Source organism: Inquilinus ginsengisoli (assembly GCF_031453975.1).
Classification (GTDB): domain Bacteria; phylum Pseudomonadota; class Alphaproteobacteria; order DSM-16000; family Inquilinaceae; genus Inquilinus; species Inquilinus ginsengisoli_A.
Map to the genome: position 1 here is coordinate 340479 of NZ_JAVDPW010000006.1, position 112678 is coordinate 453156.

Here is a 112678-nt window from a genome sequence, read left to right on the forward strand (position 1 = left end):
CGGGGCGGAGGCGGCGGCCGCGCCGGGGCTGCTGCGCCGCATCGCCGCCAGCGGCAACCGGGCCGGCCTGACCTTCCATGTCGGCTCGCAATGCCTGGATCCGGGCGCCTATGAGAGCGCGCTGGCGATCTGCGGCGGCATCCTGGCCGAGGCCGCGGTGCCGGTCCCGGTGATCGATGTCGGCGGCGGCTTTCCCACCGCCTATGTCGGCACCGAGCCGCCGCCGCTGGCCGCCTATGTCGCCGCGATCCAGGCCGGGGCCGCCCGGCTGCCGGCTGACCCCGGGCGCGCGCTGTTCTGCGAGCCCGGCCGGGCGCTGGTGGCCGAAGCCTGCTCGCTGGTGGTGAAGGTCGAGTTCCGCCGCGGCCATCGCCTCTATCTCAACGACGGCGCCTATGGCAGCTTGGCCGACATGAAGCTGTTCGGCACGGTCTACCCCGTCCGCCTGCTGCGTCCCGGCGGAGCCGGACGCAGGATGGCGACCTTTTCCCTGTTCGGTCCCACCTGCGACAGCTACGACAGCCTGCCCGGCGGGTCGTCGCTGCCGGAGGATGTGCGCGAGGGCGACTGGATCGAGTTCGGCCAGATCGGCGCCTATTCCAACGTGCTGCAGACCCGCTTCAACGGCTTCGAGGCGCGCCGCTTCGTCGCCGTGGCCGACGACGCCCTGCGCCCCGTCAGCGCCCGGGCCGCCTGATGGAGTCTCCTGAGATGAACCCGGTCGAGCAGCGTTACCTCGGGCTCGGCATCGGCGGCTTCCATCGCCTGGCCTATGTCGAATGGGGCACGGACCGGACGCGGCCGCCGGTGCTGTGCGTCCATGGCCTGACCCGCAACGGCCGGGACTTCGACGCGCTCGCCGCCGAACTGGCGGGGGTTGGGCGGCGGGTGGTGTGCCCCGACGTCGCCGGCCGCGGCCGCAGCGACCGGCTGGCCAACCCGGCGCTCTACGGCTACCCGCAATATCTCGGCGACGCCGCGGCGCTGATCGCCCGGCTCGACGCGCCCGTGGTCGACTGGGTCGGCACCTCGATGGGCGGGCTGATCGGCATGATGCTGGCGGCCCAGCCCAACACGCCGATCCGGCGGCTGGTGCTGAACGATGTCGGGCCCTTCATTCCCAAGGCGGCGCTGGAGCGGATCGGCAGCTATGTCGGGCTCGACCCGGTGTTCGCCGACCTGGCGGCGCTGGAGGCGCATCTGCGCCGGGTCCACGCCCCCTTCGGCCCGCTGAGCGACGGCCAATGGGCCCATCTGGCGCGGCACAGCGCCTGGCCCCGGCCGGATGGGACGCTGGGCCTGGCCTATGATCCCGGCATCGCCGCGGCCTTCACCGGCGCGCTGTCGGATGTCGATCTCTGGGCGCTGTGGGGCCAGATCCGCTGTCCCATCCTGGTGGTCCGCGGCGCCGAGTCCGACCTGCTAACGGCGGAGACCGCCGCGCGCATGGCGGCGCGGCCGGACACCACGCTGCTGACCGTCGAAGGCTGCGGCCACGCCCCGGCGCTGATGGCGCCGGAGCAGATCGCGCCGATCCGGGACTGGCTGGCCGCCTAGCGGCTCAGCCGATCAGCTGGGCGGCGTCGACCGCGCCATAGGTCAAGACGCCGGCGGCGCCGGCGCGCTTGAAGGCGGTCAGCACCTCGAGCAGCGCCTTGGGATAGTCCAGCCAGCCGTTCTGCGCCGCGGCCCGCAGCATCGCGTATTCGCCGCTGACCTGGTAGGCGAAGGTCGGCACGCCGAAGCCGTCGCGCACCCGGCGGATGATGTCGAGATAGGGCAGCCCCGGCTTGACCATCACCATGTCGGCGCCCTCGCGCAGGTCGAGCTCGACCTCGCGCAGCGCCTCGTCGCTGTTGGCCGAATCCATCTGGTAGGTCTTCTTGTCGCCGACCAGAACGCCGGTGGACCCGACCGCGTCGCGGAACGGGCCGTAGAAGGCCGAGGCGTACTTCGCCGAATAGGCCATGATCTTGACGTCCTGGCGCCCGGTGCCGTCCAGCGCCGCGCGGACGGCGCCGATGCGGCCGTCCATCATGTCCGACGGCGCGACGATGTCGGCCCCGGCCGCGGCCTGGACCAGCGCCTGGCGGACCAGGATCTCGACGGTCTCGTCGTTCAGCACGCGGCCGTCGCGCAGCACGCCGTCATGGCCGTGGCTGGTGAAAGGATCGAGTGCGACGTCGACCATGATGCCGAGATCCGGCACCGCGGCCTTGATCGCGGCGGTGGCGCGGCAGACCAGGTTGCCCTCGCGGCAGGCCTCGGCCCCGTCCTCGCTGCGCAGGGCGCGGTCGATCATCGGGAAGATCGCCACGGCGGGGATGCCCAGGTCGCGGGCGCGGCGGCAGGCCTCGACGGCGCTGGCGAGATCCAGGCGGTCGACCCCCGGCAGCGATTCGACCGGCTGCCGCTGGTCGCCTTCGACCACGAAGATCGGCCAGATCAGGTCGCCGGGCCCCAGCCGGGTCTCCGCCACCAGTTCGCGGATCCAGCCGTCGCTGCGCAGGCGGCGGGGCCGCGTCGTCGGGAAGGCACCGGGGAAGGGCAGGCGGGACATCGCGGCACTCAAAGGCTACCATGCAGTGGCGCGCACTCTAGGCCGAGGCCCCGGCCGGAAACAACCTGGTGCGACGGCTTGGCGTGCGCGATCGTTCCGGCACAGGAAACGATCCTTGCAAGGGAAGGGTTGATAACTTGATCTCGGCGGGTCAAAAATGTTCTTTGACACAACCGGATGCACCGATCTGCCGCGAATTCGGCCCGAATGCGTTGCAAATTGCAGTGAAACAGGGTCGAACTCTCTAGGCTTTCGTTCTGGATGATTTTGTCTAAAGTGGCTTTAAGAGTGGTGGAACGGCGATCTAGATAGTACAAGACGCCAGTAGGTCGGAGGTCTGAATGCATCATCCCTATTACCGCATGACTGCGCTGATAGAGCGGCTCCATCGCTGCTTTCTGGATGTGGTAAAGGTGGAGCTGGACCGCTTTGGCGTCCAAGACATCAACAACGTCCAAAGTCTGATTCTGTATAATATCGGCATGGATGAGCTGACCATCGGCGAACTGACGGCCCGCGGCTACTATCTCGGGTCGAATGTCTCGTACAACGTCAAGAAGATGGTCGAGAACGGTTATTTGGCGCAGGAGCGGTCGCAACACGACCGGCGCTCCACCCGGGTGCGGCTGACCAGCAAGGGCCAGGCGCTGCGGACCAAGCTGGAGGCCATGTTCGGCCGCCAGGCGGATGCGCTTGATAATACGGGGCTGCGCGGCGGCGACGTCGAGACTCTGAACGCCACGCTGCGGCGGCTCGAAGGCTTCTGGTCGGGCAACCTCGCCTATGCCTCGGACCAGCCGGTCACCAGCGCCGCCTGAACCACATCCGTCAAGACAAGAAAAAGGCGCGCCGGTCAGGCGCGCCTTTTTCGTTTCCAGCGGGTCTCAAGCCTCAGAAGGCCGCGATTCCGGTCTGGGCCCGGCCCAGGATCAGGGCGTGCACGTCATGCGTGCCCTCATAGGTGTTGACCGCCTCCAGGTTCATCACATGGCGGATGACGTTGAACTCATCGGCGATGCCGTTGCCGCCGAGCATGTCGCGCGCCGTCCGGGCGATGTCGAGCGACTTGCCGCAGTTGTTGCGCTTCATCAGGCTGATCGCCTCCGGCGCCGCCTTGCCCTGGTCCTTCAGCTCGCCCAGCCGGTGCACCGCGATCAGGCCGAGGGTGATCTCGGTCTGCATGTCGGCGAGCTTCTTCTGGATCAGCTGGGTGCCGGCCAGCGGCTTGCCGAACATCTTGCGGTCCAGCGTGTACTGCCGGGCGGTGTGCCAGCAGAACTCGGCCGCGCCGATGGCGCCCCAGGCGATGCCGTAGCGGGCGTTGTTGAGGCAGCCGAACGGGCCCTTCAGCCCCTTGACGTTGGGCAGCAGGTTCTCGGTCGGGACGAAGACCTCGTCCATCACGATCTCGCCGGTGGTCGAGGCGCGCAGCGAGAACTTGCCCTCGATCTTGGGCGAGGACAGGCCCTTCATGCCGCGCTCGAGCACGAAGCCACGGATCTCGCCCGAATCATCCTTGGCCCAGACCACGAAGACGTCGGCGATCGGCGAATTGGTGATCCACATCTTGGCGCCGGACAGGCTGTAGCCGCCGGCCACGGTGCGCGCCCGGGTCTTCATCGACCCCGGATCGGACCCGGCGTCGGGCTCGGTCAGCCCGAAGCAGCCGACGATCTCGCCGGTGGCCAGGCGCGGCAGGTACTTCTGGCGCTGCTCCTCGGTGCCGTAGGCCCAGATCGGGTGCATCACCAGGCTGGACTGCACCGACATGGCCGACCGGTAGCCGCTGTCGACGCGCTCGACCTCGCGCGCGATCAGTCCGTAGCAGATCGAGTTCACGCCGGCGCAGCCATAGCCGTCGATGGTCGAGCCGAGGAAGCCGAGCTCGCCCATCTCGGTCATGATCTCGCGGTGGAAGATCTCGTGCCGGTTGGCCTCGAGCACGCGCGGCTGCAGCTTGTCCTGGCAATAGGCGCGCGCCGCGTCGCGCACCATGCGCTCCTCTTCGGTCAGAAGCTCTTCGAGAAGGAGCGGATCCTCCCATTGGAAGGCGGCGCGGCCGGCGCCATACGCCGGCTTTTCGGGCGCGGCCGCAGCGGAGGAGGCAGTCATGACGTACTCCGAACTATCAGAAAATCGGAGCCGCATATGAGCACAGGGGCCGGGGGGCCGCCAGCTTTGTGCCGCTTCCCCCCGGATCCCGGCCGGAGTCGATCAGCCGCGCTTGGTCTTGGCCGACCCGGTGCGCGCCCGCCCCAGGCCGATCTTCTTGGCGAAGGCGGAGCGCTGTTCCGCATAGTTCGGCGCCACCATCGGGTAGTCCGGCGGCAGGCCCCATTTGGTGCGGTAATCCTCGGGCGACAGGCCGTAAGTCGTCCGCAGGTGCCGCTTCAGCATCTTCAGTTTCTTGCCGTCCTCCAGGCAGACGATGTAGTCCGGCTGGATCGACCGCTTCACCGGCACCGCCGGCTTCGCCAGGGCCGGCACCGCCGCCGCCATCGGCGCAGTGCCCACGCTCCGCAGCGCATCGTGGATCGCATGGATCACGGCGCCGAGCTGGTCGCTGGGAACCGCGTTGCGCGAAATATAGGACGTCACGATTTGGGCAGTCATCTGCACCAGTTCGTGGTTGTTGTGCCCGTCCGTGTTTGCCGCGTCCTCCATTGTTCAATTCCTTTTCTTTGTGTCGTCAACAGCGACAACGAGGTCGCATCTGATATCGCGTATGTCAACGTGAATGCGAAAATAAGATCTATTCTACAACCCTAGGCTGCAATGCGAATTTGCCGGGGGTTGCAAGGTCTAAGATTGAGCCATGTTCCGGCTCACCCTCCAACGCAAAATATGCGAAGGTCGCCTGCATCCCGATCCGACCAGAAAATCCAATGACCGACGCCACGAACACTGTCGCCATCGCCGCCGATCACGCCGGCTATACCCTCAAGGACCAGCTCAAGCCGGTGATCGAGGCCCACGGCCTGACCGTGCTGGACCTCGGCACCAACGGGCCCGATCGGGTCGACTATCCCGATTTCGGCCATGCCGTCGCCGTGGCCATCCGCACCGGCCGGGCCACGCGGGGCCTGGTGGTCTGCGGCACCGGCATCGGCATTTCGATCGCGACCAACCGCCATCGCGGCGTTCGCGCGGCGCTTTGCCACGACGTCACCACCGCCCGGCTGTCCCGCCAGCACAACGATGCGAACGTGCTGGCCCTCGGCGCCCGAATCATCGGCTTCGAGACCGCCCAGGACTGCCTTGCCGTGTTCCTGTCCACCGCTTACGACGGCGGACGGCACGGTGACCGCATCGCCAAGATCGACGTGCCCACAGCCTGACCAGGATGATCCGCCCATGAGCTCCCTCGACACCGCCGCCAAGTCGTCCACGGGCGACTCCCTGTTCACTGCCCGCCTGGCGGACACCGACCCGGCGGTGATGCAGAGCATCCGCGACGAGCTGAAGCGCCAGCAGTCGCAGATCGAGCTGATCGCCAGCGAGAACATCGTGTCCCGCGCGGTGCTCGACGCCCAGGGCTCGGTCCTGACCAACAAGTATGCCGAGGGCTATCCCAACCGCCGCTACTACGGCGGCTGCGAGTTCGTCGACGTCGCCGAGACGCTGGCGATCGAGCGCGCCTGCAAGCTGTTCGACTGCGCCTTCGCCAACGTCCAGCCGCATTCCGGCGCCCAGGCCAACCAGGCGGTGTTCTTCGCCCTGCTGCAGCCGGGCGACACCATCCTGGGCATGTCGCTGGCCGCCGGCGGCCACCTGACCCATGGCGCCGCCCCGAACCAGTCGGGCAAGTGGTTCAACGCGGTGCAGTACGGCGTCCGGCGCGAGGACGCCCGGATCGACTATGACGAGCTGCAGCGCCTGGCCACCGAGCACAAGCCGAAGCTGATCGTCGCCGGCGGCTCGGCCTATCCGCGGGTGCTCGACTTCCCGCGCTTCCGCCAGATCGCGGATTCGGTCGGCGCCTACCTCATGGTCGACATGGCGCATTTCGCCGGCCTGGTCGCCGGCGGCGTGCATCCCAGCCCGCTGCCGCACGCCCACATCGTCACCACCACCACCCACAAGACCCTGCGCGGGCCGCGCGGCGGCATGGTGCTGACCAACGACCTCGACATCGGCAAGAAGATCAACTCGGCCGTGTTCCCCGGCCTGCAGGGCGGCCCGCTGATGCATGTCATCGCCGCCAAGGCGGTGGCCTTCGGCGAGGCGCTGCGGCCGGAGTTCAAGCTCTACGCCAAGGCGGTGGTCGAGAACGCCAAGCTGCTGGCCGAGACCGTGCGCGCCGGCGGCCTCGACATCGTCTCGGGCGGCACCGACACGCATCTGATGCTGGTCGACCTGCGGCCGAAGAAGCTGACCGGCAAGGCCGCCGAGGCCAGCCTCGAGCATGCCGGCATGACCTGCAACAAGAACGGCGTGCCGTTCGACCCGGAGAAGCCGACCATCACCTCCGGCGTGCGCCTGGGCAGCCCGGCGGCGACCTCGCGCGGCTTCGGCCTGGCCGAGTTCCGCCAGATCGGCGAGATGGCGGTCGAGGTGCTGGACGGGCTGGCGGCGAACCCGGACGACAATTCGAAGGTCGAAAAGGCGGTCCGCGCCCGGGTCGAGGCGCTGTGCGCCCGGTTCCCGATCTACCAGGGTCTCTGAGGCCCCGCACTCTTACTGTCATCCCGAGGATCCAGGGGCACCAAGAGCCGCTCTGGCCGCCCCTGGATGCCACGGTCGAGCCGTGGCATGACGAATGAAGGAGGAGCGGGGCGATCTTGCCCGCCTTCCTCAACCGATAGATTGTGGTTCGCCCACAACGGATGGTATCCATTCGCTGTGGGCGAAACCATTTCCGGGGGGAGCGATGCGCTGTCCATTCTGTGGCCACGACGACACCCAGGTGAAGGATTCGCGCCCCACCGAGGACAATTCCGCGATCCGCCGCCGCCGCTTCTGCCCGGCCTGCGGCGCCCGCTTCACCACCTTCGAACGGATCCAGCTGCGCGAGCTGACGGTGATCAAGTCGGGCGGCCAGCGCGAGCCCTTCGACCGCGAGAAGCTGCTGCGCTCGATGCGCATCGCCCTGCGCAAGCGCGACATCGACATCGAGCGGCTGGAGCGCATCGTCAACTCCCTGGTCCGCCAGCTCGAAAGCTCGGGCGAGAGCGAGATTCCGTCCAAGTCGATCGGCGAGATGGTGATGAAGGCGCTCAGCGGCGTCGATAAGGTCGCCTATATCCGCTACGCCTCGGTCTACCGCGACTTCCAGGAACCTGGCGCCTTCAGCGATTTTGTCGATCAACTGCGCGGCGAGCGACCCTGACCGGCGCCGGACTTGGTGTGGTTTCGCTGGAAACCACAGCGTTGTCGTCATAGGGTGCCGGCCATGTTCAGCGGCATCATCACCGATGTGGGGCGCGTCGCGGCGATCGAGCGGCGAGGCGACACCCGCTACATCATCGAAACCGGCTTCGACACCGCCACGATCGAGATCGGCGCGTCGGTCGCGCACAACGGCGTCTGCCTGACCGTGATCGAGACCGGGCCTGGCCGCTTCGCGGTCGAGGCTTCGGGCGAGACCCTGTCGCGCACCACCCTGGGCGACTGGTCGGTCGGCACCGAGATCAACCTCGAACGCTCGCTCAAGCTCGGCGACGAGATCGGCGGCCATCTGGTGTACGGTCATGTCGACGGCGTCGGCACCATCGTCGACCGCCGGCCGGAGGGCGACAGCGTGCGCTTCACCATCGAGGCCCCGGCCGCGCTGGCGGACTACATCGCCTCGAAGGGCTCGGTCGCGATCGAAGGCGTCTCGCTGACGGTCAACGAGGTCGAGGACACGCCTTCGGGCACCTGCCGTTTCGGCGTCAACATCATACCTCACACGCAGTCATGCACGACATTTCGAAGCTTAAGCACGGCTCACCGCGTGAACTTGGAGATCGACATGCTGGCGCGGTACACGGCGCGCCTGCTGCGCGGTCGCAAGACAGCCGGCTGACCACAGAGGACCAGGCGCTTCTCTCGCCGATCGACGAGATCATCGAGGAGGCGCGCCAGGGCCGCATGTTCATCCTCGTCGACGACGAGGACCGCGAGAACGAGGGCGACCTCGTGATCCCGGCGCAGATGGCGGATGCCGAGGCGGTCAACTTCATGGCGCGCTACGGCCGCGGCCTGATCTGCCTGGCCATGGAGCACCAGCGCATCGCCGAGCTCGGCCTGCCGCTGATGACCCGCAGCAACGCCTCGCGGCACCAGACCGCCTTCACCGTCTCGATCGAGGCGCGCGAGGGCGTGACCACCGGCATCTCGGCCGCCGACCGGGCCCGCACCATCGCGGTCGCGATCGACCCCGCCTGCGGCCCGGCCGACGTCGCCACGCCGGGCCACGTCTTCCCGCTGGTGGCGCGCGACGGCGGCGTGCTGGAGCGCACCGGCCACACCGAGGCGGCGGTCGACATCTCGCGCCTGGCCGGGCTGTATCCGGCCGGGGTGATCTGCGAGATCATGAACGACGACGGCAGCATGGCCCGGCTGCCGGACCTGGTGAAGTTCGCCCAGTTCCACAACCTCAAGATCGGGACCATCGCCGACCTGATCGCCTATCGCCGCTGCCAGGAATCGCTGGTCCAGCGCAAGCTGGAGACCACGATCCAGAGCCGCTTCGGCGGCGACTGGAAGATGCTGGTCTACGTCAACACCGCGCGCTACGCCGAGCATGTCGCGCTGGTGAAGGGCGATGTCGCCGGCGACGACCCGGTGCTGGTCCGCATGCATGCGCTGAACGTGCTGGACGATGTGCTCGGCGACGTCCATGGCGACAGCGCCGGCATGCTGCACGGCGCGATGGAGGCGATCGGCCAGGCAGGCAGGGGCATCGTGGTGCTGATCCGCGAGCCGCAGCCCGACAGCCTGAGCGAGCGCCTCAAGCGCCGGCTCGAAGGCACGCCGTCGAAGGAGAGCGGGCACGAGCTGCGCGACTACGGCGTCGGCGCCCAGATCCTGATCGACCTCGGTGTCAGCAACCTGATCCTGCTGTCCAACCACCCGCGCACCATCATCGGCATCGACGGCTATGGCCTGACTGTGGTTGAACAGCGCGCTATTGCCGGCACCGCGGGGGCCGGCCCCCAGGAGAACTGACATGGTCGCCAAGACCGAGACGCGACCGGTGTCCTTCAGCGGCCCGGCGCCGCATATCATGATCGTCGAGGCCCGCTTCTACGAGGACATCACCGACGAGCTGGCGCGCGGCGTCGTCGCGGTGCTGGAGCAGGTCGGCGCGACCTGGGAGCGCGTCGCCGTGCCCGGCGCGCTGGAGATCCCGGCCGCGGTGCAGATCGCCGCGGCCTCGGGCCACCGCTTCGACGGCTATGTCGCGCTCGGCTGCGTCATCCGTGGCGAGACCTCGCATTACGACACGGTGTGCAACGAGAGCGCCCGCGGCCTGCAGGATCTGGCGCTGCGCCACGGCCTGGCCATCGGCAACGGCATCCTGACCGTGGAGACCGAGGCCCAGGCCTGGGCCCGCGCCAAGGTCGACGAGATGGACAAGGGCGGCGGGGCCGCCCGGGCCGCCCTGGCGATGATCGAGCTCAAGCGCCGCTTCCAGCAGGGACAGCGCTGACGCCATGTCCACGCAGAAACCTTCCGCCAAGGCCCGCCGCAGCGCCGCCCGCCTGGCCGCCGTCCAGGCCCTCTACCAGATCGAGCAGTCCGGCACGCCGCTGGACAAGGTGATCACCGAGTTCGCCCGCCACCGCTTCGGCGAGCCGATCGAGGGCGAGGCGATGGTCGAGCCCGATGCGCCTCTGTTCGGCGAGATCGTGCGCGGCACGCGCATCCGCAGCGCGGAGGTCGACGCCCTGGTCTCCGGCGCCCTCGACGCCCAGTTCTCGCTGGCCCGGCTCGACGTGCTGCTGCGCTGCGTGATGCAGGCCGGGGCGTGGGAGCTGCTGGCCAGCGTGCACGTTCCGGCGCCGATCGTGATCTCGGAATACGTCAACGTCACCCGGGCCTTCTTCGGCGGCAAGGAACCGGCGATGGTGAATGCGGTGCTCGACCGCATCGCCCGCGAGCGCCGTCCGGGCGAAACCAGCGCCGGCTGAGGCCGCGGCCATGGGCCTCGGCGAATTCGACCGCATCGCCCGCTTCTTCAGACCGCTGGCCCAGGGCCTGGCCGGGGCGCTCGATCTTGCCGACGACGCCGCGCTGCTCGATCCCGGGCCCGGCCGTGACCTGGTCGTCACCACCGACGCGATGGTCGAATCGGTCCATTACCTCCCAGGCGAGGACCCGGCCCGGCTGGCGCGCAAGCTGCTGCGGGTCAACCTGTCCGATCTGGCCGCCAAGGGCGCCACGCCCCTGGCCTACACCCTGACCACGGCGCTGCCGTCGCAGCCGGACGACAGCTGGATCGCGCGTTTCGTCGAAGGCCTGGCCGCGGACCAGGCGGAATACGGCATCGGCCTGCTCGGCGGCGATTCGGTGAAGACGCCGGGGCCGGCGATGCTGTCGGTCACCGCCTTCGGCACGGTGCCGAAGGGGGCGATGTTGCGCCGCGCCGCAGCCAAGGCCGGCGACGACCTCTATGCCAGCGGCACGCTCGGCGACGGCGCCCTCGGCCTGCGCGCCGCCCGGGGCGACCTCCAGGCGCTGGCCGCCGACGCGGTCGAGGCGCTGGCGCTGCGCTATCACCTGCCGCAGCCGCGGCTGGCCCTGGGCGCGGCCCTGGTCGGCATCGCCCATGCCGCGATGGACCTGTCGGACGGGCTGCCGGGCGACCTGCCGCACATCTGCGCCGCCTCCGGGGTCGCCGCCGAGGTCGAACTGGCGCGGCTGCCGTTGTCCGACGCCGCCCGCGCGGCGGTGGCCGCCGATCCCGCGCTGCAGGCGGTGGCTTGGGCCGGTGGCGACGACTACGAGTTGCTGTTCACCGCCCCGGTTGAAGCCCGTTCGGCGGTCGAAGCGGCGGCTTCGGCCACGGGCACGCCGGTCGGGCGGATCGGCCGGATCGCGGCGGGGCAGGGGGTCCGCCTGCTGGATCCCCAGGGCCGGCCGGTCGAGTCGCTTGCGGGCTGGCAACACTTCTGATCGGTGCCCCGCTGACGACCGGAATCGGCCTGATTCCTGCCACAAAGCAAAAAAATTTCGCGCTCATTGCCCTGCTCTTCCTGCTCTGGCATCGTTTGCGCGCAAAAGAAGCGGAGCCGGCCTGAACCGGGCTGGCGCGTCATCAACAGGGGCGAGGGACTCAGGAATGGTGTCAGCGGTCCTTGTCTTCGTGCTGCTCTGCGGCCTAGGCGCATTGGCCTATGGTGTGTGGGCGGCCCGAAGCGTGTTGTCGGCCAGCCCGGGCGATGCCCGGATGCAGGCCATTGCCGCCGCGATTCAGGAAGGCGCCGGCGCCTATCTGAACCGGCAGTATCTCACCATCGGTGTGGTCGGCGTGGTGATCGCCGTCATCGTTTCGCTTCTCCTCTCCGTTTCGGTCGGCATCGGCTTCGTCATCGGCGCGGTTCTGTCGGGCGCGGCCGGCTATGTCGGCATGAACATCTCCGTCCGGGCCAATGTCCGGACCGCCGAGGCCTCCCGTCAGGGCCTGGCTGCCGGCCTCGCCATCGCCTTCCGCTCCGGCGCCGTCACCGGCATGCTGGTGGCCGGCCTGGCGCTGATCGCGGTCGCCGGCTACTACAGCATCCTGCTGCTCTCCGGCGCCACCGGCCGCGGCCTGATCGATCCGCTGGTCGCGCTCGGCTTCGGCGCGTCGCTGATCTCGATCTTCGCCCGTCTCGGCGGCGGTATCTTCACCAAGGGCGCCGATGTCGGCGCCGACCTGGTCGGCAAGGTCGAAGCCGGCATTCCCGAGGATGACCCGCGCAACCCGGCCGTCATCGCCGACAATGTCGGCGACAATGTCGGCGACTGCGCCGGCATGGCCGCGGACCTGTTCGAGACCTATGCCGTCACCACCGTCGCCACCATGGTGCTGGCCTCGATCTTCTTCGCGGGCTCCGCGGCGATGTCGTGGATGATGCTGTATCCGCTGGCGATCGGCGGCATCTGCATCCCGGCCTCGATCGCCGGCACCTTCTTCGTCAAGCTCGGCGCCTCGAACAACATCATGAGCGCGCTGTACCGCGGCTTCGTGGTCTCGGCCGGGCTGTCGCTGGTCGGCATCCTGCTGGTGACCTGGATCGTGATCGGGCTTGGCACCCAGTACACCGTCAGCATCGGTGGCGTCAGCACCACCTTCAGCGGGCTGTCGCTGTTCCTGTGCGGCGTCAGCGGCCTGGTCGTCACCGGCCTACTGATCTGGACCACGGAATACTACACCGGCACCAACTTCCGTCCGGTCCAGTCGGTGGCCCAGGCCTCGACCACCGGCCACGGCACCAACGTGATCCAGGGTCTGGCGATCTCGATGGAATCGACGGCGATCCCGGCGCTGATCATCTGCGCCGCCATCATCGTCACCTATCTGCTCGCCGGGCTGTTCGGCATCGCCATCGCCGTCACCAGCATGCTGGCCCTGGCCGGCATGGTCGTGGCGCTCGACGCCTACGGCCCGGTCACCGACAACGCCGGCGGCATCGCCGAGATGGCGGATTTGCCGGCCGATGTCCGGGTCACCACCGACGCGCTGGACGCGGTCGGCAACACCACCAAGGCGGTGACCAAGGGCTACGCCATCGGCTCGGCCGGCCTCGGTGCCCTGGTGCTGTTCTCGGCCTACACCTCGGACCTCAACTTCTTCATCTCCAGCCCGGCCGAGCATCCCTATTTCAAGGGGCTGGTGCTCGACTTCTCCCTGGCCAACCCCTACGTGGTCGTCGGCCTGCTGATCGGCGGCCTGCTGCCCTACCTGTTCGGGGCGATGGGCATGACCGCGGTCGGCCGCGCCGCCGGATCGGTGGTGGAGGAGGTCCGCCGCCAGTTCCGCGAGAATCCGGGGATCATGGAAGGCACCAGCCGGCCGGACTACAAACGCGCGGTCGACATGCTGACCAAGGCTGCGATTCGCGAGATGATCGTGCCATCGCTGCTGCCGGTGCTGGCGCCGATCGTGCTGTACTTCGTGATCGAGGCGATCGCCGGCCGCTCGGCCGCCTTCTCCGCGCTCGGCGCGATGCTGCTCGGCGTCATCGTCACCGGCCTGTTCGTCGCCATCTCGATGACCTCGGGCGGCGGCGCCTGGGACAACGCCAAGAAGTACATCGAGGAGGGCAACCACGGCGGCAAGGGGTCGGACGCGCACAAGGCGGCCGTCACCGGCGACACCGTCGGCGATCCCTACAAGGACACCGCCGGGCCGGCGGTGAACCCGATGATCAAGATCACCAACATCGTCGCCCTGCTGCTGCTGGCGATCCTCGCCCACGGCTGATCATACCGACGACGAAAGCCCCGGCACCGCGAGGTGCCGGGGCTTTTTCGTTGGCGACAGGCCCGATGGAGCCTAGTAGCCGCCGCCGGCGCCCGGGCCGGCGACCCCGCCGGTGCCCGCGCGACGGTTCGGGGCGGTGCTGCCGGCAGCGTCGTTGAAGCGCCCGATATTGCCCAGGAACTGCTCCAGGATGCCGATGCGGCGGCCCAGCGTCGGCGTCTCGCGCGACACCATCGCCACCTGCTGGGCATCGGCCAGGTTCACTTCCTTGACATCGGTCAGCGTGCTGCTGGTCGGGTCGAACTGCATGCGCAGCACCCGCCGCTGCGTCACCTCCGGGGCGAAGAAGGCGACCGTCTCGACACGCTGGCCGATGTAATACCAGATGTTGTCGTCGAAGGTCGAAACCGTCGTGGGGGTTCCCAGAATCGTCGACACATCGGCCTTCGTGCTGGTGCCGGTGTGGACCTGCTCGAGCCGGTAGTCCTCGACGAGGTTGCCGCGCGTGGCCACCCGTGGCGTGCAGGCTGACACCGCAGCCGCCACGAGCAGGCCGGCCGCCATGGTCCGGACGACCCTTGCTCTTTCCGTCATCGCCTCATATCTCCGCGATTGAAGGCTTCCCTCTAGCACACCACTTCAAGCTCGACCAATATCGCCGCGTCCTTTCCGCAAAACCGATCGGTCTTCGTGCTGTCCAAGCTGTTCCCCCGCCGCCGCCAGGAGCGGATCGCCGCCGAACTCTACGTCAAGCTGGTCGAGCAGGCGCGGAGCCCCGCCTTCTTCAGCGCCTGCGGCGTGCCCGACACGCTGGACGGGCGGTTCGAGGCGCTGGCGCTGCATGCCTTCCTGGTCTTCCACCGGCTGAAGCGCGAGGCGCCGCCGGCTCCGGACTTCGCCCAGGTGCTGTTCGACCACATGTTCGCCGACATGGATCTCAGCCTGCGCGAGATCGGCGTCACCGATTTCAGCATCGCCAAGAAGGTGAAGGCGATGGGGCGCGGCTTCTACGGCCGCATCGTCGCCTATGATCGCGGCCTCGGCGCCGAGGATCCCGAGGCGCTGGAATCGGCCCTGCGCCGCAACCTCTACGGCACGGCGGAGCCCGCGGCGGGGCAGGTGAGGGCGGTGGCGGCCTATCTCCGCCGCGAGGTGGCGGGGCTGGCCGAGCAGCCGGCGGCAGGTTTCCTGGCGGGCGATGTCCGGTTCGGCCCGGCGCCGGAGATGGTGGAGGCGGCGTGATGGCGGAGATCCCTGAATTCAGCCGGATCGTCGGCGTCGGCAGCCTGCCGCGCGGCGGCCGGACGATTGCGATCGAGGCCGATGCCGCCGAGCGCGAGGCCCTGGCCAAACGCTTCGACCTGGTCGCGATCGACGCGCTCCAGGCGCGATTCGCGCTGCGGGCCGGTCGCGGCGACACCGTCCTGGTCGACGGCACGTTGAGCGCCGCGGTGGTGCAGCGCTGCGTCGTCACCCTCGACCCGCTGCCGGCGACGATCGACGAGGAGATCGAGGCCGTCTTCGCCGATGCGGCCGCCGATCACGACTCCGTCGAGATCGAGGTCGATCCGCTGGCGGCGGAGGTCGAGCCGCTGGTCGACGGCCGCATCGATCTCGGTGAGCTGGCGGCGCAGCACCTGCTGCTCGCCCTCGATCCCTATCCGCGCTCGCCCGACGCACCGTCGCCGGTCGTGGAGGCGCCGCCGGTCGAGATCGAGACGCGCCAGCCCTTCGCCGGGCTCAAGCGGGGCGGGGACGGCGACGCCGAGGGCTGATCGCTTTTCCTTGCTCCGCTGGGCCTTTTCGATTAAGTAACGCCGGTCTGAGGCGGCCCCCCTGGTGCCGCCTTTTCGTATCGAGAGTTCAAGCAAATGGCTGTTCCGAAGAAGAAGACGTCGAAGTCGCGTCGTGACATGCGTCGTTCGCACCACGCCCTGGCCGGTTCGACCTATGTCGAATGCGCCAATTGCGGCGAGCTGGCCCGTCCGCACCATGTCTGCGATTCCTGCGGTCACTATCACGGCCGTGAGATCGTCAGCGAGACGACGGCGACCGCCTGATCGATCTGCACCTGCGTAGGGAATGACCGACCCGGCGGCCTCTGGCCCAGTGACGATCGCGCTCGACGCCATGGGTGGCGACCGGGCGCCCGAGATGGTGCTCGACGGGGCCGAGATTGCCCGCACGCACCATCCTGACGTGCATTTTCTGATCGTCGGCGACGAGGCGGTGATCGCACCGCTTCTGAAGAAGCGGCCCGCCCTCGCGGCGGTGTCGTCGATTCGGCATGCCGCCGACCGCATCACCAATGAGGACAAGCCGTCCACCGCGATCCGCGGCGGACGCAACTCAAGCATGCGGATCGCGATCGACGCGGTCGCGGCCGGTGAAGCGCAGTGCATCGTCTCCGCCGGCAACACCGGCGCGCTGATGGCGATGGCCAAGATCGTGTTCAAGACGCTGCCGGGCATCGACCGGCCGGCGATCGCGTCGTTCTTTCCGACGCTGCGCGGCGAGAGCGTCATGCTCGATCTCGGCGCCAACATCGAATGCGACGCCGAGAACCTGGTCCAGTTCGCCATCATGGGCGCCGTCTTCGCCAAGGCGGTGCTGGGCCTGGTCGACCCGACCGTCGGGCTGCTCAATGTCGGCTCCGAGGCGCTGAAGGGCCCCGATGCGGTCCGCGACGCCGCGGCCCGGCTGCGCGAGCTCGAATTCCCTGGCCGGTTCGAAGGCTTCGTCGAAGGCGACGACATCCCGGCCGGCAAGGTCGATGTCGTGGTGACCGACGGCTTCTCCGGCAATGTCGCGCTCAAGACCGCCGAAGGCACCGCCAAGCTGTACGCCACCTGGCTGCGCCACAGCTTCCAGTCCTCCTGGCTGGCCTCGCTCGGCTACCTCCTGGCGCGCGGCGCCTTCCGCCGGCTGCGGCACCGGACCGACCCGCGCCAGTACAACGGCGCCCTGTTCCTCGGCCTGAACGGCATCTGCGTCAAAAGCCATGGCGGCACCGATGGCGAGGGCTTCGCCCATGCCATCGATGTCGGCGTCGATCTGGTCATCCATGGCTTCAATGATAAGGTGAAGCAGGAGTTCAGCCGTTTCGAAGGCAGTCGGAATGGCGGCGACTCCGCTGCGGCCCTGCCACCGACTGCCCCGATCGGGATCGAACAACCCCAATGACCGGCACCCTATGACCGTCCGTCGCGCGCGCATCATCGGATGCGGTTCCGCCCTGCCTGTGCGTGAAGTCACCAATGCCGAGCTCGCCCGCACGGTCGACACCTCGGATGAGTGGATCGTCCAGCGCACCGGCATCAGCGTCCGCCACATCGCCGCGCCGGACGAGAAGACCTCGGACCTCGCGCTGGCCGCCGCCCGCAAGGCCCTGGCCATGGCCAAGGTCGAGGGCAGCGATCTCGACCTGATCGTGCTGGCGACGACGACTCCGGACCAGACCTTCCCGGCGACCGCGGTGCGGGTGCAGGCTGCGCTCGGCATGACCCGCGGCGCCGCTTTCGACGTCCAGGCGGTCTGCTCGGGCTTCGTCTACGCCCTGGCGATGGCCGACAACATGATCCGGCTGGGCCAGGCGCGGACCGCGCTGGTGATCGGTGCCGAGACCTTCTCCCGCCTGCTCGACTGGACCGACCGCGGCACCTGCGTGCTGTTCGGCGACGGCGCCGGGGCGGTGGTGCTGCGCGCGGTCGAAGGCGGCGGGACCACCGACGACCCGGGCATCCTGTCGACCCATCTGCATTCCGACGGCCGCCACGAGGACAAGCTCTATGTCGATGGCGGGCCGTCCTCGACCGGCACTGTCGGCCATGTCCGCATGGAAGGGCGTGAGGTGTTCAAGCACGCCGTCACCAACCTGGCCGAAGTGGTCGAGGAAGCCCTGTCGGCCAACGGCCTGACGCCCGAGGACATCGACTGGCTGGTGCCGCACCAGGCCAACAAGCGCATCATCGACGCCACCGCCCGCAAGCTCGACCTGCCGATGGAGAAGGTGGTGCTGACCGTGCACAAGCACGCCAACACCTCCGCCGCCTCGATCCCGCTGGCCCTGGCCGAGGCCGTGTCCGACGGCCGCATCAAGCCGGGTGATCTGGTGCTGCTCGAAGCCATGGGCGGCGGGCTGACCTGGGGCGCCGCGCTGGTGCGCTGGTAGGCGCCAACAGCCGCAGTTAGCCGCTCTGCCTCCGACGGGCGTTAGGAAATTCTCCCAACGCTTTGGAATTGACGGATTATTTCGAGGAGGCTACCGTGACAAACGGACTTCTTCGCAATTGCCCGTCAGGGGGAGGCGGCATGGCGGAAACAGTAACACGAGCCCAGCTCAGCGAATCCATCTACCAGGAAATTGGCTTGTCTCGTAATGAGTCAGCCGATCTTGTTGAGACGGTGCTTGAGGAAATCTCGGACGCGCTGGAGCGCGGCGAGACGGTGAAGATCTCATCTTTCGGCACCTTCGGCGTGCGCCAGAAGGGCCAGCGAGTCGGGCGCAACCCGAAGACCGGCCAGGAAGTGCCGATCCTGCCGCGCCGGGTGCTGGTGTTCCGGGCGTCCCATGTGCTCAAGGGGCGTATCAACGGGACCGACATCACCTCGGAAGACGACGAGTAAGTCATGGCGGGAATGGGTGGATCGGAAGCGAAGGCGGCGCCGGTGCGCAAATCGGCGACGGCCTATCGCACGATCAGCGAGGTCTCCGACGACCTCGCCGTGCCGCAGCATGTGCTGCGCTTCTGGGAGACGAAATTCTCCCAGGTCCGGCCGCTGAAGCGAGGTGGCGGGCGCCGCTACTATCGTCCTGAGGACGTCCAGCTGCTGCGGCGGATCCAGCGCCTCCTCTATGAGGAGGGCTACACCATCAAGGGCGTGCAGCGCCTGCTGAAGGAAGGCAAGTCGGCCGATACGGACGACGCCTCCGCCGCGGAGGCAGCGCCGTCGGGCCCGCCGCGTCCTGTCGCGGTGTCGAAGGGCAAGGCGGCGGCCAAGCCGTCGGCGGCGGCGCGCGACGCGCTGCAGCTGTCGCTGCTGGCCGGCGACGGCCGCGCCGCCGGTCTGACGACCGAACTGCGCGACGAGCTCACGGTGCTTCTGGCCGAACTCAAGCGCCTGCAATCGGCGTTGCGCGGGGCCGGCGAGGGCTGAAAGGCTGACCGGTCGTTCGGACAATCCTGAAAGCGCCCCGGACCGGCCGTCGACCGGGCCTCAGTAGTCGGTGATGCCGCTGCGCGGAATGCGCACCTCGCGGTGGATCCAGACGCTCAGCAGCAGGCCGCAGCCCATCAGCAGCGTCAGCATGGCGGTGCCGCCGTAGGACACGAGCGGCAGCGGGATGCCCACCACCGGGATCAGCCCGGTCACCATCGCGACATTGACGAAGACGTAGAGGAAAAAGGTCGTGGTCAGGCCGATGCCGACCAGCCGGCCGAAATGGCTGCGGGCGCTGAGCGCGATCATCAGCCCGTACACGAACAGCATGGTGTAGAGGAACAGCAGGATCAGCGCGCCGACCATGCCGAACTCCTCGGCCAGCACCACGAAGATGAAGTCGGTGTGCTTCTCCGGCAGGAACATCAGCTGGCTCTGGGTGCCGGCGGTGAAGCCCTTGCCGAACAGGGCGCCGGAGCCGAGCGCGATCTTCGACTGCATGATGTTGTAGCCGGCGCCCAGCGGGTCGCGCTCCGGCTGCAGGAAGGTGTAGACGCGGTTCTTCTGGTAGTCGTGCAGGAACTCCCAGCCGATCGGGATCGCCGACAGGCCGAGCGTGATCGCCACCGCGAATTTCCACAGCCGTACGCCGGTCGCGAACAGCACCGCGCCGCCGGTGAAGATCAGCAGCATGGCGGTGCCGAGATTGGGCTGCATCAGCACCATCCCGACCGGCGCCAGGATCAGCAGCAGCGGCACGATCAGCACCAGCGGGCTGCGCACCTCGATCAGCGAGAAGCCGTGGAAGTAGCGGGCGAGGGCCAGGACCAGGGCGATCTTCATCAGCTCGGACGGCTGGATCACCAGGGGCCCGAGGTTGATCCAGCGTTCGGCGCCCATGCCGACATGGCCCATCATCTGGACCACGATCAGCAGGGCGAAGACGATGGCGTAGACCGGGTAGGCGATCTTCATCCAGATCCGGATGTCGATCATCGCGAAGATCAGCATGACGACGAAGCCGCTGCCGAAGCGGCTCAGCTGCCGGCTGGCCCAGGGCTCCCAGGACCCGCCGCCCGCCGAATACAGCAGCATGACGCCGACCGCGGCGATGGCGCAGACCAGGATCACCAGCCCCCAGCTCATCAGCTGGAGCTTGGTCAGGATGGTGTAGCTCGGGGCGTCGTCGCGTATCCGGAAGCTGCTCATGAACCAGGCAAATCCATCGCCGAAAAGGCGGCCGGACTATGCCCCCGTCAGCGTGGCCGGGCAAGGCCGGGGGATGCGGCGGTGTGACCGGATGGGAGGTCGCGGGAGATCCCGCGACGCCCGGCCGACCTGGCCATGGGTCTTTGTCCGTGAGGCCTAGCTCGCGGGACCGGCGCCGTTGAGGTGCAGCGCAAAGCCGGCCGCATCCGGATCGCCCAGCCCAGGGCGGAGCTGCATGCTCGGGATCCGATAGTCCCCGCCATTCTGCTGCCGGTAGGGGATGGGCGGAGTGGTCGCGAGCGTCCGCATCCGCTCGCGCAGGCGTTCGGCCATGGCCTCGAAACCGGCCTCGTCGAGACGGTCGACGCTGTAGGCCACGAAGGGCGGCAGCACGTCGTAGCCGGGGTAGTAGAGGATCCCGTGATTGATCGGGAACAGCAGGTCGTCGATCGGCCCGTTGACCCCGCGAGGACTGTAATGCTCCTCCCAGCCGCCGGCGGTGACGATCAGCATGGCGCGCTTCCCCGCGAGGGTCCCTTCGCCGTAGCGGTCGCCCCATCGCCGATCGCTGTGCTCGCCGACGCCATAGGCGAAGCCGTAGGCGAACACCCGGTCGACCCAGCCCTTGAGGATCGCCGGCATGGCGAACCACCAGAGGGGGAACTGGAGGATCAGGGCGTCGGCCCACAGCAGCTTCTCGATCTCGGCTTTGACGTCGTCGGTCAGCGTGTCGGTGTCGAAGGCCGTCTTGGAGGCTGCGACCGGCAGGAGCCGAGCATCCGGCGTCAGCGTCGGGAAGTCGGCGCGGTCGACCTCGGACTTCCAGCGGTCAGCGTAGAGATCCGAAACCCGCACCGTGTGGCCCTGGGCCTCGAGCTCCCGCACGGCGACGTCGCGCAGCGCGCCGTTGAGCGAGCGCGGTTCGGGATGGGCGTAGACGAGCAGGATGTTCATGGCGTCAGCACTCCGTGAGGGGGAACCGACCCTTCAGGTGGGCGACGCCGGCGCAATCCGGTATATATGGCCAATGCATAAGATTGTGCCGTTCCATGGATAGATCGGACGTCACGCTGGAGCGCATGCGCAGCTTCATCCGTGTGGCCGAGCGCGGCAGCCTGTCGGCGGTGGCACGCGAATTCGGAGTCGGCCAGTCCACGGTCACGCGGCATCTTCGGGAGCTGGAGGAGGCTGTCGGCGTGCCCCTGCTCAGCCGGACCACCCGGCGGGTGACGCTGACCGATGAGGGCAGCCGCTACTATGCCGACTGCGTCCAGATCCTGCGCCTGGTCGACCAGGCCGGCGACGAGGCGCGGGCGACGCGCGGTGCTGCGGCCGGCACGATCCGGATCTCGTGCACCTCGGCGTTCGGGGTGCTGCATGTCGGCCGGCTGATCTTCGCCTTCCAGGACCGGTATCCCGAGATCGGGATCGATCTCAGCCTGACCGACGAGTATGTCGACCTGGTGCGGGAGGGCGTCGACATCGCGCTGCGCCTGGGCCCGTTGACCGACAGCTCGATGAAGCTGCGGGCGCTGGGCCGGTCCCGGCGGCTGATGGTGGCGGCGCCGGCCTATCTGGCGGTGCGGGGCCGCCCGGCCGTGCCGCAGGACCTGGCCGGCCATGAGGGCATCCGGATGACCAACATCGCCGGCAGCGACACGCTGGCCCTCGAGGGGGCCGATGGCGAGCGCCACGCGGTGCCCTTTGGCGGTCGGTTCCGGGTCGACCACGGCCTCGCCGCGCGCGAGGCGCTGGTCGCCGGCCGCGGCATCGGCCCGGCCCATCGCTGGCTGGTCGACGACCTGCTGGCGGATGGGCGGCTGGAGGCGATCCTGCCCGGCTATGAGCCGCCGCCCGTCCCCTTGAGCATGCTGATCGTCCCGGAGCGCGCGGGCATCGCCCGCGTCCGCCTGCTTGTCGATTTTCTCATCGACCGGATCGGCGGCATTCCGGGAATCGAGAAGCCTTAATACGGGCTGTCGACGTCCCCGGTCTCGACATAGACGCTCTTCAGCTGGGTGTAGTGCTCCAGAGCGGCCAGGCCGTTCTCGCGGCCGAGGCCGGATTGCTTGGTGCCGCCGAACGGGATCTCGACGGGGGTGATGTTGTAGTTGTTGATCCAGCAGGTGCCGGCCTGCAGCTTGGCCACGACGCGGTGGCCGCGGGCGAGGTCGCGGGTGAACACCCCGGCGGCGAGGCCGAATTCGGTGGCGTTGGCGCGGCGGATGACCTCGTCCTCATCGGTGAAGGTCAGGACGGTCATGACCGGGCCGAAGATCTCCTCGCGCACGATCGACATCTCGTCGTGGCAGGCGTCGAAGATCGCGGGCTCGACGAAATAGCCGTCGGCCAGGGCCGGGTCGGCCGGGACACGGCCGCCGCACACCAGGCGGGCGCCGGCTTGCAGCCCGGCCTCGACATAGCCCAGCACCTTGGCGCGGTGGTCGGCCGAGATCAGGGCGCCAACCTGGGTCTCGGGGTCCATCGGGTCGCCGATCCGCATCCGCTCGGTGCGGGCCAGCAGCAGGTCCATGAAGCGGTTGTGCAGCGGCGCCTCGATGAACACCCGGGTGCCGTTCGAGCAGATTTCGCCCTGGGTGTAGAAGTTGGCCATCATCGCCGCCTTCACCGCGTTCTCGACATCGGCGTCGGCGAAGACGATCAGCGGCGACTTGCCGCCCAGCTCCATGGTCACATGCTTCATCGCCCCGGCGGCCGCGGCCGCGACCTTGCGGCCGGTCGGCACCGACCCGGTCAGCGACACCTTGGCGACGTCGGGGTGGGTGACCAGGGCGTGGCCGACCTCGCCCTTGCCCTGGACCACGTTGAACACGCCCAGCGGCAGGCCGGCCTCGATGAAGATTTCGGCCAGCGCCACCGCCGTCATCGGCGTCAGCTCGGACGGCTTGAACACCATAGTGTTGCCGCAGGCCAGCGTCGGGCCGGACTTCCAGCAGGCGATCTGCAGCGGATAGTTCCAGGCGCCGATGCCGGCGACCACGCCCAGCGGCTCGCGGCGGGTGTAGGCGAAGGCGCCGCCGAAATCATGGTGGGTGCCGTGCAGCGACGGGGCCAGGCCGGCGAAGTACTCGATCGCGTCGGCCCCGGAATCGATGTCGACCGCCAGCGCCTCGGCGATCGGCTTGCCGGTGTCCATCACCTCCATCCGCGCCAGCCGGTCGCGGTTGGCGCGCAGCAGGCGCACCGCCTCGCGCAGGATCCGGCCGCGCCGGGTGCCGGTCATCCCGGCCCAGCCGTCGAAGGCGGCCTTGGCGGCGTCGACCGCGCGGCCGACATCGGCCGGGGAGGCGGCCAGCACCCGGCCGACCGGCTTGCCGGTGGCGGGGTTGATGGTGTCGAACGGCGTGCCGCTGCCGTCGACCGCCTGGCCGCCGATGTGCAGCCGGATGGTTTCGACCATGGGGTTCTCCTGAATCAGCGCTGGGCCGTCTGCCAGTCCGGCGCCTGGTAGACCGGGGCGCTCGAGGGCGGCAGGGGCGTGCGGCCGAGGATGATGTCCGCCGCCTTCTCGCCGATCATGATGGTCGGCGCGTTGAGGTTGCCGCTGACGATCGACGGCATGATCGAGGCGTCGACCACGCGCAGCGACTCCAGCCCGCGCACCCGCGTCTCCGGGTCGACCACCGCCATCTCGTCCGTGCCCATCTTGCAGGTGCAGGACGGGTGGTAGGCGCTGTCGGCCTTGGCCCGGATGAAGGCGTCGATCTCGTCGTCGCTGCGCACCGACGCGCCGGGCGCCATCTCGCTGCCGCGATAGGGGTCGAAGCCGCTCTGGGCGAAGATCTCGCGGGTCAGCCGGACGCAGGCGCGCATGTCGGCGCGGTCATCCTCGGTGGTCAGGTAGTTCGGCTGCAGGATCGGCTTGGCCCGCGGGTCGGACGAGCGCAGCTCGACCCAGCCGCGCGAGGTGGCGCGCATGGTGCCGGCATGGGCCTGGAAGGCGTGGCGGTCGCCCGGCTTGCGGCCGTGGTCGTTCACCACCGACGGCAGGAAATGATACTGGATGTCCGGGTGGCGGATGCCGGGGCGGGACCGGATGAAGCCGCCGGCCTCGAGATGGGCCGAGGTGGTCAGGCCGCGGCGGAACAGGAACCATTCGAGCCCGACCTTCGCCTTGTAGAGCGGGTTCTCGACGCTGTAGAGGGTGATCGGCTTGGTGCATTCGTACTGGACGTACAGCTCCAGATGGTCCTGCAGGTTGCGGCCGACGCCGGGCAGGTCGTGGGTCACGGCGATGCCGTGCCGGCGCAGCTGGTCGGCCGGGCCGACGCCCGACAGCATTAAGAGCTGCGGCGAGTTGATGGCGCCGCCGGCCAGGATCACCTCGCGCCCGGCGCGGGCGGTGCGGATCTGGCCGCCCTGGGCGTATTCGACCCCGACGGCGCGGGTGCCCTCGAACAGGATGCGGGTGGTCAGCGCGCCGGTCTCGATCGTCAGGTTCGGCCGCGACTGCGCCGGCCGCAGATAGGCCTTGGCGGCCGACCAGCGCTCGCCCTTATGGATCGTCATGTCCATCTTGCCGAAGCCTTCCTGCTGGTAGCCGTTCATGTCGTCGGTGAACGGGTACCCGGCCTGCTGCCCGGCCTGGATGAAGGCGTCGAACAGCGGATTCGGCTGGCTGCCGGTGGAGACGTTCAGCGGGCCGTCCGAGCCGCGATAGTCGTCGCCGCCCTTGGCCCGGGTCTCGGCCCGGCGGAAATAGGGCAGCACCTCGGCATAGGACCAGCCGGCGGCGCCCTCATCGGCCCAGCGGTCGTAGTCATAGGCATGGCCGCGGACATAGACCATGGCGTTGAGCGAAGACGAGCCGCCCAGCACGCGGCCGCGTGGCCAGTACATGCGGCGGTTGTCCATCGCCGCCTGCGGCTCGGTCTCGTAGTACCAGTTGTACTTGTCGTCGCCGAGATTGTAGGTCAGCGCCGCCGGCATGTGGATCTTCCAGGTCCGGTCCTCGGGGCCGGCCTCCAGCACCAGCACGCGGTTGCCCGGCTCGGCCGACAGCCGGTTGGCGAGGACGCAGCCGGCCGAGCCGGCGCCGACGATCACATAGTCGAATTCTGTCGTCATGCCTTCCGCTCCTTCGCCTGCGGCCGCATGCTAACGGCGCTGGGCGAGGCGGTGCGTCCGGTTTGCGTCATGCGATGCCGGAAATCGGCCAGCGGTCGCGGGCCGTGCACCGTTAGACTCACCATGAGGCGCCCCGCCGTATGCTTCGATGCCGGACGGGGCGTTCAACGAATGAAAATGTCGAACAGGCGGGCAACAGGAGAGTCGCATGATGTCGGGACGTATGATCGGTCTGGCGCTGGGCATGTCCCTGGCCCTGGCTGCCGGGGCGGCGCAGGCCGCGGATCCGGCGAGCTGCCAGAAGGTGCGGTTTTCCGATGTCGGCTGGACCGACATCACCTCGACCACGGCGCTGACCTCGGCGGTGCTCAAGGGGCTGGGCTATGAGCCCTCGGCCGACCTGCTGTCGATCCCGGTCACCTACATCTCGATGAAGAACAAGAACATCGACGTCTTCCTCGGCAACTGGATGCCGTCGATGACCGCCGATGCGAAGCCGTATTTCGACGACAAGTCGGTGGAGAGCATCAAGGCCAATCTCGACGGCGCCAAATACACCCTCGCCGTGCCGGACTATGTGTACCAGGCCGGGGTCAAGGACTTCGCCGACCTGACCAAGAACGCCGACAAGTTTGCCGACAAGATCTACGGCATCGAGCCGGGCAACGACGGCAACCGGCTGGTCCAGAGCATGATCGACAAGGATGCCTTCGGCCTGAAGGGCTGGCAGCTGGTCGAATCGAGCGAGCAGGGCATGCTGTCCCAGGTCGACCGCGCCATCCGGCGCAAGGAATGGATCGTGTTCCTGGGCTGGGCGCCGCATCCGATGAACAAGAACTTCGCCCTGCAGTACCTGACCGGCGGCGACGACTATTTCGGCCCGAACTTCGGCGGCGCCACCGTCTACACCAACGTCCGCGCCGGCTATCGCACCGAGTGTCCGAATGTCGGCAAGCTGCTCGACAACCTGGCCTTCACCCTCGACATGGAAGCCACGGTGATGGAGGCGATCACCGGCGGCGGCGAGGAAGGCGGCAAGGCGGCCACCGAATACCTCAAGGCCAACCCGGATGTACTGAAGACCTGGCTGGCCGGCGTGACCACCTTCGACGGCAAGGACGGCCTCGCTGCCGTGCAGGCGTCGCTCGGCATCAAGTGACCCGCCCCGGCAGGGCGCCTCGCCGGGCTGAACCGGTGGGCACCCTGCCGAGGGCCACAAAAAGGGACGCCGCATGGACGATCTGAGCGCGCTCTTGTCCCAGAAGATCCCGCTGGGGCTGTGGATCAAGCACCTCACGGATTTTCTGACCAACAATTTCGCCAGCGTCTTCGATGCCATCTCGATCGGCCTCGCCACCGCCATCCAATGGCTGATCGACATCCTGCTGTGGCCGCCGCCGCTGGTGTTCATCGCGATCGTCGCCGTCCTGGCCTATCTCCTGCACCGCCGCTGGCAGTTGGTCGTCCTGGTCGTGATCGGCTTCCTGCTGATCCTCAATCTCGGCTACTGGACCGAGACGATGCAGACCCTGGCGCTGGTGGTTAGCGCCACCTTCCTGTCGCTGGTGATCGGCATCCCGATCGGCATCCTGTCGGCGCACCGGCCGATGGTCTACGCCGTGATCCGGCCGATCCTCGACCTGATGCAGACGCTGCCGACCTTCGTCTACCTGATCCCGACCCTGATCCTGTTCGGGCTGGGCGTGGCGCCGGGCCTCATTTCGACCATCGTCTTCGCCGTGGCCGCGCCGATCCGTCTGACCTATCTCGGCATCCACGGCGTGCCGTCGCCCCTGCTCGAAGCGGGGGAGGCGTTCGGCGCCACCAGGCGGCAGCTGCTGTTCAAGGTCGAGCTGCCGCACGCCCTGCCCACCATCATGGCCGGCCTGACCCAGTGCATCATGCTGTCGCTGTCGATGGTCGTCATCGCCGCGCTGGTGGGGGCCGACGGCCTCGGCAAGCCGGTCGTCCGCGCCCTCAACTCGGTGAATGTCCCCATGGGCTTCGAAGCCGGCCTCTGCATCGTCATCCTCGCCGTCATCCTCGACCGTATGGTGAAAACCGAACGCTCGGCCGGGGGGCCGCACTGATGGCCGACATCCTTCCCGCCGTCCATTTCAACGCCGTCGACGTCATCTTCGGGCCGACGCCGAAGCGGGCGATCAGCCTGCTCGACCAGGGCCGCACCCGGGCCGAGATCCAGGCCGAGACCGGCGACACCCTGGCGGTGGCGGGTGCCGAGCTGTCGATCCCGCCGGGCGAGCTGTGCGTGCTGATGGGGCTGTCGGGGTCCGGCAAATCCTCGCTGCTGCGCTGCGTCAACGGCCTGAACAAGGTGACGCGGGGGCGCATGATCGTGCGCTGCGACGGCGAGGAGGTCGATGTCGCGACCTGCGACGAGCAGACCCTGCGCAAGCTGCGGGCCGACTGGGTGTCGATGGTGTTCCAGCAATTCGCGCTGATGCCCTGGCGCACCATCCGCGAGAATGTCGGGCTCGGGCTCGAGCTCCGCGGCATGCCGAAGGGCGAGCGCGACCGCATCGTCGACGAGAAGCTGGCGATGGTGCATCTCGACAAATGGGCGGGAAAGTATCCGCGCGAGCTGTCGGGCGGCATGCAGCAGCGCGTCGGACTGGCCCGTGCTTTTGCCACCGACGCCGACATCCTGCTGATGGACGAGCCGTTCTCGGCCCTCGACCCGCTGATCCGCACCCATCTGCAGGACGAGCTGCTCGAGCTGCAGCGCCGGCTGAAGAAGACCATCGTCTTCGTCAGCCATGATCTCGACGAGGCGCTGAAGATCGGCAACCGCATCGTCATCATGGAATCCGGCCGCATCGTCCAGATCGGCACGCCGGAGGAGATCGTCACCAAGCCGGCCGACGATTACGTCGCGAATTTCGTCGCCCATGTGAACCCGCTCAACGTGCTGCGGGCCGAAGCCCTGATGACCCCGCTCGACCTGCTGCCGCGGGAAGGGGATTCGATCCTGGTCGACAAGGCCAAGACCTGCCGCTGCCGGATCGACGATTTCGGCCGGCCGATCGCGGTGACCCAGGCCGACCGGCCGCTCGAGATCGCCGACGGCATCATCAACGGCGTGGTGCCGGGGCAGATCGCGACCATGCCGATCCATGCCTCGATGCGTCGCTTCATCGCCGCCCATGAGGCGACGCGCCAGCCCATTCTGGTCCTTGACGATGATGGCCGGCTGGTGGGTAAAGTGGGGGAGAGCGAGCTCGTGGCCCGCCTGCTTCGCGGCAAAGACCTTTAACGAGAAGGCACTATCTCCGTCTATTGACATATCATTGTAACTTATTCTGCTCTGTCCTTGATCTGGCCGGTATCGCGGATGCGATAAATGGATTGTTTCCTTGTCCGGGTTTCGATATACATAGAAGGCGCATTCATTGATCCCGAGATCAGGCCTAAGATGCCGGTGTCGGACAATAGCGATGTGCCAATACCCTAATCATTAGGGGCGGGGAGTCAGGCAAAACTCGAATAAGAGGGCATTCTGCTGTTTGCGGCGGCGGAAAGGTCTTGCTCCTTTGTCATCGGATTCTGGGGGTATCAATTATGCAGTCCGACACTCTCGTCGATACTGCCGCTGTCGAATTGTCCGCGCAGACTCCAGTCCGGACGGCTCGGCTAGGGCTGGCGGCGAAGCGTTTGATGGATCTGGTTTTATCGATTGTTTTTCTAATCCTGTTTTCGCCGCTTTTCGTGGTGTGCGCCGTCATGATCCGGCGGTCCGGCCGGGGCGTCTTCTACAGTGACCGGCGCGTCGGGCGGGACGGAAAGATTTTCTACTGCCACAAGTTTCGAACGATGGTTCCCAATGCGAACAAGCTGTTGGCGGACCTTCTTCAGAAAGACCCTGAGCTGCGGCGCGAGTGGGAGATCGGCTTCAAGCTGAAGAAGGACCCGCGCGTCACCGCCATCGGCCGCTTCCTGCGCAAGACCAGCCTCGACGAGCTGCCGCAGCTGTTCAACGTGCTGAAGGGCGAGATGAGCCTGGTCGGCCCGCGCCCGATGTTCGAGGAAGAGCAGGAACGCTGGGGCGCCGCGATCCACTACTACTACAGCACCCGGCCCGGCATGACCGGCGTCTGGCAGATCTACGGCCGCAGCGACACCAGCTACGAGACGCGGATCCGGCTGAACGTCGAGTATGTCCGGAACTGGAGCTTCGGGCGCGATGTCGTGATCCTGTTCATGACGCCCCGGGTGTTCTTCCCCGGCTCCGGCGCCTACTGACAGAGCCCGGCGACAGCCGCATCCCCGACATGACCAAGACGGCCCCCGCCCGGCGGGGGCCGTCTTCGTTTCGGCGCACCTTCCGCCCCGTCCCGGCCGGGGCTATAGGAAGGCGCGACCCGATGCGGAGGATATTCGGCCCGTGACCATGACCAGACGACCCTTCCTGTTCCTGCTGCCGGTGCTCGCCGCCGGCCTGTGGGGGCATGCCGCCCTGGCCGATGCCACTGCCGTGGCCGCCCATTATGACCTGCCGGTCAACGATGTCGCCTACATCCTGTTCGACGCCCAGAGCGGCCAGCTGATCGACACGGCGCAGGCGACACGGCCGATGATCCCGGCCTCGACGATGAAGGTCGCGTCGATGTCGGCGGCGATCGAGATCCTCGGCGCCGACCACCGATTCTCGACCGTCGTCACCGCCAGCGGGACGATCGACGGCGGGGTGCTGCATGGCGATCTCATGCTGATCGGCGGCGGCGACCCGTCGCTCGACATCAACGACCTCGCCGATCTCGCCGCCCAGATCCGCAAGGCCGGGATCACCAAGGTGGACGGCCGCTTCATCGTCGACGACACGGCGTTGCAGACCCTGCCGTTCCTCGACCCGCTGCAGCCCTACGCCGCCTCCTACAATCCCGGCCTGTCGGGGCTGGCGGTGAACTTCAACGCGGTGCGGGTGAGCTGGCAGAAGAAGCAGGGCCGCTTCGACGCGCGGACCGAGGCGGTCGCCGACGGCCGCAACATGGTGCTGCCCTGGGTCGGCGTCAGCCAGGGGCCGGCGACGCCCTACCGGCCGGTCGACGGGCGCGAGGGCTGGGTGCTCTCCGCGGCGCTGCCCGACAAGGGCTCCGACATGCTGCCGGTCCGCCACCCCACGGCGACGGCGGCGGAGATCTTTCGCACAGTGGCCCGTGAGGCGGGCGTGGCGCTGCCGGCCGCGGTGATCGGCCAGCGCCCGTCGGAAGGCACGATCGTGGCGCGGCACGACAGCGAGCCGCTGGCCACGATCGTCACCCGGGTCCTGAAGTACAGCAACAACCTGTCGGCCGAGATGATCGGCATGATGGCGGCGCGCCAGCTGCTGGGCCGCACCAGCGTGACCCAGGTTGAGGCGGGGAAGGCCATTGCCGCCTGGTGGGCGCAGAAGGTGCCGAAGCTGGACTGGAGCGGCCTGTCCATTCCGGGCGCCTCGGGGCTCAGCACCCGGGCCCGGATCTCGCCGATCCAGATGGCGGCGGTGCTGATCGAGGGCAACCAGATCGGCATGGCCGCGCTGATGCCGGAGCGGGGGGATGGCGGCGCCGAGGCCGAGGCCGGCGAGCCGGCGCCGCTGGCGGCGGGGCGGCTGCGGGCCAAGACCGGCACCATGGGCTATGTCCGCGGCCTGGCCGGCTATCTCTCGGCCGACAGCGGCCGCCAGCTCGGCTTCGTCATCTATGTGGTCGACGAGAACCAGCGCGCCGCCGCCGATGCGGCGACCGACCCGAACGTGCTGGCGGTGTCGCAGCCGGCGCGGCGCTGGCTCGGCCGGGCGCGGGCGGTCGAGCGGGAACTGCTGCGGCAATGGGCTGCGGCTTACTGAGACCGTCCGGAAAGGCATCGGCCCTTCCGTCCCGGCGTCACATCAGGTCGCGCAGGCGGTACCAGGTCATGGCCATCACCAGGGCCGGCATGCGCAGCAGCCGGCCGCCGGGGAAGGGCTGGTGCGGGATCCGGGCGAAGACGTCGAATCGGTCCGCCTGGCCGCGAATGGCCTCGGCGATCACCCGCCCGGCCATGCCGGTCAGCAGCACGCCATGGCCGGAGAAGCCCTGGGCGAAGTAGACGTTCGGGGCCAACCGGCCGAAATGCGGCGTGCGGTTGATGGTGATGCCGACATAGCCGCCCCAGCAGTACTCGACCTTGGCGTCGGCCAGGCGGGGCAGGGCGCGGACCATGGTGCGGCGCATCTGGTCGGCCAGCCGCCGCGGCTCGTAGCCGGAATAGCTGACCCCGCCGCCGAACAGCATCCGGGTGTCGTGGCCGAGCCGGTAGTAGTTCAGCACGAAGTTGATGTCGGCCACGGCGAAGCCGGAGGGGATGGTCTGCTGTGCCAGTTCTTCGCCCAGCGGCTCGGTGGCGATGATGTAGGTGCCGACCGGCATGACCCGTGAGCGGATGGTGCGGTCGACCTCGGCCGACAGCGACGGCAGGTAGGCGTTGCCGCACAGCGCCACGAAGCCGGCGGTGATCCGGCCCTTCGGCGTCGTCGCCACCGCCGGGTCGCCCTGGTCCAGCCGGGTGACCGGCGTGTCCTCGAAGATGCGCACGCCCAGCGCCCGGGCCGCATCGGCCAGGCCCAGCGCATAGTTCAGCGGATGCAGCTGGCCGCTGCCGCTGTCGAGCAGCCCGCCGACATAGTCCGGGGCGTCGACCAGCGCCCGGATCTCGGCCCGCGACAGCATCCGGCCCTGGTGGTAGCCGAGGCCCTCCCATTCCGCGGCATGATCCTGCAGCTCGGCCATGTGGCGGCGCTTGAGCGCCCCCAGCACATAGCCCCAGCGCAGGTCGCAGTCGATGCCGTGGCGCTCGACCCGGTCGCGCAGGATGGTCTTCGCCTCCTCCGACATGTCCCACAGCTTGCGGGCGTCGTCGCGGCCGACCCAGGCGGCGATGGTGCTGATGTCCTTGTTGAAGCCGGTCACTGCCTGGCCGCCATTGCGGCCCGAGGCGCCCCAGCCCACCCGCTTGGCCTCGACCAGCACGACGTCGAGGCCGCGTTCCCTCAACTCGATCGCGGCGCTGAGCCCGGTGTAGCCGCCGCCGACCACGAGCACGTCGCAGCGCAAATCCTCGTCCAGGGACGGGAAGCGCAGGGTGCGGTTGGCGGTGGCGGCGTACCAGGAGCGCACGTGCTCGGCAGCTTGCATGACACGACGATCGTGGCCTCGGATGCCGCCTTCAATAGCTTGGGCCGGGGAGGGGCGGCCAGCACGGCGAACGCCCGGTCCGCCATGCCGGTGCCGCATGGCGGACCGGGCGCCTCCGCTCAGGCGTCGCGGCCCCAGGCAGGGAAGGGATCGGGCAGGTCGGCCCAGGCGTCCGGGTCGAAGGTCTCGGCGTCGACCAGGCAGGCATCGAGGCTCTGCCGGATCGCCGCCTGGTCCATGTCGATGCCGATGAACACCAGCTCCTGCCGGCGGTCGCCGAAGACCGGGTCCCAGCGGCTGTCGATCAGCTGGCGCATTTCCGGATGGTCGGGCCAGCGGTCGCGCGGGATCGCCGCCCACCAGAAGCCGATCGCCTCATGGCGCAGGAAGGCGCCGGCCTGGCTCATCTCCCCGACCCAGCGCGGGCGGGTGGCCAGCCAGAAATGGCCCTTGGAGCGGATCACGCCCGGCCAGGTCCGGTTGAAGACGGCGTTCAGGCGGGCGGGGTGGAAGGGGCGGCGGGCGCGGTAGACGAAGCTCTCGACGCCGTATTCCAGCGTCTCCGGCTTGTGGTCGGCGAAGTGGTACAGTTCCTTGTACCAGAGCGGGTGTTCGCGGGCCCGGTCGAAGTCGAAGCGCCCGGTGTCGAGGATGGCGTCCAGCGCGACGGCGCCGAAATTCGCCTCGACGATGGCGGCCTCCGGGTTCAGCCCGGCGACGATGCGGCGGACAATCTGGCGCTGCTCCGGCGTGGCGGCGTCGATCTTGTTGATCACCACGACATCGGCGAATTCGATCTGGTCGACCAGCAGGTCGACCAGGGTGCGGCCGTCCTCGTCGCCGGCGGTCTCGCCGCGGTCGCGCAGGAAGTCGGTCGAGCTGAAGTCGCGCAGCAGGTTGGCGGCATCGACCACCGTGACCATGGTGTCGATCCGCGCCACGTCGCCCAGCGACATCTCGGCCTCGTCACGGAAGTCGAAGGTCGCGGCCACCGGCAGCGGCTCCGAGATTCCGGTCGATTCGATCACCAGGTGGTCGAAGCGGCCCTGCTCGGCCAGGCGGCGGACCTCGTGCAGCAGGTCGTCGCGCAGGGTGCAGCAGATGCAGCCATTGGTCATCTCGACCAGAGTCTCGTCGGTGCGGCTGAGGTTGCCACCGCCGTCGCGGACCAAATCCGCGTCGATGTTCACCTCGCTCATGTCGTTGACGATGACCGCGATCCGGCGGCCTTCGCGGTTGTTCAGGATGTGGTTCAGCAGCGTGGTCTTGCCGGCGCCGAGGAAGCCGGACAGCACGGTGACGGGTAGGCGGGTGTCGGGCTGCGGCATGGTCATGACACCAGCTGCGGGCGGGCGGGTTCGGCCGCCGCGGTGTCGAGGCGCAGCTCGATCGACAGCGAGCCCAGCAGGTCGGCGCAGCGGTCCATGCCATGGACGGCGACCAGCCGCGGCATGGCTTCGGTCAGCAGCGCTGTTGCAAGGGCCGCAGGGGACAGACCGATGGCCTCCAGGCCGGTGAGGAGCGTCCGGATCTCTCCGGTGGCGCGGGTGAAGCCGGCCGGCGTCCGGATCCCGGGCGCGATCTGTTCGGTGGTGGTGCTGTGGTCTGGCATCCTGGCTCGTCCTTTGATCTTAATGTTATATCATAACAATAAAGATCAAAGCGCAACCCCCGATGCGCCGGGCGGTCGGATCGCGAGTCGATCACGATGGATTCGGAGGAAGGACCGGGAGCCGAATCTCCGGGTCTCAGCCGGTCGCCTGGCCCCGGCACGGCCCCGGTTTGAACACCCGCACTGTCGCGGCAGGGTGTCGCAGCAGCGCCGCCGGCGGCCGGATCGGCCGGGGCATGAAGCCGCCGCCGCAGTTCGGGCACCGGCCGCCCAGCACCGTCTCGGCACAGGTCGAACAGAAGGTGCATTCGAAGCTGCAGATCATCGCCTCCGGTGACTCCGGCGGCAGGTCGCGATCGCAGCATTCGCAGCCAGGGCGCAGTTCCAGCATGGAGGCCTCCTCGACACCGACCGCTTCAGGATGGCGACGGCCGGCCGCGGCGGCGAGGCCATTCTGCCGTCGCTTTCGGCCATTTCCAGCGCGCCGGATCGCCCATTTCACCCGGGCCCGTCGCCGGAAACCTGATTTCTCGTTTTTGGATTCATACAGTTCAGTAAGTTGCAGACTATTCCGACAAAAAGGGTACGCTTGGGAGTCAGTATCCGTTGCTGATCAACCCGGAGATATCGATGCGCGTCGGCCGAATTGACGATCCCGCCAAACGGATGCTCGGGTGGCTCGTGCGATATTCGGTGGCCGGTCGACATACCCGGAAATTCTTCTCCGACCTGGTGTTCGGGACGTCGGCCGAGGCCAAGGCGGCAGCCGTGGCGTTCGCCCTGGCACATCTCGGGGAGCACACCGAGATCCGCTCGCTGCGCACCCGGCTGATGCCGCGCAAGAACACGCCGCACGGCGTGCCCGGGGTGGCGCGCTATATCCGCCCCGGCGGGACCTCGGCGTTCTGGACCGCCTATTGGACGCGGGACGGGGTGCGGCAGCAGAAGAAATTCTCGGTGGCGCTGCATGGCGAGCACGATGCCCGGGAGCTGGCCTTCTCGATGCGCGCCGAGATGACGGCCGACAGTGCTGAGCGGCTGGCGGAACTGCTGGAGATCTACGCGCCCGATCGCGCTGGCCCCGCCAAGAAGGCCGCGCACCGGCCGAAGCAGAAGGTGGCCGAACCGGCGCGTGCCGCAGCCCCCAGCCGGCGACCCAAGCCGTCGGTCGGCTCGGATCGCCGGGAGAACCGGCGGCAGGCCTGATCCTCAGACTTTATTCAGATACCAGTCGTATTCCAGCTGGGTGATCTGGGAGAAGAACTTGTCGCGCTCGGCCCATTTCAGGGCGAGGTAGACGTCCAGGAAGCGGCGGCCGAAGACCTCGTTGTAGAAGGCCGAACTGTCGAGCTGCTCCAGCGCGACGATCCAGGACGAGGTCAGCGTCGGCTCGATCTTGTCATAGGCATTGCCCTGGATCGGCGGGCCCGGATCGATCTGCCGCTGGATGCCGTGATGCGCCCCGGCCAGCACCGCCGCGACCACCAGATAGGGGTTGCAGTCGGCCCCGGCCACCCGATGCTCGACGCGGCGGTCCTTCGGCTTGCCCGGCGGGATGCGCAGCGAGACGCTGCGGTTGTTCGCCGCCCAGGTCGGGGCGTGCGGCACGTAGGAATTCGGCTGGAACCGGCGGAAGGAATTCTGGTTCTGGGCGAACACCGCCATGCCGTCGGCCATGGTGGCGCCCAGGCCGCCGATCGCATGGCGCAGCATCGGGGTGCCGTGCGGGTCGTCGGCCGCGAACAGGCTGACGCCATTGTCGTCCAGCATGCTCATATGGATGTGGAAGCCGCTGCCCGCCTGGTCGGGGTAGGGTTTGGCCATGAAGGTGGCCTCGACCCCGTGCTTGGCCGCCACCGACCGGACCACGCGCTTGAACAGCACCGCGTCGTCGCAGGCCTCGAGCGGGTCGCTGACATGGCGCAGGTTGATCTCGTACTGGCCCGGGGCGTATTCCGAGACGAGGCTGTCGACCGGGATGCCCTGGGCCACGCAGGTGTCGTAGATCTCGTGCAGCAGCTCGTTGAAATCGTGCAGCTCGTCGATGCCATAGACCTGGGTGGTGTCCTGCCGCTTGCCGCTGACCGGTGAGACCGGCGGGCGGGGCCGGCCGTCCTCGCCGCGCTTGCGGTCGACCAGGTAGAATTCCAGCTCGACCGCCACCACCGGGTTCAGGCCGTCGGCCTTCAGCCGGTTGACGATGTTGGCCAGCACGGTGCGCGGATCGGCGAAGAAGGGGGACCCGTCGAGATCCTGCATCGCCAGCAGCACCTGGCCGGTCGGTCGCGACAGCCAGGGCACCGGGTCGAGCGTGTGGGGGACGGGGAAGCAGTCGCGATCCGCATCGCCGTCGGCGAAGCCGAGGCCGGTTTCCTCGACGGTCTCGCCGGTGATGTCGGTGGCGAACAGCGAGCCGGGGAAGGTCAGTCCATCGCGGAAGATCTTGTCGAGCGCGGTGACCGGGACCTTCTTGCCGCGCAACACGCCGCACATGTCGCAAACCAGGGCGTCGATGTGGGTAATGTCAGGATATTGCGCGCGGAAATTGTTTACGATGTCGTTCGATGTATTGCCATGCATTTGGTCACGCATTTGTTGCCGAGAGGTCGCCATCCTCGCAGGCGGCACGAAACTGTCAAGCCGGGCCGGATTTCTTGCGGTTTTCACATCAGCCCCCTTCCCACCCCCCGGGGGGGCTCAGCTATGGTGGTCGCTCTCCGAAACGAGAAGCGGGGTCCGCCTAAAGGGGCGGCACCATGATTTTATGCAGAAGCTGGAAGACTTCATTCACGAACACGGCGTGACCGAAGTCGAGTGCCTGGTGCCCGATATGAACGGGATTGCCCGGGGTAAGATTCTTCCCGACGAGAAATTCATCAAGGGCCTGAAGACCCGCGGGATGCGCATCCCGGAATCGATCTTCATGCAGACGGTGACGGGCGACTATCCCGACGACGACGTCACCAGCCCCGCCGACATCGACATCTACATGGTGCCGGACCCGGAGACGGCCCGCATCGTGCCCTGGTACCAGGAGCCGACGGCGCAGGTGATCTGCGACGCCGAATATGTCGACGGCAGCCCGTGCGAGATCTCCTGCCGCCACGTGCTGCGCCGGGTGCTGAAGCTGTACGAGGCCAAGGGCTGGAAGCCGCTGGTGGCGCCCGAGCTTGAATTCTACCTGGTGAAGAAGAACATCGACCCGGACTATCCGTTGGAGCCGCCGATCGGCCGGTCCGGCCGGCCGGAGACCGGGCGCCAGTCCTACGGCATCGATGCGGTCAACGAATTCGACCCGATCTTCGAAGAGATCTACGACCATTGCGAGGCGATGGGCCTCGATGTCGACACCCTGGCGCATGAGGCCGGGGCGGCGCAGATCGAGATCAACTTCAACCATGGCGACGCGCTCGACCTCGCCGACCAGGTGCTGATCTTCAAGCGCACGGTGCGCGAGACGGCGATGCGCCACGACGTCTACGCCACCTTCATGGCCAAGCCGCTGCAGAACGAGCCGGGCAGCGCCATGCATCTGCACCAGAGCGTGAACGACGCCAAGACCGGGCGGAACCTGTTCGCCACCGACACCGGCGGCAACAGCGAGCTGTTCCTGTCCTACATCGCCGGCCTGCAGAAGTTCGTGCCGGCGGCGATGCCGCTGTTCGCCCCGAACGTGAACTCGTACCGCCGCCTCGATCCCGAGAGCGACGCACCGATCAACGTGCATTGGGGCATGGACAACCGCACCGTCGGTTTCCGGGTGCCGATCGACGAACCCCAGGCCAAGCGGGTCGAGAACCGCGTCGCCGGCGCCGACTGCAACCCGTATCTGATGTTCGCGGCGTCGCTGGCCTGCGGCTATCTCGGCATCGTCAACGAGATGACGCCGTCGAACCCGGTCGAGGGTTCGGCCAAGCGGCTGGCCTTCACCCTGCCGCGCCACCTCTATGACAGCCTGAACAAGTTCTCGGCCTCGCGCCCGCTGCGCGAGGTGCTGGGCGACAAGCTGGTCGATGCGGTGTGGTGGGTGAAGAACAAGGAGTACGACGCCTACCACCGCGTCATCAGCTCGTGGGAACGCGAGAACCTGCTGCTGAACGTCTGACCCTGGCGCCGGGCCGGTTTCGGCCGGCCCGGCGCCCGGCCGCGCCCCGGGCTTCGGTGCGAGTCCCGCGCCTGTCCACTGGTGGAATCCGCCGGCCGCGGATGACGGCCATGCCCTGCGCGGGCATGTCGGGTGGCACGGCGCCCTTGAACCGGCGCCGCGGCTGCCAAAGTTCAAGCCATGACATTGCCCCTCTCGGTCCTCGACCTCGCGCCGATCGCCTCCGGCTCCCCGCCCGGCCAGGCCGTCCGCAATTCGCTCGACCTCGCCCGGCTGACCGATCGCCTCGGCTACGTCCGATACTGGGTGGCCGAGCATCACTCGATCCCCGGCGTGGCCTCGACCGCGCCGGAGATCCTGATCGGCCACGTGGCCCAGGTGACCGAGCGCATCCGCGTCGGCTCCGGCGGCGTGATGCTGCCGAACCACGCGCCGCTGCGGGTGGTCGAGGCCTTCAAGATGCTGGAATCCCTGCATCCCGGCCGGATCGACCTCGGCCTCGGCCGCGCCCCGGGCTCGGACGGGCTGACCGCGCTGGCGCTGCGCCGGTCGCGCGACGCGGTCCATGCCGACGATTTTCCCGAGCAGTATGCCGAGCTGCGGGCCTTCGCCGACGGCACCTTCCCGGCTGACCACGGCTTCCGGTCGGTCCGTGCCGTGCCTGAGGACGTGCCGCTGCCGCCGGTGTGGATGCTGGGCTCCAGCGATTTCGGCGCCCGCTTCGCCGCCCATATCGGCGTCGGCTTCGCCTTCGCCCATCATTTCAGCCCGCAATACACGATGCCGGCGATGCATCTGTACCGCACCAATTTCCAGCCCTCGGCGACGATGCAGGCGGCGCATTCGATCCTGACCGTCTCGGTCTACTGCGCCGAGGATGCGGAGGAGGCCGAGCGGCTGGCGCTGCCGCACCAGATGTCGATGGCGCGGCTGCGCACCAACCGCCCGATCCAGCTGCCGAGCCCGGAGGAGGTGCTGGCCTATCGGTATTCGCCGGAGGAGCAGCGCCTGGCCGAAAGCTCGCGCCGCAACCAGATCGTCGGCACGCCCGAGACGGTGAAGGCCGAGATCGAACGCCTGGCCGGCGAGACCGCGGCCAGCGAGGTGATGATCACCAGCATGATCCACGACCACGCCGCCCGCCTGCGGTCCTACGAGTTGGTGGCGCAGGTGTTCGGGATGACGCCCGTGGCTTGAAGACAAGGCCGCGCCGCCTCGGCTTCAGCCGGGGCGGGCGCTCTTTCCCATGGGCCAGCTGGCCATGACTGCCTTTGCGCTTCTGTTGCATTCATAGCGCTAATCCGCTTGTCCTGTAACACCTGCCAAACACAACAAGAGGATCTTTCGGGCAGCTGAGCTCGAAAGAGGATCCTGAGATGTCTGGCGATCAGGCCAAATCGGACGCGCATGAAATATTCTCGCCGCAGCAGAATGCGCGGCCGGGAAACCGCTACCTGACCGAGCTGACCGACGGCGATGGGGATTACTGCGTGATGCAGTGCACGTTGCCGCCTGGCGTGATCGTGCCGCTGCACAGCCATGCCGATCGCGAGACCTTCTATGTCATCGACGGACATCCGGATGCCTTCCTGGGTGATCGCTGGCAGACGCTCGGCCCGGGGGATGTGTTCGACGCCCAGGACGGCATCCGGCACGCCTGGAGAAATTCGTCCGGGGCCACCGTCTCCATGCTGTGCGTGACCACCATGCGGATGGGCCGGTTCCTGCGCGATGCCGCGGTCGGCCGGGCCTCGGCTGATCCGGCGAAGGACGCCCAGCGCTTCCTGAAGCTGGTCCAGGAGTACGGATACTGGCTCGCCAGCCCGGAAGAGAATGCCGCCATCGGGCTCACCATCCATTGGGATGGCGATGGCAGGCGTAAGCAGGGCCTCGATCCGGCCTGATCTCTGAGACTGTGGAAGGGCCAGGCGGCGGCGCCCGCACGCCTCCGCCCCTCGGACGATGATCGGCCTGCCTCATCGCCGCACCCGGCGGGAGACCCCTTGCGCCCCTTGGCGGGCCGCGCTAAATCCCCCGCCCTTTCCCAACAGCCCCGTCCGATCGGACCTGGGGCTTTTCTGCTTTGCGGAGCGGAGGCGGACATGACGGTCTGCGGCCTGGATTTCGGCACCTCGAACTCGACCCTCGGCATCGTCGACGGGCAGGGCGCGCGGCTGCTGCCCCTGGAAGGCGCGGCGACGACGCTGCCCAGCGCGATCTGGTTCGACCTGGTCGGCGGCGCGCCGCAGTTCGGCCGCTCGGCCATCGACTCCTATGTCGAAAGCCTGGAAGGCCGGCTGATGCGGTCGATCAAATCCGTGCTCGGCACGCCGCTGATCGAGGAAGACACCTGGGTCGGGCGTGAGCGGATCGGCTTCAAGCGGGTGATCTCCCTGTTCCTGGCCGAGATGAAGGCGCGGGCGGAAGCGGCCTGCGGCCACGCGCTGGAGCGGGTGGTGCATGGCCGGCCGGTGCATTTCGTCGACGACGACCCGGCCGGCGACAGCAAAGCCCAGGACGCGCTGGAGGCCATCGCCCGCGAGGCCGGCTTCACCGAAGTGTCGTTCGAATACGAGCCGATCGCCGCGGCCCGGACCTACGAGGCCGGGCTGTCGCGGGAGGAGGTGGCGCTGATCGTCGACATCGGTGGCGGCACCTCCGACATCTCGATCGTGCGGCTGGGCCCGCAGCGCCGGGCGCTGCCGGACCGGGCGGGCGACATCCTGGCCAATGACGGCATCCGGCTGGGCGGTACCGACGTCGACCGGCTGTTCAGCCTGGCCACGGTGATGCCGGCGCTCGGTCTCGGCACCAAGATGAAGCGCCCCGGCGCGGTGGCGCCCAGCCGCTACTTCCACATGCTGGCGACCTGGAGCCGGATCAACGCCCTCTACGCGCCCAAGGTGGTGGCGGAGATCCAGGACGTGCAGCGGGAATCGCGCGATCCGAAGAAGTTCGACCGGTTGCTGCGGGTGCTGGAGAACAATCTCGGCCACAGCTTGGCGCTGCGGGTCGAGGCCGCGAAGATCGCGCTGGGCGACCGCGACCCGACCGTGATCGACCTTCGCCTGGTCGAGCCCAAGCTGGGGCTGCGCGCCGGCCGGGCGGCATTGGACATGGCGATCCATGACGCGGTCGGCCGGCTGTCCGCCCTGATCCGCCGCTGCATCCAGACGGCGGGCCTCGCGCCGCACCAGCTCGACGCCGTGTTCCTCACCGGCGGCTCGGCCCTGTTGCCGGCCTTCCGCGCGGCGTCGCTGGCCGAGGCGCCGGGCGCCCGGGTGGTCGAGGGCGACAGCTTCGGCGCGGTCGGCGTCGGCCTGGCCATCGAGGCGCAGCGCCGGTATGGGCCGTAAGGTCCGGATTTAAGTCCCGGTTTGCTCCGGCAGCATCCGGTCCAAGGTGCCGTCCCGCCGGATGGCGACATGCCAGACCGCCGCCGCGATGTGCAGCGCGACCAAGCCATAGACCGCCCATTGCCCGATCGCATGGGCGGTGCTGCCGATCTGCCAGACCGCTTCGGTCGCCGGGGTCAGCAGCGGCACCTCGAACAGGCCGAAATACGGGATGGCGCGGCCATGGCCGGCGGACATCAGATAGCCGCTGAGCGGCATTGCCAGCAGCGCGAGGTAGAGCAGCCAGTGACTTGCCATGGCCGTGGCGGATTCCCAGGCCGCCCACCGCGTCGCGGGCGGCGGCGGATGGTTCGCCCGCCACATCAGCCGCGCGGCGGTCAGGGCCAGGATCGTCAGCCCGACCGATTTGTGCAGCATGACGGCGGTGGCGCGCGAGGCGTCGGCGTTCGGCAGGCTCTCCATCACCCAGGCCAGGACCAGGACGGCGGCCATCAGCGCCGCCGAGATCCAGTGCAGCCATTGGGCAGCGGCGGTGTAGCGGCCGGTGGTCCCGGGCGCGGCGGTCTTCACATCCGTGCTCATTCGTGGCCCTCCTGCAATGACGGGGATGGCGCGGCGGTGCTGATGGAAAGCCGTCGGGCGGCCTGCTCCATCCCGCGGCAGGCGACGTAGAAGGCGGGGGTGAAGATCAGGCCGAAGACGGTGACGCCGGCCATGCCGAAGAACACCACCACGCCCAGCGACTGGCGCATCTCTGCCCCGGCGCCGGTGGCCAGCACCAGCGGCAGCACGCCGAGGATGAAGGCCAGCGAGGTCATCACGATCGGTCGCAGCCGCACCCGCGCCGCCTCGATCGCGGCGGCGAAGCGGTAGGCGCCGGCGGCCTCGGCCTGGCGCGCGAACTCGACGATCAGGATCGCGTTCTTGGCGGCCAGCCCGATCAGCACCACGAAGCCGATCTGCGCCAGGATGTTGACGTCCATGGCGGCGGCCAGGAGGCCGGTCAGCGCCGCCAGCAGGCACATCGGCACGATCAGGATCACCGACAGCGGCAAAGTCCAGCTCTCGTACAGCGCGGCCAGCAACAGGAAGACGAACACCGCCGAGGCCGCAAAGACCAGGAGGGCGCTGGTGCCGGCCAGCCGCTCCTGCAGCGCCACCTCGGTCCATTCGAAGCCATAGCCGTCGGGCAGGGTCTCGGCGGCGATCTGCTCCATCCGGTCCAACGCGGTGCCGGTCGACACGCCGGCCGCCGCCGCGCCCTGCACCTCGGCCGCTGGGTACAGGTTGTAGCGCGGGATGCGGTACGGGCCGGCCCGCTCCTCGAAGGTCGCGACCGAGCCCAGCGGCACCATGGCGCCGGAGTCGCTGCGGGTCTTCAGCCCTTCCAGCGCCGCCGGGTCCTGGCGGAACCGGGCATCGGCCTGGGCCCGGACCTGGAAGGTGCGGCCCAGCAGGTTGAAGTCGTTGACATAGGCCGAGCCGAGATAGATCTCGAGCGTCTCGAACACGCGGGATGCCGGCACCCCCAGCATCTCCGCCTTCACCCGGTCGATATCGGCGTACAGCTTCGGCGTCGCCGTGTTGAACGGGCTGAAGACATTGGTGAATTCGGGCGACTGGCCGGCCGCGGCGACGACCTGGCGCACCGCCGCCTCCAGCTCCTCCGGCGTGCCGCCGGCGAGGTCCTCGACCATCAGCTTGAAGCCGCCGGTGTTGCCCATGCCGCGGACCGAGGGCGGCTTGATCGGGATCACCCGCGCCTCCGGCACATCGGCCAGGCGGGCGGTCAGGTCGGCGATGATCCGGTCGACGGTCTGGCCGCGCGCCGCCCGTGCCGCATAGGGATCCAGGATGGCGAAGACGACGCCGCTGTTCGAGGCGTTGGTGAAGGTGGCGCCGTCGAGGCCGGCGATGGCGACCGTGTGGGCCACGCCCGGGGTCGCGTCCAGCCGGTCGGAGACCGCCTTCATCGCCGCGTCGGTGCGGGCCAGGGCGGCGCCGGGCGGCAGCTGCACCGCGGTCAGGAAATAGCCCTGGTCCATCACCGGGATGAAGCCGGTCGGCGCCCGGCTGAACTGCCAGCCGGTCAGCCCCAGCAGCCCGGCATAGGCGACCAGCATCAGCAGCCCGACGCGCAGCAGCCGGCGGGTCAGCCCGCCATAGCCGAGCGACATCAGGTCGAAGCCGGCGTTGAAGCCGCGGGCGCCAGCGGCCAGGCCACGCAGCAGCGGGTTGCGGGGCCTGGCGGCATGATCGCTGTGTGGTCGCAGCAGCAGGGCGCACAGCGCCGGGCTCAGCGTCAGCGACACGAAGGCGGAGATCGCGGTCGCCGCGGCGATGGTGACCGCGAACTGGCGGAAGAACCGGCCGGAGATGCCGGACATCATCGCCGCCGGGACAAACACCGCGCACAGCACCAGGGCGATGGCAATCAGCGCGCCGCCGATCTCCTCCATCGACTTGTGGGCGGCTTCCTTCGGCGACAGGCCGGCGCGCAGATGGCGTTCGGCATTCTCGACCACCACGATGGCGTCGTCGACCACGATGCCGATGGCCAGCACCAGGCCGAGCAGCGACAGGTTGTTCAGCGAATAGCCCAGCCCGGCCATCACGGCGAAGGTGCCGATCAGCGAGATCGGGATCGCCAGGATCGGGATGATCGCCGCCCGCCAGCTGTGCAGGAACAGGATCACCACCAGCACCACCAGGGCGATCGCCTCGAGGATCGCCTTGTAGACCTCGCCGACGGATTCAGCGATGAACCGGGTCGGGTTGAAGGGGATGGCGTAGTCGACGCCGGCCGGCAGGCTGCGGCCCAGCTGCGCCATGGCCGCCACCACGCGGTCGGCGGTCTCCAGCGCGTTGGAACCGGGCTGCTGGAACACCTGGATCGGCTGCGAGGTCCGCCCGTCGAACAGGGCGCCGCCGCGGAAGCTCTGCGCCGTCAGCTCGACCCGGGCGACGTCGCGGATCCGGGTGACGCGGCCGTCGGCGTCGGTCTTGACGATGATGCCCTCGAACTCGGCGGGGTCGGACAGGCGTCCCAGCGTCTCGACATTCAGCTCGAAGGCGCCGTCGGACGACGCCGAGGGCTCGTTCACCACGCCGGCCGCCACCTGCACGTTCTGGGCCCGCAGCGCCGCCAGCACCTCGCCGGCGGTCAGGTTGCGGGCCGCGACCGCGTCCGGGTCCAGCCAGACCTGCATGGCGTAGTCGCGGGCCGTGGGCATGCGGACATCGCCGACGCCGTCGACCCGCAGCAGCGCGTCGCGGATTCGCAGCGTGGCGTAGTTGGAGAGGTAGAGCGGCGTGCGCGAGCCGTCCGGCGAGAACAGCTGCACCACCAGCAGGATGTCCGGCGACGATTTCCGCACCGTCACCCCGAGGCGGCGGACCTCCTCCGGCAGCCGCGGCTCGGCCACCGCCACCCGGTTCTGCACCAGCACCTGTGCTTCGTCGAGGTCGGTGCCCAGCGCGAAAGTGACGGTGATCGCCAGCTGGCCGTCGCCGGTGGCCTGCGAGGACATGTAGAGCATGTTCTCGACGCCGTTGATCTCCTGCTCGATCGGCACCGCCACGGTGCTGCTCATCACCTCCGCCGAGGCGCCGGGATACTGGGCGCGGACGACGACGGTGGGGGGCGTGATCTCGGGATACTGCGCCAGCGGCAGCGTGAGATAGCCGGCGATGCCGACCAGGACGATCAGGACCGAAAGCACCGTCGCGAGGATCGGCCGTTCGATGCAGAGATGAGGCAGGCGCATGATCCCGACCTCAGTTGACCAGCGCGGTGGCCGCCGGCGCGATCTCGCCGGGCTGCGCCACCACCTTCTGGCCGGCGCGGGCGCGCAGCAGGCCGTTGATCACCACCCGGTCCTGCGGCCGCAGCCCGCTCTCGACCACGCGCAGGCCCCCCGGCTGGCGGGCGCCGAGCCGGACCGGCGTGGCGCGCAGCGTGTCGTCATCGGCCACGGTCAGGACGATGCGGCTGGCCTGGTCGGTCAGCAGCGCCGTCTCCGGCACCAGCAGGGCGTCGCGCTCGCCGGAGGAGGCAAGGCGCAGCCGGCCGAACTGGCCGGGGGTGATGAACAGGTCGGCATTGGCCAGCACGGCCCGGGCGCGGATGGTGCCGGCGCCGCTCTCCAGCCGGTTGTCGACGAAGCTCATCGTGCCCCGGTAGGGCCAGCCGTCATCATCCTCCAGCCGCGCCGCGATCGGCACGCCCTGGTCCCGGATCGGCCGCAGATCGCCCGACTTCACCGCCCGCTCATAGGCGACGAAGTCGCGCTCGCTCATGTCGAAGACGAAGTAGATCGGGTCGAGCGCGACAATGGTGGTCAGCAGGGTGCTGGCGTCCGACACCAGGCTGCCGGCATCGACCCGCCGGTTCGACACGCGGCCGCTGATCGGCGCCTTGATCTCGGTGAAGTCGAGGTCCAGCTGCGCCCGCATCAACCCGGCCTGGGCCAGTTCGGAGGCGGCGTCGGCCGCCTGCTTCTGCTGCCGGCGCTGGTCCAGCGTGGCGCGCGAGACGGCGGAGGTGCCGGCCAGCTGCTCCGCCCGGCGCAGTTCCAGATCGGCGAGGTCGCGCTGTGCCCGGGCGCTGGACAGCTGGGCCTGCGCCTCGGCGACCGCCGCCTGGTAGGGGCGGGGGTCGATGGTGAACAGGGTCTGGCCGGCCTGGACGATCTGGCCGTCCTCGAAGCCGATCGACTGCAGGTGGCCCGAGACGCGGGCCCGGATCTCCACGCTCGCAGTCGGCTCGAAGCGGCCGGCATATTCCTGCTGGTCGACCACCCGCCGCACCAGCGGTGGCGAGACGATCACGCTCGGGGCCGGCCGCACGGCCGCCTGGGCCGTGGTCGCCGCGGTGCTCCGCGACGCCTGCCATCCCAACCCTGCCAGCCCACCGACCAGGGCCAGCGCCACAACTCCCGCCAACGTCCGAATGACCGGGCGTCCCATGCCTGCGCTCCCTATGGCGTCGAGTCTTGAGCGGAGGGGACTCCGCTCCTCGACACCGGCGTAGCCTGCAGGCCGGCTGTCTCAGAACTGTGTCGGGGAGGGGCGGGAATTGTCGCGAATTGTGTTGGCGTTACCGCATTGCACAATTCGATACGAAACGGGCTGGATGACGCGTCATCCAGCCCGCACCGTCCATCAGGAGCCGGTCAATTGCAGAAGTTCGGCTGGTACTGGTAGACCCACTGGGTCTTGGTGGTCGAGCTGGCGGAGACCCACGAGGTCATGCCGCGGATGGTGTCGAACATCAGCTTCGAGCGCTGGTCGACCTTGTCCGTGAAGTCGCCGTCCTTGTCCTCGACCTTGAACGACACTTCGGCGTTGGCGACGGTCGCGGACGAGCCGGCGTACCACAGCGTCAGGGTGAACTCCGCATCCTGCTGGCCCAGGTCGCTGTCCGGGCCGTCATAGGTGCGCTCGGTGATCGACAGGTTGCCGACGATGGCGAGCGCCTCCTGCTTTGGCAGGTTCAGCGACTTGGTCGGCGGGAACAGGTCGACCACATCGTCCAGAATGTTCAGGTTCTTGGTGGCCGACAGCGGCTCGGTGGTCGAATGGGAATAGACCCATTCGAACGGCGGGGTGATGTCCGCCTCGAGCTTGGTCTCGGCATCCGACGAGCTGCCGCCGACATTGGTGTTCGCCGCGGTCGACTGGCTGTCGGACCGGAACTTCAGGTTGATCTCGCGCCTGGTGCCCTCGACCCGCTCGCGGAAATTGTAGCCCAGCGTGTTCAGCCGGCAGGTGCCCGGCGAATCGTAGTAGCGGACGGTCCGGACCTTGTCGACGGCGAAGCTGCCGTCGACCGTGCGGTCGAAGCCGGCGGTGGTCAGCTTGGTCCGCAGCTCGCCGAGGAAGGTGTTGGCGGTGGCGACCGGTTGCGCCTGGAACTTGGTGGGGTCGAGCAGGACCTTGTATTCCTTGCCGGTCAGCGTGTCGGCCGCCTGCGCGCTGCCGGCGGCCAGGACCAGGCCGACGAGTCCGAAACGAAGCCATGTCATCATTTGGTGCGAATCCCCCTTCATGAATGGTGCGATCGAATGACAGGCTAGGCGGACTGCATGAAACTGATGTGTCACCCGCCCAAGGATCGGAAGCACCGGCCGATGCGCCTTGCCAGACAGCTGCTGTCGTTGCTCGCCGTGTCGGCGCTGCTCCTCACCGCCGCCTGCGGGACGGGCGTGGAGAAGCCGCGGGCCGACTCCGCCGCCGAACCGCTCCTGGTCGACCCTGCGTCGCCCTCGTTCCAGGCAACCCCGGCGCCGATCACCGAGCGGCGGGAGATCGCGCCCCAATCGGCCGAAACGCTGTGCCGGCCGCTGACCTTCGAAGCGGTCGATTACACGGTCTGCGAGATCGATCTGCGGCGCTACCGGCTGGGCCTGTTCTGGCAGGGGCGGGACGGAACCCCCTACGGCTCGCTCGGCGCCTTCAAGCGGGCCATGGATGCCGCCCATGATCCCGCTTTGGTGGCGATGAACGCCGGCATGTACCAGCCGGACCTGTCGCCGGTCGGCCTGTTCGTCACGGGCGGGCGGGAACTGCACCCCGCGAACTTCGCCGATGGCGACGGCAACTTCTTCATGAAGCCGAACGGCGTGTTCTACGCCGATGGCGAGAGTGCCGGCATCCTGGAGACCGAGGCCTATGAACGGCAGGCCCCGCCGACGCAGATCGCCACCCAGTCCGGCCCGATGCTGGTGATCGACGGCGCCCTGCACCCGCTGTTCAGCGACGACGGCCCGTCGCGCAAGACCCGCAACGGCATCGGCATCCGCGACGGCCACACCGTGGTGTTCGCCATCTCGCGCGACGGCGTCAGCTTCGGCAGCTTCGCCCGGATGTTCCGCGACGGGCTGGGCTGCCGCAACGCGCTCTATCTCGACGGCTCGGTGTCGGCCCTGTCGGCGCCGGGCGGGCTGTCGGTCGGCTGGGGCATCCGCGTCGGCCCGATCCTCGCCGTGTTCGACACCGCCGCGCCAGAGGGTTAGTGACGCCGCGCGCCGGGGACGGTATGCTGCGCGGCATCATGACACGGCCACGGCACCAGCGCAGTTGTCGATCGCGGAAACAGGAGCTGATGCTCCTGTGCGCCCGCATCGGCTACACCCCGCCGCGCGCCTGACCGCTTTGCGGGGCGCCGCGCCGGCGACCCGTCTCCGCCCTTTTTCGATCGGAATTACGCGAGGGTCGCGTCATGAACAGTTTTGCCGCCAGCCGTTCCACCGCCGAGTGGAAGGCGATCGACACCGCCCATCACCTCCACCCCTTCACCGACCACAAGTCGCTGGCCGCCGAGGGCGGCAGCCGGATCATCACCCGCGCCGAGGGCGTCTGGCTGTGGGATTCGGAAGGCCGCCAACTGATCGACGGCATGGCCGGGCTGTGGTGCGTCAATGTCGGCTACGGCCGCAAGGAGCTGGCCGACGTCGCCCATGAGCAGATGCTGGAGCTGCCCTTCTACAACAACTTCTTCAAGACCACGACGCCGGCCGCGGTGGAGCTGTCGAAGAAGCTGGCCGAGATCACGCCGGAAGGGCTGAACCACGTCTTCTACGCCAACAGCGGGTCGGAGGCGAACGACACCATCGTCCGCATGGTCCGCCACTACTGGGACCTGAAGGGCCAGCACCGCAAGAAGGCGATCATCGGCCGCAACTACGGCTATCACGGCTCGACCATGGTGGCGGTGTCGCTGTGCGGCATGGGCGCGATGCACCGCCAGGCCGACCTGCCGTTCCCGGGCTTCCACCACGTCATGGCGCCGTACTGGTACGACTATGGCGGCGACCTCGAGCCCGAGGCCTTCGGCAAGCTGGCCGCCAAGGCGATCGAGGACCGGATCAAGGAGCTGGGGGCCGACAGCGTCGCCGCGGTCATCGCCGAGCCGATCCAGGGCGCCGGCGGCGTCATCATCCCGCCCGCCAGCTACTTCCCCGAGCTGCAGCGCATTTGCAAGCAATACGACGTGCTGCTGATCGCCGACGAGGTGATCTGCGGTTTCGGCCGCACCGGCGAATGGTTCGGCTCCGACCTGTTCGGCATCAAGCCGGACCTGATGACCCTGGCCAAGGGCATCACCTCGGGCTACCTGCCGCTGTCCGCCGTCATGGTCGGCGACAAGGTGGCCGAGACCCTGATCGAGCAGGGCGGCGAGTTCTACCACGGCTTCACCTATTCCGGTCACCCGGTGGCCTGTGCCGTGGCGCTGGCCAACATCCGGATCATGGAGCGGGAAGGGCTGGTCGACCGCACCCGCACCGACATCGGCCCGTATTTCCAGGACCGGTTGCGCGAGGCCTTCGCCGACCATCCGATCGTCGGTGAGGTCCGCGGCGTCGGCCTGATCGCGGCGATCGAGCTGGTCGACGACAAGAAGACCCGCCGTCGCTTCCCGAACTACGGCGAAGTCGGCGCGCTGTGCCGCAACCACAGCTTCGCCAACGACCTGGTGATGCGGGCCACGCGCGACGCCATGGTGCTGTCGCCGCCGTTGGTGATCTCGCGCGACGAGGTCGACGAGCTGGTGCGCCGGGCCAAGGTCGCGATCGATGCCACGGCCCGGGACCTGGGCCGGATGTGACGGGCAGGGCGGTCGCGGATGCGGTCGCCCTTCTTCGTTGGGAATGAAAGGGTTGAGAATGTCATGAACGCAGGGCACAGGAAGGTCGGGTTCGAGCTCCGTCTTGTGCGCTGCGCCATCGGCGCGATTGACAGGTTTCGCGGCGCTGGGGTGCAATGAAATAGGAATGGGGCCGGCTCGACGGGTCTCGAACGATCACAGACAGGGAATGGTTACATGAAGCGTCTCGTGCAAAGCCTCCTTGCGACCGCCGCGCTGTGCGCCGTGGCGGCGCCGGCCCTGGCCGAGGACAAGGTCGTCAACATCTACAACTGGTCCGATTATATCGGCGAGACGACCCTGGCCGATTTCACCAAGGCCACCGGCATCAAGACCATCTACGACACCTATGACGGCAACGAGGCGCTGGAAGCCAAGCTGCTGACCGGCAATTCCGGCTATGACATCGTCGTGCCGACGGCACAGCCTTTCCTGGCCCGGCAGATCAAAGCGAAAGTCTATCTCGAGCTCGACAAATCCAAGATCCCGAACTGGAAGAACCTCGATCCGTCGCTGATGAAGCTGGTCGAGACCGCGGATCCCGGCAACAAGCACGCGATCATCTACCAGTGGGGAACGGTTGGCGTCGGCTACAATGTCGATCAGGTGAAGAAGCGGCTGGGCGACACGCCGCCGGACAGCATCGCCATGGTGCTGGACCCGGAGAACGCCAAGAAGCTGGCCGATTGCGGCATCACCATGCTGGACAGCCCGACCGACGTGCTGCCCTCGGTTCTGAACTATCTCGGTCTCGACCCCAACAGCCAGAAGCCGGAGGATCTGAAGAAGGCGGAAGACGCCCTGATGAAGATCCGCCCCTATCTGAAGTACCTGCATTCGTCGCAGTACATCAACGACTTGGCGGGCGGCAATGTCTGCGTCTCCCTGGGCTGGTCTGGCGATGTCAACATCGCCAAGACCCGGGCCGACGAGGCGAAGAACGGCGTCACCATCGACTACTTCATTCCGAAGGAGGGAGCGCAGATCTGGTTCGACATGGCGGCGATTCCGAAGGATGCGCCGCACCCGGACGAGGCCTACGCGTATATCAACTTCCTGCTCGAGCCGAAGGTCATGGCCGGGATCGACGACTTCGTCGGCTACGGCAATGCGGTGCTCGGTGCGAAGGAGCTGATGAATCCTGACGTCGCCAACGATCCGCGCATCTTCCCGCCCCAGGATGTGATGAAGCGGCTGTTCGCGATCACCGAGGCGTCGTCCAGTTACGAGCGTCTGCGGACGCGGACCTGGACGCGGTTCCGCACCGGCCAGTAAATCGCACGGCCGCCGCATCCCAACAGGGGGCGGCGGCCGTTCCGCATGACGACAGGGGGCCGGAGGCGGAAATGGGTCAGGTAAAGCCGAAACAGCAGGCCGCGCCGCAGCTATGGCGCGATCCGGACGCGAAGCCATATGTCCGGATCGAGAAGGTGACCAAGAAGTTCGGCGACTTCACCGCCGTCGACGATGTCAGCCTGTCGATCTACCGCGGCGAGTTCTTCGCCCTGCTGGGCGGGTCGGGCTGCGGCAAGACCACGCTGCTGCGGATGATGGCCGGGTTCGAGCGGCCGACCGAGGGCAAGATCTTCATCGACGGCGTCGACATGACCGCGGTGCCGCCCTACGACCGGCCGGTCAACATGATGTTCCAGTCCTATGCGCTGTTCCCGCATATGACGGTGGAGCAGAACGTCGCTTTCGGCCTGCGCCAGGACCGGGTGCCGGCGGCCGAGATCAAGAACCGCGTCGCCGAGGTGCTGGACCTGGTCCAGCTCGGCCGCTTCTCCAAGCGCAAGCCGCACCAGCTGTCGGGCGGCCAGCGCCAGCGCGTCGCCCTGGCGCGCAGCCTGGTCAAGAAGCCCAAGATCCTGCTGCTGGACGAGCCGCTCGGCGCGCTGGACAAGAAGCTGCGCGAGCAGACCCAGTTCGAGTTGGTCAACATCCAGGAAAAGGTCGGCATCACCTTCGTGGTCGTCACCCACGACCAGGAGGAGGCGATGACCATGTCCTCCCGCATCGCGGTGATGAATTCCGGCTACATCTCGCAGCTGGGCACCCCGGCGGAGATCTACGAATACCCACAATCGAAGTTCGTCGCCGACTTCATCGGCTCGGTGAACCTGTTCGAGGGGCGGATCGCCGAGGACCACCCCGAGCATGTCATCATCGACAGCCCGGAGGCCGGCTGCCGGCTCTACATCAGCCACGGCCTGCCGGTGCCGGTCGGCACCCAGGTCTGGGTCGCGGTGCGGCCCGAGAAGATCGCCATCTCCAAGGAGCGGGGCGAGGAGGGGACCAACAGCACCAAGGGCGTGGTCAAGGAGATCGCCTATCTCGGCAATCTCTCGATCTATCTGATCGCGCTGCCGAACGGGAAGACGGTGCGGGTCACGGCGCCAAACGTGTCGCGCCTGACCGAGATGCCGATCACCTGGGAGGACGAGGTCTGGCTGTCGTGGCAGCCCTTCGCCGGCGTGGTGCTGACGCAATGACCGCCATGACCGCGAGCGACGCGGCCGACGCCGCCACACCGAAGGCCGCGGCCGGGCCGTCGCTGCTGCGGCGGCTGAGCAGCCGGCTCGGCCGCAATGTCGTGATCGCCATCCCCTATGTCTGGCTGTTCCTGTTCTTCCTCGTCCCCTTCATCATCGTCCTGAAGATCGCCTTCGCCGACAAGGTCATCGGCCAGCCGCCCTACACGCCGCTGTTCGACTGGATCGACGACGTCCATCTCGGCATCTCGCTCAACCTCGGCAACCTGCAGTACCTGCTTGACGACCCGCTTTACGTCAGCGCGTATTTCAGCTCGATCAAGATCGCGGCGATCTCGACGGCGCTCAGCCTGCTGATCGGCTATCCCATGGCCTATGCCATCGCCCGGTCGAGCCAGCAGTGGCGGGTGCCGCTGCTGATGCTGGTGATCCTGCCGTTCTGGACCTCGTTCCTGATCCGGGTCTATGCCTGGATCGGCATCCTCCAGCAGCAGGGGCTGCTCAACAATCTGCTGATCTGGCTCGGCATCATCGACCAGCCGCTGGAGATCCTGCACACCGACACCGCGGTCTATATCGGCATCGTCTATTCCTACCTGCCCTTCATGATCCTGCCGCTCTACGCGACGCTGGAGAAGCTCGACGGGTCGCTGCTGGAGGCGGCGGAGGATCTGGGCTGCCGGCCGTGGAAGGCCTTCCTGCTGATCACTTTGCCGCTGTCGCTGCCCGGCATCATCGCCGGATCGTTGCTGGTCTTCATCCCGGCGGTCGGCGAATACGTCATCCCCGAACTGCTCGGCGGCATCGACACGCTGATGATCGGCAAGGTGCTGTCGAACGAGTTCTTCCAGAACACCGACTGGCCGGTCGCCTCGGCCGTGGCGATCGTGCTGCTGCTGGTCCTGGTCATTCCGATCACGGTCTTCCAATACGTCCAGGCGAAGCAGCAGGAGGCGGAGCAATGAGAAGGCCCTGGTTCCTCTTCACCTGCCTGGTGTTCGGCTACGCCTTCCTCTACGTGCCGATCATCCTGCTGATGATCTACTCGTTCAACGAGAGCCGGCTGGTCACGATCTGGGGCGGCTTCTCGACCAAGTGGTACGGCACGTTGCTTGACAATGCGCAGATGATGGACGCGGCGCGGCGGTCGCTCGAGATCGCGGCGATCTCCGCCACCGTTGCCTGCGTGCTCGGCACCATAGCCGGGCTGGTGCTGGCCCGGTTCGGCCGGTTCCGCGGCCGCACCTTGTTCTCCGGCCTGGTGACGGCGCCGCTGGTGATGCCCGAGGTGATCACCGGCCTGTCGATGCTGCTGCTGTTCGTGGCGATGGAAGGGCTGTTCGGCTTCCCGCAGGGCCGCGGCATGCTGACCATCACCATCGCCCACATCACCTTCTGCCTGGCCTATGTCGCGGTGATCGTACAGTCGCGGCTGGTCAGCCTCGACGAATCGATCGAGGAGGCGGCGATGGACCTGGGGGCCCGGCCGCTGACCGTGTTCTTCTGGATCACCCTGCCGATCATCTCGCCGGCGGTGATCGCCGGCTGGCTGCTGGCCTTCACCCTGTCGCTCGACACGCTGGTCATCACCAGCTTCGTCTCCGGCCCGGGATCGACCACCCTGCCGGTCTACATCTTCTCCAAAGTGAAGCTCGGGGTGACGCCGGAGATCAACGCGCTGGCCACCATCATCGTCGTCATCGTTACCATCGGCGTTCTCATCGCCGGCGGGCTGCTGGTGCGGCATGAACGGATCCGGCAGCGCGACGAGAGATTGGCCTTCGCCGCAGGAAACTGAGGCGGAAGTCCGCTGGATCGGTGTTTTCTTGCTGTTTGCCGGCGATACCGCGCATGACTCTTAGTCATGCGCGGCACGCAGGTGACCCTCGGCGCCGCCCCCTGAGCAAAAATCGGGGCCGATCGACTATATCTACGGCGTTCGAGAGCACCTGAAGAGTTTATCATGTCGTTTCTATCGATCTTTGGAACCATTCGTCTGGCGCCGTTCGGGCGCGGTTTGGCGAAGCGGGAAAAGTCGATCTCTCAGCGCCGCATTTGATTGTTCGCGCTGCAAAACTAGTCCTTCGGACGATCGGTTTCTCGGGCTCGGCCATCTGGCCGGGCCCGTTCCATTTCTGGCCCTGCAAACGGGCTCTTTCATCTCGGCGCGCCGGACGCTAGCCTCTGCCCCTTGAGCGAGACCACAGCGGAAGACCATCGTGCCGGTTCCTGCCTCCCTCGGTTACGTGATGCCTGCGGAATGGGAGCCCCATAGCCGTTGCTGGATGGCGTGGCCCTGCCGCGAGGAAGTGTGGGGCGAGCACCTGGACGCCGCCAGCAAGGCCTATGCCGACGTGGCACTGGCGATCGCCGAGTTCGAGCCGGTGACCATGGTCTGCAACCCCTCCGACGTGGCCGAGGCGTCGCTGACGCTGGGCAACGGCACGGCGATCGACGTGCTGTCGATGGAGATCGACGACAGCTGGATGCGCGATTCGGGGCCGACCTTCCTGCTCGACCGCAACGGCCACCTTGCCGGGGCCCATTGGCGCTTCAACGCCTGGGGTGAGAAGTTCAAGCCCTACAGCCGCGACGCGGTGATCGCCAAGCGGGTGCTGAAACATGTCGGCGCCCAGCGCTTCCGGGCGCCCTTCGTGCTCGAGGGCGGCGCGGTGCATGTCGACGGCGAGGGCACGGTGCTGACCACCGAGCAGTGCCTGCTGAACCCCAACCGCAACCCGGGGCTGACCAAGGCCCAGGTCGAACAGAACCTGCGCGACTGGCTCGGCGTCTCCACGGTGATCTGGCTGCCGGAGGGGATCGAGGACGACGAGACCGACGGCCATGTCGACGAGATCGCCTGCTTCGTCCGGCCGGGCGTAGTGCTGGCGCTGTCGACCGACGACAAGAGCGACGGCAATTTCGACGTGCTGCAGACCAACCTGGACATCCTGCGCTCGTCCAAGGACGCCAAGGGCAGACCGCTCCAGGTGATCGAGGTGCCGCAGCCGGCGCGGCAGGAGCATCGCGGCAAGCGGCTCAGCCTGTCCTACGTCAATTTCTACATCGCCAATGGCGGCATCGTGATGCCGGCCTTCGACGTGGCCGAGGATGAGCGGGCGTTCCGCATCATCCGCGACGCCTTCCCGAACCGCCGCGTGGTCCAGGTCCACGCCCGCGACATCTTCCTCGGCGGCGGCGGCATCCACTGCATCACCCAGCAGCAGCCGGCACCGTAGGGCACCGGCCGCCGTTGGGGATGGGTCAGGCCAGGGCTGGGCGTGAGCTGCCGCCGCGGGCCGCGTCCAGGCTCCACACCCCGCCGCCGGCGGCGGCGAGGTAGAGGAAGATGAAGCTGTACAGCGCCGCCAGCTCACCCTGGTTCAGCAGGGGGAAGAAGCTCGCCGGCGCATGGGCGCTGAAATAGGCCACCGCCATCTCGCCGGACAGGATGAAGGCGACCGGGCGGGTGAACAGGCCGACCAGCAGCAGCAGGCCACCGACGATCTCCAGCACGCCGGCCAGGCCGATCAGCGAGAACAGCTGCAGGCCGTCGAAATACGCCACATGGGGGAAGCCGAGCAGCTTGGCGAAGCCGTGCTGCAGGAAGAACAGCGCGGTGGCGATGCGCAGGATGCTGAGCACGCGCGGCGCCCAATTCCGGTCGAGGGTGTCCGTCAGGCTGGCCACAAATCGTCTCCTGGGGGTTGGGGGTCAGTAGCCGACGGTGAAGCGCTGCTGGCGGTGGGCTGGCTTCTCCAACTCGTCGATCATGGCGACCGCATAGTCCTCCTGGCTGATCCTGCTCTGCCCGTCCGCCCCGATCAGGAGCTGGTCGCGGCCGAGCCGGAACGTGCCAGTGCGCTCGCCCGGCGCGATGATCGCCGAGGGCGACAGGAAGGTCCAGTCGAGATCGGTGGTATCACGCAAAATATTAAGGAAATCCCGGCCCTTCGACGCCTCTTCCTTGTAGATTTCCGGGAACTCCGGCGTGTCGACCAGCGCCTTGCCGGGCGCGACCTCCAGGCTGCCGGCGCCGCCGACCACGAGGTAGCGCTTCGCGCCCGAGGCCTTGACCGCCTGCAGCAGCAAGGCGGGGTCGGAGGCGGTGTAGTGCACGGCGCTGATCACCGCGTCGTGGCCGGCCAGCAGCTTCGCCAGGCCCGTCGCATCGAACACGTCGCCGCGCACCGCCGTCAGCTTCGGATGCCCGGGCAGCTTCTCGGGATTGCGGACGATGCCCGTGACTTCGTGGCCGCGGTTCAGGGCCTCGGCCAGGATCTTGCTGCCGACATTGCCGCTGGCCCCGATCAGCGCGATCTTCGCCATGTGATTCTCCGTTACTCGGTTACGAACAGGTACCGACGGCAAGGTCGGGGCTCCCGCGGAATCGCGCAAGAAGGGAGCTGAAAGTAACCGAGGGACCGCCGGATGCCCGGCCTCGGACGGGGTTCGCGGCGAGCGCGTCAGAAGCGTTTGTACCAAAGCCGCTTCGGCCCGGTGTCGAGATGCACGAAGTCGGAGCGCCAGTAGAGCCCGAGGCCGCCGCTGGCGACGGCGCGGGCGTGGTTGGCCAGGAACACCATGCCGAAGCCCTGGACCGAGAGGTCCACGGCTTTGCCCTGAAGGTGGAGGCTGTTCCGCGCCGCGCCTTCGGGGCGCAGCTTCTCGTTGGTCTCGGGCGTGCGGAAGCCGGAATGGAGGTTGATCGTCACCCGCCGCGCGGTCGCGACCTGGTAGCGCTGGGCCATCAGCCACAGCAGGTCGAAGACGCCCGGGTCCATGTCGGTCGCCTTGTCGACATGATGGTCGCGCAGCAGCCAGTTCAGCCGCTGCCAGGCCGCGGGCTGAATGGTGGCATCGACGGCGTAGACGTCGTCGAAACGCTCATCGGTGTGGGGGTTGTAGAGCCTGAGGCGCCGTTCGCCGGGGCGATCGATGGCCGGGGCGGCCGCGGCGCAGAAGGGAAGGGCGGCGAGCCCGGTCAGGACCCGCCGCCGCGTCGGCCAATCAGGCTTAGCCGGCATCCTTGATCGTGTTGATGATCTTGCCGACGACGCCATAGGTCTTGGCCTCTTCGGCAGACATCCAGTAGTTGCGGTCGGTGTCGCGTTCGACCTTCTCGATCGGCTGCCCGGTCTCCTTGGCGATGATCTCGTTGAGGCGGCGACGCATCTTGATGATCTCGCGCGCCTCGATGTCGATATCGACCGCCCGGCCGCCGGCGCCACCGGACGGCTGGTGCAGCAGGAAGCGGGTGTTCGGCAGGGACAGCCGGTTCTCCTTCGCCGCGGCAAGGTAGATGTGGGCGCCGGCGCTGGCCACCCAGCCGGTGCCGATCACCTGCACCGGTGCCTCGACGAAGCGGATCATGTCGTGGATGGTGTCGCCGGCCTCGACATGGCCGCCAGGCGAATTGATCACCAGCCGGATCGGCTTCTTGTCGTCATCGGCAGCCAACGCCAGCAGCTGGGCGGTGATGGCGTGCGCCAGCTTCATCGAGATTTCGCCGAACAGCAGCACCGTCCGGTTCTTGAAGAGGATGTTGCCGATCTGCGGGCCGAGCTCCTCCTTCTTCTCCTTCTCGGGGCGCTCTTCCTCTTCCTCTTCCTCCTCGTCGTCGAGACGCGGCGGGAACGGGCGGTCGACCATCTGGGGGATCCTGTCACTCAAGGGAATAGATCAGATCCCAAGAGTTAGCGTGCCGGCCCCCGCTGTGCAACCAGCGCAGCGGATTTCTGGCCCAGGCCGGCGGCGATGTCTCCTCGGGATCCGGTGCGGCGTCGAAGGGCGACGCCGGTCAGTGGAACAGCTGGGCAGCGTTGGTGAGGGTCATCGACACGCCGTAGAGCAGCGGAATGCCGACGATCAGCCAATAGACGAGAACGCGCGACATCATCGATCCTCCCTCATTCCGCCGGCGCGGCGCTGAGCTCCGCGCGATAGTGGTGGCGGCTGTCGACCGCGGTCACCAGCGCATTGCAGATGAAGCCGATCACCAGCAGCCCGGCCATGATGTACATCGTCTCGGAATAGGCGGCCGAGGCGGGCACGCCGCGGTCGACCTGGTACTGCCTGATGTAGTTCACCAGCACCGGGCCGAGGATGCCGGCGGCCGACCAGGCGGTCAGCAGCCGGCCATGGATGGCGCCGACATGCATGGTGCCGAACATGTCTCGAAGATAGGCCGGGACGGTGGCGAAGCCGCCGCCATACATGCTGAGGATCACGGCGTAGCAGGCGACGAACAGCGCGATGCTGCCGATCTGCCCGGCCCACGGCACGATGGCGTAGAGCACCACGCCGAGCGCGAAGTAGATGGCATAGGTGGTCTTGCGGCCGATGAAGTCCGAGGTCGAGGACCACAGGAAGCGGCCGGCCATGTTGAACAGGCTGAGCAGCCCGACGAAGCCGGCGGCCGCGGTCGGCGTGATCACGCCCGGGAACATCTCCTGGCTCATCACCGAAGCCTGGCCGAGCACGCCGATGCCGGCGGTGACGTTGAGGCACAGCACGGCCCAGAGCAGCCAGAATTGCGGGGTCCTGATCGCCGTGTCGACATGGACGTTGGCGTTGGTGATCAGTTTCTGCGGCACGGTCGACGGCACGTAGCCGGCCGGCTTCCAGTCGGCGGCCGGCACCCGCACGGTGAGGACGCCGAACATCATCATGGCGAAGTAGACGATGCCCATGACGATGAAGGCCTCGCCGACGCCGACCGAGCTGGGCGAGGCGAAGTGCTTCATCAGCTCGACCGCCAGGGGCGAGCCGATCATGGCGCCGCCGCCGAATCCCATGATCGCCAGGCCGGTGGCCATGCCCGGCCGGTCCGGGAACCATTTGATCAGGGTCGAGACCGGGGAGATGTAGCCGATGCCCAGGCCGATGCCGCCGATCACGCCATAGCCGAGATAGACCAGCCACAGCATGTGGGTGTGGATGCCGAGCGAGGCGACCAGGAAGCCGCCGCCGAAGCAGCAGGCGGACAGGAACATCGCCCGCCGCGGGCCGCCGCTCTCGACCCAGCGCCCGCCGAAGGCGGCGGACAGGCCGAGGAAGACGATGGCGAGCGAGAAGATCCAGCCCAGCTCCGGCAGGGTCCAGTCGTCAGGCGCGGGCGCGGTGACGCCGATCAGCTTGGTCAGCGGCCCGTTGAACACGCTGAAGGCGTAGGCTTGGCCGATGCAGAGATGGATCGAGAGGGCCGCGGGCGGCACCAGCCAGCGATTATAGCCGGCCGGGGCGACCGTTCGCTCCCGGGCAAAGAATCCCATGGGTCCGTTTCCTGACAACCGTTTCGCGCCCTTCGGGGACCGATTCCCGACGGCGATAGGCCGTTCCGGTCCGCCCCGAATCACAGCATTGAAAAATGACGATAAGATTTTATGAGAAAAGCGTCATCCGGAACGGCGTTACAACCGGAATGCCCAATGTAACGATTGGACATCTGGCAAAGGCCATTGCGATCCATCTAAACAAAACCGCCCTGCACAGGGCAGGGCGGTCATGGTGCGGCAGAGTGCCTGAGGCGGAATCAGGACTTCAGTCTGGTCCAGACCCGGTCGCGCAGGTCGACCGCAGCCGGCGAGCAGTTGCGGTTCGGGTTCAGCCGGCTCAGCAGGTCCGCCGGCGTGTTGACCGCGGGGTCGTCGCGCAGCTTCGCATCCATCAGCTCCGCCGCGCCCTTGATGGCGTTGTTGTAGCCGGTGAAGTTGCTGGCGGCGGCGATGTTCTCGGGCTTCATCATCCAGTCGATGAAGATCTTGGCGTTCTCGACGTTCTTGGCCCCGACCGGCACGGCGAAGTTGTCGTTCCAGAAGTTGATGCCTTCCTTGGGATAGACATAGGTGACGGTCGGCCGGCCCTCCTTGGTGCGGTGCGCGGCGCCGTTCCACTGCATGTGCGCGATCACCTCGCCGGCGACCATGCGCTCGATCGTGCCGTCGGAATTGTAGAGGGCGACGGACGGCTTCTGCGCCTCCAGCACCTTGAAGATCTTGCCGGCGTCCTCGCTGCTCTCGGTGCAGAAGTCGATGCCGAGATACATCGCCGCCAGTTTATAGATCTCGACCGGGTCGTTCATCATGCCGAGCTTGCCCTTGAACGGGCCGTCGGGATTGAGGACCGACCACCAGCTGTCGTCGACCTTGCCGCCCTCGACCTTGGCGGTGTCGTAGCTGAAGCCGGTGGTTCCCCACATGTAAGGTGCGGAGTATTTCCGCTCCGGGTCGTACCAGGGCTTGTCGTGCGGGGCGCCGACATTCTTGAAGTCGGCCATCTGGCCGGCGTCGATCTCCTGCAGCAGGTTCCCCTTGATCAGGATCTGGACCATGTAGTCGGACGGCACCACCACGTCGTAGCCGGCGGCGCCGGCCTGCAGCTTGGCCAGCAGCGTCTCGTTCGAATCATAGACGTCGAGGGTGACCTTGATCCCGGTCTCCTTCTCGAACTTGGCCAGCAGCTCGGGCGGGTAGTAGTTCGACCAGTTGTAGAAGTAGAGTTCGCCGGCGGCCTGGGCGGCCGAGGCCGTGGCGAGCAGCCCGGCCGCGGCGACGGCGGCGAGAAGAAGCTGTCTTGTCGATCCCATCGTGATCCTCCTGTTTGACGTCGGATTATGACGTACCCCTGGCCAACGGCCGGGTTTGGCGTCCGGCCCCGCTCAGGATTTGAGGCGGGTCCAGACGCGGTCGCGCAATTCGACCGCGGCCGGCGAGCAGTTCTTCGCCGGGCGCAGCCGCTCGAGATATTCGGGCGGCATGTTGATCGCGGGATCGGCGCTCAGCGCCTTGTCCATGAAGGCTTCCGAACCCTTGATCGCGTTCATGTAGGTGGTGAAGTTCGAGGCCGCGCCGGCGTTCTCGGGCTTCAGCATCCAGGCGATGAAGATCTTGGCGTTGTCGGGGTTCTTCGCATCCTTGGGCACCACCAGGTTGTCGGCCCACAGGCTCATGCCTTCCTTGGGGTAGACGAAGACCGCGCTGGGGCGCTTCACCTTGGTGCGGTGGGCGGCGCCGTTCCACTGCATGTGGGCCACCACCTCGCCCGCGGCCATGCGCTCGACCGAGCCGTCGGAGTTGTACAGGGCGACCGCCGGCTTCTGCGCCGCCAGCAGCTTGAAGATCTTGCCGGCGTCCTCATTGCTCTCGGTGCAGCGGTCGATGCCGAGATAATAGGCGGCGGCGTTGAAGACCTCGACCGAGTCGTTCATCATCGCCAGATGCCCCTTGAACGGGCCGTCCGGGTTGAAGATCGACCACCAGCTGTCGTCGACCGGGCCCTGGACCTTGGCGCTGTCATAGGTGAAGCCGGTGGTGCCCCACATGTAGGGCGCGGAGTATTTCCGCTCCGGGTCGTACCAGGGCTTGTCGTGCGGCGGCATGACGGCGGCGAAGCCCGGCATCTGGGCCGCGTCGATCTCCTGCAGCAAGCCCGCCTTGACCATGATGTCGACCATGTAGTCGGACGGCACCACCACGTCGTAGCCACCGCCGCCGGCTTGCAGCTTGGCCAGCATGGTCTCGTTCGAATCATAGACGTCGAGGGTGACCTTGATGCCGGTCTCGGCCTCGAACTTCTTGAGCAGGGCCGGGTCGGTGTAGTTGGTCCAGTTGAACAGGAACAGGTCGCCCGCCGCCCGGGCGGCGGGGCCGGTGAACAGGACCGCCGCCGACAGGGCGGCGGCCAGAAGGTCGCGTCGGATCCACATCATGGCCTCCCTGGCCAGTTCAGTGCCGCGTCCGTCCCACGAACCAGGACAGGGCGACGAAGACGATCGAAATCAGCAGCATCAGCGCCGAGATGGCATTGACCTCCGGCGTCACGCCGATCCGGATCATGCCGTAGATGTAGACGGGCAGGGTGGTGGCCCCGGCGCCGGAGACGAAGAAGGTGATGACGAAGTCGTCGAGCGAGATGATGAAGGCCAGCATCAGCCCGGACAGGATGCCGGGCCACAGCAGCGGCAGCGTCACCCGGCGGAAGGCCCGCCAGGGCGTGGCGTAGAGGTCGGACGCGGCCTCGGCCAGGCTGGCGTCCATCCCCTCCAGCCGAGCCCGGATCGGCAGGTAGGCGAAGGGGATGCAGAACACGACATGGGCCAGGATGATGGTGCTGAGGCCGAGCGGCAGGGTGATGGCGGTGAAGAACAGCAGCGTCGCCACCGCCGTGACCACCTCGGGCACCACCAGGGGCAGGGCGATCAGGGCGCTGACCGCGTTCTGGCCACGGAAGCGCCGGCGCGCCATGCCGATCGCCGCCGGGATCGCCATCAGCGTGGCGGCGAGGGACGCGACCACCGCGATGACCAGCGAATTCTGCGCCGCCCGGATGATGTTCGGGTTGCCCAGCACGATGCCGAACCAGCGGGTGCTGAAGCCCTCCCAGATCGTCGCCGAACTGCCGGCGTTGAATGCCAGCACCAGCAGCACCGCGATCGGGATGTAGAGATAGGCGAAGAACACCCAGGCGGCGGCGCGGACGCCCGGGAAGCGGCGAAGGCTGGACGACGCGCTCATTTCGCCACCTGCGGCGCGCCGCGGAAGCGGATCAGGTAAAGCATCATCGCCAGCAGCACGATCGCCAGCAGCGCGAAGGACAAAGCGGCGCCGAACGGCCAGTTGCGGGACGACCCGAACTGGTTCTGGATCAGGTTGCCGATCATCATCGACTTCGACCCGCCCAGCAGGTCCGGCGTGACATAGGCGCCGAGGCAGGGGATGAAGACCAGGATGGCGCCGGCGGCGACGCCGGGCATCGCCAGCGGGATCACGATCCGGCGCAGCGCCCGCCATTTGTCGGCGCCCAGGTCGTAGGCGGCCTCGACCAGCCGGAAATCCAGCTTCTCCAGGCTGGAATAGATCGGCAGCACCATGAAGGGCAGGAACGAGTAGGTCAGGCCGATGGCGATCGCGGTTTCGGTGTACATCAGGTTCAGCGACCCGGTGGTGAGGCCTAAGCCCTGCAGCGCCGAATCGATCAGTCCGCCGGAGCGCAGCATCAGGATCCAGGCGTAGTTGCGGACCAGCAGGTTGGTCCAGAACGGGATGGTCACCAGGAAGATCAGCAGGCTGCGCCGCGGCGGCGGCTGCATCGCCATGTACAGCGCGGTGGGGAAGCCGATCACCACGCACAGCACGGTGGTGAACAGCGACAGCCAGACCGAGCGCAGCAGGATCTGCGCATAGGCCGGATTCCAGATCAGGCTGTCGTCGAAGTCGCGCTCGTAGAAGAACCTGACATAGGCGTCGGTGGTGAAGCTGTTCCACTGCACGCCGCCGAACTCGCCGCGCTGGGCCACCGACACCACGGCCATGATCGCCAGCGGGATGATGAAGAAGATCAGGATGAAGGCGACCGGAACGCCGATCAGCCCGGCGGTCTTGAGCCGGCTTGCCCGTGCCATGCCGCGCCCCCTCAATCGGCCAGGGTGTGGCCGGCGCCGGCCGGGATCGACACCACCACCCCGTCGCCGGGCTGGAAGCTCTGCTGCGCCCCCGGCCGGTTCTGCAGCCGGGCGGTGATCAGCGCGCCGCCCTCGGCCAGCCGGACATGGTAGGTGGTGTCGGTGCCGACATAGACCACCGTCTCCACGGTTCCGGCCAGCCCGCCCGGTCCGGGCGGGGCCGACAGCTGGATCCGCTCCGGCCGCACCGCCAGGGTGGCCCCGTCGGCGCAGCCCAGCCCGGTGGCCAGGGCGCCGTCGAAGAAGTTGGTCTCGCCGATGAAATGGGCGACGAAGCGACGGGTCGGCTGCTCGTAGATCTCGCGGGGGCCGCCGATCTGCAGGATCTCGCCCTGGCTCATCACCGCGATGCGGTCCGACATCGTCAGCGCCTCCTCCTGGTCATGGGTGACGAAGATGAAGGTGATGCCGGTCTCGGTCTGCAGCCGCTTCAGCTCGATCTGCATCTCCTTGCGCAGCTTGAGGTCCAGCGCCGACAGCGGCTCGTCCAGCAGCAGCACCTGGGGCTCGCTGGCCAGGGCGCGGGCCAGGGCGACGCGCTGCTGCTGGCCGCCGGACAGCTGCGACGGCTTGCGGTTCTCCATCCCGCCCAGCTTGACCAGGGCGATCATCTCGGCGACCCGGGCGTCGGCGCGGGCGCGCTCCACGCCCTTCATCTCCAGCCCGAAGCGGATGTTCTCGCGCACGCTCATATGCGGGAACAGGGCGTAGCTCTGGAACACCGTGTTCACCGGCCGCTTGTGCGGCGGCAGCCCGTCGATCGGCCGGCCGTGCAGCAGGATGTGGCCGGATGTCGGCTCCTCGAAGCCGGCGATCATGCGCAGCAGCGTGGTCTTGCCGCAGCCGGAGGGGCCGAGGAGGGTGAAGAACTCATTGTCCCGGATTTCGACCGAGACCCCGTCCAGGGCTTTGACCGCCCCGTCCTGGCCGCCGTCGAACACTTTGGTGACGTCGACAACGTCGATTGCCGTCCCTGTCAAGATGGCCTCGTTTCTTGTTGGGCAGGGCGCGGCACCAGGGTGGGCCGTCGGCCCCCTGGCGGATCGCACTCCGATGATCGGATTTCTGAATGATCCGATTCCGGTCGCTGCGCTGCTGGCAACGATATCAGCAGGAGCCGGCGGCGACCGCAAGCCCGCCTCGCCTGATATCGTCGGACATTCGGGGGGTCGTCGTCGCGGCCATGAAAAAACCCCGCCGTCGCCGGCGGGGTTTCGTCGTTACGGTCGAGGCGGGCCTCAGACCGAGTAGTACATCTGGAACTCGATCGGGTGCGGGGTGTGCTCGAAGGCGTAGACCTCTTCCCACTTCAGCTCGATGTAGGCCTCGATCATGTCCTTGCTGAACACGTCGCCCTTCAGCAGGAAGGCGTGGTCGGCCTCGAGCGCCAGCAGCGCCTCGCGCAGCGAACCGCAGACCGTCGGAACGTTCTTCAGCTCCTCCGGCGGCAGGTCGTACAGGTTCTTGTCCATCGCCTCGCCCGGATGGATCTTGTTCTGGATGCCGTCCAGGCCGGCCATCAGCATGGCCGAGAAGGCGAGATAGGGGTTGGCGGTCGGGTCCGGGAACCGCACCTCGACGCGCTTGCCCTTCGGCGACGAGACGTAGGGGATGCGGCAGGAAGCCGAACGGTTGCGAGCCGAATAGGCCAGCAGCACCGGCGCCTCGAAGCCCGGGATCAGCCGCTTGTAGCTGTTGGTCGACGGGTTGGTCAGGGCGTTCAGCGCCTTGGCGTGCTTGATGATGCCGCCGATGTAGTACAGGGCGGTGTCCGACAGGTCGGCATAGCCCGAACCGGCGAAGGTCGGCTTGCCTTCCTTCCAGATCGACTGGTGGACATGCATGCCCGAGCCATTGTCGCCCTTGACCGGCTTCGGCATGAAGGTCGCGCTCTTGCCGTAGGCGTCGGCGACGTTGTGCACGACGTACTTGAACGCCTGCAGCGCGTCGGCGCTCTTGATCAGGGTCTCGAACTTGATGCCCAGCTCATGCTGCGAGGCGGCCACTTCGTGGTGGTGCTTCTCGACGTTGACGCCCATCTCGGCCAGGGTCGACAGCATCTCGGCGCGCAGGTCGTGCGCGGCGTCCAACGGCGGCACCGGGAAGTAGCCGCCCTTCGGCTGCACGCGGTGGCCGCGGTTGCCGTCCGGGTAGGTCTTGCCGGTGTTCTCCGACGCGTCCTCGCTGTCGAGGTAGTAGAACGCCGAGGTGGTGTTCTGCTGATAGCGCACGTCGTCGAAGATGAAGAATTCGGCTTCCGGGCCGAAATAGGCGGTGTCGCCGATGCCGAGCGACGTCATGTAGCGCTCCGCCGACTTGGCGATCGAGCGCGGGTCGCGGCTGTAGGGCTGGCCGGTCGCCGGCTCCAGGATGTCGCAGGTGATGTTCAACTGCGCCTGGGCGGCGAACGGGTCCATCACCGCCGTGTCCGTGTCCGGCATCAGGATCATGTCGGATTCATTGATCGCCTTCCAGCCGGCGATCGACGAGCCGTCGAACATGACGCCATCGGTCAGCATATCCTCGTCCACCGTCGAGACGTGCTGGCTGACGTGGTGCACCTTCCCGCGGAAATCGGTGAAGCGGAAATCAACGTATTTGACGTCGTTCTCTTTGATCAGATCGAGAACTTTGGTGACGCCGTCGGCCATGATGTTTTCTTCCTGTGTTTGGACTGTGCGCAAGTGTTCTTGACGAGAGACGTTCTTGGGCGGCTCGCGTTCAGGGATCCGGGGCCGACGCTCAGACGGCGTCGGCGCCCTTCTCTCCGGTGCGGATGCGGATCACTTCCTCGACGGGGGTGACGAAGATCTTGCCGTCGCCGATGCGGCCGGTCTGGGCAGCCTGCTGGATGGCCTCGATCGCACGTTCGACCAGGCTGTCCTCCATGACCACTTCGACCTTCACCTTGGGCAGGAAGTCGACCACGTACTCCGCACCGCGATACAGTTCGGTGTGGCCCTTCTGGCGGCCGAAGCCCTTCGCCTCGGTGACCGTGATGCCCTTGATCCCGACCTCGTGAAGGGCCTCCTTCACCTCGTCGAGCTTGAACGGCTTGATGATGGCTTCGACTTTCTTCATGGGTTCGGAACCGTTCCCTGGATCGTTTGCGCGCCACCGCCGGGTGCGGAACGCTCTCGCAGACAGTGTAAGCAAGCCGCGTGCCAGTCGTCGACTCCGCAGCGTCGACCCCGGATCCCGGAATCGCAGCTTATAATTTAGGCTTCGTGATTAATTTTTAGGCTTTGACCAGTTCGGGCAGGGCTTCGGCCATCCGCGCCACGGCCCGCTCGATGTTCTCGACGCTGTTGGCATAGGACAGGCGCAGGAAGCCCTCGCCCATGGCGCCGAAGCTGGTGCCGGCGATGGTGGCGACGCCGCAATCGTCCAGCAGCCGGGTCTGCAGTTCCTTGGACGACAGGCCGGTGCCGGAGATGTTGGGGAAGGCATAGAAGGCGCCGCCCGGCTCGACGCAGCGGACGCCCGGCAGCCGGTTCAGGGAATCGACCACGACGCGGCGGCGCTCGGCGAAGGCGGCGCACATGCTGGCGACGGCGTCCTGTGGCCCCTGCAGCGCGGCGATGCCGGCATATTGGGCGGAGGCGTTGACGCAGGAGTGGGAATTGACCGCCAGCCGGGTCGCCGCCTCTCGCAGGGCCTTGGGCCAGACGCTCCAGCCCAGCCGCCAGCCGGTCATGGCGTAGGTCTTCGACCAGCCGTCGAGCAGGATCACCCGGTCGCGCAGGGCAGGGTAGGACAGAAAGCAGCTGTGCTCCTGCCCGTCATAGAGGATGCGGCTGTAGATCTCGTCGCTCAGCACCGCGACATGGGGGAACCGCTCCAGCCCGGCGGCGAGGCGGTCCAGCTCCGCCTTCGGCACCACGCCGCCGGTGGGGTTGGCCGGGCTGTTGATGATCAGCAGGCGGGTGCGCGGTGTGATCTGGGCCAGCACCTCGTCGGCCGAGAAGGCGAAGCCGTTCTCCTCGGTCAGCCGCACCGGCACCGGAGTCGCGCCGGTGAAGCGGATGGCGGATTCGTAGATCGGGAATCCGGGGTTGGGGTACAGGATCTCGGCCCCGGGCTGGCCGAACATCAGGATGGCGAACCACATCGTCACCTTGCCGCCCGGCATGATCACCACGTCGTCCGGATCGACCGTGACGCCCTGACGGTCGGCCAGGTCCGCCGCCACCGCCTGGCGCAGGGCGGGGATGCCGCCGGCCGGGGTGTAGCCGTGATGGCCGTCGCGCAGCGCCTTCACCCCCGCCTCGACGATGTGGTCTGGGGTGCGGAAATCCGGCTGGCCGATGCCGAGATTGATGATGTCGCGGCCCTGCGCCGCCAGCGCCTGGGCCCGCGCCAGAACGTCGAACGCCGTTTCGGTGCCGAGATTGGCCATGGCGGCCGCCTGGATCAGCATCGTGCCTTACCCCTGTGTGGATGTGTCGGGGCGGACTATGCCGGCCCGCAGGCCCGCGGTCATTCCCGGAAGCGCCCTCGACGGGCGGGAATGCGTCCAGCCCGCATTTCCCACCCTCGTTGCGTCCTGCGCCATCGCCACAGGCCGGCAGGGCAGGAGAGCGGCGCAGCGCGATGCGGTGGCATCGGGCAAGCCGTTCGACGCACCCTGCCGGCCTGTGGCGATGGCCCGAAGGGTCGCCTTGCGCCGGCCGCCTGCAGGGGCGGGCCGCTCAACCGTATGGCCTGATACGCTTTTCGCGTCCCGCCCCCGCATCCGACTCGCCGCAAGGCGACGCAGAACGCAAGGAGGGTGGGAAATGCGGGCTAATGCTTGACGCCGGGGCGGCGATGGCTCATATGAGCCGCCGCTAAGCGCTGTGGCGGCCATAGCTCAGCTGGTAGAGCACTCGGTTGTGGTCCGAGATGTCACGGGTTCGAGCCCCGTTGGTCGCCCCATTCCCCTTCCTGTCATGGTCTGATACCCCTGCTCCGACCGGTTCGGAGGAGGATGAGTTGTATCGACCCAATGCCGCGAAGCAGAAGCTGCGCGCAGGCGCCCCCGTCTATGGCTGCTGGCAGGCGATCGGGCATTCGCTGATCACCGAGGTGCTCGCCCTCACTGGCTACGACATCGTGCTGCTGGACCACGAGCACGGCCCGGCCTCGATCGCCGATGCGGTGCCCAGCCTGCAGGTGCTGGCCGGCTCCCCGGCGAGCAGCATGGTGCGGATGCCCTGGAACGACCCGGTCTACGCCAAGCGCATCCTCGACATCGGCGCCGAGGGCGTGATGGTACCGCAGGTCAATTCGGCGGCGGAGGCCGCGGCCGCGGTGGCCGCCTGCCGCTATCCCCCGGCCGGGATCCGCGGCGTCGCCTACGGCATCGCCCGCGGCGCCGATTTCGGCCTGGCGCCGGACTATCTCGAGACCGTCGCCGACAATTTGCTGATCCTGTGCCAGATCGAGACCCGCCAGGCGGTCGAGGCGATTTCCGAGATCGCGGCGGTCGACGGCGTCGACGGGCTGTTCATCGGCCCGTGGGACCTGTCCGGCAGCCTCGGCAAGCTCGGCCGATTCGACGACCCGGAGGTGCGCGACACGATTCTGCGGGCCGAACGCGCCATCCTCGACAGCGGCAAATGGCTGGGGTCGCTGCCCTCGCTCGGCCGCTCGCCCGCCGAGATGGTCCGGGACGGCTGCAAGATCGTGATCTCCCCGGCCGACATCACCCTGCTGCGCGATGCGGCCCGCGCCGACATCGCCGCCTTCCGCGCCGGGACGGCCGCGCGGTGACCACCGCACCCGGCCTGGCGCTGCTGACCGCGGCGGAGATGGCGGAGGCGGATCGCCGCACCATCGCCGCCGGCACCCCCGGCATCGTGCTGATGGAGCGGGCAGGGGCGGCGGTGGCGCGGGCGATCACGGCCCGCTGGTCGCCGCGCCCGGTCGCCGTGCTGTGCGGCCCCGGCAACAACGGCGGTGACGGTTACGTCATCGCCCGGCTGCTGGCGGGGCAGGGGTGGCCGGTGCGGCTCGCCTCCCTGGTCGCGGCCAAGGCGCTGCGTGGCGACGCGGCGGAGGCGGCGGCGCAATGGCAGGGCAAGGTCCTGGCGCCGACGCCGGCGGTGCTGGACGGCGTCGGGCTGGTCGTCGACGCGCTGTTTGGCGCCGGGCTGAACCGGGCGCCGGAAGGCAAAGCCGCGGCGCTGATCGAGGCGATGGCGGGCTCCGGCCTGCCGGTGGTGGCGGTGGACGTCCCCAGCGGCCTGTTCGGCGACGACGGCAGCGCCCCGGGCCCGGTGGCGACGGCCGCCCTGACCGTCACTTTCTTCCGGCGCAAGCCCGGCCACCTGCTGCTGCCCGGCCGCTCGCTGTGCGGCGAGACCCGCGTCGCCGACATCGGCATCGGCGCCTCGGTCCTCGACGCCTTCGGCCCGTGCCTGCACGAGAACGGGCCGGCGTTGTGGCGGGCGGCGCTGCCGCAGTCAGCGGCCACCCAGCACAAATACGATCGCGGCCATCCCCTGATCCGCGGCGGCGGCAGCCTGACCGGTGCGGCCCGGCTGGCGGCGCGCGCGGCCCGTCGGATCGGGGCCGGGTTGCTGACCGTGATCGCGCCCGAGGCGGCGCTATCGGCCTACCGCGCCGACTGGCCGGGGGCGATGGCGCTGCCGGACGACCGCTGGGGCGGGCTGCTGGCCGACCGCCGCATCGGGCCGGTGCTGATCGGGCCGGGCGGCGGCGTCGGGGCGCCGCTGCGCGATGCCGTCGCGGCGGTGCGCGCCGCCGGCAAGTCGCTGGTGCTCGATGCCGACGGCCTGGCCAGCTATGCCGGGCAGCCTGGGGACCTGGCCGGCCTGCTTGACGCCGACTGCGTGCTGACCCCGCACCAGGGCGAGTTCGACAAGCTGTTCGGCAAGGGCGAGGGGGCGCGGCTGGCCAGAGCCCGGCAGGCCGCGGCCCTGGTCGGGGCTGTCGTGGTGCTGAAGGGGCCGGACACCATCATCGCCGCGCCGGACGGCCGGGCCGCGATCAATGCCAACGCGCCGCCGACCCTGGCCACCGGCGGCACCGGCGACGTCCTGGCCGGCATGGTGCTGGGGCTGAAGGCGCAGGGCATGCCGGGCTTCGCCGCCGCCTGCGCCGCGGTCTGGCTGCACGGCGCCGCGGCGGAGCGGGTCGGCGCCGGGCTGATCGCCGAGGATGTGATCGACGCCCTGCTGGGCGTGCTCGACCGCCTCTAGGCTGTCCAATCGGCCGCGTTTTGCCTGTCGCGTGCGAAAACCCTGTGCTATGACCGCCCCTTCGCAGGGCCGACTCCCTTCGCTGCGCGCCGCTTTGTGCGTGTTTTCGGGGGCGGGCAGGGGTGGGGGTCTTCGCGGGCGTGGCGGAATTGGTAGACGCACTGGATTTAGGTTCCAGCGGCGAAAGCCGTGGGGGTTCAAATCCCTCCGCCCGCACCATCACACATCAGACAGGGCACAGCTCGACCGACCTGTCATATCGACGGATTCGTGAAGACCAATGGAAGTGATCGAAACCAGCGCCGAGGGTCTGCGGCACGAGTTCAAGATTGTCGTGCCGGCGGCCGACATCGAAAAGCGCGTCCAGACGGAACTCGTCAAGCTCGCGGGCCAGGTGAAGCTCCCGGGCTTCCGCCCCGGCAAGGTGCCGGTGGCGCTGATGAAGCAGCGTTACGGCAAGTCGGTCATGGGCGAGGTCCTGGAAGGGGCCGTCGACGAGGGCACCCGCAAGGCGCTGGACGAGCGCAACCTGCGCCCGGCGCTGCGCCCGAAGGTCGAGGTCACCAGCTTCGACGAAGGCAAGGACCTCGAATACAAGGTCGATGTCGAGGTGCTGCCGGAGATCACCGCGCCGGCCTTCGACACGGTCGAGATCGACCGTCCGGTCGCCGCCGTGACCGATGAGCAGGTCGCGACCGGCCTGCAGCGCATCGCCGAGAGCCGCCGCAAGTTCGAGCCGATCACCGAAGAGCGTGGGGTCGAGACCGGCGACGTCGCCGTGATCGACTTCAAGGGCAGCCTCGACGGCGCCGCGCCGAGCGACGACATGTCCGGCGAGGACCATCGCCTGGAGATCGGCTCCGGCCGTTTCATCCCGGGCTTCGAGGAGCAGCTGATCGGCAAGAAGGCCGGTGAGCACCTGACCGTCTCGCTGAACTTCCCCGAGGAATATCCGAGCCCCGAGCACGCCGGCAAGCCGGCCGCCTTCGAGGTCGACGTCAAGTCGATCGAAAAGGGCGTGGTGCCCGAGGTCAACGAGGAGTTCGCCAAGGAGCTGGGCTTCGAGGATCTCGAAGGCCTCCGCGGCGCGGTCAAGGGCCAGACCGAGCAGGAGTTCGGTCGGATGTCGCGCCTGCGCGCCAAGCGCAAGCTGCTCGACAAGCTGGCCGAGCTGGTCGATTTCGCCGTGCCGCAGGGCATGGTCGATCTCGAATTCGACCAGATCTGGAAGCAGGTGCAGCAGTCGATCGAGACCGGCGGCGAGGACAATCCGGACAAGAACAAGCCGGAGGACGAGCTCAAGGCCGAGTACCGCGGCATCGCCGAGCGCCGCGTGCGCCTGGGCCTGCTGTTCGCCGAGATCGGCCGCGCCGAGAACGTCGAAGTGACGCAGGAGGAGCTGAACCGCGCCCTGATCGCCGAGGCCCGCCGCTATCCGGGCCAGGAGCAGCAGGTCGTCGACTTCTTCCGCAAGAACCCGCAGGCGATTGAGAACCTCCGCGCGCCGCTGTTCGAGGAGAAGGTCGTCGACGTGATCCTCGACAAGATCAAGGTCAACGACACCCCGGTGACGCCGGAGGAGCTGGCGCGCGATCCGGACGAGGACGAGGCCGGCGAGACCAAGTCCGCCGACACCAAGGCCGCCGCCGAAACCGAAACCGGCGCTTGATTGGTTGCCGGGCGCCGCGGCACTCCCCTAATGTAGGGGTGAGCCGCGGCGCCCTGCTGGCCCGCGCGAGCCTTCGAGGAACGGAATGCCTCCGTATGAGCCGAGCATGAACGCCCTGGTCCCGATGGTCGTGGAACAGACCAATCGCGGCGAGCGCGCCTATGACATCTATTCCCGCCTCCTGAAGGAGCGGATCATCTTCCTGACCGGGCCGATCTATGACGAGCTCGCAAGCCTCGTCTGCGCCCAGCTGCTGTTTCTCGAATCCGAGAACCCGAAGAAGGACATCGCCTTCTACATCAACTCGCCGGGCGGGGTGATCACGGCGGGCATGGCGATCTACGACACCATGCAGTACATCCAGCCGCAGATCGTCACGGTCTGCGTCGGCCAGGCCGCGTCGATGGGGTCGCTGCTGCTGGCGGCCGGCGCGCCGGGCAAGCGCTTTGCCCTGCCGAACAGCCGGATCATGGTGCATCAGCCCTCGGGCGGCGCCCGTGGCCAGGCCTCGGACATCGAGATCCAGGCCCGCGAGATCCTCAAGCTCCGGGCGCGCCTGAACGATGTCTACGTCAAGCACACCGGCCAGTCGCTCGAGGACATCGAGGCGTCGATGGACCGCGACAAGTTCATGTCCGCCGAGGAGGCCAAAGGCTTTGGCATCGTCGATCAGGTCGTGGAACGGCGCCCGACCGTTGCCGAATAATCGATCTCTTTGCCCGCAGCCCTACCGATCCGGGGCGAAGGGCGCTATCTTGATTCGAGGTGATGCGGATCGGCCTTGCGTCAGGATGACCTTGTCGCGGGGTGGAACCGCCGCCATCTGGAGGCAACCGCATCCCGGCCCGTGCGCCTGGGGCACGCGGCTCGGAATCGCGGATGCGGAAGTGAGGCAGTGATGGGTAAGACCGCAGGCGGTGACTCGAAGAACACGCTCTACTGCTCGTTCTGCGGCAAGAGCCAGCACGAGGTTCGCAAGCTGATTGCGGGCCCGACTGTGTTCATCTGCGACGAGTGCGTCGAGCTGTGCACCGACATCATTCGCGAGGAAAACAAGACGACGCTGGTCAAGAACCGCGACGGGGTCCCGACACCGAAGGACATCCGCAAGGTTCTCGACGACTACGTCATCGGCCAGGAGCATGCGAAGAAGGTGCTCTCGGTCGCCGTGCACAACCACTACAAGCGGTTGGCGCACGGGCAGAAGACCGGTGAGGTCGAGCTCGCGAAGTCCAACATTCTGCTGATCGGTCCGACCGGCTGCGGCAAAACGCTGCTGGCCCAGACCCTGGCGCGGATCCTCGACGTTCCCTTCACCATGGCCGACGCCACGACTCTGACCGAGGCGGGCTATGTCGGCGAGGATGTCGAGAACATCATCCTCAAGCTGCTGCAGGCCGCCGACTACAATGTCGAGCGGGCGCAGCGCGGCATCGTCTACATTGACGAGGTCGACAAGATCAGCCGCAAGTCGGACAACCCCTCGATCACCCGCGACGTCTCGGGCGAGGGCGTGCAGCAGGCCCTGCTGAAGATCATGGAAGGCACCGTCGCCTCCGTGCCGCCGCAGGGCGGGCGCAAGCACCCGCAGCAGGAGTTCCTGCAGGTCGACACCACCAACATCCTGTTCATCTGCGGCGGCGCCTTCTCCGGGCTGGAGAAGATCATCTCGCAGCGCGGCCGCGGCAGCTCGCTCGGCTTCGGCGCCGACGTGCGCGGACCGGATGAGCGGACGACCGGCGAGATCTTCAGCGAGGTCGAGCCCGAGGATCTGCTGAAGTTCGGCCTGATCCCGGAGTTCGTCGGACGCCTGCCCGTCGTGGCGACGCTCGACGACCTCGACTCCGAGGCGCTGATCGAGATCCTGTCCCGCCCGAAGAACGCGCTGGTCAAGCAGTACCAGCGCCTGTTCGAGATGGAGGATGTCCATCTGTCGCTGACCGAGGACGCGCTCAAGGGCATCGCCGCCCGTGCCATCCTGCGCAAGACCGGCGCGCGCGGCCTGCGCTCGATCATGGAAAGCATCCTGCTCGAGCCGATGTACGACCTGCCGAGCATGAACGGGGTGGTCGAGATCGTGGTCAACCGCGAGGTGGTCGACGGTCGCGCCAAGCCGCTCCTGATCTATGCCGAGAAGCAGCAGGATCGGGCGCCCGGCGCCTGATCCGAACGGCGGCCGGATCAAAACAACCCGTACCCGGACAGCCGATGTTTCACGACATCGGCTGTTTCGTTTCGAACTGGGCCGTTCCCGACCCCGGCATGCCGCCCGGGCTTGTCAGGACGTTCCGATTGGGCTCATGTGCCCGTATGAGGGCTGCAGCGCATCCGTCCCTTGAACGGCCTCCGGTCATCGCCACGTTTACTAGGCGTGCCGGGTCTCTACCGTCCGGCGCCCGCGCGGCGCCGCTCCTCGGGCCGCTGCCCACCCCACTAAGGCAGAACGCATGCTGAACCTGAACAAAGACACGCTATACCCGGTGTTGCCGCTGAGGGACATCGTGGTGTTCCCGCACATGATCGTGCCGTTGTTCGTCGGCCGCGAGAAATCCGTCCGTGCGCTCGAGGACGTGATGAAGGAGGATAAGCAGATCCTCCTGGTCACCCAGCGCAACGCCTCGCAGGACGATCCGAACCCGGAAGAGATCTTCGACGTCGGCACGATCGGGACGGTGCTGCAGCTGCTGAAGCTGCCGGACGGCACGGTTAAGGTGCTGGTCGAGGGCGTGCGGCGCGCGCGCATCCTGCGCTACGCCGACAATGCCGAGTTCTTCCAGGCCCAGGTCGAGCCGCTGGACGACGTCGTCAGCGACGCGCAGGAGATCGAAGCCCTCGGTCGCGCCGCGGTCACCCAGTTCGAGCAGTACATCAAGCTCAACAAGAAGATCCCGCCGGAGGTGCTGGTCTCGGTCAACCAGATCGAGGACGGCTCGAAGCTGGCCGACACCATCGCCGCCCACCTGTCGCTCAAAATCCCCGAGAAGCAGCAGATCCTCGAGATCGCCTCGATCACCGAGCGGCTGGAGAAGGTCTACGGCTTCATGGAGGGCGAGATCGGCGTCCTCCAGGTCGAGAAGCGCATCCGCAGCCGCGTCAAGCGGCAGATGGAGAAGACCCAGCGCGAGTACTACCTGAACGAGCAGCTGAAGGCGATCCAGAAGGAGCTTGGCGAGGGTGAGGACGGCCGCGACGAGGCCGCCGAGCTGGAAGAGCGGATCAACAAGGTCAAGCTGAGCAAGGAAGCCCGCGACAAGGCCATGGCCGAGCTGAAGAAGCTCCGCTCCATGAGCCCGATGTCGGCGGAGTCGACGGTGGTGCGCAACTACCTCGACTGGATGCTGTCGATTCCGTGGAAGCAGCGCACCAAGATCAAGAAGGACCTGATCCATGCGGAGCAGGTGCTGAACGACGACCATTTCGGTCTGGAGAAGGTCAAGGAGCGCGTCCTCGAGTATCTCGCCGTGCAGCAGCGGACCAACAAGATCCGCGGCTCGATCATGTGCCTGGTCGGCCCGCCCGGCGTCGGCAAGACCTCGCTCGGCAAGTCGATCGCCAAGGCCACCGGCCGCAACTTCGTCCGCATGTCGCTGGGCGGCGTGCGTGACGAGGCCGAGATCCGAGGCCATCGGCGGACCTATATCGGCTCGATGCCCGGCAAGATCCTGCAGGGCATGAAGAAGGCGAAGTCTTCGAACCCGCTGTTCCTGCTCGACGAGATCGACAAGCTCGGCGCCGATTACCGCGGCGACCCGTCATCGGCCCTGCTGGAGGTGCTGGACCCGGAGCAGAACGCGACCTTCGCCGACCACTATCTCGAGGTCGACTACGACCTGTCGGACGTGATGTTCATCTGCACCGCCAACAGCCTGCGCATGCCGCAGCCGCTGATGGACCGCATGGAGATCATCCGCATCCCCGGCTACACCGAGGAAGAGAAGGTCGAAATCGCTAAGCGCCACCTGATCCAGAAGCAGGCCGAAGCCAATGGCCTGAAGAAGGGTGAGTGGACGCTGACCGACGAGGCGCTGCTGGACCTGGTTCGCTACTACACCCGTGAGGCCGGCGTCCGCAGCCTGGAGCGGGAGATCGCGAGCCTGGCCCGCAAGGCGGTGCGCGAGATCCTGTCGAGCGACACCAAGAAGATCGTGGTCGGTCCGGAGGATCTCGAGAAGTACGCCGGCGTCCGGAAGTTCCACCACGGTGAGACGGAGCTCGAGGACATGGTCGGTGTCGTCACCGGCCTGGCCTGGACCGAGGTCGGCGGCGAGATCCTGACGATCGAGGCGGTGCCCGTTCCCGGCCGTGGCCGGGTGGTGGCGACCGGCAAGCTCGGCGACGTGATGAAGGAGTCGGTGCAGGCGGCGGAGAGCTTCGCCAAGGCCCGCGCCGTGTCCTTCGGCATCAAGCCGACGATCTTCGCCAAGCGGGACATCCACGTCCACGTGCCGGAAGGGGCGACCCCGAAGGACGGGCCGTCGGCCGGTGTCGCCATGGTGACGGCGATCGTGTCGGCGCTGACCGGCAATCCGGTCCGCCACGACGTGGCGATGACCGGCGAGGTCACGCTGCGTGGGCGGGTGCTGCCGATCGGCGGCTTGAAGGAGAAGCTGTTGGCGGCTGTCCGGGCCGGAATCAAGACGGTCGTCATCCCCAAGGACAATGAAAAAGACCTTGCGGACGTGCCTGATTCGGTGAAGAAGGCCCTGACAATCCTGCCGACCGCCGATGTCGAGGAGGTTCTCAAGATCGCCTTGGCGCGGCCTCTGGAACCGATCGAATGGAAGGAAAGTGATGTGGACGACATCGCCCGCGTGCCCGGCGACGGGGACGACGAAGCGGTGATCCGCCACTGAACATCGTGCGGCCCTGGAACTTGGCTGATTTCCATGTGTTTCAGGGCCGCCAACGATTGACCGTGTTTCCCCGATACGCTTAGATTTCGTGACGTTTCGGTGTTGGAGAGGCGCATCGAACGGTTGTCGGTATGGAGCGTAACCTAGCCTGTATCCGGCAAACCCGCCGGAACGACCTAACACAGAGCCTGAAGGAGGCCGACACGTGAACAAGAACGATCTCGTCGCACACGTCGCGGAAAGCACCGGTCTGTCGCGTGCCGATGCCGGCAATGCCATCGACAGCTTGATCGACGGCGTTACCAAGACGTTGACGAAGGGGGGGGAAGTCCGCCTCGTTGGGTTCGGCACGTTCGCGGTCGCGGCGCGTGCCGCTTCCGAGGGCCGCAACCCGCGGACTGGCGAGACCATCAAGATCGCCGCCTCCAAGCAGGTCAAGTTCAAGGCTGGCAAGGGCCTGAAGGACTCCGTCAACCACGCCAGCGCCAAGAAGAAGTAAGCCCTCGCGGGCGTTTGCTTTGAACAGGCCGGTCGGGCATCCTTGCCCGACCGGCCGTTTCATGTCCGGCCTCCGCCGGTTCGGACGGGCGATTAGCTCAGCTGGTAGAGCATCGGTTTTACACACCGACTGTCGGCGGTTCGAACCCGTCATCGCCCACCACTTCCCGGCCGTTCCGCGGCCGTTCCGGCCTTCGCGGCGCTGGCTTCGGACGCCGGTGAAAATCCCCCTCCCGCCGCGGGCAATTGTGTTGACAGCCCCCGGTGGAGTGGGTATCTCAAGCGCCTCGCCGCGATGAGCGGCCAGATGCGGGTGTAGCTCAGTTGGTTAGAGCGCCGGCCTGTCACGCCGGAGGCCGCGGGTTCAAGTCCCGTCACTCGCGCCACTCTACGATGTCTCCGGTCTGATCCCGGGCTCTGGCACGCTTTGCCAGCCTTGCCCAAGGGGATCTCGACCGCACCCTGCGCGGGTGTAGCTCAGTTGGTTAGAGCGCCGGCCTGTCACGCCGGAGGCCGCGGGTTCAAGTCCCGTCACTCGCGCCACTTCCCCTCAGACCTTGCTGGTTATTTGCCGTTCGCGCGCTTCGTCTTCGAGCGGGCCGGAATGGCCTTTGCCATGTCTGGACTTCGGCGGCCGAAGAGCCGGTTCCGCTGCTGGCGGAGAAGCCAAAAGATCTCAGCAAAATCATGTGGTTGAGAAGCATTCGCAATTGGAAATTGCGGCGGAAATTCGCTTCTCTCGTCCGACATGCCGGCCTATAAAGGCCGCGCCGAGAGGGGCGCCGAACGCGACGGCCTTCCCGACGAAAAAAAGCTGTGGGGTGGAGCGCCTGCCGATCGAGATCGTGCAGGCTCCACGTGTGACGGGTAGAACGATGACGACCTCCCTCGTTTCGGAATATTTTCCGATCCTCGTCTTCCTCGCGATCGCCATCGCGATCTCCGGGCTGATGGTCGGCATGTCCCTGGTGGTCGGGAAGCAGAATCCCGACAGCGAGAAGCTCTCGGCCTATGAGTGCGGCTTCGACGCCTTCGCGGACGCCCGGTCGAAGTTCGACGTCCGGTTCTATCTGGTCTCGATCCTGTTCATCATCTTCGACCTGGAAGTGGCCTTCCTGTTCCCCTGGGCGATCTCGCTCGGGGACATCGGCCTGTTCGGCTTCTGGTCGATGGTGCTGTTCCTCGGGGTCCTGACGGTCGGCTTCATCTACGAGTGGAAGAAGGGAGCGCTGGAATGGGAGTGAGCGTCACGCAGCCGGGCGCCCCCGTCGGCGTCGGCATGCCCATCCCGCCGGGCGAAGGCCAGGACGCGGTGATCCGCGCCGCCAACGCCGAGGTCCAGGACAAGGGCTTCCTCCTCACCCATTACGACGCGCTGATCGACTGGGCCCGCACCGGGTCGCTGTGGCCGATGACCTTCGGCCTGGCCTGCTGCGCGGTGGAGATGATCCACGCCTACATGCCGCGCTACGACCTCGACCGACTCGGGGTGATCCCGCGGCCCAGCCCGCGCCAGTCCGACGTGATGATCGTCGCCGGCACCCTGACCAACAAGATGGCGCCGGCCCTCCGCAAGGTCTACGACCAGATGCCCGAGCCGCGCTGGGTCATCTCGATGGGCTCCTGCGCCAATGGCGGCGGCTACTACCACTATTCCTACTCGGTGGTGCGCGGCTGCGACCGCATCGTCCCGGTCGACATCTATGTCCCGGGCTGCCCGCCCACCGCCGAGGCCCTGGTCTACGGCATCATGCAGCTCCAGAAGAAGATCCGGCGCGGCAACCGGATCGTTCGCTGAAGGGCCGGACCACACGATGGCATCGATCCAGGAACTGACCGACCTCGGCACGGCCCTCGCGGCGGCGCTGGGCGAAGACGTGCTCGGCCACGAGGTCTCGCCGACCGTCGAGCTGACGCTGACCGTGAAGCGCGAGTCGATCCTCCGGGTGCTGACGCATCTGCGCGACGCGCCCGAGACCCGCTTCGAGCAGCTGATCGACCTCTGCGGCGCGGATTTCCCCAGCCGGCCGGAGCGCTTCGACGTCGTCTACCACCTGCTCAGCCTCAGCCATAACCGGCGGATCCGGCTGAAGGTCGCGACAGACGAGGACACGCCGGTCGACTCGGCCGCCCAGATCTACCCGGCCGCGACCTGGTTCGAGCGCGAGGCCTGGGATCTGTACGGCATCTTCTTCGCCGACAATCCGGATCTCCGCCGCATCCTGACGGACTACGGGTTCGAGGGGCATCCGCTGCGCAAGGACTTCCCGCTGACCGGCTATGTCGAGGTCCGCTACGACTCCGAGCAGAAGCGGGTGGTCTACGAGCCGGTGAAGCTGACCCAGGACTTCCGCAGCTTCGATTTCCTGAGCCCCTGGGAGGGCATGACGCGGCCAGGTCCCGCACCCGTGTTGCCGGGTGACGAGAAGGTCGCGCTCAACGAGCCCAAGGCGTAAGCACCATGGTCGAGACCCAGATCAAGCCCTACACCATGAATTTCGGGCCGCAGCACCCTGCGGCCCACGGCGTGCTGCGCCTGGTGCTGGAGCTGGACGGCGAAGTGGTCGAGCGGGCCGATCCGCATATCGGCCTGCTGCACCGCGGCACCGAAAAGCTGATCGAATACAAGACCTACATGCAGGCGACGCCGTATTTCGACCGCCTGGACTATGTCGCGCCGATGAACCAGGAGCATGCCTTCGCCCTTGCGGTGGAGCGGCTGCTCGGCATCACCGTGCCGGAGCGCGGCCAGTACATCCGGGTGCTGTTCTGCGAGATCGGCCGCATCCTCAACCATCTGCTCAACATCACCACCTACGCGCTCGATGTCGGCGCGGTGACCCCCTCGCTGTGGGGCTTCGAGGAGCGTGAGCTCCTCATGGAGTTCTACGAGCGCGCGTCGGGCGCCCGGCTGCACGCCAACTACTTCCGCCCGGGCGGCGTGGCCCAGGACCTGCCGGCCGGCCTGGCCGACGACATCTGGGCCTACAGCGAGCGCTTCCCGAAATTCGTCGACGACCTCGAGACGCTGCTGACCGAGAACCGGATCTTCAAGCAGCGCCTGGTCGACATCGGCGTGGTGTCGGCCGGCGACGCCAAGGCCTGGGGCTTCACCGGCGTCATGCTGCGCGCCTCGAACGTCTCCTGGGACCTGCGCAAATCGCAGCCCTACGACGTCTATGACCGGATGGACTTCGACGTCCCGGTCGGCCTGACCGGCGACTGCTACGCCCGCTACCTCCTGCGGATCGAGGAGATGCGCCAGTCCAACCGCATCATCCGCCAGTGCCTGGAACAGATGCCGAAGGACGGGCCGGTGAAGACCACCGACCGCAAGGTGTCGCCGCCGCCGCGGGCCGAGATGAAGCGCTCGATGGAAGCGCTGATCCATCACTTCAAGCTCTACACCGAGGGCTACCACGTCCCGGCCGGCGAGACCTACGCCGCGGTCGAGGCGCCGAAGGGCGAATTCGGCGTCTATCTGATCGCGGATGGCAGCAACCGGCCGTATCGCTGCCGCATCCGCGCACCGGGCTTCGCCCATCTGCAGGCGCTCGATTTCATGAGCCGTGGCCACATGCTGGCCGATGCGGTCGCGATCATCGGCAGCCAGGACATCGTGTTCGGGGAGATCGACCGATGAGCGGTGCGTCTATCGCACCTGAGGCTGACCAGCCGAAGGAATTCGCCTTCACGCCCGAGAATCTCGAGCGGGCGAAGAAGATCATCGCCAAGTATCCCGAGGGCAAGCAGCAGAGCGCGGTGATCCCGCTGCTCGACATCGCCCAGCGCCAGCACCACAACTGGATCCCGCGGGTGGCGATGGACCATGTCGCCGACCTGCTCGATATGCCGCGGATCCGGGTGTACGAGGTCGCCAGCTTCTACACCATGTTCAACAAGGCGCCGGTCGGCCGCCACTTCTTCCAGGTCTGCACCACCACCCCGTGCTGGCTGCGCGGCTCCGGCGACGTGATGCGGGCGCTGCAGGATCGGGCTGCTTGCGGCAACCACGAGACCAGCGAGGACGGCCTGTTCTCGGTGCTCGAGGTCGAATGCCTGGGCGCCTGCGTCAACGCCCCGATGGTCCAGATCAACGACGACTTCTACGAAGACCTCGACTACGACAAGACCGTCGCGCTGATCGACGCGCTGAAGGCCGGGCAGCAGACCACGCCGGGCCCGCAGAACGGCCGCACCAACTCCGAGGCCCTGTCCGGCGCGACCACGCTGCTGAACATGCGGCCGGGCCACCGCCCGGCAGTCCCGGCATCGGCGGCTCGTCCGGTCGCGGACGGCGCCCAGGCCGATCAGCCGGACCCGGCGCCCGGCGGCGCCCCGCCGGCGCATGAGGTCGCAGCCCAGGCCGAGGCTTCGCCGGGCGCCCATCGTGGCGACGCGGAACCCGAGAAGAAGGGCAGGCCGGTGCAGAAGGTCGAGACGAGCGGCGGCCACGCGGGCACCACGGACAAGGGAGAGAAGTGATGCTGCGCGACGAAGACCGCATCTTCACCAATCTCTACGGCTGGGACGACTGGGGCCTGGAAGGCGCCAGGCGCCGCGGCATCTGGAGCGACACCAAGGCGCTGGTCGATCTCGGCCGCGACAAGATCATCGAAGAGGTCAAGACCTCCGGCCTGCGCGGCCGCGGCGGCGCCGGCTTCCCGACCGGCATGAAGTGGTCCTTCATGCCGAAGGAGAGCAAGGACGGCCGTCCGAGCTACCTCGTCATCAACGCCGACGAATCCGAGCCGGGCACCTGCAAGGACCGCGAGATCCTGCGCTTCGACCCGCACCGGCTGATCGAGGGCGCGCTGCTGGCCTCCTTCGCCATGGGGGCGCACGCCTGCTACATCTACATCCGCGGCGAGTTCTACGGCGAAGCCTCGAACATGCAGGTCGCGATCGACCAGGCCTATGACGCCGGCCTGCTCGGCAAGAACGCGGCCGGCACCGGCTGGGACTTCGACCTGTACCTGCACCGCGGCGCCGGCGCCTATATCTGCGGCGAGGAGACCGCGCTGCTGGAGAGCCTCGAGGGTAAGAAGGGCCAGCCGCGCAACAAGCCGCCGTTCCCGGCCGGCGCCGGCCTCTATGGCTGCCCGACCACGGTCAACAACGTCGAGACCATCGCCGTCGTCGGCGAGATCCTGCGCCGGGGCGGCGCCTGGTTCGCCGGCATCGGCCGGCCCAAGAACCAGGGCACCAAGCTGTTCTGCATCTCCGGCCATGTGAACCAGCCCTGCAATGTCGAGGAAGAGCTCGGCATCCCGATGCGCGAGCTGATCGAGCGCCATGGCGGCGGCGTGCGCGGCGGCTGGGACAACCTGAAGGCGGTGATCCCCGGCGGCTCCTCGGCCCCGATCCTGCCGAAGGACGTCTGCGACACCGTCCTGATGGATTTCGACGCGCTGCGCGAGGCCAAGTCGGCGCTCGGCACCGCCGGTCTGATCGTCATGGACAAGTCGACCGACGTGATCTACGCGGTCGCCCGCCTGTCGCGCTTCTACATGCATGAGAGCTGCGGCCAGTGCACCCCGTGCCGCGAGGGCACCGGCTGGATGTATCGCGTCATGCAGCGCATGGTCACCGGCAATGCGCGGTCGGACGAGATCGACATGCTGCTCCAGGTCACCAAGCAGATCGACGGCCGCAGCATCTGCGCCCTGGGCGATGCGGCGGCCTGGCCGGTCCAGGCGCTGATCCGGCATTTCCGCGATGAGATGGAGGAGCGGATCCGCGATTACCGCGACCACGCCCATCGCCGCGAAGCCGCGGAATAGGAAGGCACCGATGCCCAAGCTGACGATTGACGGGATCGAGATTGAGGTCGAGCCGGGCACGTCGGTGCTGCAGGCCTGCGAACGCCTTGGTCTCGAGGTGCCGCGCTTCTGCTTCCACGACAAGCTGTCCGTGCCGGCCAATTGTCGCATGTGCCTGGTCGAGATGGAGAAGTCGCCGAAGCCGATCGCGTCCTGCGCGATGCCGGCCGGCGACGGCATGGTGATCAAGACCAACACCGACCTGGTGCGCGATGCCCGCCGCGGCATCATGGAATTCCTGCTGATCAACCATCCGCTCGACTGCCCGATCTGCGACCAGGGCGGCGAATGCGACCTGCAGGACCAGGCCGTGGCCTACGGCTTCGACCGCGGCCGCTACACCGAAGGCAAGCGCGCGGTCACCGACAAGTATCTCGGGCCGCTGATCGAGACCTTCATGACGCGGTGCATCCAGTGCACCCGCTGCATCCGCTTCATCGACGAGATCGCCGGCGTGCCGGTGCTCGGCGGCGTGAACCGCGGCGAGCACATGGAGATCACCACCTATGTCGAGCAGGCGATCGCGTCCGAGCTGTCGGGCAACCTGGTCGATGTCTGCCCGGTCGGGGCGCTGACCTCCAAGCCCTACGCCTTCAGCGCCCGGCCGTGGGAGCTGCGCAAGACCGAGACCGTCGACGTGCTCGACGCCATCGGCTCGAACATCCGCGTCGACGCCCGCGGCGGCGAGGTGATGCGGGTGCTGCCGCGGCTGAACGAGGACGTCAACGAAGAGTGGATCAACGACAAGACCCGCTACGCCATCGACGGGCTGAAGCGGCGCCGCCTCGACCGGCCCTATGTCCGGCGTGACGGCAAGCTGCAGCAGGCGAGCTGGGCCGAGGCCTTCCAGGCCATCGCCGACCGCGCCAAGGGCCTGGACGGCAAGCGCATGGCGGCGATTGCCGGCGACACCGTCGACGCCGAGGCGATGGTTGCGCTGAAGGACCTGATGGCCGCGTTCGGGTCGCCGAACCTGGATTGCCGCCAGGACGGGGCGAAGCTGCCGGCCGGGCCGCGTGGCGCCTACCTGTTCAACAGCGGCATCGCCGGGATCGAGCAGGCCGACGTCATCCTGCTGGTCGGCACCAATCCGCGCTCCGAGGGCGCCATCGTCAACGCCCGCATCCGCAAGCGCTGGCTGAAGAACGGCCTGACCGTCGGCGTGGTCGGCCCCGATGTCGACCTGACCTACCGCACCCGCCATCTCGGCGCCGGGCCGGACACGTTGGCGGCGATCGCCGACGGCAGCGACGGCTTCGCCGAGGTGCTGCGCAACGCCAAGGCGCCGCTGCTGATCGTGGGGCAGGGCGCCCTGACCCGCGAGGACGGCGCCCAGGTGCTGGCCGCCTGCCGCCGGATCGCCGAGACCTACGGCCTGGTGCGCGACGGCTGGAACGGCTTCAACGTGCTGCACACCGCGGCGGCGCGGGTCGGCGGCCTGGATCTCGGCTTCCTGCCGGGCCCGGGCGGCCGCGACGTCGCCGGCATCCTCGACGGTGCCCAGAAGGGCGAGATCGACTTCGTCTGGCTGCTGGCGGCCGACGAGATCGACACCGGCCGGCTGGGCAAGGCCTTCGTGGTCTACCAGGGCCACCATGGCGACCGCGGCGCCCATCGCGCCGACGTGATCCTGCCGGGCGCGGCCTACACCGAGAAGAACGCGACCTACGTCAACACCGAAGGCCGGGTGCAGCAGGCCCGCATGGCGGTGTTCCCGCCGGGCGAGGCGCGCGAGGACTGGAAGATCCTGCGCGCCGCCAGCGAGGCGTTGGGCCGCAAGCTGCCCTATGACAGCCTGCGCGAGGTGCGCCAGCGCCTGGTCGCGGTCAACCCGGTGTTCGGGGCGACCGACAGCCAGGCGGCCGGCGAGTGGGGAGCCTTCGGCGCCGAGGGCGCGATGGCATCCGCGCCCTTCGTCTCGGCGGTGCAGAACTTCTACATGACGGATCCGGTCACCCGCGCCTCGGAGACGATGGCGCAGTGCGTGGACGAGATCACGGGCGCTCACAAGGCGGCGGCGGAGTAACGGGGCGGCCATGACTTTCTGGAGCGGATACGCCTGGCCGACGATCCTCGTCGTCCTTCAGATCATCGCGATCATCCTGCCGCTGATCATCGCGGTGGCCTACCTGACCTATGCCGAGCGCAAGGTGATGGCGGCGATGCAGCTGCGCCAGGGCCCGATGGTGGTCGGTCCCTTCGGCCTGCTGCAGCCGATCGCCGACGGCGTGAAGCTGCTGAGCAAGGAGACGATCGTCCCGTCCGGCGCCAACCGGATGCTGTTCATCCTGGCGCCGATGATCACCTTCTTCCTCAGCCTGGTGGCCTGGGCGGTGATCCCGTTCGATGACGGCTGGGTGCTGGCCAACATCAATGTCGGCGTCCTCTATCTGTTCGCGATCTCCTCGCTCGGCGTCTACGGCATCATCATCGCCGGCTGGGCCTCGAACTCGAAATACGCCTTCCTCGGCGGCCTGCGGTCGGCGGCGCAGATGGTGTCCTACGAAGTCTCGATCGGCTTCGTGATGATCTCCGTCCTGCTCTGCGTCGGCTCGCTCAACCTCTCCGACATCGTCAAGGCGCAGCACACCATCTGGTTCGCCATCCCGCTGCTGCCGATGTTCGTGATCTTCTTCATCTCGGCGCTGGCCGAGACCAACCGCGCGCCGTTCGACCTGCCCGAGGGCGAGTCGGAGATCACCGGCGGCTTCATGGTCGAATACTCGTCCATGACCTACGCGCTGTTCTTCCTTGGCGAATACGCCAACATGATCCTGATGAGCGGGATGACCTCGATCCTGTTCCTCGGCGGCTGGCTGGCGCCGTTCGGCGTGGCGCCCTTCACCTGGGTGCCGGGGCCGATCTGGTTCATCCTCAAGATCTGCTTCTGCCTGTTCGTCTTCATCTGGGTCCGGGCGACGCTGCCGCGCTTCCGCTACGACCAGCTGATGCGTCTGGGCTGGAAGGTCTTTCTCCCGTTCTCGCTGGCCTGGGTGGTGATCACCGCCGGCGTCCTTACCGCCTTCGGCTGGCTGCCGAAATAGGAGGCCGAGACCATGGCGTTCATCGACCGCACCGCACGCAGCCTGCTGCTCAAGGAGATCCTGGGCGGCCTGGCCCTGACCTTCAGCTACATGTTCAAGCAGAAGGCGACGCTGAACTACCCGTTCGAGAAGGGCCCGCTGAGCCCGCGCTTCCGCGGTGAGCACGTGCTGCGCCGCTATCCCAGCGGCGAGGAGCGGTGCATCGCCTGCAAGCTGTGCGAGGCGGTGTGCCCGGCCCAGGCGATCACCATCGAGGCCGAGCCGCGCGGCGACGGCAGCCGCCGCACCACGCGCTACGACATCGACATGACCAAATGCATCTATTGCGGCCTGTGCCAGGAGGCCTGCCCGGTGGATGCGATCGTCGAAGGGCCGAACTTCGAGTTCGCCACCGAGACGCGCGAGGAGCTGTTCTACAACAAGGAAAAGCTGCTGGCGAACGGGGACCGGTGGGAAGCGCAGATCGCCGCGAACATTGCGGCCGATGCGCCTTACCGGTAAGACCCGCTTCGCCACCTCGATGTCGAATCCGGTTCCGCGTTCCCCCACAGGAGCGCGGTGCCGCATGAGGGGCAGGTACCGTGACCTAGCGCGTCCGGGAAGGACGACAGGGAGCACCGTGAGATGATCATCCAGGCCTTGGCCTTCTATCTGTTCGCCGCGATCACCGTGGCCTCCGCCGTGATGGTGATCTCGGCGCGCAACTCGGTGCATTCGGTGCTGTTCCTGATCCTCGCCTTCTTCAACGCGGCGGCGCTGTTCGTGCTGATCGGGGCGGAGTTCCTGGCGATGATCCTGGTCGTCGTCTATGTCGGCGCGGTCGCGGTGCTGTTCCTGTTCGTCGTCATGATGCTGGACGTCAACTTCGCCGAGCTGCGGGCCGGCTTCCTGCGCTACCTGCCGGTCGGCGCGCTGATCGGGCTGGTGCTGCTGGTCGAGCTGTTCCTGCTGTTCGGATCGATCCGCGGCGAAACGGTCTCGATCATGGCATCGGCCAGCGGCCACCCTGCCGGGCTGAGCAACACCGAGGCGCTGGGCCGGCTGATCTACACCCAGTACGCCTACCTGTTCCAGGCGGCGGGCCTGGTCCTCCTGGTCGCGATGATCGGGGCGATCGTGCTGACCCACCGCCAACGCGCCGGCGTCCGCCGCCAGGTGATTTCGCAGCAGCTCTCGCGCCGTCGCGAGGAGGTGATGGTGATCAAGAAGATCGGCACTGGGGAAGGGGCCTGACGTTATGACGATCGGACTCGGCCACTACCTCGTCCTCGCGGCGATCCTGTTCACGCTGGGCATCTTCGGCGTCTTCCTCAACCGGAAGAACGTGATCGTCATCTTGATGTCGATCGAGCTGATGCTGCTGGCGGTCAACATCAACCTGGTCGCCTTCTCGGTCGCGCTCGGCGACCTGGTCGGCCAGGTCTTCGCCCTGTTCGTGCTGACCGTCGCCGCCGCTGAAGCGGCGATCGGCCTCGCGATCCTCGTCGTCTACTTCCGCAACCGCGGCTCGATCGCGGTTGAGGACATCAACATGATGAAGGGCTGAGGCGCCCCCGATGGACATCGCCGCAATCTTCCTGCCGCTGGCCGGCTTCCTGATCGCAGGACTGTTCGGCCGCCTCATCGGCGACCGCGCCTCGATGGCCGTGACGACGCTCGGCGTCTGCGTCTCGGCGGTCATCTCCTGGTGGCTGTTCTTCGACGTCGCCATCGGCGGTCACGAGCGCACGCACTCGCTGCTGCTGTGGATCCACAGCGGCACCTTCGTGGCCGACTGGGCGCTGAAGTTCGACACCCTCACCGCCGTGATGCTGATCGTGGTCAACACCGTCTCCGCGATGGTGCATGTCTATTCGATCGGCTACATGTCGCACGACCACTCCAAGCCGCGCTTCTTCGCCTATCTCAGCCTGTTCACCTTCGCCATGCTGATGCTGGTGACGGCGGACAACCTGGTCCAGCTGTTCTTCGGCTGGGAGGGTGTGGGCCTGGCCTCGTACCTCCTGATCGGCTTCTGGCATGAGAAGGAGAGCGCGCGCGCCGCGGCGGTGAAGGCCTTCCTGGTCAACCGCGTCGGCGACTTCGGCTTCGCCCTCGGCATCTTCGCCGTCTACAAGATCACCGGCACCGTGCGGTACGAGGAGATCTTCGCCGCGGCGCCGCATCTGGTGGATGCGCGGATCAACTTCCTCGGCATGGACCTGCCGGCCCTGACCACCGCCAGCCTGCTGCTGTTCGTCGGCGCCATGGGCAAGTCGGCCCAGCTCGGCCTGCACACCTGGCTGCCGGACGCCATGGAGGGCCCGACCCCGGTCTCGGCCCTGATCCATGCCGCGACCATGGTCACCGCCGGCGTGTTCATGCTGGCGCGGATGTCGCCGCTGTTCGAATACGCGCCCGACGCGCTGGCCGTGGTCTGCGTCATCGGCGCGCTGACCGCCTTCGTCGCGGCGACGATCGGCCTGACCCAGTGGGACATCAAGCGGGTCATCGCCTATTCGACCATGAGCCAGCTCGGCTACATGTTCTTCGCCATCGGCGTCTCGGCCTACCAGGCGGCGATCTTCCACCTGATGACGCACGCCTTCTTCAAGGCGCTGCTGTTCCTCGGCGCCGGCTCAGTGATCCACGCCATGGGCGGCGAGCAGGACATGCGCAAGATGGGCGGCATCTGGAAGCTGATCCCGTCGACCTACGCCATGATGTGGATCGGCAGCCTGGCGCTGGCCGGTGTCGGCATCCCCGGCGTGTTCGGCTTCGCCGGCTTCTACTCCAAGGACATGATCCTGGAGGCGGCGTGGAGCGCCCACACCGGCGTCGGCGTCTTCGCCTACTGGCTCGGCGTGATCGCCGCGCTGATGACGGCCTTCTACAGCGGCCGCCTGCTGTTCCTGACCTTCCACGGCAAGCCGCGCGCCGACCATCACACGATGGAGCATGCGCATGAATCGCCGCCGGTCATGCTGATCCCGCTGATCGTGCTGTCGGTCGGCGCGGTGCTGGCCGGCATCATCGGCTACGAGGTCTTCGTCGGCGAAGGCCGTGAGGGCTTCTGGCGCGAGGCGATCCTGGTGCTGCATGGCCACGACAGCATCGAGGCCGCGCATCACAGCCCGGAATGGGTCGGCCTCCTGCCGCTGTTCGCCGGCCTGGTCGGGCTGGCCCTGTCCTGGCTGTTCTACATCAAGATGCCGTCGCTGCCGGGGGCCATCGCCGGCGCGTTCAAGCCGCTGTACCAGCTGTTCTTCCGCAAATGGTACTTCGACGAGATCTATGACGCGCTGTTCGTCAAGCCGGCCTTTGTCATCGGCCGGGCCCTGTGGAAGGGCGGCGACGGGGCGATCATCGACCGGCTCGGGCCGGACGGCATCGCCGCCACCTCGGTCGGCATCGCCCGCAAGGCCAGCCGGTTTGAAAGCGGCTACGTCTACCACTACGCCTTCGTCATGGTGATCGGCGTGGTCGCGCTGGTCTCCTGGTACGTCTTCGCCGGCCGGATGTGAGCAGCACCCATGGGTAACTGGCCGATCCTCTCGCTCGTGACCTTCCTGCCGCTGGTCGGCGCGGGTCTCATCCTCCTGCTGGCCCGCGGCAACGACGCCGCGGTGGCCGCCACCGCGCGCTGGGTCGCGCTGTGGACCACGCTGGTCACCTTCGCCCTCTCGGTCGCCGTCTGGATCGGGTTCGACCCGTCCGTGGTCGGCTTCCAGATGGAAGAGAAGCTGGCGTGGTTCCCGGACCTCAACATCTCCTACCACATGGGCGTCGACGGCATTTCGGTGCTGTTCGTGGTCCTGTCGGCCTTCCTGATGCCGATCTGCATCCTCGCCAGCTGGGAGAGCATCCACAGCCGGGTGAAGGAGTACATGGTCTCGTTCCTGATCCTCGAGACCATGATGATCGGCATGTTCAGCGCGCTCGACTACGTGCTGTTCTACGTCTTCTTCGAAGGCGTGCTGATCCCGATGTTCGTGATCATCGGCATCTGGGGCTCGGGCGAGCGCCGGATCTACGCCGCCTTCAAGCTGTTCCTGTTCACGCTGCTCGGCTCGGTCTTGATGCTGGTGGCGCTGCTGGCGATGTACGTCCAGGCCGGCACCACCGACATCCCGACGCTGCTGGCCACCGATTTCGGCTACCACATGCAGATCTGGCTGTGGCTCGCCATGTTCGCGTCCTTCGCCGTGAAGGTGCCGATGTGGCCGGTGCACACCTGGCTGCCGGACGCCCATGTCGAGGCGCCGACCGCGGGGTCGGTGATCCTGGCCGGCGTGCTGCTGAAGATGGGCGGCTACGGCTTCCTGCGCTTCTCGATCCCGATGCTGCCGGAGGCGACGGCGCTGCTGACGCCGCTGGTCTACGGCCTGTCGATCGTCGCGGTCATCTACACCTCCCTGGTCGCCCTGGCGCAGGAGGACATGAAGAAGATGATCGCCTATTCTTCGATCGCGCATATGGGCTTCGTCACCGCCGGCATGTTCTCGCTGACCCAGCAGGGCATGGAAGGCTCGATCTTCCAGATGCTCAGCCACGGCGTGGTGTCCTCGGCGCTCTTCCTCTGCGTCGGCGTGGTCTATGACCGGCTGCACACCCGCGAGATCGCGCGCTACGGCGGCCTGGCCAAGAACATGCCGAAATACGCCGTGTTCTTCATGATCATGCTGCTGGGCTCGGTCGGCCTGCCGGCCACTTCGGGCTTTGTCGGCGAGTTCCTGATCCTGACCGGCCTGTTCCAGGCCAACACCTGGGTCGGGACCCTGGTCGCCACCGGACTGGTGCTGGGCGCCACCTACATGCTGCTCCTGTACCGCAAGGTCATCTTCGGCGAGATCACGCGCGAGGATGTGCGGAAGATGAAGGACCTCAGCCCGCGCGAGATCGCGATCTTCGTGCCGCTGACCATCGTCGTCCTGTGGATGGGCATCTACCCCTCCAGCTTCCTGAACGTGATGTCGGTCTCGGTCGACCACCTGATCACCCAATACCACACCGATCTCGGCCGCGCCGCCGCGGTCGCGGTGGCCGTCCGCTGAGCCGGGGATCCGATCGCCATGGTGTCTCTTCCAGACCTGATGCCGGCCCTGCCGGAAATCTTCCTGGCCTGCGCCGGCCTGGCGCTGCTGCTGATCGGCGTGTTCCTCGGCGAGAAGTCGACCCGCATCGTCGCGGCGCTGGCGGTTATGTCTTTCATCATCACCGCCGCGCTGCTGGTGATGGGGCCGCAGGGCCGGGTGCTGACCTTCAACGGCATGTTCGTGACCGACGGCTTCGCCGTGTTCATGAAGATCCTGGTGCTGGTTGGGTCGTCGCTGGCCCTGATCCTGTCGCTCGACTATCTCGAGCACGAGAACATGTCGCGCTTCGAGTTCCCGGTGCTGTTCGTGCTGGCGACGCTCGGCATGCTGCTGATGGTCAGCGCCAACAGCCTGATCGCCCTCTATCTCGGGCTTGAGCTGCAGAGCCTCGCGCTCTACGTCGTCGCCGCCTTCAACCGGGATTCGGAGCGGTCGAGCGAGGCCGGGCTGAAGTACTTCGTCCTCGGCGCCCTGTCCTCGGGCATGCTGCTGTACGGCGCCTCGCTGGTCTACGGCTTCACCGGCACCGTCGCCTTCGACGGGCTGGCCCAGGCCCTGCCGGCCGGGCAGCTGGCGTCGATGGGCGTCATCATCGGCATCGTCTTCATCTGCGCCGGCCTGGCCTTCAAGGTCTCGGCCGTGCCGTTCCACATGTGGACGCCCGACGTCTATGAGGGGGCGCCGACCCCGGTCACCGCCTTCTTCGCGGTGGCGCCCAAGGTCGCCGCCATGGCGCTGTTCGTCCGCGTCCTGGTCGAACCCTTCGGCCACCTGACCAGCCAGTGGCAGCAGATCATCGTCGTGGCCTCGGCGCTGTCGATGATCCTCGGCGCCTTCGCCGCGATCGCGCAGACCAACGTCAAGCGGCTGATGGCCTATTCCTCGATCGGCCATGTCGGCTTCGCCCTGCTGGGCCTCGCCGCCGGCACGCCGGACGGCATCACCGCGGTCATCGTCTACCTCTCGATCTATGTCGCCATGAGCATCGGCACCTTCGCCGTGATCCTGTCGATGCGGGTGGACGGCAAGGCGGTTGAGGGCATCCAGGACCTCGCCGGCCTCGGCAAGTCCAACCCGGGCACCGCCTTCGCCCTGGTCATCATGATGTTCTCGATGGCCGGCATCCCGCCGCTGGCCGGGTTCTTTGCCAAGCTCTACGTGTTCCGCGCGGTGATCGCCCAGGGCACCACCGGCTTCATCATCCTGGCGGTGATCGGCGTGGTGTCGAGCGTGGTGTCGGCCTACTACTACCTGCGCGTCATCCGGGTGATGTACTTCGAGGACCCGAAGATCGCCTTCGACAAGCCGGCGGGTGCGGCGCTGCCGTCGATCCTGGCGGTCGCGACGCTGTTCATCGTCTTCTTCTGGATCCTGCCGGCGCCGCTGACCGGCGCGGCCCAGGCGGCTGCGGCCAGTCTGTTCGGGGGTTGATGACCGTCTCCCTGCCGCAAGGCTGGCAGCTCGACGCGCGCGACAGCGTCGGCAGCACCAATGACGAGGCGCGGGCGCTTGCCGCGGCGGGCGCCGGCCACGGCACCATCGTCTGGGCCAGGCGGCAGGAGACGGGCAGGGGCCGCCGCGGCCGCGGTTGGGCCTCGCCGGAAGGCAACCTCTACTGCTCGACCATCCTGCGGCCGGACCTGCCCTTCGCCCGGGCGGGCGAGCTGACCTTCGTGGTCGGCGTCGCCCTGGCCGATGCGGCGGCGAGCTTCGGGGTCGAGCCGAAGCTGAAATGGCCGAACGACCTGCAGATCGCCGGCGACAAGCTGGCCGGCATCCTGCTGGAGGCGGCGGTGGCGCCGGACAGGACGGTCGACTGGATCGTCGCCGGCACCGGCATGAACATCGCCCACCACCCTGAACTGGCCGACTACCACGCCACCGACCTGCACGCCGCCGGCGCGCCCGGAGCCACGGTCGAGGCGGTGCTGGCGCGCTATGCCGAGGCGCTGGAGCGGCGCCTGGCGGAGTGGCGGGACCAGGGCTTCGACGCCACCCGGGCCGCCTGGCTGGAGCGCGCCGTCGGCCTCGGCGCCCGCATCCGGGTGCGGCTGGAGCACGAGACGCTGGAGGGCGTGTTCGAGCACATCGACCCCAGCGGCGCTCTGATCTTGCGCACCGAGCGCGGGCGGCACAGCATCACCGCGGGCGACGTCTTCTTCGGGAGCGGCTGAGATGCTTCTCGCCATCGACGCGGGCAACACCAACATCGTCTTCGCCGTGTTCGACGGGGCGCAGCAGAAGGGCCAGTGGCGCATCGCCACCGACAGCCGCCGCACCTCCGACGAATACGCCGTGTGGCTGGTCTCGCTGATGGCGATGCGCGGGCTGCGGCCGATCGACGTCACCCGCTCGATCCTGTCCAGCGTGGTCCCGGCCGCGACCTTCAACCTGGCCAAGCTGTGCCGCGACCATTTCGGCACTGACCCGATGCGGGTCGGCGACCCCGACGTCGAGCTCGGCATCCGCAACCTGCTGCTGAACCCGCGCGAGGCCGGGGCCGACCGCCTGGTCAACGCCGTGTCGGCCGGCGCCGCCTACAAGCCGCCGCTGATCGTGGTCGACATCGGCACCGGCACCACCTTCGACGTGGTCAACGCCGATGGCGACTTCGTCGGGGGCATCATCGCCCCGGGCCCGCAGCTGGCGCTCGACGCCCTGCACAAGGTGGCGGCCCAGCTGCCCAAGGTCGAGATCGTGCGGCCGGAGCATGTCATCGGCCACGGCACCATCAGCGCCATGCAATCCGGCATGTTCTGGGGCTACCTCAGCATGATCGAAGGGCTGATCACCCGGATCAAGGCGGAGCTGTCGCCGACCGGCACGCCCCCCGTCACCGTGATCACCACCGGCGGCCTTGGTAGCGTTTTCGCTCAGGCGACCCATATGATCGACCACATCGACAGTGAACTGACCCTGCGCGGACTGCGCCTTATCTACGAGCGAAACACCACAGCATGAGCTTCTCATCCGCGACCAGCACCTCCCGGACCCCGATTTCGCGGCCCGACGACGCCCTTTACTTTCTTCCGCTCGGAGGTGCGGGCGAGATCGGGATGAACATGTACCTCTACGGCCATGACGGCCATTGGCTGATGGTCGATTGCGGGGTCACCTTCGCCGATGATTCGGTGCCGGGCGTCGACCTGATCCTGCCGGACCCGGCCTTCATCGAGCGGCGGCGCGACGACCTGGTCGGCATGGTCATCACCCATGCCCATGAGGACCATGTGGGCGCCATCACCCATCTGTGGCCCGACCTGCGCTGCCCGATCTACGCCACGCCCTTCACCGCCGCGGTGCTGCGCATCAAGCTGCGCGAGACCGACTATGCCGACCAGGTGAAGATCATCGAGGTGCCGCTGGGCGGCGACGTCCAGATCGGCCCGTTCGGCGTCGGCTTCATCACCATGACCCATTCGGTGCCGGAGCCGAGCGCGCTGGTGATCCGCACCAAGCACGGCAACATTGTCCACACCGGCGACTGGAAGCTCGACCCGGCGCCGCAGGTCGGCGCGTCCTACGACGAGGCCAAGCTGCGCCGACTGGGCGAAGAGGGCGTGGTCGCGGTGATGGGCGACAGCACCAACGCGCTGACCCCCGGCCGCTCCGCCTCCGAGGAGGAGGTGCGCGAGGGCCTTGCCGCCGTGATCGCCGCCCAGAAGAACCGCGTCGTGGTCACCTGCTTCTCGTCCAACGTCGCCCGCATCCACAGCGTGGTGCTGGCGGCGCAGAAGGCCGGTCGGCACTGCGCCCTGGTCGGCCGGTCGCTGTGGAAGATCATGGAGGCGGCGCAGAGCACCGGCTACATGACCAAGCTGCCCGAGCCGTTCATCCGCGAGGACCAGTTCGGCTACATCCCGCGCGACAAGATCGTGCTGATCTGCACCGGCAGCCAGGGCGAGCCGCGCTCGGCCCTGTCGCGCATCGCCAGCGACAGCCACCCGCACATCACGCTGGAGGCCGGCGACACGGTGATCTTCTCGGCCCGCGAGATCCCGGGCAACGAGAAGGCGATCGGCCGGGTGCAGAACGCGCTGGTGGCCCAGGGCGTCACCCTGCTGACCCCGGACGATGCCATGGTGCATTGCTCCGGCCATCCGGCGCGGGACGAGCTGACCACGCTCTACCAGTGGCTGAAGCCGAAGATCGTGGTGCCGGTGCATGGTGAGGAGCGGCACATGCAGGCCCATGCGGCGCTGGCCCGCGAGGGGCAGGTGTCGGAGACGCTGGTGCCGCACAACGGCGCCCTGATCCGCCTGGCGCCCGGGCCGGCCGAGATCGTCGACAATGTCGAGCACGGCCGCCTGGCGCTGGACGGGCACCATCTGGTGCCGCTGGACGGCGAAGCGATCCGCGACCGCCAGCGCATCATCCACAATGGCGCCGCGGTCATTACCCTGGTGCTGGACCGCGACGGCCGCCTGGCCGCCGATCCCAAGGTGGCGCTGCTTGGCATCGAGGACGCCGAGGATTTGGCCGAGAGCGAGGCCGAGGTGGCGGAGGAGGTGCGCGGCGCCATCCAGAACCTGCCGCGGGCCCAGCGCAACGACGATTCGGCGATCAGCGAGACCGCCCGGGTCACGGTGCGGCGCACGATCCGCAGCTGGCACGGCAAGAAGCCGGTCACCGAGGTGCACCTGATCCGGTTGTGAGGGAAGGGGAACCTCTTCCTCGTCCTGTCATTGCCCGGCTTGACCGGGCAATCCAGGGGCCACGAAGAGCCGCTCTGGCCGCCCCTGGATGCCACGGTCAAGCCGTGGCATGACAAGGGTATAGAACCCAGGAAGCAGCCATGCGAGGGACCGCATCATGATCGGCCGGCTCAACCATGTCGCCATCGCCGTGCCCGACCTGGCGGCGGCGACGCACCTGTACGGCGAGACGCTGGGCGCCGAGGTGTCGGCGCCGACCGACCTGCCGGAGCACGGCGTGACCACGGTCTTCGTGGTGCTGCCGAACACCAAGATCGAGCTGCTGCACCCGCTGGGCGCCGACTCGCCGATCGCGAAGTTCCTGGAGCGCAACCCGAAGGGCGGCATCCACCATCTCTGCTACGAGGTCGACGACATCCTGGCGGCGCGCGACCGGCTGGTGGCGGCTGGCCTACGCGTGCTCGGCGACGGCGAACCCAGGATCGGCGCCCATGGCAAGCCGGTGCTGTTCCTGCACCCGGCCGACCTCGTCGGCACGCTGACCGAGATCGAGCAGGTCTAGGGCCGGCCAAGGTCGGGCATGACGAAAAGCCCCATGTATCCCGGCGCGCCGGACGGGTAAGCAGGGCCGGTAAGGTCCGGGAGGGTTCGGCATGGGTTTGTTCAGCGGCTTCGTCGTCTTCGTCATCATCTGGTGGACCGTGATCTTCATGGTCCTGCCTTTCGGCGTGCGGCCCGAGGTCGACAATGTGCAGCCGGGCCACCAGGTCGGGGCGCCGAGCAATCCCCGGCTGCTGCGCAAGGTGCTGATCACCACCGCGATCAGCATCGTGCTATGGGTGATCATCAACATTCTGATCACCGAGAACGTGTTCTCCTTCCGGGATTGGGCCGCAACATGGACGTCGTCGCAGCAGTGAAGGACCCGGCGCCGGAGAAGAGCTACTGCGCCTTCGCCGGCACCGACCCGCTCCACAAGGCCTATCACGACACCGAATACGGCTTCCCCGCCCGCGACGACGCGGTGCTGTTCGAGCGGCTGATCCTGGAGATCAACCAGGCCGGCCTGTCCTGGGGCCTGATGCTGAAGAAGCGCGAGGGCTTCCGCCGCGCCTATGCCGGCTACGACATCGACAAGGTCGCCGCGTTCGACGACGCCGACCGTGCCCGGCTGCTGGCCGATGCCGGCATCGTCCGCAACCGGCTGAAGGTGGATGCCGCGATCGAGAACGCCAAGCGGCTGCAGGCGATCCGCGCCAGCCATGGCAGCTTCGCCGCCTGGATCGACGCGCACCACCCCCTGGCGAAGGCGGAATGGGTGAAGCTGTTCAAGCAGACCTTCCGCTTCACCGGCGGCGAGATCGTCAACGAATTCCTGATGAGCCTGGGCTATCTGCGCGGCACCCACCATGCCGGCTGCCCGGTCTACGCCGAGATCCTGAAACTCGACCCGCCCTGGCGGCGAGGGGCCTGATCCGCCGCAACGGGCGCCGTCTGCCGAATGTCGCGGCACACGTGTTCATGCATAAAAAAACGGCAGGGCCGAAGCGCCTGCCGCACGAAACCTGTCTTATTTTTTGTCACCGGGAAGCTGACGCTTCTCCGGCACTCCCGACAGTTTCCTCCCTAAACTCGGGCCTGCCCTTTTCGATTCTTTTGGTCAGGCGAGGCGGACCTTAGCGAGGAAAAATGGGGCTGTCACGCAGAATCGCATGGCGCCCATGCCCCCAGATCAGGGCGAATTCAGGTGCGGGATGAGGACGATTTGGCGGACTCGGACGGAAATCCCATCGGTGGCCGAAGAGCGGTTTTTGGTCCCGAAAGGCGGCAGGTCATTCGCTGGGCGATTGAGCAGGGATGAGGCATCGCCGCACCGCGAACCGGGAGGACCGGTGGCGGGCGATGGGGCGGGCGCCGCCGCGAAGCCCGCATGGACAGGCCGGCGGTCCTTCCCTAAAGTCGCGCGCCTGTGTTGCCACTCCCCGGTCCAGACGGAAGCCCCGCTCGATGCGCCTGTCCCAGTTCTTCCTGCCCACCCTGAAGGAGAATCCCAGCGAAGCGCAGATCGTGTCGCATCGCCTGATGCTGCGCGCTGGCATGATCCGCCAGCAGGCGGCCGGCATCTATGCGTGGCTGCCGCTGGGCTATCGGGTGCTGAAGAAGATCGAGCAGGTGGTGCGCGAGGAGCAGGACCGCTTCGGCTGCCAGGAACTGCTGATGCCGACGATCCAGCCGGCCGATCTGTGGCGCGAGAGCGGCCGCTACGACGACTACGGCAAGGAGATGCTGCGCATCCGCGACCGCAACGATCGCGACATGCTGTTCGGGCCGACCAATGAGGAGATGATCACCGACATCTTCCGGTCGTCGGTGAAGAGCTACAAGCAGCTGCCGCAGCTGCTGTACCACATCCAGTGGAAGTTCCGGGACGAGGTGCGCCCCCGCTTCGGCGTCATGCGCGGCCGCGAGTTCCTGATGAAGGACGCCTATAGCTTCGACGTCGATTACGAAGCCGCCAGAACGTCTTACAACAAGTTCTTCGTCTGCTATCTCAGCACCTTCGCCCGCCTCGGGCTGAAGGCCGTGCCGGTGAAGGCCGACACCGGGCCGATCGGCGGCGACCTCAGCCACGAGTTCCAGATCCTGGCCGAGACCGGCGAGAGCCAGGTCTATGTCGACCCGCGCCTGCTGGAGCTGGACACCGAGGCGCGGCAGCTCGGCCCCGACGACGACCTGGCGGCCTTCGTCGACCGCGTCACCGGCCTCTACGCCGCGGCCGACGAGATGCACGATCCCGCGAAGTGCCCGGTGCCGGTTGCCGAGCTGCAAACCCGGCGCGGCATCGAGGTCGGCCACATCTTCTATTTCGGCACCAAGTACTCCGCCGCGATGAACGCCCAGGTCGCCGGGCCGGACGGCGTGCAGCGCCCGGTCGAGATGGGCAGCTACGGCATCGGCGTGTCGCGCCTGGCGGGTGCGATCATCGAGGCCAGCCATGACGAAGCCGGCATCATCTGGCCGGATGCGGTGGCGCCCTTCGATGTCGGGCTGATCAACCTGAAGCCGGGTGACGCCGCCTGCGACGCCGCGGCCCAGGACCTGTACCAGCGCTTCCAGGCCGCCGGCCTCGACCCGCTCTATGACGACCGCGACGAGCGGGCAGGCGCCAAGTTCGCCCAGATGGACCTGATCGGCCTGCCCTGGCAGGTGGTGATCGGGCCGCGCGGCGCCGCCTCCGGCGTGGCCGAGATCAAGCGCCGCGCCACCGGCGAAAAGCTGGAGCTGCCGCTCGACGCGGTGGTGGCGCGGATCAAGGGCTGATCCCGCGCCGCGCCCCCGACCCGCTGGCCCCCGCATGTTCAACGCCTTCGAACGGACCGTCGCCTTCCGCTACCTTCGGGCCCGCCGGAAGGAAGGCTTCATCTCGGTCATCGCCGGCTTTTCGCTGGTCGGCATCCTGCTGGGCGTGGCGACGCTGATCATCGTCATGTCGGTGATGAACGGCTTCCGCGCCCAGCTGGTGCAGCGCGTGCTGGGCCTCGACGGCCATCTCAGCGTTACCGCCAAAGCCGGCGCCGGGCTGCCGGACTATGGCCCGCTGGCCGACAAGCTGCGGCAGGTGCCGGGCGTCCTGCGGGTGACGCCGGTGATCCAGGACCAGGCGCTGGTCAGCCGCGACTCCTCGCTGCAGGGCGCGGCCTATGCGGCGGTGCGCGGGGTGGAGCCAGCGGATTTCCTGAATCGACCCGCGATCGCCAAGTCGCTGTACATCGACAAGCCGGAGGATTTCTCGGGCACCGATGCGATCGCGATCGGCAGCGGCCTGGCCGGGCAGTTCGGCGTCCGCGTCGGCGACGAGCTGACGCTGGTGACGCCGCATTTCAACCGCACCGCCTTCGGGTCGGTGCCGCGGTCGAAGACCTATGTGATCGCCGGGATCTTCAGCACCGGCCGGCCGGAATATGATTCCGCCACGGTCTACATGCCGCTGGAGGCGGCGCAGCTGCTGTTTCAGATGAAGGGGCAGGCCGGCGGCCTCGAGCTGTTCGTCGCCGACCCGGAGCGGCTCGATGCCGTCCGCGCCGCGGTGGCCCAGGCCGCGGGGCCGGACCTCCAGGTGTCGGACTGGCGCGACGCCAACGCCACGATCTTCACGGCGCTGCAGGTCGAGCGCAACGTCATGTTCATCATCCTGACCCTGATCATCCTGGTGGCGGCGTTCAACATCGTCTCCAGCCTGGTCATGCTGGTGAAGGACAAGGGCAGCGACATCGCCATCCTGCGCACCATGGGCGCCACCCGCGGCGCCATCCTGCGCATCTTCTTCCTGACCGGGGCCACCATCGGCCTGGTCGGCACCGCCGCAGGCCTGGCCCTCGGCCTCGCCTTGGCCGCCAATGTCGACGCCATCCGTGCCTGGCTGCAGGGCGTGCTGGGCCCCGAGACCTTCGCCGCCGAATTCAGCTTCATCGCCCAGCTTCCCGCGCGGGTCGATGCCGGCCAGGTCGTCTGGGTCTGCCTGCTGGCCGTCGGCCTGACCTTCCTGGCCTCGATCTTCCCGGCCTGGCGGGCGGCCCGGCTCGATCCGGTGGAGGCCCTGCGCTATGAGTGACGCCGCCATGACCGCTGCCCCCACCGCCGACGTGCTGCGCCTCGAGGGCATCCGCCGCAGCTTCCAGCAGGGCGAGACCCGGCTCGACGTGCTGCGCGGCGCCGACCTGTCGATCGCCGCGGGCGAGATCGTGGCCCTGGTCGGCCCCAGCGGTGCCGGCAAGTCGACCCTGCTGCACATCGCCGGGCTGCTGGAGCGGCCGGACGGCGGCACCATCACCGTCGCCGGCCAGCGCTGCGACGGGCTAGGCGACGGGCCGCGCACGGCGCTGCGCCGCTCCGCCATCGGCTTCGTCTACCAGTTCCACCACCTGCTGCCCGAGTTCAGCGCGATCGAGAACGTGGTGCTGCCGCAGATGATCGCCGGCGCGGCGCGGCCGGCGGCGCGGCAGCGGGGGCGGGACCTGCTGGCCCGGGTCGGCCTGGCCGCCCGGCTCGACCATCGCCCGGCCCAGCTGTCGGGCGGCGAGCAGCAGCGCGTCGCCATCGCCCGGGCGCTGGCCAATGCGCCGAAGGTGCTGATCGCCGACGAGCCGACCGGCAACCTCGACCACAGCACCGCCGAGGCTGTGTTCGAGATGCTGGTCGAAGTGGTGCGGTCGACCCGCGTCGGCGCCCTGATCGCCACCCACAACCTCGACCTGGCGTCGCGGATGGACCGCGTGGTCGAGATGCGCGACGGCGTGCTGGTTGGGCAGTAGGGGCGCCCGCATGTTCAACGCCTTCGAACGCACCGTCGCCTTCCGCTACCTCCGGGCCCGCCGCAAGCAGGGCTTCGTCTCGGTCATCGCCGGGTTCTCGCTGCTCGGCATCGTGCTCGGCGTTGCCACGCTAATCACCGTCACCTCCGTGATGAACGGCTTCCGCACCGAGCTCCTGGCCCGCTTCCTCGGCCTCAACGCCCATGTCAGTATCTACGCCCTGGGCCAGAGCGAGATCACCGACTACGCACCGGTGGCCGGGCGGCTGCGCGGGGTCGACGGCGTCACCCAGGTGCTGCCGGTGATCCAGGGCATGGCCCTGGCCAGCGCCGGCAGCGCCTCGGCCGGCGTCCAGATCCGCGGCGAGCGGCCGGAGGACTTCCTGGCCCGGCCGCTGATCGCCCGCGACCTGCAGATCCAGTCCCCCGGCGCCTTCGCCGGCACTGAGGCGGTGGCGATCGGCAAGGCGCTGGCGGACAAGCTCGGCGTCGGCCTCGGCGGCCGCATCACCCTGCTGGCCCCGGGCGCGGGGTCGACAGGGCAGGGCGAGGCCGCCCCGGACAGCTCGCCGAAGGTCAAGGCCTTCACCGTGGTCGCGATCTTCGAGGCCGGCCTCTACGAATTCGATTCGGGTGTCGCGGTGATGCCGCTGGAAGCGGCGCAATCCCTCCTGCAGATGGGCGGCGGGGTCACCCGGCTCGACCTGTTCGTGCGCGACCCCGACCGGATCGCGGCGCTGCGCGACCCGCTGCAGCAGGCCACCGGGCCCGGCTTCCGCTTCTTCGACTGGCAGCAGGCGCTGGCCGGCTATCTCGACATCGTCGAGGGCCAGCGCAACGTCATCTTCGTCATCCTGTCGCTGATCGTGCTGGTGGCCGCGTTCAACATCATCTCCAGCCTGATCATGCTGGTGAAGGACAAGGGCGGCGACATCGCCATCCTGCGCACCATGGGCGCCACGCGCGGGGCCATCCTGCGCATCTTCTTCATGACCGGCGCCATCATCGGCGCGGTGGGCACCCTGGTCGGCCTGGGCCTCGGCGTCGCGCTGGCTGACAACCTCGAGCCGATCCGCCAGGGGCTGCAGAGCCTGACCGGCATGGTCATCTTCGATCCCAAGCAGTACTCCCTGACCCGGATCCCGACCGAGATCAACGCCGGCGAGGTGCTGCTGGTCTGCGGCATGGCGCTGGCCCTGTCCTTCCTGGCCTCGATCTACCCGGCCTGGCGGGCCGCGCGGCTCGATCCCGTGGAGGCCCTGCGGTACGAGTGATCCCGCCCCGCGAGAGCTTTTAAGACATCCCAACACCGTCATTGCGAGCGCAGCGAAGCAATCCAGGGCCACGCGCACCGGCACCATGGATTGCTTCGTCGGCTTCGCCTCCTCGCAATGACGGCGGGGGATGGGATGCGTTATGAATACCCTGTCGTCCGATTCTGCTGAATCGGGCCACCCCGGATCCCGTCGCCGCGGAGCACCGCCGCCATGCCACACGCCGATTTCATCCATCTGCGGGTGCACAGCGCCTACTCCCTGTCGGAAGGGGCGATCAAGATCAAGGAGCTGATCGGCATCTGCAAGAAGATGCAGATGCCGGCGGTGGCGGTCACCGACACCGGCAACCTGTTCGGCGCCCTGGAATTCGCCCTGGCGGCCAAGGATGCCGGCATCCAGCCGATCATCGGCACCATCCTCGCCATCGCCCGCACCGAGGTCGAGACCGGCGCCCGGGTCGGCGGGCCGGCCATCGCCGACCCCGACTGCCTGGTGCTGCTGGCCCAGGACGAGCGCGGCTACGAGAACCTGATGGCGCTGACCAGCCGCGCCTATCTCGAGACCGAGCAGGGCTTGGCGCCGCAGCTGTCGCTGGAGGCGCTGCAGGGCTACACCGACGGCCTGATCGCCCTGACCGGCGGGCCGAAGGGGCCGGTCGGGCGGTTGTTGCTGGCCGAGCATCCGGACCGGGCGCTGGCGACGCTGCGCTCGCTCAAGGCGCTGTTCCCGGACCGGCTCTATGTCGAGCTGATGCGGCACGGGCAGGAGGACGAGGACCGGATCGAGGCGGCGCTGATCGATTTCGCCTACAGCGAGAACATCCCGCTGGTCGCGACCAACGACTGCTTCTTCACCACCGAGGACATGTACGAGGCGCATGACGCGCTGCTGTGCATCGCCGAGGGCACCTATGTGGTCGAGGCCAACCGGCGGCGGGTGACCCGCGACCACCGCTTCCGCCCGGCCGAGGAGATGCGGCAGCTGTTCGCCGACCTGCCGGAGGCGGTCGACAACACGGTGGTGATCGCGAAGCGCTGCGCGGTGATGCCGAAGAAGCGGGCGCCGATCCTGCCGACCTTCCCGAGCGAGGCGGGGCGGACCGAGGCGGAGGAGCTGCGCGCCCAGGCCAAGGAGGGGCTGACGGCGCGGCTGGAGGCCCATGTCTACACGCCCGAGATGGGCGAGGCCGAGCGCGCGGCGGCGCTGGAGACCTACACCGCCCGGCTCGACTACGAGCTCGACGTCATCGAGAAGATGGGCTTCCCCGGCTACTTCCTGATCGTCTCGGACTTCATCAAATGGTCCAAGGCGAACGACATCCCGGTCGGCCCGGGCCGTGGCTCCGGCGCCGGCTCGGTCGTCGCCTGGGTGCTGACCATCACCGATCTCGACCCGCTGCGCTTCGGCCTGCTGTTCGAGCGCTTCCTCAACCCGGAACGCGTGTCGATGCCCGACTTCGACATCGACTTCTGCCAGGACCGGCGCGACGAGGTGATCACCTATGTCCGCGACAAGTACGGGCATGACCGGGTGGCGCAGATCATCACCTTCGGAAAGCTGCAGGCCCGCGCCGTGCTGCGCGACGTCGGCCGCGTGCTGCAGATGCCCTACGGCCAGGTCGACCGCATCTGCAAGCTGGTGCCGAACAACCCGGCCAACCCGGTCACCCTGTCCCAGGCGATCGACGGCGAACCGGCGCTGCAGCAGGAGCGCGACAACGACGAGCGGGTGCGCCACCTGATCGACCTGGCGATGAAGCTGGAGGGGCTGTACCGCCACGCCTCGACCCACGCCGCCGGCGTGGTCATCGGCGACCGGCCGCTGCACGAGCTGGTGGCGCTGTACCGAGACCCGCGCTCGCCGGTCCCCGCCACCCAGTTCAACATGAAGTATGTCGAGCAGGCCGGGCTGGTGAAGTTCGACTTCCTCGGCCTGAAGACGCTGACCGTGCTGCGCGTGGCCGAGAACCTGATCAAGGCCAGCGGGGTCGAGATCGACCTGGCGCACATCCCGCTCGACGACGGGCCGACCTACGCCATGCTCGGCCGGGCGGAGGCGACCGGGGTGTTCCAGCTGGAAAGTTCCGGCATGCGCGACGTGCTGCGCCGGATGAAGCCGAACCGCATCGGCGACATCATCGCGCTGGTGGCGCTGTACCGCCCCGGCCCGATGGACAACATCCCGACCTTCATCGAGGTGAAGAACGGCACCAAGGCGCCCGACTACCTGCATCCGTCGCTGCAGCCGATCCTGGAAGAGACCTACGGCATCATGGTCTACCAGGAACAGGTGATGCAGGTCGCCCAGACCCTGGCGGGCTATTCGCTCGGCGGCGCCGACCTGCTGCGCCGCGCCATGGGCAAGAAGATCAAGGCGGAGATGGATGCCCAGAAGGCCAGCTTCGTCGAGGGCGCGGTCGCCCGCGGCGTGCCGGCGGGGCAGGCGTCGAACATCTTCGACCAGGTCGAGAAGTTCGCAGGCTACGGCTTCAACAAGTCGCACGCCGCCGCCTATGCCATCGTCGCCTACCAGACCGCCTATCTGAAGGCGAACCATCCGGTCGAGTTCATGGCGGCGTCGATGACGCTCGACCTCGGCAACACCGACAAGCTGAACGTCTTCCGGCAGGAGCTGACGCGCCTGCGCATCAAGCTCCTGATCCCCGACATCAACAAGTCGGAGGCGGTGTTCGCGGTCGAGACGCTGCCCGACGGCGGCAAGGCCATCCGCTACGCCCTCGGCGCGATCAAGGGGGTGGGGCCGGAGGCGATGCGCAGCCTGGTGCTGGAGCGCGACCGCGGCGGCCCCTTCAAAGACCTGTTCGACCTGGCCCGGCGGCTCGACCTCAAGCTCTTGAACAAGCGCCAGCTGGAGAACCTGGCCCGGGCCGGGGCTTTCGATTCGATCGACAAGAACCGCGCCCGTGTCGTGGCCGCCTTCGACACGCTGCTGCGCTACGCCCACACCATGGTGGCGGAGCGCGAGAGCGGCCAGATCGGCCTGTTCGGCGGCCCGACCGGCGGCGAACTCAGCGCGCCGCCGCTGCCGACCATCCCCGACTGGGATTCGATGGAGCGGCTGCGGCAGGAGTTCGACGCGGTCGGCTTCTACCTCTCGGCCCATCCGCTCGACACCTACAACACCAAGCGCCTGGGCTCGGTGCGCTCGGCCGAGATCGGCCAGAAGATGCGGATGGGGCACACCCAGCTGCGGCTCGCCGGCATCCTGATGGCCAAGCGGGAGATGACCACCAAGACCGGTAACCGCATGTGCTTCGGCACCTTCTCCGACGCCAGCGGCGTGTTCGAGGTCACCTTCTTCGCCGAGACGCTGGCGACGGCGCGGCAGCTGCTCGAGGTCGGCGCCGCTTTGGCCATGGCGGTGGAGATCCAGAGCCGCGGCGAGGAGCTGCGGCTGACCGCGATGTCGGTCGAGCCGATCGACCAGGCCCTGGCCCGCAGCGCGGCGCGCTTCGTGATCTATGTCGACGGGGTCCATGCCATCCAGCCGCTGCACGGGCTGCTCGACCGCGAAGGGCAGGGGCGGTGCAAGGTCAACCTGCAGCTGCTGCTGGCGCCGACCGAGGAGGTCGAGATCGAGCTGCCCGGCGGCTATGCCGTGGGCGGCCGGGCCAAGGCCGCGCTGAAATCGGTGCCCGGCGTGCTCAGCGTCGAGGAGTTCTGACGGCCGGGAACGATTTCGCCCGTAGGTTGGGTTCGCCTCGGCGAACCCAACATCGCGCAGCCTGGACCGGTGTTGGGTTCGCTTATGCGAACCCAACCTACGCAACCTTAGACCAGCGCGCGCAGCTTCTTGCGCACGTCCAGCACCTCGTTCGCCGAGGCCCGGCCCTTGAACACCGCACCCCGCGCCCGCCAGTCGAGCGATTTCACCTGGTCGGCCAGCACGGCGCTGGGGACGCCGCCGGCGATCAGCACCTCGAACGGATAGCCCTTGGGCTTCGTCGTCATCGGGCAGGCGACCAGCAGGCCGACCTTGGCGTTGTAGGCCGCCGGCGAGAGGACGAGGGCAGGGCGGTGGCCGGCCTGCTCGTGCCCCGCCTGCGGATCGAAATCGACCCACACGATGTCGCCGCGATCGGGGACATAGGCCGCGGCGCCCGGCGGCTTCGCCATCTACCAGACCTCCTTGCCGACGGCCGGGCCGAAATCGACCGAATCGTGCCGGTTCTCGTCGGTGACGCCGGCCAGCAGGGTCTCGAGGTCGGTGCCGGCGATGCCGTCGTCGAGGATGGGCTCGATGATGATGCGGCCGCCCTCGAGGCGGACATCCACGGCCTGGTCGATCGAGAGGCGCGCGACATCCATGATCGCCGCGGGGATGCGCACGGCGGCGCTGTTCCCCCATTTCTTCACGGTCATTCTCATGCCGGCCTCCATGCCCCAGGCTGCTCGTCCTCAACGTCTATACATATGTAGATACGGTGCCGTTTGGGAGCAAGCCATCCGTATCGACAGTTGTCTCTACGTCGGTCGCATGCCTCCTGCTTGTCCGAAACCCGGATCTGCCGTTAAAAGGGCGATCTCCGGGGGCACCGTCCCCCCATTGCACCGGAGGGCAGGCGACCGTTCCGGCACCGTCCGGGTTGCCGCTCCTGTCTCTCCCATCGAGACTTCGCGATGACCGACACTTCCGATCACGGCATCCGCTTCGGGCGGATCGCGGCCATGCTTCCGGTCCGCGACATGGGCAAGGCGCAGGCCTTCTACACCGGGGTCCTGGGGTTCCGGAAAACCTTCGAGAACGGCGATCCCGTCGGCTTTGTGATCCTGCAGCGGGACGCCGCCGAGCTGCATCTGACGCTGCAGCCGGCCCACAAGGCGGCGCCGTTCAACGTGGCGCATCTGATGGTCGCGGATGTCGACGCGCTGCACCGGATCTGCCGGGACCACGGGCTGCGCATCGTCAAGGGCCTGCGCGACAAGGATTACGGCCTGCGCGCCTTCGTGTTCGAGGATCCGGACGGCAACCGCATCGACGTCGGCCAGCCGATCTGACCGGATGAGCCGGCCGGCCCGGCGCCCTGGTCTCGCCGGGCCGGTCCCTCGCCAGGCCTCAGTCCGCGGTCCCGTGCGGCCAGGCCCATTGCTGGATCTCCGGCATGTCCTCCCCGGTGTCGCGGATGTACGCCTTGTGCGCGATCAGCGCCTCGCGGAAGGCCTGTTTGACATGGGCGGCGGTCGCGTTCAGGCCCGGCACGCGCTCGATCGCCATCGTCGCCAGGCTGAACCGGTCCAGGCCGTTCAGCACCACCATGTCGAACGGCGTCGTGGTGGTGCCTTCCTCCCGATAGCCGCGCACATGCAGGTTGGCGTGGTTGGTCCGGCGATAGGTCAGGCGGTGAATCAGCTGGGGATAGCCGTGATAGGCGAAGATCACCGGCTTGTCGGCGGTGAACAGGCTGTCGAAATCGCGGTCCGCCAGGCCGTGGGGATGCTCCTCCCGGGTCTGCAGGGTCATGAGGTCGACGACGTTGACGACCCGGACCTTGAGCTCGGGCAGGTGCTGGCGCAGCAGGTCCACCGCCGCCAGCGTCTCCAGGGTCGGCACGTCGCCGGCGCAGGCCATCACCACGTCCGGCTCACGGCCGTCGTCGTTGCTCGCCCAGCGCCACAGGCCGATGCCGGCTTCGCAATGGGCGACCGCCGCCTCGATGCCCAGCCATTGCGGCGCGGGCTGCTTGCCGGCCACGATCACGTTGATGCGGTCATAGGTCCGCAGGCAGTGGTCGGTCACCCACAGCAGGCAGTTCGCGTCGGGCGGCAGGTAGACCCGCACGATGTCGGCCTTCTTGTTGACCACCAGGTCGACGAAGCCGGGATCCTGGTGGCTGAAGCCGTTGTGGTCCTGCCGCCAGACATGCGAGGTCAGCAGGTAGTTCAGCGATGCGATCGGCCGGCGCCAGCCCAGCCCGCGCGAGACCTTCAGCCACTTCGCGTGCTGGTTGACCATCGAATCGACGATGTGGATGAACGCCTCGTAGCAGGAGAACAGCCCGTGGCGGCCGGTCAGGAGATAGCCTTCGAGCCATCCCTGGCAGAGGTGCTCGCTCAGCACCTCCATCACCCGGCCGTCGCGGGCGAGGTGCACGTCGTAGGGCTCGATCGGCTCCATCCACACCCGGTCGGTCGCCTCGAACACGGCGTCGAGGCGGTTCGAGGCGGTCTCGTCCGGGCCCACGATGCGGAAGTTGCGGGCCTCGGCGTTGAGGGTCATCACGTCGCGCAGGTAGGTGCCCATGGCGCGGGTCGCCTCGCCTTGGGTGGCGCCCGGCTTCGGCACGGCAAGGGCATGGTCGCGGAAATCGGGCAGGCGGAGCTCCCGGCGCAGCAGCCCGCCATTGGCGTTCGGGTTGGCCCCCATGCGCCGAGCCCCCGACGGCGCCAGCTCCGCCAGGTCCGGCCGCAGCCGCCCCGACTCGTCGAACAGGGTCTCCGGCCTGTAGCTGCGCATCCAGGCTTCGAGCAGGCGCAGGTGCTCCGGGTTCTCGCGGACCTTCGACAGCGGCACCTGATGGGCCCGCCAGAAGCCCTCGACCTTCTGGCCGTCGACCTCCTTCGGCCCGGTCCAGCCCTTGGGGCTGCGCAGCACGATCATCGGCCAGCGCGGCAGGTCGGTCGCACCTTGCGCTTGCCGCGCGGCCGCCTGGATCGCCCGGATCCGGTTGGCCGCGACGTCGAGCGTGTCGGCCATCAGCCGGTGCATCGCTTCAGGATCGCTGCCCTCGACGAACAGCGGCTCGTAGCCGTAGCCGACGAACAGGCTGCGCAGGTCGCTTTCCGCCATGCGGCCGAGCAGCGTGGGGTTGGCGATCTTGTAGCCGTTCAGATGCAGGATCGGCAGCACGGCGCCGTCGCGGGCCGGGTTCAGGAACTTGTTCGAATGCCAGGAGGCGGCCAGGGCGCCGGTTTCGGCCTCGCCGTCGCCCACCACGCAGGCCACGATCAGGTCCGGATTGTCGAACGCCGCGCCGAAGGCGTGGGCCAGGGCATAGCCCAGCTCGCCGCCCTCATGGATCGAGCCCGGGGTCTCGGGCGCCGCATGGCTCGGGATGCCGCCGGGGAAGGAAAACTGGCGAAACAGCTTCCGCATCCCCTCCGCGTCGGGCGAGATGTCGGGATAGATCTCGCTGTAGCTGCCTTCGAGATAGGTGTTGGCGACCATGCCGGGGCCGCCATGGCCGGGCCCGCAGATGTAGATCATGTCGAGGTCGCGCGCCCGGATCAGCCGGTTGAGATGCGCGTAGACGAAGTTCAGCCCCGGGGTGGTGCCCCAATGGCCGAGCAGGCGCGGCTTGACCTGCTCCACGGTCAGCGGCTGGCGCAGCAGCGGGTTGTCGAGCAGGTAGATCTGGCCGACCGACAGATAGTTGGCCGCGCGCCAGTACTGGTCGATCCGGCCCAGCTCCTCGTCCGAGGCCCTGACATCGACGCCCGCAGCGGAACCCGATGGCGTGTTCATCCCGTATCCCCTTGTTGGCTGGCGTCGCCGCCGATCAATCTCTCGAGGCTCCTGGCGATCGGGAGCTCCTCGTCGGTGGGCACCACCAGGATGTCCACCGGTGAACCGTCGCGGCTGATGCGGCCCTCGGCGCGGTCGTTCCGACCGGCGTCGAGCTGCAGCCCCGCCCATGCCATGCCCTGGCAGATCATCCGGCGCAGGCGGGCCGAATGCTCGCCGATGCCTGCCGTGAAGACGAAGGCATCGAGCCCGCCGAGTGCTGCGACGAGCGACCCTGCCTCGCGCACCACGCGATAGGCGAAGAGCTCGAGCGCCTCGGCGGCGTGCGGGTCGGTGCTCTCTTCGAGCACATGGACGTCGCTGCTGGACCCGGAAACGCCGAGCAGGCCGGACCGGGTGTTCAGCAGGTCGTCGACCGCGGCCGGGGACATCGTCCGCTGGTTCAGCAGGTAGAGCACGATGCCCGGGTCGATCGCACCGCAGCGCGTGCCCATCATCAGGCCGTCGAGCGCCGTGAACCCCATGGTGGTGGCGATGCTGGCGCGGTTGGCCATGGCGCACAGGCTGGCGCCGCTGCCGAGATGCGCGACGATGACCCGGCCAGAGGCGCGCGTACCGAGCAGGTCGGGCAGGAGTCCGGCGATGTATTCGTAGGACAGGCCGTGGAAGCCGTAGCGGATGATCCCTTGCTCCGTGAGCTCGCGCGGCAGGGGGAACAGCTGCGCCAGGCGGGGCAGGGTGCGGTGGAACGCGGTGTCGAAGCAGGCCACCTGCGGCAGGCCCGGCCAGGCCGCCTCCACGGCCGCGATCGCGGCGAGGTTGTGCTGCTGGTGGTTCGGCGCCAGGGGGATCAGCGTCTCGAGCTCCGCCATCACCGCGGGATCGATGCGCACGGGCGCGCTGAACCTGGCGCCGCCATGGACGACCCGGTGCCCGGCCGCGGCCAGGGTGACGCCGTCGAGGCGCCGGATCGCGGACACCAGCCATCGCGTCACCGCATCCCGGTCCGCGCCGGTTGGGGGCGCCCCGCCGGCGGTCAGCCCGGCGGCCCGCGGCCCGCTGGTCTTGACCTTGCCGGCCCGGCCGATCTCGCTGATCCCGCCGCGGCACAGCAGGGCCAGCCCATCGCGCTCGTAGAGTGCGAATTTGAGGCTCGACGAGCCGGCATTGAGGACCAGGACAGCGTCGATCATGGACACGGAGACCTTCCCGGCGCGCGGTGGACAGGCACCATGGAGCACAAGCCTTGACCCATGTGAACAGTTCCCTCCATCGGACCGGTTGTCGCGCCGGCAGTGAATCCGGCAACCGCGCTTGTTGCCGCGCCGCCGCGAGAGTCTGGCCAAAGCTGCGATCCCGCGCTAGAACCCCCACCGGACCCGGGCGCGGATGGCTGCGCCGCGGGCGATGTCTGTTGGAAGAATTTGCCTTGCGCACCGAAACCCGCGGCATGGCCCTGGCGCTGATCTGCATGATCGGCGCGGTGGTGGCCTCGAACTACCTAGTCCAGTTCCCGATCAACGACTGGCT

Annotated in this window: 106 protein-coding genes and 5 tRNA genes (2 of these 111 only partly in view); 76 read left to right on the top strand and 35 right to left on the bottom strand. The window is 67.8% G+C overall.

What is annotated here, in order from left to right:
* Together E9232_RS18610 and E9232_RS18615 are read left to right on the top strand one after the other, a co-directional pair.
* Positions 1-697, top strand: partial view of a type III PLP-dependent enzyme gene (locus tag E9232_RS18610; RefSeq protein ID WP_309796230.1) — the 3' portion only. The gene continues 455 nt to the left of window position 1, outside the view; the window shows 697 of its 1152 coding nt (coding positions 456-1152); the start codon falls outside the window, past its left edge; its stop codon occupies positions 695-697.
* Between the two features lie 14 nt (positions 698-711).
* Positions 712-1557, top strand: a complete 846-nt coding sequence (locus E9232_RS18615) for an alpha/beta fold hydrolase (RefSeq protein ID WP_309796232.1) — start codon at positions 712-714, stop codon at positions 1555-1557.
* Between the two features lie 4 nt (positions 1558-1561).
* On the opposite strand, the gene hemB is transcribed toward E9232_RS18615, so the two are convergent.
* Complete coding sequence (hemB, locus tag E9232_RS18620; RefSeq protein WP_309796234.1) at positions 1562-2560, bottom strand: porphobilinogen synthase; 999 nt, start codon at positions 2558-2560, stop codon at positions 1562-1564.
* Positions 2561-2901: 341 nt separating this feature from the next.
* Here hemB and E9232_RS18625 point away from each other — a divergent pair, with 341 nt between their 5' ends.
* Positions 2902-3378 carry a MarR family winged helix-turn-helix transcriptional regulator gene (locus E9232_RS18625; protein WP_309796236.1) on the top strand — a complete coding sequence of 159 codons (477 nt, stop codon included), beginning with the start codon at positions 2902-2904 and terminating at the stop codon, positions 3376-3378.
* 73 nt (positions 3379-3451) lie between these two features.
* Here the strand turns inward: E9232_RS18625 and E9232_RS18630 are convergent, their stop codons facing one another.
* Both E9232_RS18630 and E9232_RS18635 read right to left on the bottom strand, forming a co-directional pair.
* Positions 3452-4672 (bottom strand): acyl-CoA dehydrogenase, encoded by a 1221-nt coding sequence (locus tag E9232_RS18630; RefSeq protein WP_309796238.1) that lies wholly within the window; start codon positions 4670-4672, stop codon positions 3452-3454.
* A 102-nt stretch (positions 4673-4774) separates the two neighbouring features.
* Positions 4775-5173, bottom strand: coding sequence for a Ros/MucR family transcriptional regulator (locus tag E9232_RS18635; protein ID WP_309796239.1), 399 nt, complete (start codon positions 5171-5173; stop codon positions 4775-4777).
* A 272-nt stretch (positions 5174-5445) separates the two neighbouring features.
* Here E9232_RS18635 and rpiB point away from each other — a divergent pair, with 272 nt between their 5' ends.
* From rpiB to E9232_RS18680, 9 genes are all read left to right on the top strand, one after another.
* Positions 5446-5898 (top strand): ribose 5-phosphate isomerase B, encoded by a 453-nt coding sequence (gene rpiB, locus E9232_RS18640; protein WP_309796241.1) that lies wholly within the window; start codon positions 5446-5448, stop codon positions 5896-5898.
* A 16-nt stretch (positions 5899-5914) separates the two neighbouring features.
* The gene (gene glyA, locus E9232_RS18645; RefSeq protein ID WP_309796243.1) at positions 5915-7225 is read left to right on the top strand and encodes a serine hydroxymethyltransferase; all 1311 of its coding nucleotides are present in this window, start codon (positions 5915-5917) and stop codon (positions 7223-7225) included.
* A 205-nt stretch (positions 7226-7430) separates the two neighbouring features.
* Positions 7431-7889, top strand: a complete 459-nt coding sequence (gene nrdR / locus E9232_RS18650) for a transcriptional regulator NrdR (protein WP_309796245.1) — start codon at positions 7431-7433, stop codon at positions 7887-7889.
* Positions 7890-7952: 63 nt separating this feature from the next.
* Complete coding sequence (locus E9232_RS18655; protein WP_309796247.1) at positions 7953-8567, top strand: riboflavin synthase; 615 nt, start codon at positions 7953-7955, stop codon at positions 8565-8567.
* Complete coding sequence (gene ribB / locus E9232_RS18660) at positions 8564-9712, top strand: 3,4-dihydroxy-2-butanone-4-phosphate synthase (RefSeq protein ID WP_309796600.1); 1149 nt, start codon at positions 8564-8566, stop codon at positions 9710-9712. Before E9232_RS18655 ends, ribB begins: the two co-directional genes overlap by 4 nt.
* A 1-nt stretch (position 9713) precedes the next feature.
* Entirely contained in the window at positions 9714-10196 is a 483-nt protein-coding gene (locus E9232_RS18665) for a 6,7-dimethyl-8-ribityllumazine synthase (protein ID WP_309796249.1), read from the top strand.
* Between the two features lie 4 nt (positions 10197-10200).
* A complete protein-coding gene (gene nusB / locus E9232_RS18670; RefSeq protein WP_309796250.1) occupies positions 10201-10677 on the top strand; it encodes a transcription antitermination factor NusB in 477 nt (158 codons plus the stop codon).
* Between the two features lie 10 nt (positions 10678-10687).
* Positions 10688-11662: a thiamine-phosphate kinase gene (gene thiL, locus E9232_RS18675; protein WP_309796252.1), complete on the top strand. Its 975-nt coding sequence runs from the start codon at positions 10688-10690 to the stop codon at positions 11660-11662.
* Positions 11663-11828: 166 nt separating this feature from the next.
* The gene (locus tag E9232_RS18680; RefSeq protein WP_374710634.1) at positions 11829-13955 is read left to right on the top strand and encodes a sodium-translocating pyrophosphatase; all 2127 of its coding nucleotides are present in this window, start codon (positions 11829-11831) and stop codon (positions 13953-13955) included.
* Between the two features lie 72 nt (positions 13956-14027).
* On the opposite strand, the gene E9232_RS18685 is transcribed toward E9232_RS18680, so the two are convergent.
* Positions 14028-14549: an outer membrane protein assembly factor BamE gene (locus E9232_RS18685; protein WP_309796254.1), complete on the bottom strand. Its 522-nt coding sequence runs from the start codon at positions 14547-14549 to the stop codon at positions 14028-14030.
* A gap of 96 nt (positions 14550-14645) precedes the next feature.
* Here E9232_RS18685 and E9232_RS18690 point away from each other — a divergent pair, with 96 nt between their 5' ends.
* The 7 genes from E9232_RS18690 (at position 14646) to E9232_RS18720 (ending at position 19112) form a co-directional block, all read left to right on the top strand.
* Positions 14646-15197, top strand: coding sequence for a ubiquinol-cytochrome C chaperone family protein (locus E9232_RS18690; RefSeq protein ID WP_309796255.1), 552 nt, complete (start codon positions 14646-14648; stop codon positions 15195-15197).
* Positions 15197-15730, top strand: a complete 534-nt coding sequence (locus E9232_RS18695; RefSeq protein WP_309796257.1) for a YceD family protein — start codon at positions 15197-15199, stop codon at positions 15728-15730. The genes E9232_RS18690 and E9232_RS18695 overlap by 1 nt, the downstream gene beginning before the upstream one ends.
* 96 nt (positions 15731-15826) lie before the next feature.
* Positions 15827-16015, top strand: coding sequence for a 50S ribosomal protein L32 (gene rpmF, locus E9232_RS18700; protein WP_309796258.1), 189 nt, complete (start codon positions 15827-15829; stop codon positions 16013-16015).
* 22 nt (positions 16016-16037) lie between these two features.
* Positions 16038-17138 (top strand): phosphate acyltransferase PlsX, encoded by a 1101-nt coding sequence (gene plsX / locus E9232_RS18705; RefSeq protein ID WP_309796260.1) that lies wholly within the window; start codon positions 16038-16040, stop codon positions 17136-17138.
* 10 nt (positions 17139-17148) lie between these two features.
* Entirely contained in the window at positions 17149-18126 is a 978-nt protein-coding gene (locus E9232_RS18710; protein WP_309796262.1) for a beta-ketoacyl-ACP synthase III, read from the top strand.
* A gap of 140 nt (positions 18127-18266) precedes the next feature.
* Entirely contained in the window at positions 18267-18581 is a 315-nt protein-coding gene (locus E9232_RS18715) for an integration host factor subunit alpha (RefSeq protein ID WP_309796264.1), read from the top strand.
* 3 nt (positions 18582-18584) lie between these two features.
* Positions 18585-19112 (top strand): MerR family transcriptional regulator, encoded by a 528-nt coding sequence (locus tag E9232_RS18720; protein ID WP_309796266.1) that lies wholly within the window; start codon positions 18585-18587, stop codon positions 19110-19112.
* 60 nt (positions 19113-19172) lie between these two features.
* Here the strand turns inward: E9232_RS18720 and rodA are convergent, their stop codons facing one another.
* Together rodA and E9232_RS18730 are read right to left on the bottom strand one after the other, a co-directional pair.
* Positions 19173-20324 carry a rod shape-determining protein RodA gene (rodA, locus tag E9232_RS18725; protein ID WP_309796267.1) on the bottom strand — a complete coding sequence of 384 codons (1152 nt, stop codon included), beginning with the start codon at positions 20322-20324 and terminating at the stop codon, positions 19173-19175.
* A 156-nt stretch (positions 20325-20480) separates the two neighbouring features.
* On the bottom strand, positions 20481-21278 hold the full coding sequence (locus E9232_RS18730; RefSeq protein WP_309796268.1) for an NAD(P)H-dependent oxidoreductase: 798 nt from the start codon (positions 21276-21278) through the stop codon (positions 20481-20483).
* A 95-nt stretch (positions 21279-21373) separates the two neighbouring features.
* Here E9232_RS18730 and E9232_RS18735 point away from each other — a divergent pair, with 95 nt between their 5' ends.
* Positions 21374-22294, top strand: coding sequence for a LysR family transcriptional regulator (locus E9232_RS18735; protein ID WP_309796270.1), 921 nt, complete (start codon positions 21374-21376; stop codon positions 22292-22294).
* Here the strand turns inward: E9232_RS18735 and betB are convergent.
* Both betB and betA read right to left on the bottom strand, forming a co-directional pair.
* On the bottom strand, positions 22291-23745 hold the full coding sequence (betB, locus tag E9232_RS18740) for a betaine-aldehyde dehydrogenase (RefSeq protein ID WP_309796272.1): 1455 nt from the start codon (positions 23743-23745) through the stop codon (positions 22291-22293). The two genes, E9232_RS18735 and betB, sit on opposite strands and share 4 nt — an antisense overlap.
* A gap of 14 nt (positions 23746-23759) precedes the next feature.
* Positions 23760-25412 carry a choline dehydrogenase gene (betA, locus tag E9232_RS18745; protein WP_309796274.1) on the bottom strand — a complete coding sequence of 551 codons (1653 nt, stop codon included), beginning with the start codon at positions 25410-25412 and terminating at the stop codon, positions 23760-23762.
* Between the two features lie 208 nt (positions 25413-25620).
* Here betA and E9232_RS18750 point away from each other — a divergent pair, with 208 nt between their 5' ends.
* The 5 genes from E9232_RS18750 (at position 25621) to dacB (ending at position 31257) form a co-directional block, all read left to right on the top strand.
* Positions 25621-26571 (top strand): choline ABC transporter substrate-binding protein, encoded by a 951-nt coding sequence (locus E9232_RS18750; protein ID WP_309796276.1) that lies wholly within the window; start codon positions 25621-25623, stop codon positions 26569-26571.
* A gap of 73 nt (positions 26572-26644) precedes the next feature.
* Positions 26645-27502 carry a choline ABC transporter permease subunit gene (gene choW / locus E9232_RS18755; protein ID WP_309796278.1) on the top strand — a complete coding sequence of 286 codons (858 nt, stop codon included), beginning with the start codon at positions 26645-26647 and terminating at the stop codon, positions 27500-27502.
* Complete coding sequence (gene choV, locus E9232_RS18760; RefSeq protein ID WP_309796280.1) at positions 27502-28686, top strand: choline ABC transporter ATP-binding protein; 1185 nt, start codon at positions 27502-27504, stop codon at positions 28684-28686. The genes choW and choV overlap by 1 nt, the downstream gene beginning before the upstream one ends.
* A gap of 305 nt (positions 28687-28991) precedes the next feature.
* Positions 28992-29672: a sugar transferase gene (locus tag E9232_RS18765; protein WP_441740813.1), complete on the top strand. Its 681-nt coding sequence runs from the start codon at positions 28992-28994 to the stop codon at positions 29670-29672.
* A 148-nt stretch (positions 29673-29820) separates the two neighbouring features.
* Entirely contained in the window at positions 29821-31257 is a 1437-nt protein-coding gene (gene dacB / locus E9232_RS18770) for a D-alanyl-D-alanine carboxypeptidase/D-alanyl-D-alanine endopeptidase (RefSeq protein ID WP_309796282.1), read from the top strand.
* Positions 31258-31294: 37 nt separating this feature from the next.
* On the opposite strand, the gene E9232_RS18775 is transcribed toward dacB, so the two are convergent.
* The 4 genes from E9232_RS18775 to E9232_RS18790 all read right to left on the bottom strand — a co-directional run bounded on the left by E9232_RS18775 (position 31295) and on the right by E9232_RS18790 (position 34587).
* Positions 31295-32584 carry an NAD(P)/FAD-dependent oxidoreductase gene (locus E9232_RS18775; protein WP_309796284.1) on the bottom strand — a complete coding sequence of 430 codons (1290 nt, stop codon included), beginning with the start codon at positions 32582-32584 and terminating at the stop codon, positions 31295-31297.
* 119 nt (positions 32585-32703) lie between these two features.
* Entirely contained in the window at positions 32704-33918 is a 1215-nt protein-coding gene (gene zigA, locus E9232_RS18780; protein WP_309796286.1) for a zinc metallochaperone GTPase ZigA, read from the bottom strand.
* A complete protein-coding gene (locus tag E9232_RS18785; RefSeq protein ID WP_309796289.1) occupies positions 33915-34196 on the bottom strand; it encodes a hypothetical protein in 282 nt (93 codons plus the stop codon). The genes zigA and E9232_RS18785 overlap by 4 nt, the downstream gene beginning before the upstream one ends.
* Before the next feature lie 136 nt (positions 34197-34332).
* Positions 34333-34587: a DUF1272 domain-containing protein gene (locus E9232_RS18790; protein ID WP_309796291.1), complete on the bottom strand. Its 255-nt coding sequence runs from the start codon at positions 34585-34587 to the stop codon at positions 34333-34335.
* A 215-nt stretch (positions 34588-34802) separates the two neighbouring features.
* Here E9232_RS18790 and E9232_RS18795 point away from each other — a divergent pair, with 215 nt between their 5' ends.
* A complete protein-coding gene (locus tag E9232_RS18795; RefSeq protein ID WP_309796293.1) occupies positions 34803-35402 on the top strand; it encodes an AP2/ERF family transcription factor in 600 nt (199 codons plus the stop codon).
* 3 nt (positions 35403-35405) lie between these two features.
* Here the strand turns inward: E9232_RS18795 and E9232_RS18800 are convergent, their stop codons facing one another.
* The gene (locus E9232_RS18800) at positions 35406-36689 is read right to left on the bottom strand and encodes a glutamine synthetase family protein (protein ID WP_309796295.1); all 1284 of its coding nucleotides are present in this window, start codon (positions 36687-36689) and stop codon (positions 35406-35408) included.
* A 271-nt stretch (positions 36690-36960) separates the two neighbouring features.
* Between E9232_RS18800 and E9232_RS18805 the strand changes: the two genes are divergently transcribed.
* The 4 genes from E9232_RS18805 to E9232_RS18820 all read left to right on the top strand — a co-directional run bounded on the left by E9232_RS18805 (position 36961) and on the right by E9232_RS18820 (position 41657).
* Positions 36961-38301, top strand: coding sequence for a glutamine synthetase family protein (locus E9232_RS18805; protein WP_309796296.1), 1341 nt, complete (start codon positions 36961-36963; stop codon positions 38299-38301).
* 180 nt (positions 38302-38481) lie between these two features.
* Positions 38482-39498, top strand: coding sequence for an LLM class flavin-dependent oxidoreductase (locus E9232_RS18810; protein ID WP_309796298.1), 1017 nt, complete (start codon positions 38482-38484; stop codon positions 39496-39498).
* A gap of 179 nt (positions 39499-39677) precedes the next feature.
* The gene (locus tag E9232_RS18815; protein WP_309796300.1) at positions 39678-40205 is read left to right on the top strand and encodes a cupin domain-containing protein; all 528 of its coding nucleotides are present in this window, start codon (positions 39678-39680) and stop codon (positions 40203-40205) included.
* 198 nt (positions 40206-40403) lie between these two features.
* Positions 40404-41657 (top strand): Hsp70 family protein, encoded by a 1254-nt coding sequence (locus E9232_RS18820; protein WP_309796302.1) that lies wholly within the window; start codon positions 40404-40406, stop codon positions 41655-41657.
* 9 nt (positions 41658-41666) lie between these two features.
* Here E9232_RS18820 and E9232_RS18825 read toward each other — a convergent pair whose 3' ends face one another.
* From E9232_RS18825 to E9232_RS18840, 4 genes are all read right to left on the bottom strand, one after another.
* Positions 41667-42239 (bottom strand): cytochrome b, encoded by a 573-nt coding sequence (locus E9232_RS18825; protein WP_309796304.1) that lies wholly within the window; start codon positions 42237-42239, stop codon positions 41667-41669.
* Complete coding sequence (locus E9232_RS18830) at positions 42236-45424, bottom strand: efflux RND transporter permease subunit (RefSeq protein WP_309796306.1); 3189 nt, start codon at positions 45422-45424, stop codon at positions 42236-42238. Before E9232_RS18830 ends, E9232_RS18825 begins: the two co-directional genes overlap by 4 nt.
* A 10-nt stretch (positions 45425-45434) precedes the next feature.
* Positions 45435-46625 carry an efflux RND transporter periplasmic adaptor subunit gene (locus E9232_RS18835; protein WP_309796308.1) on the bottom strand — a complete coding sequence of 397 codons (1191 nt, stop codon included), beginning with the start codon at positions 46623-46625 and terminating at the stop codon, positions 45435-45437.
* Positions 46626-46831: 206 nt separating this feature from the next.
* The gene (locus E9232_RS18840) at positions 46832-47686 is read right to left on the bottom strand and encodes a hypothetical protein (RefSeq protein WP_309796309.1); all 855 of its coding nucleotides are present in this window, start codon (positions 47684-47686) and stop codon (positions 46832-46834) included.
* Positions 47687-47788: 102 nt separating this feature from the next.
* On the opposite strand from E9232_RS18840, the gene E9232_RS18845 reads away from it, so the two are divergent.
* The 7 genes from E9232_RS18845 to aguA all read left to right on the top strand — a co-directional run bounded on the left by E9232_RS18845 (position 47789) and on the right by aguA (position 56035).
* Positions 47789-48673: a phosphodiester glycosidase family protein gene (locus E9232_RS18845; RefSeq protein ID WP_309796311.1), complete on the top strand. Its 885-nt coding sequence runs from the start codon at positions 47789-47791 to the stop codon at positions 48671-48673.
* 206 nt (positions 48674-48879) lie between these two features.
* A complete protein-coding gene (locus E9232_RS18850) occupies positions 48880-50265 on the top strand; it encodes an aspartate aminotransferase family protein (RefSeq protein ID WP_309796313.1) in 1386 nt (461 codons plus the stop codon).
* A 216-nt stretch (positions 50266-50481) separates the two neighbouring features.
* A complete protein-coding gene (locus E9232_RS18855) occupies positions 50482-51579 on the top strand; it encodes a polyamine ABC transporter substrate-binding protein (protein ID WP_309796314.1) in 1098 nt (365 codons plus the stop codon).
* Positions 51580-51650: 71 nt separating this feature from the next.
* Positions 51651-52796: an ABC transporter ATP-binding protein gene (locus E9232_RS18860; RefSeq protein ID WP_309796316.1), complete on the top strand. Its 1146-nt coding sequence runs from the start codon at positions 51651-51653 to the stop codon at positions 52794-52796.
* Positions 52797-52801: 5 nt separating this feature from the next.
* Positions 52802-53761: an ABC transporter permease subunit gene (locus tag E9232_RS18865; RefSeq protein ID WP_309796318.1), complete on the top strand. Its 960-nt coding sequence runs from the start codon at positions 52802-52804 to the stop codon at positions 53759-53761.
* Positions 53758-54594, top strand: a complete 837-nt coding sequence (locus E9232_RS18870; protein ID WP_309796320.1) for an ABC transporter permease subunit — start codon at positions 53758-53760, stop codon at positions 54592-54594. The genes E9232_RS18865 and E9232_RS18870 overlap by 4 nt, the downstream gene beginning before the upstream one ends.
* A 421-nt stretch (positions 54595-55015) precedes the next feature.
* Positions 55016-56035, top strand: coding sequence for an agmatine deiminase (aguA, locus tag E9232_RS18875; RefSeq protein ID WP_309796322.1), 1020 nt, complete (start codon positions 55016-55018; stop codon positions 56033-56035).
* Between the two features lie 25 nt (positions 56036-56060).
* Here the strand turns inward: aguA and E9232_RS18880 are convergent, their stop codons facing one another.
* From E9232_RS18880 to E9232_RS18940, 14 genes are all read right to left on the bottom strand, one after another.
* Positions 56061-56486 carry a DoxX family protein gene (locus E9232_RS18880; protein ID WP_374710635.1) on the bottom strand — a complete coding sequence of 142 codons (426 nt, stop codon included), beginning with the start codon at positions 56484-56486 and terminating at the stop codon, positions 56061-56063.
* A gap of 24 nt (positions 56487-56510) precedes the next feature.
* Positions 56511-57125 (bottom strand): NAD(P)-dependent oxidoreductase, encoded by a 615-nt coding sequence (locus tag E9232_RS18885; RefSeq protein WP_309796324.1) that lies wholly within the window; start codon positions 57123-57125, stop codon positions 56511-56513.
* Positions 57126-57262: 137 nt separating this feature from the next.
* The gene (locus tag E9232_RS18890; RefSeq protein WP_309796326.1) at positions 57263-57823 is read right to left on the bottom strand and encodes a YcbK family protein; all 561 of its coding nucleotides are present in this window, start codon (positions 57821-57823) and stop codon (positions 57263-57265) included.
* Complete coding sequence (locus E9232_RS18895) at positions 57813-58448, bottom strand: ATP-dependent Clp protease proteolytic subunit (protein ID WP_309796328.1); 636 nt, start codon at positions 58446-58448, stop codon at positions 57813-57815. The genes E9232_RS18890 and E9232_RS18895 overlap by 11 nt, the downstream gene beginning before the upstream one ends.
* Positions 58449-58596: 148 nt before the next feature.
* Positions 58597-58692, bottom strand: a complete 96-nt coding sequence (locus E9232_RS35915) for an MFS transporter small subunit (RefSeq protein WP_441720267.1) — start codon at positions 58690-58692, stop codon at positions 58597-58599.
* 13 nt (positions 58693-58705) lie between these two features.
* Entirely contained in the window at positions 58706-60070 is a 1365-nt protein-coding gene (locus tag E9232_RS18900) for an L-lactate MFS transporter (protein ID WP_309796330.1), read from the bottom strand.
* Positions 60071-60330: 260 nt separating this feature from the next.
* A complete protein-coding gene (locus E9232_RS18905) occupies positions 60331-61383 on the bottom strand; it encodes an extracellular solute-binding protein (protein WP_309796333.1) in 1053 nt (350 codons plus the stop codon).
* Between the two features lie 72 nt (positions 61384-61455).
* Positions 61456-62505, bottom strand: a complete 1050-nt coding sequence (locus E9232_RS18910) for an extracellular solute-binding protein (RefSeq protein WP_309796336.1) — start codon at positions 62503-62505, stop codon at positions 61456-61458.
* 16 nt (positions 62506-62521) lie between these two features.
* Positions 62522-63310: an ABC transporter permease gene (locus E9232_RS18915; protein ID WP_309796338.1), complete on the bottom strand. Its 789-nt coding sequence runs from the start codon at positions 63308-63310 to the stop codon at positions 62522-62524.
* Positions 63307-64197, bottom strand: coding sequence for an ABC transporter permease (locus E9232_RS18920; RefSeq protein WP_309796340.1), 891 nt, complete (start codon positions 64195-64197; stop codon positions 63307-63309). Before E9232_RS18920 ends, E9232_RS18915 begins: the two co-directional genes overlap by 4 nt.
* An 11-nt stretch (positions 64198-64208) precedes the next feature.
* Positions 64209-65237 carry an ABC transporter ATP-binding protein gene (locus tag E9232_RS18925; RefSeq protein WP_309796342.1) on the bottom strand — a complete coding sequence of 343 codons (1029 nt, stop codon included), beginning with the start codon at positions 65235-65237 and terminating at the stop codon, positions 64209-64211.
* Positions 65238-65495: 258 nt separating this feature from the next.
* On the bottom strand, positions 65496-66908 hold the full coding sequence (gene glnA, locus E9232_RS18930) for a type I glutamate--ammonia ligase (protein WP_309796344.1): 1413 nt from the start codon (positions 66906-66908) through the stop codon (positions 65496-65498).
* 91 nt (positions 66909-66999) lie between these two features.
* Complete coding sequence (locus tag E9232_RS18935) at positions 67000-67338, bottom strand: P-II family nitrogen regulator (protein ID WP_309796345.1); 339 nt, start codon at positions 67336-67338, stop codon at positions 67000-67002.
* A gap of 157 nt (positions 67339-67495) precedes the next feature.
* Positions 67496-68677 (bottom strand): pyridoxal phosphate-dependent aminotransferase, encoded by a 1182-nt coding sequence (locus E9232_RS18940; RefSeq protein WP_309796347.1) that lies wholly within the window; start codon positions 68675-68677, stop codon positions 67496-67498.
* 421 nt (positions 68678-69098) lie between these two features.
* Between E9232_RS18940 and E9232_RS18945 the strand changes: the two genes are divergently transcribed.
* The 37 genes from E9232_RS18945 to dnaE all read left to right on the top strand — a co-directional run bounded on the left by E9232_RS18945 (position 69099) and on the right by dnaE (position 107350).
* Positions 69099-69174, top strand: a tRNA-His gene (locus E9232_RS18945).
* 57 nt (positions 69175-69231) lie between these two features.
* Positions 69232-70011, top strand: a complete 780-nt coding sequence (locus E9232_RS18950) for an HpcH/HpaI aldolase family protein (protein WP_309796348.1) — start codon at positions 69232-69234, stop codon at positions 70009-70011.
* Positions 70008-71462, top strand: coding sequence for an NAD(P)H-hydrate dehydratase (locus E9232_RS18955; protein ID WP_309796351.1), 1455 nt, complete (start codon positions 70008-70010; stop codon positions 71460-71462). The genes E9232_RS18950 and E9232_RS18955 overlap by 4 nt, the downstream gene beginning before the upstream one ends.
* Before the next feature lie 134 nt (positions 71463-71596).
* Positions 71597-71681, top strand: a tRNA-Leu gene (locus tag E9232_RS18960).
* 61 nt (positions 71682-71742) lie between these two features.
* The gene (tig, locus tag E9232_RS18965) at positions 71743-73131 is read left to right on the top strand and encodes a trigger factor (RefSeq protein WP_309796352.1); all 1389 of its coding nucleotides are present in this window, start codon (positions 71743-71745) and stop codon (positions 73129-73131) included.
* Between the two features lie 85 nt (positions 73132-73216).
* Complete coding sequence (gene clpP, locus E9232_RS18970; RefSeq protein WP_309796354.1) at positions 73217-73837, top strand: ATP-dependent Clp endopeptidase proteolytic subunit ClpP; 621 nt, start codon at positions 73217-73219, stop codon at positions 73835-73837.
* A gap of 192 nt (positions 73838-74029) precedes the next feature.
* Complete coding sequence (gene clpX, locus E9232_RS18975; protein ID WP_309796356.1) at positions 74030-75295, top strand: ATP-dependent Clp protease ATP-binding subunit ClpX; 1266 nt, start codon at positions 74030-74032, stop codon at positions 75293-75295.
* A 283-nt stretch (positions 75296-75578) separates the two neighbouring features.
* Positions 75579-77984 (top strand): endopeptidase La, encoded by a 2406-nt coding sequence (gene lon, locus E9232_RS18980; RefSeq protein WP_309796357.1) that lies wholly within the window; start codon positions 75579-75581, stop codon positions 77982-77984.
* Positions 77985-78189: 205 nt separating this feature from the next.
* The gene (locus E9232_RS18985) at positions 78190-78483 is read left to right on the top strand and encodes an HU family DNA-binding protein (protein ID WP_309796359.1); all 294 of its coding nucleotides are present in this window, start codon (positions 78190-78192) and stop codon (positions 78481-78483) included.
* A gap of 86 nt (positions 78484-78569) precedes the next feature.
* Positions 78570-78645, top strand: a tRNA-Val gene (locus E9232_RS18990).
* Positions 78646-78791: 146 nt separating this feature from the next.
* Positions 78792-78868 (top strand) — tRNA-Asp (locus tag E9232_RS18995).
* Positions 78869-78948: 80 nt separating this feature from the next.
* Positions 78949-79025, top strand: a tRNA-Asp gene (locus E9232_RS19000).
* Positions 79026-79357: 332 nt separating this feature from the next.
* Positions 79358-79726: an NADH-quinone oxidoreductase subunit A gene (locus E9232_RS19005; protein ID WP_309796361.1), complete on the top strand. Its 369-nt coding sequence runs from the start codon at positions 79358-79360 to the stop codon at positions 79724-79726.
* Complete coding sequence (locus tag E9232_RS19010) at positions 79717-80280, top strand: NuoB/complex I 20 kDa subunit family protein (RefSeq protein WP_309796363.1); 564 nt, start codon at positions 79717-79719, stop codon at positions 80278-80280. Before E9232_RS19005 ends, E9232_RS19010 begins: the two co-directional genes overlap by 10 nt.
* A 16-nt stretch (positions 80281-80296) precedes the next feature.
* Positions 80297-80938: an NADH-quinone oxidoreductase subunit C gene (locus E9232_RS19015; RefSeq protein WP_309796365.1), complete on the top strand. Its 642-nt coding sequence runs from the start codon at positions 80297-80299 to the stop codon at positions 80936-80938.
* Between the two features lie 5 nt (positions 80939-80943).
* Positions 80944-82125, top strand: a complete 1182-nt coding sequence (locus E9232_RS19020; protein ID WP_309796367.1) for an NADH-quinone oxidoreductase subunit D — start codon at positions 80944-80946, stop codon at positions 82123-82125.
* Entirely contained in the window at positions 82122-82967 is an 846-nt protein-coding gene (gene nuoE, locus E9232_RS19025; protein WP_309796368.1) for an NADH-quinone oxidoreductase subunit NuoE, read from the top strand. The genes E9232_RS19020 and nuoE overlap by 4 nt, the downstream gene beginning before the upstream one ends.
* A complete protein-coding gene (gene nuoF, locus E9232_RS19030) occupies positions 82967-84265 on the top strand; it encodes an NADH-quinone oxidoreductase subunit NuoF (RefSeq protein ID WP_309796370.1) in 1299 nt (432 codons plus the stop codon). Before nuoE ends, nuoF begins: the two co-directional genes overlap by 1 nt.
* A gap of 10 nt (positions 84266-84275) precedes the next feature.
* Positions 84276-86330 (top strand): NADH-quinone oxidoreductase subunit NuoG, encoded by a 2055-nt coding sequence (gene nuoG / locus E9232_RS19035; RefSeq protein ID WP_309796371.1) that lies wholly within the window; start codon positions 84276-84278, stop codon positions 86328-86330.
* 10 nt (positions 86331-86340) lie between these two features.
* Entirely contained in the window at positions 86341-87348 is a 1008-nt protein-coding gene (gene nuoH / locus E9232_RS19040) for an NADH-quinone oxidoreductase subunit NuoH (protein WP_309796372.1), read from the top strand.
* A 12-nt stretch (positions 87349-87360) separates the two neighbouring features.
* Positions 87361-87849, top strand: coding sequence for an NADH-quinone oxidoreductase subunit NuoI (gene nuoI / locus E9232_RS19045; RefSeq protein ID WP_309796374.1), 489 nt, complete (start codon positions 87361-87363; stop codon positions 87847-87849).
* Between the two features lie 123 nt (positions 87850-87972).
* A complete protein-coding gene (locus E9232_RS19050) occupies positions 87973-88581 on the top strand; it encodes an NADH-quinone oxidoreductase subunit J (protein ID WP_309796376.1) in 609 nt (202 codons plus the stop codon).
* Positions 88582-88585: 4 nt separating this feature from the next.
* Positions 88586-88894, top strand: a complete 309-nt coding sequence (gene nuoK, locus E9232_RS19055; RefSeq protein ID WP_309796378.1) for an NADH-quinone oxidoreductase subunit NuoK — start codon at positions 88586-88588, stop codon at positions 88892-88894.
* A 10-nt stretch (positions 88895-88904) separates the two neighbouring features.
* Positions 88905-90851, top strand: a complete 1947-nt coding sequence (nuoL, locus tag E9232_RS19060; RefSeq protein WP_309796380.1) for an NADH-quinone oxidoreductase subunit L — start codon at positions 88905-88907, stop codon at positions 90849-90851.
* A 9-nt stretch (positions 90852-90860) separates the two neighbouring features.
* Positions 90861-92381: an NADH-quinone oxidoreductase subunit M gene (locus E9232_RS19065; RefSeq protein WP_309796381.1), complete on the top strand. Its 1521-nt coding sequence runs from the start codon at positions 90861-90863 to the stop codon at positions 92379-92381.
* An 18-nt stretch (positions 92382-92399) separates the two neighbouring features.
* The gene (gene nuoN, locus E9232_RS19070; RefSeq protein WP_374710636.1) at positions 92400-93854 is read left to right on the top strand and encodes an NADH-quinone oxidoreductase subunit NuoN; all 1455 of its coding nucleotides are present in this window, start codon (positions 92400-92402) and stop codon (positions 93852-93854) included.
* Positions 93854-94597 carry a biotin--[acetyl-CoA-carboxylase] ligase gene (locus tag E9232_RS19075; RefSeq protein WP_309796383.1) on the top strand — a complete coding sequence of 248 codons (744 nt, stop codon included), beginning with the start codon at positions 93854-93856 and terminating at the stop codon, positions 94595-94597. Before nuoN ends, E9232_RS19075 begins: the two co-directional genes overlap by 1 nt.
* A 1-nt stretch (position 94598) precedes the next feature.
* Positions 94599-95384, top strand: a complete 786-nt coding sequence (locus tag E9232_RS19080) for a type III pantothenate kinase (RefSeq protein ID WP_309796385.1) — start codon at positions 94599-94601, stop codon at positions 95382-95384.
* Positions 95385-95479: 95 nt separating this feature from the next.
* Positions 95480-97078, top strand: coding sequence for a ribonuclease J (locus E9232_RS19085; RefSeq protein ID WP_309796387.1), 1599 nt, complete (start codon positions 95480-95482; stop codon positions 97076-97078).
* Between the two features lie 157 nt (positions 97079-97235).
* Positions 97236-97640 (top strand): methylmalonyl-CoA epimerase, encoded by a 405-nt coding sequence (mce, locus tag E9232_RS19090; protein ID WP_309796389.1) that lies wholly within the window; start codon positions 97236-97238, stop codon positions 97638-97640.
* Between the two features lie 91 nt (positions 97641-97731).
* A complete protein-coding gene (locus E9232_RS19095) occupies positions 97732-97998 on the top strand; it encodes a DUF1467 family protein (protein ID WP_309796391.1) in 267 nt (88 codons plus the stop codon).
* Positions 97977-98552: a DNA-3-methyladenine glycosylase I gene (locus E9232_RS19100; RefSeq protein ID WP_309796393.1), complete on the top strand. Its 576-nt coding sequence runs from the start codon at positions 97977-97979 to the stop codon at positions 98550-98552. Before E9232_RS19095 ends, E9232_RS19100 begins: the two co-directional genes overlap by 22 nt.
* A 533-nt stretch (positions 98553-99085) precedes the next feature.
* Positions 99086-100399 (top strand): proline--tRNA ligase, encoded by a 1314-nt coding sequence (gene proS, locus E9232_RS19105; protein ID WP_309796395.1) that lies wholly within the window; start codon positions 99086-99088, stop codon positions 100397-100399.
* Between the two features lie 34 nt (positions 100400-100433).
* Complete coding sequence (locus tag E9232_RS19110; protein WP_309796397.1) at positions 100434-101690, top strand: lipoprotein-releasing ABC transporter permease subunit; 1257 nt, start codon at positions 100434-100436, stop codon at positions 101688-101690.
* Positions 101691-101697: 7 nt separating this feature from the next.
* Positions 101698-102390, top strand: a complete 693-nt coding sequence (locus E9232_RS19115; protein ID WP_309796399.1) for an ABC transporter ATP-binding protein — start codon at positions 101698-101700, stop codon at positions 102388-102390.
* Positions 102391-102400: 10 nt separating this feature from the next.
* Positions 102401-103663 (top strand): lipoprotein-releasing ABC transporter permease subunit, encoded by a 1263-nt coding sequence (locus tag E9232_RS19120; protein ID WP_309796401.1) that lies wholly within the window; start codon positions 102401-102403, stop codon positions 103661-103663.
* 213 nt (positions 103664-103876) lie between these two features.
* The gene (dnaE, locus tag E9232_RS19125) at positions 103877-107350 is read left to right on the top strand and encodes a DNA polymerase III subunit alpha (protein WP_309796403.1); all 3474 of its coding nucleotides are present in this window, start codon (positions 103877-103879) and stop codon (positions 107348-107350) included.
* A 107-nt stretch (positions 107351-107457) separates the two neighbouring features.
* Here dnaE and mazF read toward each other — a convergent pair whose 3' ends face one another.
* On the bottom strand, positions 107458-107802 hold the full coding sequence (gene mazF, locus E9232_RS19130; RefSeq protein WP_309796405.1) for an endoribonuclease MazF: 345 nt from the start codon (positions 107800-107802) through the stop codon (positions 107458-107460).
* Entirely contained in the window at positions 107803-108054 is a 252-nt protein-coding gene (locus E9232_RS19135) for an AbrB/MazE/SpoVT family DNA-binding domain-containing protein (RefSeq protein ID WP_309796407.1), read from the bottom strand.
* Positions 108055-108306: 252 nt separating this feature from the next.
* Between E9232_RS19135 and E9232_RS19140 the strand changes: the two genes are divergently transcribed.
* The gene (locus tag E9232_RS19140; RefSeq protein ID WP_309796409.1) at positions 108307-108684 is read left to right on the top strand and encodes a glyoxalase superfamily protein; all 378 of its coding nucleotides are present in this window, start codon (positions 108307-108309) and stop codon (positions 108682-108684) included.
* 58 nt (positions 108685-108742) lie between these two features.
* Here E9232_RS19140 and E9232_RS19145 read toward each other — a convergent pair whose 3' ends face one another.
* Positions 108743-111148, bottom strand: coding sequence for a phosphoketolase family protein (locus E9232_RS19145; protein WP_309796411.1), 2406 nt, complete (start codon positions 111146-111148; stop codon positions 108743-108745).
* Positions 111145-112341 carry an acetate/propionate family kinase gene (locus E9232_RS19150; RefSeq protein ID WP_309796413.1) on the bottom strand — a complete coding sequence of 399 codons (1197 nt, stop codon included), beginning with the start codon at positions 112339-112341 and terminating at the stop codon, positions 111145-111147. The genes E9232_RS19145 and E9232_RS19150 overlap by 4 nt, the downstream gene beginning before the upstream one ends.
* 236 nt (positions 112342-112577) lie before the next feature.
* On the opposite strand from E9232_RS19150, the gene E9232_RS19155 reads away from it, so the two are divergent.
* A protein-coding gene (locus tag E9232_RS19155; RefSeq protein WP_374710637.1) for a queuosine precursor transporter crosses the window boundary here: on the top strand, positions 112578-112678 show its 5' portion. The gene runs 439 nt beyond the window's last position; the window shows 101 of its 540 coding nt (coding positions 1-101); its start codon is at positions 112578-112580; its stop codon lies beyond the right edge, outside the window.

What these genes read in the sequence shown, in the direction of transcription:
- E9232_RS18855 (WP_309796314.1), top strand. Translation starts at nt 50,482, where the DNA reads ATGAAGCGTCTCGTGCAAAGCCTCCTTGCGACCGCCGCGCTGTGCGCC.
- nuoF (WP_309796370.1), top strand. Translation starts at nt 82,967, where the DNA reads ATGCTGCGCGACGAAGACCGCATCTTCACCAATCTCTACGGCTGGGAC.
- E9232_RS18720 (WP_309796266.1), top strand. Translation starts at nt 18,585, where the DNA reads ATGGCGGGAATGGGTGGATCGGAAGCGAAGGCGGCGCCGGTGCGCAAA.
- dnaE (WP_309796403.1), top strand. Translation starts at nt 103,877, where the DNA reads ATGCCACACGCCGATTTCATCCATCTGCGGGTGCACAGCGCCTACTCC.
- betA (WP_309796274.1), bottom strand. Translation starts at nt 25,412, where the DNA reads ATGACGACAGAATTCGACTATGTGATCGTCGGCGCCGGCTCGGCCGGC.
- clpX (WP_309796356.1), top strand. Translation starts at nt 74,030, where the DNA reads ATGGGTAAGACCGCAGGCGGTGACTCGAAGAACACGCTCTACTGCTCG.
- E9232_RS19095 (WP_309796391.1), top strand. Translation starts at nt 97,732, where the DNA reads ATGGGTTTGTTCAGCGGCTTCGTCGTCTTCGTCATCATCTGGTGGACC.
- E9232_RS18735 (WP_309796270.1), top strand. Translation starts at nt 21,374, where the DNA reads ATGGATAGATCGGACGTCACGCTGGAGCGCATGCGCAGCTTCATCCGT.
- E9232_RS19120 (WP_309796401.1), top strand. Translation starts at nt 102,401, where the DNA reads ATGTTCAACGCCTTCGAACGCACCGTCGCCTTCCGCTACCTCCGGGCC.
- E9232_RS18805 (WP_309796296.1), top strand. Translation starts at nt 36,961, where the DNA reads ATGCAGAAGCTGGAAGACTTCATTCACGAACACGGCGTGACCGAAGTC.
- nuoE (WP_309796368.1), top strand. Translation starts at nt 82,122, where the DNA reads ATGAGCGGTGCGTCTATCGCACCTGAGGCTGACCAGCCGAAGGAATTC.
- E9232_RS18915 (WP_309796338.1), bottom strand. Translation starts at nt 63,310, where the DNA reads ATGAGCGCGTCGTCCAGCCTTCGCCGCTTCCCGGGCGTCCGCGCCGCC.
- mazF (WP_309796405.1), bottom strand. Translation starts at nt 107,802, where the DNA reads ATGGCGAAGCCGCCGGGCGCCGCGGCCTATGTCCCCGATCGCGGCGAC.
- E9232_RS18715 (WP_309796264.1), top strand. Translation starts at nt 18,267, where the DNA reads ATGGCGGAAACAGTAACACGAGCCCAGCTCAGCGAATCCATCTACCAG.
- E9232_RS18685 (WP_309796254.1), bottom strand. Translation starts at nt 14,549, where the DNA reads ATGACGGAAAGAGCAAGGGTCGTCCGGACCATGGCGGCCGGCCTGCTC.
- E9232_RS18750 (WP_309796276.1), top strand. Translation starts at nt 25,621, where the DNA reads ATGATGTCGGGACGTATGATCGGTCTGGCGCTGGGCATGTCCCTGGCC.
- E9232_RS18625 (WP_309796236.1), top strand. Translation starts at nt 2,902, where the DNA reads ATGCATCATCCCTATTACCGCATGACTGCGCTGATAGAGCGGCTCCAT.
- E9232_RS18815 (WP_309796300.1), top strand. Translation starts at nt 39,678, where the DNA reads ATGTCTGGCGATCAGGCCAAATCGGACGCGCATGAAATATTCTCGCCG.
- E9232_RS35915 (WP_441720267.1), bottom strand. Translation starts at nt 58,692, where the DNA reads ATGTCGCGCGTTCTCGTCTATTGGCTGATCGTCGGCATTCCGCTGCTC.
- E9232_RS18830 (WP_309796306.1), bottom strand. Translation starts at nt 45,424, where the DNA reads ATGCGCCTGCCTCATCTCTGCATCGAACGGCCGATCCTCGCGACGGTG.
- choW (WP_309796278.1), top strand. Translation starts at nt 26,645, where the DNA reads ATGGACGATCTGAGCGCGCTCTTGTCCCAGAAGATCCCGCTGGGGCTG.
- E9232_RS18615 (WP_309796232.1), top strand. Translation starts at nt 712, where the DNA reads ATGAACCCGGTCGAGCAGCGTTACCTCGGGCTCGGCATCGGCGGCTTC.
- E9232_RS19080 (WP_309796385.1), top strand. Translation starts at nt 94,599, where the DNA reads ATGCTTCTCGCCATCGACGCGGGCAACACCAACATCGTCTTCGCCGTG.
- nusB (WP_309796250.1), top strand. Translation starts at nt 10,201, where the DNA reads ATGTCCACGCAGAAACCTTCCGCCAAGGCCCGCCGCAGCGCCGCCCGC.
- rpmF (WP_309796258.1), top strand. Translation starts at nt 15,827, where the DNA reads ATGGCTGTTCCGAAGAAGAAGACGTCGAAGTCGCGTCGTGACATGCGT.
- dacB (WP_309796282.1), top strand. Translation starts at nt 29,821, where the DNA reads ATGACCAGACGACCCTTCCTGTTCCTGCTGCCGGTGCTCGCCGCCGGC.
- E9232_RS19075 (WP_309796383.1), top strand. Translation starts at nt 93,854, where the DNA reads ATGACCGTCTCCCTGCCGCAAGGCTGGCAGCTCGACGCGCGCGACAGC.
- nrdR (WP_309796245.1), top strand. Translation starts at nt 7,431, where the DNA reads ATGCGCTGTCCATTCTGTGGCCACGACGACACCCAGGTGAAGGATTCG.
- E9232_RS18865 (WP_309796318.1), top strand. Translation starts at nt 52,802, where the DNA reads ATGACCGCGAGCGACGCGGCCGACGCCGCCACACCGAAGGCCGCGGCC.
- E9232_RS19010 (WP_309796363.1), top strand. Translation starts at nt 79,717, where the DNA reads ATGGGAGTGAGCGTCACGCAGCCGGGCGCCCCCGTCGGCGTCGGCATG.
- E9232_RS19020 (WP_309796367.1), top strand. Translation starts at nt 80,944, where the DNA reads ATGGTCGAGACCCAGATCAAGCCCTACACCATGAATTTCGGGCCGCAG.
- E9232_RS18825 (WP_309796304.1), bottom strand. Translation starts at nt 42,239, where the DNA reads ATGAGCACGGATGTGAAGACCGCCGCGCCCGGGACCACCGGCCGCTAC.
- E9232_RS18895 (WP_309796328.1), bottom strand. Translation starts at nt 58,448, where the DNA reads ATGGTCGACCGCCCGTTCCCGCCGCGTCTCGACGACGAGGAGGAAGAG.
- E9232_RS18775 (WP_309796284.1), bottom strand. Translation starts at nt 32,584, where the DNA reads ATGCAAGCTGCCGAGCACGTGCGCTCCTGGTACGCCGCCACCGCCAAC.
- E9232_RS19135 (WP_309796407.1), bottom strand. Translation starts at nt 108,054, where the DNA reads ATGAGAATGACCGTGAAGAAATGGGGGAACAGCGCCGCCGTGCGCATC.
- nuoI (WP_309796374.1), top strand. Translation starts at nt 87,361, where the DNA reads ATGGCGTTCATCGACCGCACCGCACGCAGCCTGCTGCTCAAGGAGATC.
- rodA (WP_309796267.1), bottom strand. Translation starts at nt 20,324, where the DNA reads ATGAGCAGCTTCCGGATACGCGACGACGCCCCGAGCTACACCATCCTG.
- E9232_RS18920 (WP_309796340.1), bottom strand. Translation starts at nt 64,197, where the DNA reads ATGGCACGGGCAAGCCGGCTCAAGACCGCCGGGCTGATCGGCGTTCCG.
- proS (WP_309796395.1), top strand. Translation starts at nt 99,086, where the DNA reads ATGCGCCTGTCCCAGTTCTTCCTGCCCACCCTGAAGGAGAATCCCAGC.
- E9232_RS18935 (WP_309796345.1), bottom strand. Translation starts at nt 67,338, where the DNA reads ATGAAGAAAGTCGAAGCCATCATCAAGCCGTTCAAGCTCGACGAGGTG.
- E9232_RS18765 (WP_441740813.1), top strand. Translation starts at nt 28,992, where the DNA reads ATGCAGTCCGACACTCTCGTCGATACTGCCGCTGTCGAATTGTCCGCG.
- E9232_RS18655 (WP_309796247.1), top strand. Translation starts at nt 7,953, where the DNA reads ATGTTCAGCGGCATCATCACCGATGTGGGGCGCGTCGCGGCGATCGAG.
- E9232_RS19100 (WP_309796393.1), top strand. Translation starts at nt 97,977, where the DNA reads ATGGACGTCGTCGCAGCAGTGAAGGACCCGGCGCCGGAGAAGAGCTAC.
- E9232_RS19065 (WP_309796381.1), top strand. Translation starts at nt 90,861, where the DNA reads ATGGGTAACTGGCCGATCCTCTCGCTCGTGACCTTCCTGCCGCTGGTC.
- E9232_RS18860 (WP_309796316.1), top strand. Translation starts at nt 51,651, where the DNA reads ATGGGTCAGGTAAAGCCGAAACAGCAGGCCGCGCCGCAGCTATGGCGC.
- E9232_RS19145 (WP_309796411.1), bottom strand. Translation starts at nt 111,148, where the DNA reads ATGAACACGCCATCGGGTTCCGCTGCGGGCGTCGATGTCAGGGCCTCG.
- E9232_RS18695 (WP_309796257.1), top strand. Translation starts at nt 15,197, where the DNA reads ATGGCGGAGATCCCTGAATTCAGCCGGATCGTCGGCGTCGGCAGCCTG.
- E9232_RS19050 (WP_309796376.1), top strand. Translation starts at nt 87,973, where the DNA reads ATGATCATCCAGGCCTTGGCCTTCTATCTGTTCGCCGCGATCACCGTG.
- E9232_RS18680 (WP_374710634.1), top strand. Translation starts at nt 11,829, where the DNA reads ATGGTGTCAGCGGTCCTTGTCTTCGTGCTGCTCTGCGGCCTAGGCGCA.
- lon (WP_309796357.1), top strand. Translation starts at nt 75,579, where the DNA reads ATGCTGAACCTGAACAAAGACACGCTATACCCGGTGTTGCCGCTGAGG.
- E9232_RS18850 (WP_309796313.1), top strand. Translation starts at nt 48,880, where the DNA reads ATGAACAGTTTTGCCGCCAGCCGTTCCACCGCCGAGTGGAAGGCGATC.
- nuoL (WP_309796380.1), top strand. Translation starts at nt 88,905, where the DNA reads ATGGACATCGCCGCAATCTTCCTGCCGCTGGCCGGCTTCCTGATCGCA.
- E9232_RS19110 (WP_309796397.1), top strand. Translation starts at nt 100,434, where the DNA reads ATGTTCAACGCCTTCGAACGGACCGTCGCCTTCCGCTACCTTCGGGCC.
- hemB (WP_309796234.1), bottom strand. Translation starts at nt 2,560, where the DNA reads ATGTCCCGCCTGCCCTTCCCCGGTGCCTTCCCGACGACGCGGCCCCGC.
- rpiB (WP_309796241.1), top strand. Translation starts at nt 5,446, where the DNA reads ATGACCGACGCCACGAACACTGTCGCCATCGCCGCCGATCACGCCGGC.
- E9232_RS18835 (WP_309796308.1), bottom strand. Translation starts at nt 46,625, where the DNA reads ATGGGACGCCCGGTCATTCGGACGTTGGCGGGAGTTGTGGCGCTGGCC.
- tig (WP_309796352.1), top strand. Translation starts at nt 71,743, where the DNA reads ATGGAAGTGATCGAAACCAGCGCCGAGGGTCTGCGGCACGAGTTCAAG.
- E9232_RS18885 (WP_309796324.1), bottom strand. Translation starts at nt 57,125, where the DNA reads ATGGCGAAGATCGCGCTGATCGGGGCCAGCGGCAATGTCGGCAGCAAG.
- E9232_RS18730 (WP_309796268.1), bottom strand. Translation starts at nt 21,278, where the DNA reads ATGAACATCCTGCTCGTCTACGCCCATCCCGAACCGCGCTCGCTCAAC.
- thiL (WP_309796252.1), top strand. Translation starts at nt 10,688, where the DNA reads ATGGGCCTCGGCGAATTCGACCGCATCGCCCGCTTCTTCAGACCGCTG.
- E9232_RS18790 (WP_309796291.1), bottom strand. Translation starts at nt 34,587, where the DNA reads ATGCTGGAACTGCGCCCTGGCTGCGAATGCTGCGATCGCGACCTGCCG.
- glyA (WP_309796243.1), top strand. Translation starts at nt 5,915, where the DNA reads ATGAGCTCCCTCGACACCGCCGCCAAGTCGTCCACGGGCGACTCCCTG.
- E9232_RS18870 (WP_309796320.1), top strand. Translation starts at nt 53,758, where the DNA reads ATGAGAAGGCCCTGGTTCCTCTTCACCTGCCTGGTGTTCGGCTACGCC.
- E9232_RS18940 (WP_309796347.1), bottom strand. Translation starts at nt 68,677, where the DNA reads ATGCTGATCCAGGCGGCCGCCATGGCCAATCTCGGCACCGAAACGGCG.
- choV (WP_309796280.1), top strand. Translation starts at nt 27,502, where the DNA reads ATGGCCGACATCCTTCCCGCCGTCCATTTCAACGCCGTCGACGTCATC.
- betB (WP_309796272.1), bottom strand. Translation starts at nt 23,745, where the DNA reads ATGGTCGAAACCATCCGGCTGCACATCGGCGGCCAGGCGGTCGACGGC.
- E9232_RS18890 (WP_309796326.1), bottom strand. Translation starts at nt 57,823, where the DNA reads ATGCCGGCTAAGCCTGATTGGCCGACGCGGCGGCGGGTCCTGACCGGG.
- E9232_RS18665 (WP_309796249.1), top strand. Translation starts at nt 9,714, where the DNA reads ATGGTCGCCAAGACCGAGACGCGACCGGTGTCCTTCAGCGGCCCGGCG.
- E9232_RS18820 (WP_309796302.1), top strand. Translation starts at nt 40,404, where the DNA reads ATGACGGTCTGCGGCCTGGATTTCGGCACCTCGAACTCGACCCTCGGC.
- mce (WP_309796389.1), top strand. Translation starts at nt 97,236, where the DNA reads ATGATCGGCCGGCTCAACCATGTCGCCATCGCCGTGCCCGACCTGGCG.
- clpP (WP_309796354.1), top strand. Translation starts at nt 73,217, where the DNA reads ATGCCTCCGTATGAGCCGAGCATGAACGCCCTGGTCCCGATGGTCGTG.
- E9232_RS18710 (WP_309796262.1), top strand. Translation starts at nt 17,149, where the DNA reads ATGACCGTCCGTCGCGCGCGCATCATCGGATGCGGTTCCGCCCTGCCT.
- E9232_RS18910 (WP_309796336.1), bottom strand. Translation starts at nt 62,505, where the DNA reads ATGATGTGGATCCGACGCGACCTTCTGGCCGCCGCCCTGTCGGCGGCG.
- plsX (WP_309796260.1), top strand. Translation starts at nt 16,038, where the DNA reads ATGACCGACCCGGCGGCCTCTGGCCCAGTGACGATCGCGCTCGACGCC.
- E9232_RS18630 (WP_309796238.1), bottom strand. Translation starts at nt 4,672, where the DNA reads ATGACTGCCTCCTCCGCTGCGGCCGCGCCCGAAAAGCCGGCGTATGGC.
- E9232_RS18635 (WP_309796239.1), bottom strand. Translation starts at nt 5,173, where the DNA reads ATGACTGCCCAAATCGTGACGTCCTATATTTCGCGCAACGCGGTTCCC.
- nuoH (WP_309796372.1), top strand. Translation starts at nt 86,341, where the DNA reads ATGACTTTCTGGAGCGGATACGCCTGGCCGACGATCCTCGTCGTCCTT.
- E9232_RS18900 (WP_309796330.1), bottom strand. Translation starts at nt 60,070, where the DNA reads ATGGGATTCTTTGCCCGGGAGCGAACGGTCGCCCCGGCCGGCTATAAT.
- E9232_RS18905 (WP_309796333.1), bottom strand. Translation starts at nt 61,383, where the DNA reads ATGGGATCGACAAGACAGCTTCTTCTCGCCGCCGTCGCCGCGGCCGGG.
- zigA (WP_309796286.1), bottom strand. Translation starts at nt 33,918, where the DNA reads ATGACCATGCCGCAGCCCGACACCCGCCTACCCGTCACCGTGCTGTCC.
- E9232_RS18840 (WP_309796309.1), bottom strand. Translation starts at nt 47,686, where the DNA reads ATGATGACATGGCTTCGTTTCGGACTCGTCGGCCTGGTCCTGGCCGCC.
- nuoN (WP_374710636.1), top strand. Translation starts at nt 92,400, where the DNA reads ATGGTGTCTCTTCCAGACCTGATGCCGGCCCTGCCGGAAATCTTCCTG.
- nuoG (WP_309796371.1), top strand. Translation starts at nt 84,276, where the DNA reads ATGCCCAAGCTGACGATTGACGGGATCGAGATTGAGGTCGAGCCGGGC.
- E9232_RS18785 (WP_309796289.1), bottom strand. Translation starts at nt 34,196, where the DNA reads ATGCCAGACCACAGCACCACCACCGAACAGATCGCGCCCGGGATCCGG.
- E9232_RS19015 (WP_309796365.1), top strand. Translation starts at nt 80,297, where the DNA reads ATGGCATCGATCCAGGAACTGACCGACCTCGGCACGGCCCTCGCGGCG.
- E9232_RS19150 (WP_309796413.1), bottom strand. Translation starts at nt 112,341, where the DNA reads ATGATCGACGCTGTCCTGGTCCTCAATGCCGGCTCGTCGAGCCTCAAA.
- E9232_RS19005 (WP_309796361.1), top strand. Translation starts at nt 79,358, where the DNA reads ATGACGACCTCCCTCGTTTCGGAATATTTTCCGATCCTCGTCTTCCTC.
- E9232_RS19085 (WP_309796387.1), top strand. Translation starts at nt 95,480, where the DNA reads ATGAACATGTACCTCTACGGCCATGACGGCCATTGGCTGATGGTCGAT.
- E9232_RS18810 (WP_309796298.1), top strand. Translation starts at nt 38,482, where the DNA reads ATGACATTGCCCCTCTCGGTCCTCGACCTCGCGCCGATCGCCTCCGGC.
- E9232_RS18845 (WP_309796311.1), top strand. Translation starts at nt 47,789, where the DNA reads ATGCGCCTTGCCAGACAGCTGCTGTCGTTGCTCGCCGTGTCGGCGCTG.
- E9232_RS19115 (WP_309796399.1), top strand. Translation starts at nt 101,698, where the DNA reads ATGACCGCTGCCCCCACCGCCGACGTGCTGCGCCTCGAGGGCATCCGC.
- glnA (WP_309796344.1), bottom strand. Translation starts at nt 66,908, where the DNA reads ATGGCCGACGGCGTCACCAAAGTTCTCGATCTGATCAAAGAGAACGAC.
- nuoK (WP_309796378.1), top strand. Translation starts at nt 88,586, where the DNA reads ATGACGATCGGACTCGGCCACTACCTCGTCCTCGCGGCGATCCTGTTC.
- E9232_RS18800 (WP_309796295.1), bottom strand. Translation starts at nt 36,689, where the DNA reads ATGTGCGGCGTGTTGCGCGGCAAGAAGGTCCCGGTCACCGCGCTCGAC.
- E9232_RS19140 (WP_309796409.1), top strand. Translation starts at nt 108,307, where the DNA reads ATGACCGACACTTCCGATCACGGCATCCGCTTCGGGCGGATCGCGGCC.